Below are 115,343 nucleotides of genomic sequence, written 5' to 3'. Positions count from 1 at the left end.
GAACTGGAACACGCCGCTTCCTGCAGCAGCGGCAGCCGCCAGGAGCTCCCTGGCCGCGGCGACGTCCGACTCCGCAGGGGCGTACGCTTCCCGGACCACAGCCACCTGGCCGGGGTGGATGCAGGCCTTTGCGCCGAATCCCGAGGCAACGGCGTCGCGGGACTCAGCTGCCAGCCCGTCAAGGTCCGGAATGTTGACGTACACCGCGTCGATGGCTTCCTTGCCGAAGGCCCCGGCCGCGAGCAGCACGGCGGACCGGGCGTGCAGCGCCACGGCCCGATAGCCGCCGTCGTCGTTCCTGCTGGAGGTCCCGCCCAGTGACGCGAGAAGGTCCTCGGCGCCCCACATCAGGCCCACCACGTTGGGTTCGGCGGCGATGGCGGCGGCGTTGATGACTCCCGCGGCCGTCTCGCACAGCGCTATGACGCTGTAGTCCTCCAGCGCCTTGAGCTGGCCCGCGCTTTCGGCCTTGGCAAGCATCACGTGGCGGTACGGAGTGTGCTTGAGGCAGTGCAGGTCCTTTTCGTGCTCCTCCGTGCCGGCCGGGTTGATCCGGATGATGGTGCGGCTCGGGTCCAGCTCGGGGACGTCGCCGGTGGCGCCGAGCTGGGCGAGGATCGCGCCGCGGGCGCGCTGCTTGTCAGCAGGCGCGACGGCGTCCTCCAGGTCCACGATCACGGCATCGGAACGCTCGGCCGCCTTCTGGTAGCGCTCGGGGCGGTCGGCAGGACAGAAGAGCAGGGCGGGACCCATCAGGAAAGTCATGCTTCGATTGTCCCCTTTTCGGCGGCTTCTTTCTGCGTGTCCGCATGCGCCCCGCGCGTCCACATCAGGCAGCTGCGCGAGGCCAGCGCCACCACCACGCCGTCCTGGTTCCGGCCCGTGTGCTGCATGGTCACGATTCCCTGCCCCGGCCGGGATGCGGACAGCCGCTTGCCGGTGATGACCGTCTCCGTATAAAGGGTGTCGCCGTGGTACAGCGGATGCGGAAACGACACGTCGGTCAATCCCAGCTGCGCGATGATGGTCCCCTGGGTCAGCTGCGGAACGGACTGCCCCACCACAGTGGCCAGCGTAAACATGGAGTTCACCAGCCGCTGGCCGAACGGCTGCCCGGCACTCCAGGCCGCGTCAAGGTGCAGCGCCTGGGTGTTCATCGTCATGGTGGTGAACAGGACGTTGTCCGTCTCGGTTACCGTCCGGCCCGGGCGGTGGGCATAGACCACTCCCTCCTCAAGCTCGTCGAAGTAGAGGCCCCGCTGTTCCACGACGCGTGGGCTGCCGGTGTTTGAGCCCGTCGAATCGTTGTCCGCGCTGGTCATACGGTCAGTTCCTGGTCCTCTTCGAAGAGTTCCGCGCCCGTGGCCGCGGCGACTTCCTCGGCCGTCACATTGGGGGCCAGTTCGCGCAGCACGAGCCGGGAGGAGCCGCCTTCGGTGACGACGTCGATCACGGCGAGGTCGGTGATGATCCGGTCCACGCACCCTTTTCCGGTGAGCGGCAGGGTGCACTGCTGCACGATCTTGGGCCTGCCGTTGCGGTCCACGTGCTCCATCATCACGATCACCTTCTTGGCCCCGAACACCAGGTCCATGGCGCCGCCCATGCCCTTGACCATCTTTCCCGGGATCATCCAGTTGGCAAGGTCCCCGTTCTGGGCCACTTCCATGGCGCCGAGCACGGCCACGTCCACATGGCCGCCCCGGATCATGCCGAACGAGGCGGCGGAGTCGAAGAACGCGGCGCCCTTGTTGACCGTGACGGTTTCCTTGCCGGCGTTGATCAGGTCCGGATCCACCTGGTCCTCGGCCGGGTACGGTCCCACGCCCAGGATGCCGTTTTCCGAGTGCAGCACCACTTCGATACCCGCCGGTATGTAGTTGGGGATCAGCGTGGGCATCCCGATGCCGAGGTTGACATACTGCCCGTTCTGCAGTTCGGCAGCCACCCGGGCGGCCAGTTCGTTGCGGGTCCAGCCCCGCGTTTCGGGGCTGGTGCCCGCAGGATGCCCGACGGCGGACGGCCGGTATTCGTGGCGTACGGCTTCGGGACGGGGCGGGGCTCCCGGCGTGCTATTCGATTCCACGGCTATGCTCCTGCCTGGTCAGTTGTTTGCTGGCCGGTTGCCTGGTGCTGAGTCCCTTGGGAGTGGTTGCCGGCGGAGGACACCGCGACCGTCCGCTTTTCGATGCGCTTCTCGCCCCCGGGCGCGAGGACAACCCGCTGGACGAAGATGCCGGGGACGTGCACATGCTCCGGATCCAGCCCGCCCGGCTCCACCAGTTCCTCAACTTCGGCGATGGTGATCCGTCCGGCCATGGCGCACAGCGGGTTGAAGTTCATCGCCGTGGCGTGGAAGACGAGGTTCCCGTGCCGGTCCCCCTTCCAGGCGTGGACCAGGCCGAAATCCGGGGTCAGCGATTCCTCCAGCACATAGTCGGCGCCGTTGAAGGTGCGGACTTCCTTCGGCGCGGAAGCGATGGCGATGGTGCCGTCGGCGTCGTACTTCTGCGGCAGGCCGCCGTCGGACACCTGGGTTCCCACACCGGCCGGGGTGTAGAACGCCGGGATGCCGGCGCCGCCGGCGCGGAGTTTCTCCGCGAGCGTGCCCTGCGGGGTGAGGACGACTTCGAGTTCGCCGGAGAGATACTGCCGGGCGAATTCCTTGTTCTCCCCGACGTAGGAGCTGATGGTGCGGCGGATCCTGCCGTCCTTCAGCAGGATCCCCAGCCCCCAGTCGTCCACGCCGCAGTTGTTGCTGACGGTTTCCAGGTCAGTGGTCCCGCGCCGGTGAAGGGCATCGATCAGGGAAACCGGGATCCCGCACAGCCCAAAGCCTCCGACGGCGAGCGAGGCGCCGTCGGGGATGTCGGCGACCGCAGCCTCGGCACTGGCAACAACCTTGTCAATCATCATTGATCCTTCCTGGTTTGCTCCCTGTTTTCGCTCCCTGTCGGGGAAGCTAAAGGCCGAGTTCGCGGGCGATCAGCATCAGCTGGACCTCCGTGGTGCCCTCGCCGACTTCAAGGATCTTGGAGTCGCGGTAGTGCCGTGCCACGGTGAATTCGTTGATGAAGCCATAGCCGCCGAACACCTGGGTGGCATCCCGCGCGTTGTCCATGGCTGCCTCGCCTGCGACCATCTTAGCGATGGCCGCCTGGGTCTTGAACGGCTTCCCGGCAAGCATCCTGGCCGCGGCGTCGTAGTAGGCCAGCCGGGCGGTGTGGGCCCGCGCTTCCATGCGTGCGATCTTGAACGCGATGGCCTGGTACTTGCCGATGTTCTGCCCGAACGCGCTGCGTTCCTTGGCGTATTTCACCGACAGGTCCACACAGCCCTGGGCCGCGCCCGTGGCGAGCGCGGCAATGGCAATGCGGCCCTCGTCCAGGATGGACAGGAAGTTGGCGTAGCCGCGGCCCTGCTCGCCGAGGAGGTTTGCCTCCGGAACGTGGACGTCCTTGAGCGTGAGCGGGTGGGTGTCCGAGGCGTTCCAGCCCACCTTGTTGTAGGCCTTCTCCGCCTTGAACCCGGGCGTGTTGGTGGGCACCAGGATGGTGGAAATTTCCTTCTTGACGCTGCCGTCCGGCCGCTCGTGCTTGGCGGTTACAGCAGTCACGGTGACCAGGCGGGTGATGTCAGTCCCGGAGTTGGTGATGAATTCCTTGTTGCCGTTGATGATCCACTCACCGCCCTCGAGCCGGGCGGTGGTCTTGGTGCCGCCCGCGTCGGAACCGGCTTCCGGTTCCGTCAGGCCGAAGCCGGCGAGCGCCTTGCCGGACGCCAGCGACGGCAGCCATTCCTCCTTCTGGGCGTCGGTGCCGAAGCGGTAAACGGGCATGGCGCCGAGGGAGACGCCGGCTTCCAGCGTGATGGCAACGGACTGGTCCACCCGGCCCAGCTGCTCCAGGGCGAGCGCCAGCGCGAAGTAGTCCCCGCCCATGCCGCCGAACTCTTCCGGGAACGGCAGGCCAAAGAGCCCCATGTCCGCCATCTGGGAGACGACCTCGTAAGGGAAGCTGTGTTCCTCATCGTGTTTCGCGGACACGGGGGCCACCACTTCGTCGGCGAATTCGCGGACGGTGTTGCTGAGGTCCTGGTATTCCTCGCTGAGCTCAAAATCAGCCATGTTGGGACTTCCTTGTCTTAACTTTGTGACGGGTCTGTTGGAGTACTGAACGGTTGATGCGGCGGCTACTCTGCCGCGCCCATGGCGATGACGGATTCTTCCACCGTGTCCTCCGCCTTTGAAGGCTCGGCCGGGACAGCGGGGTGGACCGTGGCAAGAACCTGGTCCGCCTTGACCAGTTCGCCGGGCGTGGCACTGATGTGCACGGTGCCGTCGAGCGGCGCCACGAGCTGGTGCTCCATCTTCATGGCCTCCACGGAGAGTAAAACCTGGCCGGACTGCACGGCATCGCCGTTGCTGACGTTGACGGACACCACGGTGCCGGGCATCGGCGAGCGCACGGCCGGATCAGCGGCGCCTTCCTCGCGCTCGATCGCCGCGAGCGACCGGCCCAGCCGGGCTTCCCGGCTGAGGATCTCCAGCCGGCAGGACCAGCCGTCGTTGCCCAGGAACAACTCATCGGGTGCACCGGGCGCCGGGTTGTCCCAGCTTGGTGTGACGGGGCCGGTATAGACCGGTGCAAGGGAGTACCCGCGGGGTTCACCGTCGAGGGTCAGCACCACGTAGCTCCGCTTGAGGAACTGCAGCGACGCCGTACGCGGGGGCCCGTCGCCGACCGACACGAGGACCGGGCCGTCGGCGACACTGCCTGCCACGCCTACAGTTCCGATGCCGCCACCGGATGTTCCCAGGCTGATGCGCCGGGGAGCGTGAGCGCCGAGGCGCCAACCGTCGCGGCGCTGCCATGGACCTGCCGACGGGACGGGATGGTGTTGCTCCTCCATCGCCACGGCGTACAGTGCGGCAGCGAGCATCTCGAAGTCGCCCGCGCGGCGGAAGGTGAACTCCGGCATCTTGCGTTCGATCAGGCCCGTGTCGAGGCGCCCGGCGCGGACGTCGGCGTCGTTGATCAGAAGCCTCAGGTACTCGACGTTGGTGTCGATGCCCAGCGCCGTGTACCCGGCGAGCGCCTCGTCCAGGGTGTCGAGGGCCGCGGTGCGGTCCGGGCCCCAGGCGATCACCTTGGAAATCATGGGGTCGTAGCTGGATGAGATCTCGAGGCCATCCATGAGCGCCGAGTCCACCCGGACGCGGCCACGGCCTGCCACAACCTCGTTGCGGGCAGGGGCGCTTGGCCGTTGCGCGGGGCCGGGCAGCTCGTCCAGCAGGAGGACATGTCCGGTTGACGGCAGGAAGTTCCGTTCCGGGATTTCGGCGTAGACGCGCGCCTCCACCGAGTGCCCGTTAAGCACGACGTCGTCCTGGCGGACGGTGAGTTCCTCACCGGCGGCGATCCGCACCTGCCATTCGACGAGGTCGAGGCCGGTGACCATCTCGGTGACCGGGTGCTCCACCTGCAGTCGCGTGTTCATCTCCATAAAGAAGAACTCGTCCGGAGCGTTGTCCGAGACCAGGAACTCCACGGTGCCTGCTCCGCTGTAGTTGACGCTGCGGGCGGCGTTGCAGGCTGCCTCGCCGATCCTCGCCCGGACGGCTTCGCCGTCGGGAAGGGATTCCAGCAGCGGCGAGGGGGCTTCCTCGATGACCTTCTGGTGGCGGCGCTGCAGGGAGCACTCGCGCTCCCCCAGGTGGATGACGTTGCCATGGTTGTCCGCGAGGACCTGCACCTCGATGTGGCGCGGGGTGGTGACGAGGCGTTCAAGGAACAACGTGTCGTCGCCGAAAGCGCTGGCTGCGACCCGGCGGGCGGTGGCCAGGGTGGCCTCGAGGTCCTCAGGGCGTTCCACGATGTGCATGCCTTTGCCGCCGCCCCCTGCGGAGGGCTTGATCAGCAGCGGGAAGCCGACGCCGGCCGCAGCTTCGATCAGCTGCGCGTCCGTCATGGCGGGTTCGGCAATGCCCGGAACCACGGGCACGCCGTAACCGGTGACGTGGTTCTTGGACCGGATCTTGTCCCCCATGACGTTGAGGGATTCGACGCCGGGGCCGATGAAGACGATGCCCGCATTTTCCAGGGCACGGGCGAAGTCGACGTTCTCGCTGAGGAAGCCGTAGCCCGGGTGCACGGCCTCGGCGCCGGTCTCGCGGCACGCCTGGATGATGGCCTCGATCTTGAGGTAGCTTTCGGCGGCCGCCGCCGGGCCGATCCGGACGGCGCGGTCGGCTTCGCGCACGTGGCGGGCACCGGCGTCGGCGTCGCTGTAGACGGCCACCGACCGGATGCCGAGCGCGCGGAGGGTGCGGATCACGCGGCAGGCAATCTCGCCGCGGTTGGCGACGAGCACGGTGTTGAACAGCGGTTTCGGTGAAGGCGTTGGCTGCTGGGGTGTTGAAGGAGTAGTCACTGCTGGCTCACATCCGGAACAGGCCGAAGGAGGTCTCCGGCAGCGGGGTGCGGGAGACGACGTCGAGCGCCAGTCCCAGGACGGTGCGGGTGTCCGCGGGGTCGATCACGCCGTCATCCCACAGGCGGGCCGTGGAGTAGTACGGGCTGCCTTGGTCCTCGTACTGCTGCTTGATGGGTGCCTTGAAGGCTTCCTCATCGGCGGCGGACCATTCCTCGCCGCGGGCCTCGTACTGGTCCCGTTTGACGGTGGCGAGCACGCTGGAAGCCTGGTTCCCGCCCATCACGGAGATCCGGCTCGCCGGCCACATCCAGAGGAAACGCGGCGAGTAGGCCCGCCCGCACATGGAATAGTTGCCGGCGCCGAAGGAGCCGCCGATCACCACAGTCAGTTTCGGCACCCTGGCAGTGGCGACGGCGGTGACCATCTTGGCGCCGTTCTTGGCGATGCCGCCCTGTTCGTAGTCCTTGCCGACCATAAAGCCGGAGAGGTTCTGCAGGAAGATCAGCGGGATGCCGCGCTGGTCGCAGAGCTCGATGAAGTGGGCGCCCTTGAGGGAGGATTCGCTGAACAGCACCCCGTTGTTGGCCACGATGCCCACCGGGTGGCCGTGCAGCTTCGCGAAGCCGGTGACCAGGGTGGTGCCGTAGTTCTTCTTGAACTCGTGGAACCTGCTGCCGTCCACCAGCCGGGCGATGACTTCGCGGACGTCGTACTGCGCGTTGACGTCCGTGGGTACGGCACCGTAGAGCTCGTCCGGGTCCGCAACGGGCTCGACGGCGGTGTCCACGTCCCAGGCGGGGGCAGCCGGACGGGGAAGGGTGGAGACGATGTCGCGGACGATCTGGAGGGCATGCTCATCGTTCTCGGCCAGGTGGTCGGTGACGCCGGAGATTCTCGAGTGGACGTCGCCGCCGCCGAGTTCCTCCGCGGTGACGATCTCGCCGATGGCGGCCTTCACCAGCGGCGGGCCGCCCAGGAAGATGGTGCCCTGGTTGCGGACGATCACGGTTTCATCGCTCATGGCAGGCACGTAGGCTCCGCCGGCGGTGCACGAGCCCATCACGGAGGCGATCTGCGGGATCTTTGCTGCGGACATCTTGGCCTGGTTGAAGAAGATCCGGCCGAAGTGCTCCTTGTCCGGGAAGACTTCGTCCTGCTTGGGCAGGAACGCTCCGCCCGAGTCCACGAGGTAGATGCAGGGCAGCCGGTTCTCCAGCGCGATCTCCTGCGCCCGGAGGTGCTTCTTGACCGTCATCGGATAGTAGGTGCCGCCCTTGACGGTGGCGTCATTGGAGATGACCAGTACCTGGCGGCCGTGGACCAGGCCGATCCCGGCGATGACGCCGGCTCCGGGTGAGTCGTCGTTGTACATGCCGTTGGCGGCCAGCGGCGCGATCTCGAGGAAGGGACTGCCGTCGTCGAGCAGGCGGTCGATGCGCTCGCGGGGCAGCAGCTTGCCCCGCGCCACGTGGCGTTCCCGGGACTTCTCCGGCCCGCCCAGGGCCGCCGCGGCGAGGCGCTCCTTCAGCTCGCGGGCCAGCCCCAGCTGGGCCTCGCGGTTCGCGGCGAAGGCGTCGCTTGTCGCGTCCACCTGGCTGGCGATTGTCTCCATTGACTGCTTCCGTTCCCGGACGCCCTGGCGAGGCCGTCCTGAGCGATTCGGTTAGTACCGCATAACTGAGATTTAGGTTAGTCTCTATTAACTGTGATGTCCAACACGCGCCCGCATTGCTAGGATTTGCAGTTCCAAGGAGGAAATGTGCCGATCATCGAGCGCGACGCCGGCAGCCCGGCGGGGCAGCGGGTCCAGACAACGCAGCCCGCCCAGACAACACAGCGCAGCCAGGCAACCCAGCGCAGCCAGGCCAAAGAGAGCCGGCGGCAGGCGTTGCTGTCCTCGGCCGCCACCCTTTTTGCCCTTAACGGCTTCAATCGCGTTTCACTGGAGGACCTGGGTGCCGCAGCCGGAGTCAGCGGACCCGCCGTTTACCGCCACTTCGCCGGCAAGCAGGCCGTTTTGGGCGCTCTGCTGCTCAGCGTGAGCCAGGAACTGCTGGACGGCGGCCGCCGGGTGGTGGCCGACGCCGGCGATCCCGCCGCAGCGCTGGCCCGCTTGGTGCAGTTCCACGTGGATTTCGCCCTGAGCAATCCCGACGTCATCCGGGTCCAGGACCGCGACTTCAGCAATCTCTCCGACGACGACCAGGCCGAGGTCCGCACCCTGCAGCGGAACTACGTGGAGCTGTGGGTTGACGTGCTGCAGGCCCTGCACACGGGCACAGACACCGCTGAACTCCGGATGCGCGCACACGCAGCCTTCGGCCTCATCAACTCCACCCCGCATTCGGTCCGCAGCCACGGCCGGAGGGTTGCGGCCAAGTCCGCCCGGCCGCTGCTGGAGAGCATGGCGCTCGCCGCCCTCCTGGTGAGGGCAAGCCCCGTTCCGGCCGAGTAGGCCGGCACGGCTCTGCCGGCTGCCCGTTCCCCTCGGAACTGACAGCCGGCAGATCGACCAAAGGCCTGGGACCGACCGGGTGCAGCTAGACCATTGCCAGCACCATTCCGGGGTCGGCGAGGATCGCACCGATGTCCGCCAGGAAACGCGACCCCTGTTCGCCGTCGACCAGGCGGTGGTCGAAGGAGAGGCTGAGGGTCATGACCTGGCGTAGTGCCACCTCGTCCCGGTACTCCCACGGCATCTTGCGCACGGCACCCATGGCAAGGATGGCAGCCTCGCCGGGGTTGAGGATCGGGGTGCCGGCATCGATGCCGAACACTCCGATGTTCGTGATGGAGATGGTGCCGCCGGTCAGCTCGGCCGGGCTGGTCTTGCCGGCGCGGGCAGTCTCGGTCAGGGCCGTCAGCGCCGTGGACAGCTCCGTCAGGGACATGCTGTGGGCGTCCTTGATGTTCGGCACGGTCAGTCCGCGGGGAGTTGCCGCGGCAATGCCCAGGTTCACATAGTTGTACTGCACGATCTCCTGGTTGGCTTCGTCCCACCGCGAGTTCAGCGACGGCTGGCGGCGGACGGCGATCAGCAAAGCCTTGGCCACGAGGGTCAGCGGGGTCAGCTTGAAACCCTCAAAAGTCCGGCTGGCCTTGAGTCGGGACAGCAGCTCCATGGTGGGTGTGACGTCGATGGTGAGGAATTCCGTGGCGTGCGGCGCGGTGAAAGCGCTGGACACCATGGCGGCGGCCGTCAGTTTGCGGACACCCTTGATGGGGGTCCGTGTTTCCCGCTCTCCCGCGATGCCGCCTGCGGCGCCGCCCGCGGCCTCCGCCCCGGCCAGGGCCCGGGCTGCAGCGGGAAGGTCTCCCCCGCCCACGAAGTTCCGCACGTCGTCGCGTGTGATCAACCCGCCTGCGCCGGTACCGGCCACCGCCGTGAGCTCCACACCAAGATCCTTCGCCAGTTTCCGTACCGGCGGCGTGGACCGCGGACGCTCGGCGGCGGCCGCAGGAGCTGCACTTGCCGCCGGGGCACGGGTTTCGACGGGCTCAACCGTTGCGGTGGTTTCCGCGGCGGTCGGGCCCGGCGCCGGCTCAACCACCGGCGAAGCGAAGGTGCGGGCACGCCGGGCCGGCCGGCCCGAACCTTCGACGACGGCGCCGTAGCCCACCAGGTTGGGTTCCCGTTTGGCGGTCTCTGCCGCGGCCGGACCTGCTGCGGAAGGGCCGCCGTCGTCGCCTTCAACTTCGAAGGAAACGATCGGCTTGCCGACCTCCACCACGGTTCCCGGCTGCTCGTGGAGGGCGGTGATCACACCGGCGAACGGCGACGGCAGTTCGACGACGGCCTTGGCCGTTTCCACTTCCGCAATGACCTGGTTCAAGGCCACGGTGTCGCCCACAGCAACTTTCCAGCTGAGGATTTCCGATTCCGTGAGCCCTTCGCCGAGGTCCGGAAGCCTGAATTCCTTGATCATGGCAGCGCTCATCCTTCCAGCCCGCTGAGGGAGTTGGGACGGCCCAGGGCACGGTCCACACCGTCGAGGATTCTGTCCAGGCCCGGCAAGTGGTGCATTTCAAGTTTCGAATAGGGGTAAGGGATGTCGAAACCGGTGATCCGGACGGGGGCCGCTTCCAAGTGGTAGAAGCAGCGTTCGGTGATGCTGGCGGCCACTTCGGCTCCGAGCCCGCCCGACTGGCCGGCCTCGTGCGTGATCACCAGCCGTCCCGTCTTGCGCACCGAGGCCTCCAGGGTGGCGAAGTCCACCGGGGCCAGCGAGCGCAGGTCGATGACCTCGACAGAGACGCCTTCATCGGCGGCTGCCAGGGCAGCGTCCTTGGCGGTTTTGACCAGCGGGCCGTAGGCGACGAGCGTCACGTCCTTGCCCTCGGTGACCACGCGGGCCTTTTCCATGGACAGGGCGGTGGCTGGATCGATCGACTCATCCACCTCGCCTTTATCGTGGTAGCGGCGCTTGGGTTCGAAATACAGTACCGGATCGTCCGAGGCAATCGCCTGCTGGATCATGGTGTGGGCATCCTGCGGGTTGGACACGCTGACCACCCGCAGGCCGGACGTGTGGGTGAAGTACGCCTCAGGAGACTCTGAATGGTGCTCCGGGGATCCGATGCCGCCGCCGAAGGGGACGCGTACGGTGATGGGCATCTTGACGGCGCCCTGGGTGCGGTAGTGGAGCTTGGCCACCTGGGACACGATCTGGTCGAAGGCCGGATAGATGAACCCGTCGAACTGGATTTCCACCACGGGCCGGTAGCCGCGGTAGGCCAGGCCGACGGCGGTGCCCATGATGCCGGACTCGGCGAGCGGGGTGTCCACAACACGGTGCTTGCCGAAGTCCTTTTGCAGGCCGTCGGTCACGCGGAAGACCCCGCCGAGCGTGCCGATGTCCTCGCCCATCAGGATGACCTTGGGGTCGTTTTCAAGGGATTTGCGGAGGCCGGAGTTGATGGCCCGGGCAAAGGTCATCTGCGTCATCAGCGAGCACCTTCTTCTGAGTTGGCGGCTGCGGGATCGCCGAAGGACGCCAGGTAGCGGGAGTAGTGGTCCTCCTGGCGGTCCAGCCAGGAGTTGGGGGTGCTGTAAACGTGTTTGAAGATGTCCAGCGGTTGCGGGTCCGGCATGTTGATGCAGCCGGCCCGCATGTCCCTGGCCACGGCGTCCGCTTTGGCGGCCACCCTGGCCTCAAGCTCCTCCGTCAGCAGGCCCTTGCGTTCCAGCAGGCCCCTGACCCGGGCAATCGGATCCTTGGCGGCCCAGTCCTCCAGTTCGTTGGCGTCCCGGTAGCGGGTGGGGTCGTCGGCAGTGGTGTGCGGGCCCATCCGGTAGGTGACTGCCTCTATGAACGTGGGGCCGCCGCCGTGGCGCGCCCGTTCGAGTGCCTCGCGCGTGGCCGCCATCACCGCCAGGACGTCATTTCCGTCCACCCTTATGCCGGGAATCCCGAAACCTGCCGCGCGGTCGGCGATCCTGATGTGGGACTGCAGGCGCACGGGCTCGGAAATGGCCCAGTGGTTGTTCTGGCAGAAGAAGATCACCGGTGACTGGAAGCTGGCGGCGAAGACCATCGCCTCGTTGACGTCGCCCTCGCTCGTGGCGCCGTCGCCGAAGTAGGTGATGGCCACGGAGTCGGCGCCGTCGTTCTGGATGCCCATGGCGTAGCCGGTCGCATGGAGCGTCTGGGCTCCGATGATGATCTGCGGCGTGGCCATGTTGATGGTGTAGGGGTCCCAGCCCGCCGACGCATTGCCCCGCCACACCTTGAGGATGTCGGCCAGGTCCACTCCGCGACAGTAGGCGACGCCGTTCTCGCGGTAGCTGGAAAACACGAAGTCATCGTCCCGGAGCGACCTCGCCGACCCTATCTGGGAGGCCTCCTGGCCCAGCAGCGGCGGCCACAGGCCAAGCTCGCCCTGGCGCTGGAGGGCCGTGGCTTCGGTGTCGATCCGCCGGATGACCACCATGTCCTCATACAGGGAACCCAGCTGCTCATCACTGACATCCCGGACCCAGGCGTCGTACTGCGGATGGCTGACGCGCTCACCGCCGGGAGTGATCAGTTGGACCAGGTCCTCGCCCGCCCCGCCGTGATGTCCTGCACTGTTGTCCGGGCCACCCGCGGCGTTGCCGCCCTGACCCAACTCGTCTGTAAACACAGTTGCACGCAACCTTCATACGTCGTGTCACCGGCACTCCAGGAACTCGTGATCCCCGTGCACGCCAGCCGCCCGGGCGCCGTTGCCCCGGATAATTGTGACCATACTCACAATGCTCATTGGGTACAACCACTGCCCAAAAAACTGAGCATTATGCCCTATATCGGAGCCAACCCCCGTGCTAGCCTTGCGCATTATGCAAGCTTTGGATGGCACTGACACCCGGCTCCTTTCCGCCCTCGCAAAGGACCCGAAACGGACGGTGGTGGCCCTGGCGCAAAAGCTCGGGCTCTCCCGCAACACCGTGCAGGCCCGGATGGCCCAGCTGGAGAAGAAGCACGTCTTCCTGTCCTTTGAGCGGCGGATCAATCCGGCTGCACTGGGGTATCCGCTGATGGCCTTTATCTCCGTCCACGTTCAGCAGCAGAAACTGGGCCAGCTGGCAGTGGACCTGGCCGGCATCCCGGAAATCCTGGAAGGCTACGGACTGACCGGCTCCGCGGACCTCCTGCTGCGGGTGGTGGCGCTGGACGCCGAAGACCTCTTCCGCATTAACGGCAAGATCCTGGCCTGTGAGGGTGTGGACCGGACGGATACTGCGCTCGCCATGGGAGAGCTGATCCCGTTCCGGATCCAGCCGCTGCTCGAGCGCGGCCCCGCCGAGGGGTGAGGGTTCGCTTCCGGCTGAGGCGGCGCGGGGGTTATAGGCTGGGTGGAGTTGAACGAATCGCGGCCGTGAACGGCCCATGCAATCAGGCAGTGGCCAGGCCTGCTGCCGGAAAGGCTTGATCTTGAGCAATCCTCAGGAACCGTCCCAGCCGGCCGAACCGGGCGACGACGGGCGGCGCAGGCGGCAGCCTCCTGCCGTCCCGCCGCACGCGGCCCCTACAGCAGGAGTCCCTGGACAGCCGCCGCTCCCGACGCATGAACCTTCCGGCCAGCAGCCACCCGTTCCGCACTACGGGTCCCCCGAGCAGGGAGTTCCGGGACCGCCGCCGGTCCCCCATTACGGAGAACCGCAATACGGGCAAATGCAGCACGGTCAGCCGCCGTACGCGGCTCCCGGCGCCGGAGACCCGCAATACGGACATCCCCGGTACGGAAGCGCGCCGTACGGCGCTCCTGCAGCCCCCGGACCCTACGGTGTCCCGGGCCAGCAGCCGCCTGCCAGAGGCCGAAAGAAACTGTGGATCATTCTGGGCATAGTCGGCGGTGTCGTGCTCCTCGCGGTGGTGGGCGCGCTGCTGCTGGTCAACCTGGTGGGCGGCGCAACTGCCAAAGCCAAAGGCCTGGCAGAGGATTTCACCCAGCTGGTTATCGCCGGGGACACCGACACCGCCTACGACGACTTCCTTGACCCCGCCCTGCAGGAGAAGCTCTCCAAGGAGGAATTCGCCGCCGGCGTCCAAAGCCTTGAACTGGACGAAACCTGCAAGCCGACATACAACGACTTCAAAGTGAGCACCGAGAACGGCAACAACGCTGCCGACGTCGCCGGCGTCATCAGCTGCGGCAGCAAGGAAGTGGATCTGGCCTACCGCTTCGACGGCAATAAGGACATGAAGATGATCAACATCAAACTCCGCCCGAAGGCCTGATCCCCGGACAGCAAGACACACAACAGGAGCTCCCGTAATTCACGGGAGCTCCTGTTGTGTGTCTCAGCTATGCCAGGGCGGCGCAGGTGTCAGTGGTCGACTGCCTTCTCGGCGCCCACGCCGGTCAGGGAGCGGACTTCCATTTCGGCCTGCTTGGTGGTGTCTTCCAGCTTCTTGTCCAGCACCGAACCCAGCCAGCCCAGCAAGAACGCGAGCGGGATGGAGACGATGCCGGGGTTGCTGAGCGGGAAGATCGCGAAGTTGGCGCCCGGGATCATGGACGTCTTGGCACCCGAGACCACCGGCGACAGCGCGATCAGGATGATCGCTGAGCCCAGTCCGCCGTACATGCTCCAGATGGCGCCCTGGGTGGTGAACTTCCGCCAGAACAGCGAATACACGATGGTGGGCAGGTTCGCCGAGGCTGCCACAGCGAAAGCGAGCGCCACGAGGAACGCCACATTCTGGCCGTTGGCGAAGATGCCGCCGGCGATAGCCAGGAGGCCGATGACCACCACGGTGCGCCGGGCGACCTTGACCTCCGTGTCGGCGTCGGCCTTCCCCTTGGCAATCACGCTGGCGTAGATGTCGTGCGCAAACGATGCCGCCGCGGTGATGGTGAGGCCGGCGACAACAGCCAGGATGGTGGCGAAAGCCACCGCCGAGATGAAGCCCAGCAGCAGCGGGCCGCCGAGGTGGAACGCCAGCAGCGGTGCGGCCGAGTTGACTCCGCCCGGGGCGCCCTTGATGGTGTCAGCGCCGACCAGTGCCGCGGCACCGTAGCCCAGGACCAGGGTGAACAGGTAGAACAGGCCGATCAGCCAGATGGACCAGACCACGGACTTGCGGGCTTCCTTGGCGGTGGGAACCGTGTAGAAGCGCATCAGCACGTGGGGCAGGGCCGCTGTGCCGAGGACCAGCGCCAGGCCCAGGGACATAAAGTCCAGCTTGGAGGTTTCGGTCTTGCCGTACTGCAGGCCCGGGTTGAGCATGTTCGGGTTGCCTGACGTTTCCACCGCTCCGCCCAGCAGGTCGGAGAGGTTGAAGCCGTAGATGGCGAGGACCCAGAAGGTCATCACGGCAGCGCCGGCAATCAGGAGCATGGCCTTGATGATCTGCACCCAGGTGGTGCCCTTCATGCCGCCGATCAGTACGTACATGATCATGAGGGCGCCGACGACGATGATCACCAGTGCTTGTCCGCCCCAGTCGCTGATGCCGAGGAGCAGGGAGATCAGGCTGCCTGCCCCGGCCATCTGCGCCAGGAGGTAGAAGAAGCAGACCGCAAGGGTGGAGATGGCCGCCGCGATGCGCACCGGTCGCTGCTTGAGCCGGAAGGAAAGCACATCGGCCATGGTGAACTTGCCGGTGTTGCGAAGCAGCTCGGCAACGAGCAGCAGGGCGACGAGCCAGGCGACCAGGAAGCCGATGGAGTACATAAAGCCGTCGTAGCCGTTGACGGCGATGGCGCCGGTGATCCCCAGGAACGAGGCCGCCGAGAGGTAGTCCCCGGCAATGGCGGTGCCGTTCTGCGGACCCGTGAAGGAACGCCCGGCGGCGTAGTAGTCCGCCGCCGTCTTGTTGTTGCGGCTTGCCTTGATCACAATGACCATGGTGATGGCCACGAACAGGCCGAAGATGCCCATGTTCAGCAGGGTGGTGTCCTTGAGATCCGCAACGTTTACTGCGGGAACCATGAGCGTCATTTTGTAACCCCGCTGATTTTGTTGCCTTCTTTATCGAACTCGTGGCCCTCGATTTCATGGCGGATTTCGGCCGCGATGGGGTCGAGCCGACGGTTGGAGTAGCTCACGTACCAACCGGTGATGGCGAACGTGGAAACAAACTGCAGCAGGCCCAGGATCAGCCCGATGTTGATGTTGCCCCAGACCTTGGTGGACATAAAGCCGACGGCGTAATCGGCCAGGAGGACGTATGCGAAGTACCAGAGCAGGAACGCAACGGCCATTGGAAAGACAAAGCTGCGGTGACGCTTGCGCAGTTCCTGGAACTGCTTCGTCGATTGGACTTGCTTGAAGTCCACGGACGCCGCTGCGTCCGGAGTTGGGGCATCGTTACCCATCATTCCTCCTCATTGAGACTTGCCGTCCACACCGGCTGCCCCGTCCACCCGCAGACAGTCCCAGCCAATGTGACTGCAATCACTGTCTCCCGTGATGCGGCTTACATCCAGAGAACCCCGCTCCGCCGTCGCTCAGCGGTCCCGATGCTGCGCCAAACGGTGCCCCGCGGCTACGCCGGGCACGCTACGCTGGGCCCATGCCGGACTCCCCCCTGTTCACCGCCGCCGCCATCGCCGTGATCGCGATGGCGATCGCCGTCGTCGTCGGTGTCGGCCTCAAAGTCCTGCGGTCCTTCAGGGAGCTGGGCACGGATGCGGAACGCGCCACCTACAAGACCCTGCACGCGGCGTCGAGGGCCGGCCAGCACCTGCGCACCGGGCTGAACCCCGCGGGCGCGGCCAAAGCCAGCAGGCAGCTCCGCACCATCCTGGGCTGCGATGCCCTGGCCATCACCGACACCTCGGGAGTACTCGCCTGGGACGGCGCCGCCGAGGAATTGAAGCCGTCCCTGATGGGACTGGCGGCCAAGGTGCTCGACGGCGGCCACACGGCAGTGATCCCGGCCGGCGAGATGCAGATGCTCGCCGGTGATACGGCTTCCGGCGCTATCACGCCCGACGTTGAACGCGCCGTCGTCATTGCCCCCATCAAGGCCGGCGCCCGCGTTGTGGGCGTCATTGCCGCGTTCGCCCCGTCGGCGGGCGCCGGACTGGTGCGGGCCACCGGCGAAGTGGCCGACTGGGTGGCAGCCCAGGTTGAACTCGCCGAACTCGACGCCTCCCGGACCCTCCTGATGGAGGCCGAGGTCCGTGCCCTCCGCGCCCAGATCAGCCCGCATTTCATTTACAACTCGCTCAACGCCATCGCGTCCTTCATCAACACGGACCCCGTGCGGGCCAGGGAGCTGGTGGTGGAATTCGCCGACTTCACCCGCTATTCCTTCCGCCGCCACGGAGACTTCACCACCCTTGCCGAAGAGCTCCGCTGCATCGACCGCTACCTGTTGCTGGAGCGGGCCCGGTTCGGCGACCGCGTCCAGGTGAGCCTGCGGATCGCCCCCGAGGTGCTGAGCACGGTCATCCCGTTCCTGAGCCTGCAGCCCCTCGTCGAAAACGCCGTCCGGCACGGTCTGGAGGCCAAGGAGGGCCCGGGCCACATCACCATTGCGGCCAACGATTCCGGCGCCTTCGCGGAGGTCACCATAGAGGACGACGGCGTGGGGATGGATCCCGAACAGCTGCGGTCCATGCTGGCCGGACACAGCGACGGAGACCACGTGGGGCTGCGGAACGTGGATGCCCGGCTCCGCCAGGTCTATGGCGAAGACAACGGCCTGGTCATCGAAACGGCACCCGGGGAGGGGACCCTGATCACCATGCGTGTTCCCAAGTCCCAGCCCGGCCACGACGCCTGAACCGCGGCAGTAGTCTAGAACCATGATTAACGTCCTCGTCGCTGACGACGAGCTGCCCGCCGTCGAGGAACTCGCTTTCCTGCTCGGCCGGGACGGCCGGATCGGGACCATCCACCGGGCCTCGTCCGGCGCCGAGGCCCTGCGCGTGCTCGATGCCGAAACCGTGGACGCGGTGTTCCTCGACATCCACATGCCCGCCTTGTCCGGCCTTGACATCGCGCGGGCCATCTCACGAAGCAGCAACCCACCGGCTGTCGTCTTCGTTACCGCGGACGAGGACTGCGCGCTGGAAGCGTTCGAACTCGCAGCCGTGGACTATCTGCTGAAGCCCGTGCGCGCCGAGCGCCTTGCCAGGTCCGTGGGCCGCATCAGTGAACTCATGAAGGACGGCGCCGCGACACCGGAAATGATCACGGTGGACCTCGGCGGCACCACCCGGATGATCCGGCGCGACGACGTCACGTACGTCCAGGCCCAGGGCGATTACGCCAGGCTGCACACGGCCGATGCCAGCTACCTCATCCGGGTGCCGCTCGCCGACCTCGAGCAGCAGTGGGCCGAGGCCGGATTCATCCGCACGCACCGGTCCTACCTCATCGCCCTCAACCACGTCAGCCACATGAAGCTCGCCGCGGCCCGGCCGACCGTCACCGTGGCCGGGGCCGAACTGCCCATCAGCCGCCGCCACCTGCCGTCTGTCCGGGAGAAACTCGAAACCACCCGGATCCGGCCGCAGGCATGACCCGGGTCAGGGTGACGGCCCCGCGGTCTGCCGCAAAGCCGGTGAGGGATTCGCGCGAAGCCGCCGAGGAGTCCGATGTGGGCCAGGTGTTCGTCCGGTCCCTGATCCGTTCCCAGCTGCGCCTGGCGCTGGTCGTCGCAGCGGGCTTCCTGCTGATCCTGCTGGCTTTTCCGCTCCTGCTGGGACTGGTTCCCGGATTGGCGGAGGCGAAGATCGCGGGAATCCCTTTCGGCTGGCTCCTCCTCGGGGCGGGGATCTACCCCGTGATCGGACTCAGCGCGTGGCTGTACATCCGGACGGCCTCCCGTAACGAGGCCCGCTACCGGGACCTGGCGGAGGGCGGGTGAGGCGGCTGTGAACCCGGTGGTCGGCATTGCGGCCTTCGTGGCGGTTTCCGTGGCCACCGCCGTCATCGGGTTCTACGGGTTGCGGATTTCACGGACCACAGGCGACTTTTACGTGGCATCCCGGACCGTCCGCCCGTGGTGGAACGCTTCCGCGATTGGCGGCGAATACCTTTCGGCCGCCAGTTTCCTGGGCGTGGCAGGACTGGTCCTGCTCTCCGGGACGGATGCCCTCTGGTTTCCCATCGGCTACACGGCGGGGTACCTGATGCTGCTGCTCTTCGTTGCCGCCCCGCTGCGCCGCTCGGGCGCCTATACGATTCCGGATTTCACGGAGGTGCGGCTGGATTCCCGGCCCGTCCGCCGGGTCACCAGCCTGGTGGTTGTGGTGGTGGGCTGGCTTTACATTGTGCCGCAGCTCCACGGCGCCGCCCTGACGATCCGCATCACCACCGGGCTGCCGTCCTGGGTGGGGTCCGTGGCGGTGGTCATCGTGGTCTGCCTGACGGTGGTGGCCGGCGGCATGCGCTCCATCACTTTTGTGCAGGCGTTCCAGTACTGGCTGAAGCTGACAGCCATGGCGGTGCCCCTTGTCTTCATCGCCCTGGTACTGGCCGGCAACGCGGTCCCTTCGGTGGCCGAGGCCAATACCAACCCCACCGGCCTCGCACCGACAGGTCCGTACCAGAACATCTCACTGCTCGTGGCGCTGCTCTTCGGGACACTGGGGCTGCCACACGTGCTGGTGCGGTTCTACACCAACCCGGACGGGCAGACGGCGCGCCGGACCACGCTGATCGTGCTGGGACTGTTGTCCGTCTTCTATCTCTTTCCCACTGCCTACGGGCTGATCGGAAGGATGTTCGCCCCGGGCCTTGCCCAGGGGGGCAGGTCGGATGCGCTGGTCCTGCTGCTGCCGGGCCGGCTGATCGGGGGCCCTGCCGGCGACCTGCTCTCGGCGCTGGTGGTGGCGGGGGCATTCGCCGCCTTCCTGTCCACCACGTCGGGGCTGGTGGTTTCCCTGGCGGGCGTCATCAGCCAGGACGTGCTGGGCGGAAGCGTCCGTGGCTTCCGGCTGGCCGCCCTGATCTCGGCAACCGTTCCGCTGGGATTCGCCTTCATGACGGACTCCCTGGCCTTGGCCGGCAGCGTGGGCCTCGTGTTCGCGTTTACGGCTTCAACGATTTGTCCCGCCCTGCTGCTGGGGATCTGGTGGCGGGGCCTCACGGATGCCGGAGCGATCGCCGGGATGGTGACCGGCGGCGTCCTGTGCGGCGGCGCCCTGGTTGCCGGTGCCCTGTCCGGTCCGGCAGCATCCGGTGCCGCGATGCCGCAGTGGCTGGCACAGCCGGCGGCCTGGACGGTGCCGGCCGCTTTCGCCGTGATGATCGTGGTGTCCCGTGCCACCAGGGGCCGCGTGCCGAGGACGCTCACGAAGGTCATGACCAGGCTGCACACGCCGGAACGTCCGCTGGCCACCGAACGCCAGGGAACCGCCGACCACTAGGGGAACCGGCGAACGTGCGGGAAGATCAGTCGATGGCCGCCATGAGCTCGACGACGCGGTCCAGGAAGGCGTCCACCTGGGTTTCCTCGTAGCCGTCTTTGCCCTTGGCCTGGCGGAAGACGGCGCGGCGGACATTGTCGACGCTGAGCGGCTGGTCGTTCTCGAGATAGCCGATGAGGTCGTGGCACAGGTTGTCAACGTCCACGGTGTTGTAGCTCCGGACCCGGCCGCCCGCCGGCCGGCGGAACCGTTCGCCGTCGGGGCGGTGGAGCCTCCCCCGCAGGAGACCGGACAGCTTGCCGATTTCACGGAGCCAGGCGTCCTCGCCGCGGGCTTCGATGAGCTCATCACGCTCGCGCCGCGCGAAGGCGTCTTCCAGGCGGTCCAGGGCGGCGTCGACACCGGCAGCGGCATAGCCTCCTTTGACCGGATCGAAGCAGACCGCCCTGACATCGGCGCTCTTGATGACCTGTGCGGCAGCTCCCGGATTCTCGAAGGAAACCCGTGCGCGCTGGAGGAACTGGTCCACCTGCTTGGCGTTGTAGCCGTATTCGTTCCGCTGCACGCGGTCAAAAGACGCAGGTATCTGCCGTTGAATGTCCACTGTCACTTTGCTTCCTTCAGTGCTGTTCAGCTGTTTTGCTCCGCACCAGTCTAAGGTGCCGGGATGTTTCCGGGCAGGGCGCCTTAGGCGCCGGAGACAGCTGTGAACAGGATAAACGCCGCCGGAGAGGCGAACACGATTGAGTCCAGGCGGTCCATGACGCCGCCGTGACCGGGCAGGATGCTGCTCATGTCCTTGATGCCGAGTTCCCGTTTGACCATCGATTCGGAGAGGTCCCCGATGGTTGCCGCAGCCACCATGCCCACGGCGAGCACCACACCCACCCACCAGGGCTTGTCCAGCAGGAACAGGCAGGCCAGGACACCCACGGCGATGGCGCCCGCGATGGAGCCTGCGAACCCTTCCCATGATTTCTTCGGACTGATCTTGGGCGCCATGGGATGCTTTCCGAAGGACGCCCCCACCAGATAGCCGAAAGTATCGTTGGAAACCACCAGCAGGAGCATGGTGGCGATCTGCCACGCGCCGTGCGGAACCACTCCACCGGGCCACAGGCCCACCGGCGTCACGCTCCCCACGCCGTGCAGCGGCAGGATCGCGAAACTGATGAAGAAGGGAACCCAGGCCAGCGTAAAGACCCCGGCAAAGATACTGCGGGCAGATCCCGCGGCGCTCTCGATGGTCCGCCACAGCAGCACTGCTACGCTGCTTGCCAGGAGCGCGAACAGCAGGCTTTCCAGTCCGCCGAAGTATGCAGCCAGCGGCATTCCCACGGTGCCCACCATCACCGGGATGATGGGCAAACGGGTGCCGCTGACCTCAAGGGCCCGGAAAATTTCCCAGACGCCGAACACCGCGAAGGTGGTGGTGACCAGGACAAATCCGAGCGGCAGGAACAGGAGACCCCCCAATACGGCGAAAAGCATTGCGAGACCCACCGCCGTGGCGGCCGGAAGGTTCCTTCCGGCCTTGGGCGTCGGGTTGGAGCGTTGCTTCCCCCGGACCCGGACCCTGGGTCCGGGTGCCTGCTGTGCCTGATCCATCAGACCTCGAGCAGCTCGGCTTCCTTGCGCTTGAGCAGATCGTCGATGCCGTCAACGTGTGCCTTGGTCAGGGCGTCGAGTTCCTTCTCGCCGCGCGCTCCCTCGTCCTCGCCCGCTTCGCCGTCCTTGACCAGCTTGTCAAGGGTTTCCTTTGCCTTGCGGCGGATGTTCCGAATGGACACCTTGGCGTCCTCGCCCTTTGCCTTGACGATCTTGACGTATTCCTTGCGGCGTTCCTTGGTCAGCTCCGGGATGGTGATCCGGATGACGTTCCCGTCGTTGGAGGGGTTGGCGCCCACCTCGGAATCGCTAAGGGCCCGCTCGATGTCGCGCAGGGCCGTCTTGTCGAACGGGGTGATCAGGATGGTGCGGGCGTCGGGAACGGCGAACGATGCCAGCTGCTGCAGCGGGGTGGGCGAACCGTAGTAGTCCACCAGCACCCGGTTGTAGAGTCCCGGCGTGGCACGGCCGGTACGGATTGACGCGAAGTCTTCCTTGGCTACCTCGACTGCCTTGTCCATCTTGTCCCCGGCTTCGAGCAAGGTCTCTTCGATCACGGTCTCTCCTCAGAAATTGGTGCATTCCGGCTGGCCGGAGCAATGCACGGTTCGTTCCGTCTTTGCGGCCCGCCCTGCGGGCCGGCCTTCCTCAAATCATCCTAGCCGTTGCTAGGGGGTGACTACGGTGCCCAGCTGCTCGCCGCGGATCGCCCGGGTCACGTTGCCTTCGCCTTCCATGCCGAAAACCACCATGGTGAGGTTGTTGTCCTTGCACATGGTCATGGCGGTCTGGTCCATGACACGGATGTCGCGGCGCAGGGCGTCGTCGTAGCTGAGGTGGTCGAGCTTTTCGGCGTCGGGGTCCTTCTTGGGGTCGGCGGTGTAGACGCCGTCCACACCGCTCTTGGCCATCAGGACGACGTCGGCATGCACTTCCAGCGCGCGCTGGGCAGCCACGGTGTCAGTGGAGAAGTACGGCAGTCCGGCTCCTGCGCCGAAGATCACGACGCGGCCTTTTTCCATGTGGCGGATGGCCCGGCGCGGGATGTACGCCTCAGCGACCTGGCCCATGGTGATGGCACTCTGAACGCGGGTCTCCACTCCCGCCTGTTCCAGGAAGTCCTGGAGCGCGAGGCAGTTCATCACGGTGCCCAGCATGCCCATGTAGTCGGCACGGGAACGGTCCATGCCGCTCTGGGAGAGTTCCGCGCCGCGGAAGAAGTTGCCGCCGCCCACGACGATCGCCACCTCGACGTCGGGAACTGCTGCAGCGATCTGTTTGGCGACTCCGCGGACGGTGTCCGGGTCAACGCCCAGCTTTCCGCCGCCGAAGACCTCGCCGGAGAGTTTCAGGAGGACGCGACGCCGGCTCTTCTCTGACTGGACAGAATTGTTGACGGTTTCCATGGTGCCTTCCCGTAAATGAGCTCTGAGCTAGGTTATCGTGCCCGATGGCCAAAGGTGTCATTTCCCAGGGCCTTATGTGCAGCCCCGAAGGCTGCGGTTGCATGCAAAAGGGGCGGCCACCGAAGTGACCACCCCTTTGCGTGTCTAACTAGGAACCGACGCGGAAACGCGCAAATGCGGTGCCCTTGACGCCGGCCTCTTCGAGGACCTGCGCCACAGACTTCTTGGCATCCTTGGCGAATGCCTGGTCAACCAGCACCTCACCCTTGTAGAAGCCCGTCACGCGGCCTTCCACAATCTTGGTCATGGCTGCCTCGGGCTTGCCCTCGGCCTTGGCCGTTTCCTCGGCGATACGGCGCTCGGACTCAACCAGGTCGGCCGGAACGTCCTCGCGGGTCAGGTAGTTCGGAGCCATGGCGGCGATGTGGACAGCGACGTCGTGTGCTGCGGTTGCAGCTGCTTCGCCTTCGCCGTCAACAGCGAACAGGACGCCGACCTGGGCCGGGAGGTCCTTGGAGGTCTTGTGCAGGTAAGCGTCAACCGTGCCGCCCTCGAGGCGGGAAATACGGCGGACAACAACCTTTTCGCCCAGGATTGCGCCCTCTTCGACGACAACCTCGGACAGCGGCTTGCCGTCAACTTCAGTGGCCAGCAGGGTTTCGATGTCGGCTGCGCCGGACTCGACTGCGACGGCCAGGACCTTGTCGGCCAGCTGGATGAACTTGTCAGCCTTGGCCACGAAGTCGGTCTCGCAGTTAACTTCGATCATCACGCCAACGCCGCCGGCGACCTTGGCAGCAACCAGGCCTTCAGCGGTGGAGCGGCCTTCACGCTTGGTAGCGCCCTTCAGGCCCTTGATGCGGATGATTTCGATGGCCTTTTCGGCGTCACCGTTGGCTTCGTCAAGAGCCTTCTTGACATCCATCATGCCGGCGCCAGTGCGCTCACGCAGAGCCTTGATATCAGCGGCAGTGTAGTTCGCCATGTGAACCCCTCTGTCTAGAAATTTTGTGTGGTGTACGGACTGACAGGACGGCAGCTCACCAAGTGAGCGGCCATCCTGTCAGAAACCCCCGGCACTGCGGACAGTGCCGGGGATGGTCCAGATTTACTTGTCTGCCTACTTGGCAGCGTCGGCTTCGCCGGCTGCAGGCTCGGTTGCCTCGGCAGCTGCCGGGGCTTCCTCTGCGGCGGCAGGAGCTTCTTCTGCAGCGGCCGGAGCAGCAGCTTCTTCAGACTTGCTGCCTTCGAGGAGCTCGCGCTCCCACTCGGCCAGCGGCTCTTCCGGAGCTTCCGTGGTGCCGGTTGCGCGCTGGTTACGGGCGATCAGGCCCTCGGCAACAGCGTCAGCAACAACGCGGGTCAGCAGGTTGACGGAGCGGATGGCGTCGTCGTTACCCGGGATCGGGAAGTCGACTTCGTCCGGATCGCAGTTGGTGTCCAGGATGGCCACAACCGGGATGTTCAGCTTCTTGGCCTCGTCAACTGCGAGGTGTTCCTTCTTGGTGTCCACGATCCAGAGCACGGAAGGTGCCTTGGTCAGGTTGCGGATACCGCCGAGGTTGGTCTCGAGCTTGGTGAGTTCACGGCGAAGGAGCAGCAGTTCCTTCTTGGTGTAAGCCGAGCCGGCGACGTCGTCGAAGTCGATCTCTTCGAGTTCCTTCATGCGCTGGATGCGCTTGGAGACCGTCTGGAAGTTGGTCAGCATACCGCCGAGCCAACGCTGGTTGACGTACGGCTGGCCAACGCGGGTGGCCTGCTCGGCGATGGATTCCTGCGCCTGCTTCTTGGTACCGACGAAGAGAACGGTGCCGCCGTGTGCAACGGTGGCCTTCACGAACTCGTAGGCACGGTCGATGTAGGACAGCGACTGCTGCAGGTCAATGATGTAGATGCCGTTGCGCTCCGTGAAGATGAATCGCTTCATCTTCGGGTTCCAACGACGGGTCTGGTGTCCAAAGTGGACGCCGCTGTCAAGCAGCTGGCGCATAGTTACGACGGGCATGCCGACGCTCCTTCCGGCAGGTCATTCATGAGAGAGCCCATGGCTCTCTTACCCTGCCAATAGTTGACGGTTGATTAGCTTCGCCCAGGCGGGCGTTGCTCCTGGCATCCATTGCACTTCTCATCAGTACCGTTGCCGGTCCTGACCGCAAGAGGCGCAATCCTCCGCAGCCTGAAGCCGGGGCTTCGGAACGGGAGGGCTGGATACGCGTAGTCAGCCGCTGTTCCCCCACACCTCTGAATGAGACGTGCTGACTAGAACGTCCGGAAGGACCAGGCGACCAAGAGGTGGCATGAACCGCCGGCCGGGCATCGTTGAGGGCACAGCAAACTGCTCCGTCAAGTGTACTACAGCGTCCCCGCAGGATCGGACCATTTTCAGGCCTCCCCCGTTTGTCCACATAGCGGCGCCGGGACCTTCCGGCCCGGACTCCGGGATCGCAGGCTGGGGTGATGAAAACCCGAGCCATCCCGGCCGCCATCCTGCTCTCCGTTTCAGCCATCGCGCCGGCCTCCGGCGCGGTCGGAACGCCGGGTGCGGCCACTGTGCCCGGCAGCTGGGCCTGGCCCCTGGCACCCAAGCCGGCAGTAGTACGCGCCTTCGATCCCCCGGACAAGCCGTGGATGAGCGGACACCGCGGGGTGGACCTCCGAACAGCGGCCGACGGCGCCCCGGTCACCGCACCGGAGTCGGGAACCGTCTCGTTCGTGGGCGTCGTCGTGGACCGGCCCGTGATCACCATCGATCACGGCAACGGCCTGCGCAGCAGCTTCGAGCCGGTTGAGAGCAGCCTCTCGAGCGGGGCTGCGGTGTCACGAGGGGATGTCATCGGAACGGTGGCGACCGGCCATTGCGGGTCGGTGCCGTGCGTGCACTGGGGCGTGCGCCGCGGCGAGGAGTACATTAATCCGCTCTCCCTGGTGACAGACCTGCGGCCCTCCATCCTGCTTCCCGTGGGTGGACGGGGTTGAGGGCGGAGGGCCGCAGGGGCACAGGATCCGGACCGGCTACACGATCGCCGAAATCCCGGTGATGGCGCGCCCCGTCACCAGGGTGTTGATCTCGTGGGTGCCTTCATAGGAGTAGATCGCTTCGGCATCAGAGAAGATCTTGGCCATCTCGAAGTCTGTGACAATGCCGTTGCCGCCGAGGAGACTGCGGCCGATGGCTACGCTTTCGCGCATCCTGGCCGTAGTGAAGGCCTTGGCCAGGGCCGACTGCTCGTCCTTCGCCTCGCCGGCGTCTTCAAGCTGGGACAAGCGGACCATCATGCCCATCGAGCTAACTGCGTTGCCAAGAATCTGGACGAGCTGGTTCTGGACGAGCTGGAAGGAAGCGATGGGCCGGCCGAACTGGCTGCGTTCGACGGCGTACCGCCGGGCCACGTCGAAGGCTGCCAGCTGCTGGCCGACGGCCTGCCAGGCGACAGCGAGGCGAGTCACCTTCAGGACCTTGTTCGTGTCCCGGAAACTGTTCGCATGGGCGAGCTTGAAGAAGTCCGGCACCACGACGTTGTCGAGCGTGATGTCGGCATTCTGGACGGTCCGAAGCGAAATCTTGTTTTCAATCTTGGTGGCGCTGTAACCCTCGGTTTTAGTGTCAACCAAGAAGCCCTTGACCTGGTTGTCGGCTTCGTCACGGGCGTAGATGACCACCCAGTCGGAGAAGGTGGCGTTGCCGATCCAGCGCTTGGCGCCGTTGAGGATCCAGTTGCCGCCCTCACGGCGGGCAGTGGTGCGGGTGCCGCCGGCAACGTCGGAACCGCCCAGCGGCTCGGTCAGGCCGAAGGCACCGATCTTTTTCAGCGAGTAGATGTCCGGCAGCCAGGCCTCCTGCTGCTCCTGCGAGGCGAGGGCTTCGATGGAACCGGTAAACAAGCCGTCGTGCACACCCAGGAAGGTGGCGATGGAGGTGTCCGCACGCGTGGCTTCGGCATGCAGGATGCCGGCGAACAGGTTGGAGTAGCCCTGGCGCCGGACGGGGCTGACCAGGTCGATCTCGGCCAGCTTCGGGATCAGGTCCATCGGGAACTCGGCCCGGTTCCAGCAATCGACGGCGATCGGCTTGACCTCACGGTCCAGGAACTCGCGGACCTCGGCCAGCCGGTCGCGTTCCTTGCCGCTGAGCATCTGCTCGAACGCGAAGAAGTCGCCGTCGGCGTACGGCAGGTTATTGATGTCGATTGCAGCTTTGGACATGTTGTTCCTTCACGTGTGATCAGCAGCGACCAGAAGACGCGGGCGTCGCCGCGGCGGGTTAAGTTACTGATGAGTAACATACCGCAGCGGAGTGTGGCGGGCAAGCGGACCAAGGGCCTTGCCCGCCCGGCGCGGCAAACAAAAAAGAGCCGTGGCCGATGTCTGAACATCGGCCACGGCTCCCTGGATGGGGCCCAATCGGCATACGCGCCCGGCTCCGCAAGCCGGTCGCTGTAACTTCTTGTAGGGCTACTCGGACTTGAACCGAGGACCTTAGGATTATGAGTCCCGCGCTCTAACCAGCTGAGCTATAGCCCCGTGCGCCCCGCGGACGGCCGGCTCCGCAGGGAGCCGCGGCAGATCCGGGGCAAAAACACTCTAGCAATAGTATTCGCCTGTTACGCGCACCAGCACCCCGGCGCCGGCGGCATGGGGTGGCAGGGCGAGGAGATTACATCACTTTGTCGTCGTAAGTGGCCCCGCGGTAGAGATCTTCAAACGTCTGCAGCGTTCCCTGGATACTATGCGGCTCCACCATGCAGCGGCTGGCCTTGCCCATCGCGGCAAGGTCCTCGGCCGGAAGCTCCAGGACCCGCGTGATCTTGGCGGCGAGGTCGTCACTGTCATTGGGGGTAAAGAGGTATCCGTTTTCGCCGTCGCGCACCAGGTGCGGCAGCGCCATTGCATCGGCCAGCAGCACCGGGGTGGAAGCGGACATGGCCTCCAGCGTGACCAGGGACTGGAGCTCAGCTGTTCCCGGCATGCAGAAAAGGTCCGCCTTGATGTAGGCCTCGCGCAATTCGGCGTCGCTGGCCAGGCCCAGGAACTTCACCCGCGATTCCAGTCCCAGCCGCGCCACCTGCGCTTCGAGGGCGGCGCGGACCTCGCCTCCGCCGACGATCTCCAGGTGGACATTCAGCTCAGCCGGGGTCTTTGCCACCGCATCGATGAGGATGTCGACGTGCTTCTCCTCGGCGAGGCGGCCTGCGAACAGCACCGTGGGATACGGGTGCCGCTCGATGACCTCCCCCTCGCGGAGTTCATAGGCAGCCGAATCAATGCCGTTGGAGAGCGGCAGGACCTTGCGCAGGAAGGCGTGCTGGTGCATGGCCTTGGCGGCGAGCGGCGTGGGCGTGGTGACGACGTCAGCCCGGCCCATCACCTTGCCCATGTCCTTCCAGGAAATGCGTCCCACGATGTCCTTGAACCACTGCGGAAACGGCAGGAAGGGGTTCAGGTTTTCCGGCATGAAGTGGTTCGTGGCGATGATCCGCACGCCGCGCCGCTCGGCTTCGTAGAGCACATGCTCGCCGATCATGTAGTGGCTCTGGATGTGCACCACGTCCGGCTTGACACGGTCAAACAGGAGGCTGATTTCCTTCTTGATCTCCCACGGGAACGTGATGCGGAAGTACTCGTGCGTGGGCACTGAATGGGAGCGGATCCGGTGCACGGCGCCCTCTGCACGGAACTCGGTGAAGCTCTTGCCCTTGTCCGGCCGGCACGCAAGCACATGGACGTTGTGTCCGCGTGCGGTCATTCCCTTGGCCAGCCGGTATCCGAATTGCGCGGCTCCGTTGACGTGGGGCGGGTAGGTGTCCGCAGCAATCAGGATGGTGAGTGGTTGCTGGCTGTCGGGCAAGGTCACGTGGAGAGCTCCTGGTGGTCACGGTGCGGTCAGCGCTGCTGTGGCGGCCGGCTGGCCCCCGGCGCTGTCGCGCCGGGACTTCTGGTGAAGTCTGGGTATCAGTCGCCCCTAGGACACACGCCCTGCGGCCTTGCGCGCGTCCTTCTTGCGCTTGGTCACTTCGGGATGGTGCCGCGAGAGGGCGATTACTCCCACGATAGCAAGGGAAGCGGCCGCCCCCATGGCAATCGCCAGCACGGCGTGGACATCCGGCCGGAGTTCGCCCAGGATGGCGATGCCGATAGCAATTCCAACAATGGGGTCGATGACCGTCAGTCCGGCTATGACGAGGTCCGGCGGCCCGCCGGAGTATGCCGACTGGACAAACCACGAGCCCAGCCCGCCTGCCGCCACGATGGCCACCACCGAATACCACTGCACGTTGAGCAGGACCAGCCCGTTTGGGTCGAGCAGGTGCTTGCCGATGATGCGGGTCAGGACTGCCACGAATCCGAAAAGCACCCCCGCCCCGAGAATGTAGATGAAGGCGCTCATCCGGTGCTTGAACACCAGCGCCAGCGTGCCGAAGACGCCCACCGCGAGGGCGAGCAGCAGCACGATGGTGAGTTCGTCGTCGAAACTCACATGGTGGTTTTCCTGCGTCACGTTGACTGCCAGCAGGACGAACATCGCCGAGCCGGTGACGCACGCCGAGATGGCCACCACCGTGGCCCGGTTGATGCTCAGGCCCTGGTCCTTGGCATTGACGATTGTGGTGATGACCAGGGCGATGGCTCCGATCGGCTGGACCACCGTCAGCGGCGCCGACACGAGGGCGACCGCGTTCATCGCCATGCCTGCGCAGAGCAGCAGGAGCCCGAAGACCCAGCGCGGATTGCGGATAAGGCGAAGGAAACCGTGCGTGCTGAGCGCAAGACCGCCCGTATCCGCCTTGACCGCGCTGCCTTGGCGCTGCGCGCCGATGGCCAGGCAAAACGCGCCCAGCACCGCCAGGAAGACGGCGAGCCACACCATCAGCCGCGTCCGCCGTCGTTCGCGGCCTTGAGCCTGCCCTTGCGGATGATGGCCCAGAAATAGTTGTAGCCGGCCACCCAGTGGCCGATCAGCCCGAGGCTGAGGAAGATCCATGCCGCCACTAAATAGATCTCGGTCAGCGGGATGGGCAGCTTGGCCAGCACGAGCAGCGGGGTGCCCACGAGGAGGAGCGCGGTGCGGATCTTGCCGATCCGGCTGACGGGCAGATCCGGGTGGCTGTGGAAGTAGAACAGCGAAACAGCCATCAGGATGGCATCGGGTACCACCAGCGCCGTCAGGTACCACCACTCCACGACGCCGGCGATCACCAGGGTGACGGCGACGGCAATGAGGGCCATCCGGTCAGCGACAGGATCCATGATCCGGCCCAGCCTGGACGTCTGGTTGAAACGGCGGGCGATGTACCCGTCCACCCAGTCCGTGCTGCCCATGATCACCAGCACGATCGTGGCGAGGGCATACTCCTTCTGCCACAGGACCAGCCAGATGAAGAGCGGCACGCCCATGAACCGGACCACCGTCAGGATGTTGGGGATGGTGAAGACGGCGTCGCTGTCTACGTGCCGCTGGCCCGGACGTGCGCCCGCGTTGATGAACTTCATCCCTAACCTCCTTCCCTTCCCGCTTCGACTGCCTGGGTGGTGCCGGTGACGCTAGCCTTTGAGGAGCTTGCGGAGGAGGACTACGAATACGGCGGCGGATGCCGCGAGTGCAGCCAGCGGCTTCCAGCGCGCTCCGGCCTGGCTCTCGCCGGCACGGTTCAGCAGGTTGGCTGCCGAGCGGCTGAAGGTTTCTGCCTGGTGGCTGGCACGGACCTTGCCGGATTTCAGGCCGGCTTCGGCGGCGCCGAGCAGGAGTTGCGCCTGGGTCTTGACGTCGAGTTCCTCGCCAAGTTCGTCGCGGACGCCCGTCAGGTGCCGGCGGCGCTTGTCCAGCCTGCTGCGCAGTTCGGCTTCCGTGGGGGCGGGCACGTCAACCTTTTCGGCAGCGGCCTTGGCCTCCTTCTCCGCCTTTTCCTGAGCCGCCTTCGCTTCCTTGGCGGCCTTGGCGGCCTTGGCCTGCTCGGACGTCGGATCCAGGACAGCCGGGTTGAATTCCGAGCCTTCCTTCACGATGCCGAGATCATGCTTGAGTCCGCGGATCGTGTCCTCGGGCACAAGCGGCATGGCCTTCTTGAATTTACTCATGCCGATAAGCGCGCCGATGAGGGCGATGACAAGGAAGACGGCGCATACCAGCAGGGCTGCCAGCCAGGCCGGCATGATGGTGGCAAGCCCCATGATGGCCGCAACGATGAGTCCGGTGACCAGGAAGGCGACAAACACCAGTGCGACGGCCAGGAACGCTGCAGCCACCCCGACCTGGATGCCCTTGCGCTTCAGCTCGATCTTCGCGAGGGCGATTTCGTCGTTGAGCTGCCGTGGCGCGAGTTTGGCAACCAGCCTTAGAGTTTTGGGCAGCGCCGCAATACTCAATCCGCTAGTTGTCCGGCCGCTGTGTCGTCCGCTCATCGATCCCGCCTAACTGGTTCCATCTTTGATTCGGATTCCGTCGGATTCCGGGGGCCTGCGCGGCTTCACACACTCCCCGTTGACAAAACTATCATTCAGGTTCGGCCCCTTCTTCGGCTAATAACCCGTGGCGCGCCCTCCAACGCTGTAAAAGTATGATCTGGGCGCCATAGGATTGGTGCCTGTGAGCATTCCCGCCAATCCGGGCGACTCCCTGAGCCGCAACCGGAAAATCCTATACATCCTCCTCCTCGGCGCCCTGACTGCACTGGGACCATTTACGATCGATCTCTACCTGCCGGCGTTCCCGGCCCTTGAGGCAAGCCTCGGGGTGTCCGAGGCTGAGGTGCAGCTCACGCTGACCGGGACAACCGTGGGCTTTGCGCTGGGGCAGCTGGTGGTGGGGCCGCTGAGCGACAAGTTCGGCCGGAGGGTTCCGCTGATCCTTGCCACGGCCCTGCACATCAGTGCTTCGCTCGGCGCCGCGCTGTCCACGGACCTGGCCACGCTGGGACTGTTCCGGGTCCTGATGGGCATCGGCGCTGCCGGCGGCGGCGTGGTGGCAATGGCCATGGTGCGGGACCTCTTCACGGGATACGCCATGGTGCGGATGTTCTCGCGGATGGCACTGGTCAACGGCCTGGCCCCGATCCTGGCGCCGGTCATCGGCTCCCAGCTCCTGCTGGTCATGCCCTGGCCGGGCATCTTCTACTTCCTGGCCGGCTACGGCACGCTGGTGATCATCGCCGCCATCCTGCTGGTGCGCGAAACCCTCCCCCGCGAACTCCGGGGCAAATCAGGCCTGACGGCGGGCCAGCGTTACAAGCTGCTCTTCTCGGACCGGATTTTCGTGGGCCTGCTGCTGCTCGGCGGCATGAACTTCGCCGGGCTCTTTGCCTACCTGTCCGCTTCTCCCTTCCTGTTCCAGGATGTGTACGGGTTCTCGCCGCAGCAGTACGGCCTGCTTTTCGGCATCAACTCGCTGGGCATCGTGGCAGGCGTACAGACCAGCTCCCGGTTGATCCGGCGGGTTCCGCCCCAGTGGATCCTGGCCTGTTCCACCGCCTGGATGTTCCTGATGGCGGTGTTGATAGTCATCTTCGACCAGCTCGGCCTGGGGCTCTGGGGCGTCATGGTGCCGCTCTGGTTCTACATCCTCGGCACAGGCTTCACCTTCCCCTGCGTCCAGGTCCTTGCCCTCTCCAAGCACGGGGCGCAGGCAGGAACGGCGGCATCGCTACTGGGAGCAGCAACCTTCATGATGGCCGGCATAGTCTCCCCGGTGGTGGGCTGGTTCGGCGACATCTCGGCAACTGTCATGGGCGGAGTCCAGGCCACGAGCATCCTGATGGCCGCGGCGGCACTGTGGCTGGTGGTCCGCCCCCGCACGGTCCCCTCCATCCACTAGCTCCCGCAGCCGTCCCGGTACGCTGAAGCCATGGCCAAGAGACTTAACCGCAACCGCAGGGGGCTGTTCCTCGGCGCGGTGATCGGCGGCATCGCCGGCTACTTCGCCGGGAGGGCGATGGGCAACCCGGCGATGGGCATCATCCTGGGGGCGATCGCCGGTTCCGCGCTCCTCTACCGGGTCAATCCCGGGCCCTGGAACCGGCCCTGACAAGTCTCCGGGCGAACGGGCTTAGTGGCCCTGTTCGGGCAATTGCCCGCGCGATAAAGTTGTTTTGTGCCCGACTGGCAGCAGCATCACCCGCCCCTTCCGGCCACGTGGCAGCGATGCGACACCGGCATCCTGCCCCTGTGGTGGGAGCGGTTGTGCGCACAGACCAGTCCGCAGTCGGCAGCACTTTACGCTGCCGGACTTTTCACTGAGGACCGGCGCCGTCCCATCGCCCAGTGGTTCAACCCCGCGTTCAACGCTGCGCTCCTAGTGGCCCCGGAAACGTCCCCGGAGTGGCCCGTGCAGCGGTTCGGCATCTTCTATGCCCCGCCGAACAGCGGCTTCACCAGGGTGCACTCAGCGCCGCATGAATGGCATCCCCGGGAGCCGCGCAAGTCCCCGACCGAGGAGGAGGCGTTCCGTGCCGCCATTGACGAGGCAGAACGCTTCCTGCAGGTGGAGATGGACTTCGTCTGAAATCTAAATAAAAAAAGGGCCCCGCGGCCGGCTATTCGCCGGCCGCGGGGCCCGTCCGCTCCTCCTGCTGGACTTGAACCAGCAACCCTTCGATTAACAGTCGAATGCTCTGCCAATTGAGCTAAGGAGGAATGAAGCAGGTATGACATTAGCAAAGGTTTTGCCCCAATGTGAAATCGGCTGCCAAAGCATGGAGGAATACCCCGCCCGGGTATAAAAAAGTCCCCGTTCCGGTGACCCGGAACGGGGACTGCGCGCTCCTCCTGCTGGACTTGAACCAGCAACCCTTCGATTAACAGTCGAATGCTCTGCCAATTGAGCTAAGGAGGAATGAAGCGGGTATTAGCCTAGCAAACACACCGGCTGGAAGCGAAATCAGAAGTGAAATCGGGACACCGCAGGGAGCGGCACCGCCCTACTCCGGCGGGTTCGCGCGGGCGCGTTCACGCATCGGAACGCAGCGAACGGCGCTCCATTTCCAGAAGCATCAGCTCACGGTTCAGCCGCTGGAACTCTTCAGGATGGGAAGAGGCATCCAGCCTCTGAAGCTGCCCCATCTTGTCCGCCTTGACCCTGGTGATCTGCAGTTCGAACAGCCGCGCGAGGATGTCCCGGCAGTACCTGAGCACGCCTTCCGCATTGCTTGCCGGCAGGGGCACCACGGCGAGCTCCGAAACGAGCGGACGGAGGGGCTCCGGCACTTCGTTCATCACTTGCTCCACCCACCGCACGGGATCGCCGGTCAGCCCCGGCCCGGAGGCGCGCATGGCGTCGTGGACGGCCTGGTAGGCAGGGGTCCGGAACCCGGCCGCACTGAACCGGTCCCAGGTCCCGCCGGCCAGCATCGCGGGCTCCTGGAGCGCCACTTCCAGCGCCTGCCGCTCCATGGAAGCCACAGGGTCCCGGGGGTCGGGCCTGTTGAAGGAAGGCACAACGCCCGACGCCGGCAGCTCGGCGATGCCGGGTGCCGCGCCACTGCCTGCGGGTGTGTCTCCCTGGGCAGCCCGTTTGGCAGCGACGGCCACCGCGCGGCTGACCTCTTCGACGGGCATGCCGAGCCACCCTGCGAGCTCGCGGGCGTAGCCGGGGCGGATTCCCGCGTCGCGGATCTGCGCCACCACCGGAGCAGACTCCCGGAGGGCCGCAATGCGGCCCTCGACGGTGTCGAGGTTGTGCCGCTTCAGCGAGGCCCTGATGGCAAATTCGAACAGCGGACGGCGGCTGCTGATCAGGTCGCGAACGGCGGAGTCGCCCCGGGCCTGCCGGAGGTCGCAGGGGTCCGCCCCGGTGGGTTCCACGGCCACGTAGGTCTGCGCGACGAATTTCTGGTCCTCCTCGAAAGCGCGCAGGGCGGCCTTCTGGCCGGCGGCATCACCGTCGAAGGTAAAGATGACCTCTCCCCCGGTGCCGTCGTCGGACAACAGCCGCCGGGCGATCTTGATGTGGTCGGCGCCGAACGCGGTCCCGCAGGTGGCCACCGCCGTCGTAATCCCGGACAGGTGGCAGGCCATGACGTCGGTGTAACCCTCCACCACCACCAGCTGCCGTTCCTTGGCGATGTTCCGCTTGGCGAGGTCGATGCCGTAGAGCACCTGGGACTTCTTGTAGAGCGTGGTTTCCGGGGTATTGAGGTACTTGGGGCCCTGATCGTCCTCATAGAGTTTCCGGGCGCCGAAGCCGATGGTGTCGCCGGCGATGTCACGGATGGGCCAGATCAGGCGGCCGCGGAACCGGTCATAGATTCCCCGGTTGCCTTCGGAGAACATGCCCGTCAGCTTCAGCTCGGCATCCGTGTAGCCCCGGCCGCGGAGGTGCTTGAGCAGCGCGTCCCAGCCCTGCGGGGCATAGCCGACGCCGAACTGTTCAGCGGCTGCCCGGTCGAAGCCGCGGCCGTGCAGGAAGTTGCGTCCCTCCGAGGCGGCGGGGGTCAGCAGCTGGGCGCGGAAGAACTCGTCCGCCACTTTGTGGGCGTCCAGGAGGCGCTGGCGCTTGCCCACGTCCTCGCGGCTGGGGCCGGTGCCGCCGTCTTCGTAGCGCAGTTCGAAGCCGATCCTGGCGGCCAGCTTTTCCACGGCCTCGTGGAACGAGGAGTGGTCCAGCTTCTGGACGAAGGAGATGACGTCACCGTCCTCGCCGCAGCCGAAGCAGTGGTACCTGCCCACCTGGGGACGGACCGTGAACGACGGAGAGCGCTCATCGTGGAACGGGCACAGGCCCTTGAAGGAGCCCAGCCCCGCGCCCTTGAGAGTGACGTAGCCGTCGACGACTTCCTTGATGTCCGTGCGCTGGCGTACTTCGTCAATATCTTCGCGTTTGATCAGCCCGGCCACAAAGCCATCCTAGTCCCCGGGTACGACGCCGGTTGGCCGGTTATGGCGCCCGTCACCGGCGCGATTACCACAGCGACGGCAGGCTGCCGACCAACCGCTCGTACATGGCCAGCGCCGAACCGTCGGTGAGCGAGGCGACCTGGTCGATAACGACGCGAAGGCGGGCGCCGTCGTCGGCCGCGTCCCGCCAGTCGGCAGCGAACATCGGCTCGAGGTGCCGGTCTCCGGTGGCGTTCAGCGCCGTCACCAGGGCGTGCAGGACCTCGCGCTGGCGCTCATAGATGGGCTGGCGGTGCTCGGTGGTCATCACAAACGTGGTGGCCAGGCCCTTCATGACCGCGATTTCCATCACGGTTTCGTCCGGTACCATCAGCTCGGCGTTGTACCGGGTGAGGTCCTCGGGGCCGTAGACGGCGCGCGTGGTTTCCAGCGCGCTCTGGCAGAACCTGCCGATCAGCTGGCTGGTCATGTCCTTCAGTGCTGCCATCGCCTTGCGGCTGCCGTCGGCCTCGCGCACCCAGACATCCGTGGCCTCCAGCCGGGCCAGGGCGGCGTCAATCGCTGCGGGGTCGTTGTGCGGAAGGTACCACTGCTTGGCGTACCCCACCACGCGGGCACGGTGGTCCGGGTTGTCCATCCAGCGCAGCTGGAAGTGCCCCGCCACGATGGCGTCCTCGACGTCGTGCACGGAGTAGGAAATATCGTCCGCGAGGTCCATGACCTGCGCCTCCAGGCAGGACCTGCGTTCCGGCGCTCCCTCCCGGATCCAGTCGAAAATAGGCAGGTCGTCCTCGTACGCGCCGAACTTGCTGGTCCGCTGGCCGTGGATCACCGGGGCGTTCAAGGCCGACCACGGGTACTTGGCGGCGGCGTCAAGGCTGGCACGCGTGAGGTTGAGCCCGGCCGGGGTTCCGTCCGCGGCCAGGACTTTGGGCTCCAGCCGGGTCAGCAGCCGGAGGGTCTGGGCGTTGCCCTCGAAGCCGCCGATGCCGTGCGCCATCTCGTTCAGGGCGGACTCACCGTTGTGACCGAAGGGCGGGTGTCCAAGGTCGTGGCTGAGGCAGGCGGTGTCCACGACGTCGGGATCGCAACCCAGCGTCCGGCCCAGTTCGCGGCCCACCTGGGCCACCTCGAGGCTGTGCGTCAGCCGGGTCCGGACAAAGTCGTCAGTGTCCGGAGCAACCACCTGGGTCTTGGCGCCCAGCCGGCGGAGCGCGGACGAGTGCAGGACGCGTGCCCGGTCCCGTTCGAAGTCGGAGCGGTAGGTGGTTTTGGGCGGTTCCTCCACCCAGCGGGCGGAGTCGTGGGCTTCGTAGCCCGGCAGCACGGGGGCTGTGGTGCGGGTTTCAGCCACCTGACACGTCCAGTTCCGCGGCGGCGATGTCCTGGGACTGTTCGGCGTTGAGCGCCCGGGATTCCAGCCAGTCCTTGGGCAACGCCGGCTTCTTGGGGGAGCCGGCGCGGCCGCGGGGGCCTTCGGCATCCACACCCGGGTAGGGGGAATCCTGGTCCAGTTCGGCCAGCGTATCGCGCAGCACCTGGAGGCTGGTGACCAGGGCAAGCCGGGTGCGCAGTTCCCCGCCCACCACGTACCCCTTGAAGTACCACGCCATGTGCTTGCGGATTTCACGCAGGGCCTTGCCTTCGTCGCCGAAGGTTTCCACCATCAGTTCCGCGTGCCGGTAGACGCCCTCCGCCACCTGCCGCAGGTTCGGCCTGTGGCGGGTGTCGCTGCCTTCGAAGGCTGCCTGGAGATCCCCGAAGAGCCACGGCCTGCCCTGGCACCCGCGGCCCACCACCACTCCGTCCACGCCGGTCTCCCGGACCATCCGCACCGCGTCCTCGGCGGACCAGATGTCGCCGTTGCCCAGGACCGGAATGTCCGGCAGCGCCTCGCGCAGCCGGGCGATGGCGGACCAGTCCGCCTGGCCGGAATAGAACTGCGCCGCGGTGCGGCCGTGGAGTGCGACGGCGGCGACGCCGGAATCGCGCGCGATCCGGCCGGCGTCGAGGTACGTGAGGTGGTCCTCGTCGATGCCCTTGCGCATCTTGATGGTGAGCGGGACATTGCCCTTGGACGCCTCCTTGACGGCCGTCTGGACGATCGAGGTAAACAGGTCGATCTTCCAGGGCAGGGCGGATCCGCCGCCGCGCCGGGTCACCTTGGGAACGGGGCAGCCGAAGTTGAGGTCGATGTGGTCCGCCCGGTCCTCCTCCACGAGCATCCGGACCGCCTGCCCGACGGTCACGGGGTCAACGCCGTACAGCTGGACGGAGCGGACCTTTTCGTCGTCGTCATGGGAGATGATGCGCAGCGACTCGGGGGTGCGCTCCACGAGGGCGCGCGAGGTGACCATCTCGGCCACATACATGCCGCCGCCGTATTCACGGCAGAGCCTCCGGAAGGCGGAGTTGGTAATGCCCGCCATGGGGGCCAGGATCACGGGGGTGTCCACCGTGAGGGGTCCCAGCTTCAGGGGCGGGAGTTCCAGCTTGGGGGCGGGAGGAGTCGCTACAACAGTCACCCGTTCATTGTCTCAAAGCCGGGCAAATCGGCGAGCCGGCCGCCGGACGGCCGCTCCGGCGGGGACGAACCCTGCTACTCCCCTTCCGCTGCCCGCCGTGCCCGCCGGCCGCCGGGCAGGGGTTCCCGTGCTGCCTCACGGGGCGGCAGGGAATCAGCGGGACGCGTCCGTCCGCTGCGTGTGAGCGCCGCTGCCGCCGCGAGCGCACCGGTATCCCCGACGTCGTCGGGCGTCACGGGCGGCCGCCCGGAAGCGGTACTGCCGGAAGCGTCGCCGCCGGTTTGCTGCCCGGCACCGGTCCTGATCCCGGTGGCCTTGACCACCAGCACCGCGATCAGGGTGGTGACGGGGATGGCCAGCACCAGCCCCACGGAACCGACGAGCGTCCTGATGACTTCTTCGGACAGTTCCGCACTGGTCAGCGCCTCGCCCAGGGGACGGTCGTAAAGCATCACGATGATGAGGATGGGCAGCGCCGCCCCTGCGTAGGCGAAGGCGATGGTGTACACGGTGGAGGCGATGTGGTCGCGGCCGATCCGCATGGCCGAGGAGAAGAGCTGGCGGGCGCTTGTCTCCGGGGCGAGTTCGTAGAGTTCCCACACCGCCGAGGACTGGGTGATGGTGACGTCGTTCAGGACGCCGAGTCCGGAAATGATCAATCCGCACAGGATGATGCCGGAAATGGAGATATTGTCCGAAATGTTCGCCAGCGTGGCGGCATCGTGGCTGCCCACGCCGGCCAGGTTTGCCGCATCGGTGGCCCAGGCTGCCAGGAGCGCCGTGATGCCCAGGCCGAACATGGTGCCCAGCAATGCCGTGGAGGTTCGCGCCGAGAAGCCGTGGGCGAAGTAGAGGACGCCGATCATGATCACGGTGGACCCCACCAGCGCCAGCAGCAAAGGCGGTTTTCCTTCCACCAGCCCGGGCAGCATGAACGTCACCAGCACCGCGTAGGCGCCCACAAGGCCGATCAGCGCCCGCAGCCCGCGCCAGCGCGCCACTGCGATGACCACGGCGGCGTAGAGGACGGCCAGCAAGATGATGGGGAGGGTGCGGACGAAGTCCACGAAGATATAGGCAGGCGCACCCTGTCCGGACGCACCCTGGGCGTTGGAGAGGTTCAGGTACCGGATGTCGTCCCCGACCTTGACTCCGTGGGATTTCACCACGTCCGGGTTGATCACCACCTTGACCGGGTTGCCGCCCTTGTCCGGCTCGGTAAATGCGAACGTGCAGTCGTTCCCCGGCTGCGGGGCATCCTGGGCGGTGCCCTGCCCCGTACCGGGCTGGACGGTGGTGTTTTGGCCGGCACTGCCCTGGGTGCAGCTTTCCACCACCACGCGCTGGATCGTGCCGGTATCGAACGTCACGCCGGGGGCGGCCGCGTACGGGCTGGCCAGCTTCAGGTCCTGCTTGTTCCCGGATGGCCACATCATGATCATGGCCGCCAGGGTCAGCAGCGTCAGCGGAATAAGCACCGCCGCGAGGAGCCAGTTGGCCCGTTTGCGCGCGGCGAGAGCCCCGGGTGTCGGATCCGAATGGTCTGTGTGGCCGTGCGAGTGTCCGGCACCCATCAGCAGTAAAACCTCATGCCTGCACTTTACTGGGGCTTGGGCACCCTCCGGTTGCCAATCTTCGCGGGCTGCGGCTCCGAATAGCGTGTGAAAGCCCGGAATGCGGGGCGCCCGGGCCCTTCCGGCTGCGCCTGGATGCCCGAAGGGCGCAGGACATTGGAACTAAACACGGGAACCCGTGGGTTTATAACTGTAGGACAAGGAGTTCGGAGGCCCGCATGGGTAATCGCAGGAATGACGACGGCAGAACCAAGCCCGTACTGACGGTGCGCGAGGCCGCGGGCGTCACCCGCGGCGTGGCACTGGTGCTGCACGGCGGCCGCTCGCACAGCTACGAGCCCGTGGAGGCCCGCCACCTGAGCCCTGCCCGCATGGTGCCCTTCGCAAAACAACTGCACCGGGCCGGCGGCGGCCACGGACTCGCGGTCTGGACGCTTCGCAACAGTGTCCGCGGCTGGAACGGCCCGGACATGTCGCCGCTGCAGGATGCCCGGTGGGCCCTCGCCCGGATCCACGAGGAACACCCGGGCGTACCGGTGTACCTGCTGGGGCACTCGATGGGTGGGCTCACCGCCATTTGCGCGGCCGACGATCCCCAGGTTGATGCGGTCGTGGCCCTGGCTCCGTGGCTGAGCGCCGAGACCCCGGCCGGGAATGTCGCCGGGCGCCGAGTGTTGATTGTGCACGGCACCACGGACCGCTGGACCAGCCCCGCCGCATCGCTGAAATTCGCCCGGCGCGCCTCCGCCGGGGCCAAGGAACTGCGCTACGTTTCGCTGGCGGGGGCCGGCCATTTCATGTTCCGGAAGGTCCGGCTGTGGCACACCCTCGCTACCGGCTTTGTCCTCAAGGCGTTCGCCGAGACCGCCGGAGTGGAACTGGACGGCGGACGCGGATTTGACGCCCTCCTGCCGTCAACCGACCCCGGCGTTCCGGTAGTGCTGTGACGATGGCTGATTTTCCCCTCGGCGCATTCCTGGCGAGCCTGCCCTGGACGGCCCTGGCCGTGGCAGCTGTCCTGGCGGTCACCTTTGCCGTGGCCGTGGCGCAGCGGAGGCACTCCGTCATGGACGTGGCCTGGGGGCCCGGCTTCGTTGCTGTCGCTGCGGTCTCGTGGCTGCTCTCCGCCGGAACGGGCGACGACGGGCGGCGGCTCCTGCTGTTGCTGCTGACGGGCGTGTGGGGCCTCCGCCTCGGTGCCCACATCGGCTGGCGCGCCCGCGGCGGCCATGAGGACCCCCGCTACGAGGCCATGCTCAGCGACGCCCCCGGTTCCCGCAATGTATACGCCCTGCGCCGCGTCTACCTGCCCCAGGGCATCGTAATGTTCTTCGTCTCCCTCACGGTGCAGGTAGGAATGTTTGCCACCGGCGCCCTGGGCTGGGTTTCCAGCCTGGGAGTGGTCCTGTGGGTGATCGGCTTCGTGTTCGAAACGGTGGGCGACTGGCAACTGGCACAGTTCAAGAAGGATCCGTCCAACAAGGGGGCTGTGCTCAACACCGGGCTGTGGCGTTACACCCGCCACCCCAACTACTTCGGGGACGCCGCCGTCTGGACCGGGCTGTTCCTGATTGCCGCGGACTCCTGGCCCGGAATCCTGACGGTCCTCTCCCCCGCGCTGATGGTCTGGGCGCTCGCCGGCAAGACCGGAAAGCCGCTCACGGAAAAGGCGATGTCCGCCCGGCCGGGGTACAAGGAGTACGTCGAATCGACGTCGGGCTTTATCCCCTGGCCGCCGCGCCGGCCGGCGGGTGGCCACTGATGGCCTGGCGGCCGAAGTCCAGCGACCGCTTCTACCGCATCATTGTCCGCACCGGGCTGGCGCTTCGCCGGCTCTTCGGGATCCGTGTCATCATCACAGGCCGGGAACACCTGCCGCCACCAGGGCCGCTCAATGGACCGTCGCGCCAGGTGGTGCCGGGCGAGGGGGCCGTGGTAGCCATCACCCATTTCGGGTACCTGGATTTTGCGTTCGCCGAGCTGCTCCTGTGGTGGAACAACCGTGCCGAGATGCGCTATCTGGTCACCCAAGGCGCGGCCGACCACTGGTTCGCGGGTCCTGCCATCAGCGCTGCCGGGCATGTTGTGGTTCCCTACGCTTCGGGCAGCGGCGCCTATGACGCCGCCGTCGCGAAACTGCGCGACGGCGAATACATCGCCATCCTTCCTGAAGCCGGCGTCAGCCGCAGCTTTACGGTCCGCGACTGCAAGACCGGAGCCGTGCGGATGGCGGCGGAAGCCGGCGTGCCGATCATCCCTGTCTCGGTCTGGGGCTCCCACCGGCTGATGACCCGCCACCACGGTTTCTCGCCGCTTCGCGCCTGGCGCGCGCCGGTACGGATCCACGTGGGCGAGCCCCTGTTGCCTGCGGACCTGCCGGACCCTGCCCAGGACGCCCAGCCCGCCACCGAACAGCTCAGGACGATCCTGCAGGCAGGGATCGACGCCGCCATCGCCGACTTCCCGCTCACACCCGGGCCCGGGGCCTGGTGGATGCCCGCGCATTTGGGCGGCGGCGCCCCCACGGAAGAGGAACGACGGCGGCTGGATCAGGCCGAAGGGCCGCGGCGCGCGGGCGGACGGAAGGCTCAACAGGCCGCGGCGCGCGGACGGCAGAAAGCCTAAACAGGACGGCCCGCAGTAGTCACCTACTGCGGGCCGGTGGCGTCGGCCGGAACCTACGCGGGGTCCGACACCACCAGGGTCTCGGTGCCGCGGAGGCTGGCCTTGCCGTCCTCCAGCAAAGGTTCGACGACGGCGCGCAGGGCAGTCATCGAGTCGTCCAGTTCCAGCACCACGGGATGCTGGAACGCGATGAGGGCCAGCAGGTCGCGGACGGCGGAGCGGGCTTCCTCCTCCGACAGCTTCGGCTCATGGCCGACGAACACGTCCGTGGGCTGGCCCGATGCGGACCCTCCGCCGTCAGCTGCCGCGTTCCCGCCGCCGGGGGCCAACTCCGCGTAGCTGATGGCAAACGCCTCAAGCCGGCCCTTCCTGCTGGCCGGAACGCCCGGGCCGAAGGCGCTGGCCTTCGGCGCACGGAGCACGATGGCGCCGTGCGCCCCGCTGAGCTCGTCGAGGAACAGCCGCTGCACGGTGCCGATGCTCAGCTCGCCCGGGCTGTCCCAGCCGTGCACGGCCGTGTAGTACCGGCCCACCACGTCGCTGAGCTCCACCGAACCGGTGGCGAGGTCCTCGATCTGCTCCGAGGCCGCGGCCTCGGACCCGTCACCGAAAACCGGCAGCTTGAGTGCCCCCGGCTCCACGACAACAAGCCGGGAGCGCTGGATGGGAACCAGGCCGGCAGCTTCGGCGAAAGCGGCTCCCGGGGTGCCCGGTTCCACTTTGGTCCGCAACCTGGACACGCCCGACGGCGCCTGGCCGGCTTCGTGCCGGAGCATGGTCAGCAGCGTGGAGCCGACACCCGCACGGCGGTGGTCCTTTGCCACCTCAATATAGGACCAGAGCCGCTCGGGATGGAGGGAGGCTTCGTGGACCACGGCCGCCGCGACCGGGATGGCCACGCCGTCCACGACGTCCTCGGCCACGATGCAGCGGCGCCACGGCGAGTTGCCGGAGGGCGCCAGGGTGCCGCGGAACTGCCGTGCCTGCTCGGTCTCCGGGCCGCCCCACAGTTCAAGCAGTGCAAGGTCGTCGCCGTCGCGCCATTCGCGGTATTCGATGGCCATGCTCAGGCGCCGATCAGCCGTGCGGCCAGGTAGCCCTCCACCTTGTCCAGGGAGACGCGTTCCTGGCTCATGGTGTCGCGTTCGCGGATGGTGACCGCCTGGTCCTCGAGGGTGTCGAAGTCCACGGTGATGCAGAACGGGGTGCCGATCTCGTCCTGGCGGCGGTAGCGGCGGCCGATGGCGCCGGCGTCGTCGAAGTCGATGTTCCAGTTCTTGCGCAGCTGCGCGCCCAGGGCCTTGGCCTTCGGGGACAGGTCCTCGTTGCGGCTCAGCGGCAGCACTGCGGCCTTGACGGGGGCCAGTCGCGGGTCCAGCTTCAGCACGGTGCGGACGTCCACGCCGCCCTTGGCGTTCGGTGCCTCGTCCTCGGTGTAGGCGTCAATGAGGAACGCCATGAAGGAACGGGTCAGGCCGGCGGCAGGTTCGATCACGTACGGGGTGTAGCGCTCGTTGGTGGCCTGGTTGAAGTAGCTCAGGTCATGCCCGGACGCCTTGGAGTGCGTGGAGAGGTCGAAGTCCGTGCGGTTGGCGATGCCTTCCAGCTCGCCCCACTCCGAGCCCTGGAAGCCGAAGCGGTATTCGATGTCGGTGGTGCCCTTGGAGTAGTGGCTCAGCTTCTCCAGCGGGTGCTCGAAGAAACGCAGGTTTTCGGCTTTGAGGCCCAGACCGGTGTACCAGTCCATGCGTTCCTTCATCCAGTACTGGTGCCACTGCTCGTCCGTGCCCGGCTCAACGAAGAACTCCATTTCCATCTGCTCGAATTCACGGGTGCGGAAGATGAAGTTTCCGGGCGTGATCTCGTTGCGGAAGGACTTGCCGATCTGGCCAATGCCGAAGGGCGGCTTTTTCCGGGACGTGGTGAGCACGTTGTTGAAGTTCACGAAGATGCCCTGCGCGGTTTCCGGGCGCAGGTAGTGCATGCCTTCTTCGTTGGCCACCGGGCCGAGGAAAGTCTTGAGCAGGCCGGAGAATTCCTGGGGCTCTGTCCATTCGCCCCTGGTGCCGCAGTTGGCGCAGGCGATGTCCTTCAGGCCGTTCTCGGCCGGACGGCCCTTCTTTTCCTCGTACTCTTCTTCGAGGTGGTCGGCGCGGTAACGCTTGTGGCAGGAGAGGCACTCCACCAGCGGATCGGAGAAGACCTCCACGTGGCCGGAGGCTTCCCAGACCTGGCGGGGAAGGATCACGGAGGAGTCCAGGCCCACCACGTCCTCGCGGCCGCGGACCACGGACTGCCACCATTGGCGCTTGATGTTTTCCTTCAGCTCGGCGCCGAGGGGTCCGTAGTCCCAGGCAGAGCGGGAGCCACCATAGATTTCACCGGCCTGGAAAACGAAGCCCCTCCTCTTGGAGAGTGAGATGACCTGGTCGAGAACGGATTTTGCTGCCATGGGGAACTCCAATTTCTACAGGGCCGCTGGGTGCGGTCCGCGCGGTTTCTAGGCCCCTGTGCCTGGCGGTTGCCGGACGGGGGCGGTACGAAGGAAAGATGTGCAGGAAGCTGCGTGTCCTAGCCTACCGGCCCGGCTGCCGCTTGAGGGCTCCGCGCGGCCACGGAAGGGTGGCCAGGACAATCGCGCCGAGGGTCAGGACGGTGCCGAGCACTGTGGGCAGGGCCACCACGGTTCCGGGTGCGGGGAAGGCAAGGTCCAGGCCCAGTGACCCCAGCAGCTGGCCCGCAATCATGCCCAGCCCGGTGACCAGGACGCCCAGGCTCCGGACCAGCAGCGCGCCCAGCCCGATGAATGCGCAGCCCATGGGTCCGCCCAGGTAATACCACCACTCTGCGGGCAGGCCGTTGCCCGCCCCTGCCACAGCCAGCTTGATCAGCCACGCCAGCCACAGCACTGTGGCACCGGAGATGAAATTCACCAGGGTGGCCGCGATGGGTGTGCCGTAGTGCACCGTGGCGGTCCCGTTCATTGCCTGTTGGAAACTCATCAGGAACCCGGCAATTACCGGCAGGAGTACCGGCACGAGCAGCTGGGCCGGCTCCGCGCCGCCGGAACCCGCGCCGCCAAACCGCGGGGACACTGCCCATGCGACGGCCGCGATGGTCAGCACGGTGCCCAGTACGCGGATGCCGGTGACGGATTTCTTGCCGGCGGGGCCGATGCCGAGCCGGTCCACGAGCAGCCCGCTCAACGTTTGCCCGGTGACGGTGGCTACCGTAAACAGCGCCACACCCAGCAATCCCACAGTGAAGGACTGGGCAAAGACAAAGAAGGCACCGATGCCGCCGGCCATCACGTAGACCGGCGGAAACCGGCGTTCCCGGAGCGCGGGCAGGATCTGGGCCAGGCCGCGGCGTCCCCGCGGCAGGACCAGCGAGACCAGGATCATCACGACGAGTCCCGTGGTGAAACTCACCACGGCCGCGGCGATGCCGTCGTTCAACCGGGCGCCCAGCGCACCGTTGATCCGTCCTTGGACGGGGATGGCGAGTCCGGCGGCCACGGCCATCGGCAGTCCTGCAATGAGAGGGAGGCGGGGTGCATGGGTCACTGGATTCACCTTACGTCAGGCATCATTGCTTGTATGAGCAACCCGGAAATCGAAGAGATCCCCATCCGCGACGACATGATCCGCCTGGGCCAGCTCCTGAAGCTGGCCAGCCTCGTCGAGGACGGTGTCGAAGCCACGGAGCTGATCAGGAACGGGCTGGTCAAGGTCAATGGCGAAATTGACGACCGCCGCGGCCGGCAGCTGCACAACGGCGACACCGTGACCGTAAACGGCCGTACCGTGCGGATTCTCACACCCGCCGGTTCCTAGCGTTTCCGGCCGGCCGCGTTCGGCCGGCTGCGTGGGCTACTTTTTCAGCACCTCGTGGGTGAGGAATTCGGAAACGTGGCCGATCTCCTGCTGGTTGATCCCGTGCCACATCCCTGCGTAGAGGACCTTCGTGAGCTTCACGTGCTTACGCACCCAGCCCATGGTGTATTCGATCTTGTCCTGGGTGATGACGGGGTCCTGCTGGTCGCGACCCCAGAACAGGGGGACGGAGCCGTCCAGTTCGTCGTCGTGGAAGCTTGGATCGCTTCCGGCGTTCACCACAAAGCCGGAAAGTCCGACGACGGCGGCAAAGTCCGCGGGACGCTGCCTCAGCAGCGTGGTGGCCATTGCCATCCCCATGGAGAACCCGAGCAGTGTGACGGACGGGTGGTCGCCCTTGATGCCGTCGAGCCATTCCAGCACAAAGGCGGCAGCGTCCTTGACTGCGTCGAGTGAGTAGTCCGCGGAGTCCGTCAGCGGGAACCAGGTGAACCCCGGGCCCATGGCGATGGGGGCACGGACGGACGCGACCGCGAAATCGCCGGGCAGCAGGTCGGCAAGGCTGAGCAGGTCCTGTTCGTTGGCACCGTAGCCGTGCAGCAGAACCAGCAGGGGCTTTCCCGAGCGCTCTTCGTCGGGAGTGGACCACAGGACAACAGGGGCAGTGGAAACGTCGGCTTCAGTCATGGAACCATTCTTGCAGTTACCGCCCGGTAACAACCTACGGTGGCGTAGCTTTAGCCTCACGAGGCAGGATGGAAACGTGAGCGAAACTGAAGCCATTCCGAACCCGCAGGACACCGTTGATACCCACCCCTGGGGCCGGTACGTAGCCATGGGTGATTCCTTTACTGAGGGCATCGGCGACCCGGAACCGGGAAGCCCAGGCGGACACCGCGGCTGGGCGGACCGCGTGGCCGAGGAACTGAGCCGGGGCCACAGCGATTTTGCCTACGCCAACCTCGCGGTGCGGGGACGGCTCCTGGAGCAGATCGTTGACCAGCAGCTGGCGCCGTGCCTGGCCCTCAAGCCGGACCTGGTGACGCTTTCGGCGGGAGGAAACGACCTCATCCGGCCCGGAGGGGACCCTGACGCGCTGGCCGAGAAGCTGGATTCCGTGGTGCACATCCTCAGCCTGGGCGGTGCCACCGTGGTGCTGTTCAACGGCCCGGACACCGGTTCATCAGTTCTGGGCAGGGTCCGCAGCAAGATCGCCATCTACAACGAGAACCTCCGCACCGTGGCGGCGCGGCACGACGCCGTCATCGCCGACATGTGGTCGCTTCGCCAACTCAGTGATCCGCAGATGTGGGACCAGGACCGACTGCACTTTTCGCCGCTGGGCCATCACACCATCGCGGCCATGGTGCTCGATTCACTCAACATCCGGCACACCTTGGAGCCGCTCTCCCCCAAGCCCCTGCCCCAGCGCAGCTGGCGCGAGGCTCGGTCCGGAGACCTGGTCTGGGCGCGTGAATACTTTGTGCCCTGGGTTGTCCGCCGGCTTCGCCACCAGTCATCCGGGGACGGCGTTACGGCCAAGCGGCCGACCCCCGGTCCGGTGTTTGGTCCGGGGATGCCGCTGGGCTCGGGTGAGGCAGCCGGAATAGAGTCCGAACAGAGGTAGGCGCGGATGCACGCCGACGACGTCGTCGGGCTGAGGCTTAGCCGGCAACAGCTCCGGCCTCCCCGGGCGCACATCCTGCGGCCCACCTGGCATTTTGTGCCCCGCGACGACCTCCGCTGGCTACTCATGTTGTCCGCGCCCCGGCTGCACCGGGGAAACGCGGGCAGGTACCGCCAGGCCGGCATCGATGCCGACTGGCCGCCGCGGTCCAATGCCGGTGCCGGGCCGGGGGTTAAACTGAAGGGACACTTCTGAGAGGCCCTCCACCGTGAGCAACGTGTTCTTCTGGATCATCATCCTGTCGTTCCTGATTCCCTTCGCCATGCGCATGTACCGGAAGCGCGTTGGCAGGAACCAGAACCAGGATTTCAACGGACAGTATCCAGGCCAGTTTCCCGGGCAGCAGCCGGGCCGGCCAAACAACCAGCCGCGTGACGGCTATACCCAGCAGGACTACTTTGGCGGCGGCTTCCGGCAGCTCGGCGGCGGCCAGCAGCCCCCGCTGGACCAGCCCTACCAGAACCCGGGCTACCAAAATCCCGGGTACCAGAATCCCGGCTACCCGGCCCCCGGTAACCAGAACCCGGGCTATCCCGGACAGGTGCCGTACGAGGACAGTCCCGAGTATCCCGCCAACCAGTCACGCCAGCAGCCGCAGCAGCCGTCTGCCCCGGTCACTCCCCCGCCGCCGTCGGCCGCTCAGGGTTTCCGTGCACGGAAACTGGCGGAGCTAGACCAGCAGTACAGCAACGGCGAAATCGCCATGGAGGAATACATGGCCCGGCGCGACGAGATCATGAAGGGCTAGCCGCACTCGCATAGCCGTGCCCGGGACCACTGACATTATGCGGGCCCCGGGAAGGCTACCTTGACTGAACCTGGCTGCGGCTCAGTCCACCTGCGGGAAGCCGAGGTCGATCACCGATGTGGACGGATCCGGCCAGCGTGTGGTCACCACTTTGCCGCGGGTGTAGAAGCGGATGCTGTCCGGACCGTACATGTGGGTGTCGCCGAACAGCGAGTTCTTCCAGCCCCCGAACGAGAAGGTTCCCACCGGCACCGGGATGGGCACGTTCACTCCCACCATGCCTGCCTCGACGTCGAACTCAAACTGGCGCGCCGCGCCGCCGTCGCGCGTGAAGATGGCCACGCCGTTGCCGAACTCGTTGTCGTTCACGAGCTTCACTGCGTCGCTATAGCTGTCGGCGCGGACCACCGACAGTACCGGGCCGAAGATCTCGTCGTCGTAAACTTTCATGCCCGGCTTCACGTGGTCCACCAGGCTGACCCCGATGAAGAAACCGTCCGAATCGAACTCGTGCTTGCGCCCGTCCACCACCACGGTGGCACCTTCCTCCTCGGCACCGGCCACATAGGAGGCCACCCTGTCCCGGTGTTCCTTCGTGATGAGCGGACCCATCTGCGAGGCCGGATCCGTGCCGGGACCGATCTTAAGGTCCGCCATGCGGGTGGAAATGGCCTTCACCAGGTCGTCGGCGATGTTGCCCACGGCCACCAGCACGGATACCGCCATGCACCGTTCACCGGCGGAGCCGTAGGCCGCCGACACAGCGGCGTCGGCGGCCATGTCCAGATCTGCATCCGGCAGGACCACCATGTGGTTCTTGGCGCCGCCCAGCGCCTGGACGCGCTTGCCGTGGTCGGCCGCCCGCTTGTAGATGGATTGGGCGATCGGGGTGGACCCCACGAAGCTGACAGCCTTGACGCCGGGGTGCTCCAGCAGCACGTCCACGGCTTCCTTGTCGCCGTGGACCACGTTCAGGACGCCCGGGGGCAGGCCCGCCTCCGCGAAGACTTCCGCGATGAAAACGGCCGACGACGGGTCCTTCTCGCTGGGCTTGAGGAGGACGGTGTTGCCACAGGCAAGGGCACTGCCGATCATCCACAGCGGCACCATGGCCGGGAAGTTGAACGGGGTGATGCAGGCGACGACGCCCACCGGCTGGCGCACCGAGTGGACATCCACCCCGCTGGAAACCTGCTCCGAGCGTTCGCCCTTGAGCATGTGGGAAAGCCCGGTGGCGAATTCGATGTTTTCGAGGCCACGGGAGATCTCGCCCTCTGCATCGGAAAGCACCTTGCCGTGCTCGCTGGTGAGGATTGCTGCCAGCTCGGACTTCCGCTGCGTCAGGAGTTCCCGGACCCGGAAGAAGATGTTGGTGCGTTTGGCCAGGCTGGTGGCCCGCCAGCCCGGGAGGGCGGCTTGCGCGGCCGCGATGGCCTCTTCCACGCGGGCGGCCGAGGCCAGGGCCACCTCTTTGTCCTGTGCGCCGGTGGCAGGGTTGAAGACGGGGCCGAAACGGTCGGCGTCGCTGATCCGGGCGCCGTTGATGAAGTGCGGAATACGTTCCATGGGAAAGTCCTATTCGTGAAGCAGGGTGCGGTTACTTGGAGGTCTCGAGCGAGCCGTCGACAAGCTTGATGATCATGGAGCAGTCCTTGCCGGACTGCCCGGAGTCGATGAGCCGCTGGAAGAGCGTCTGCACGTGCTCACCGATTTCCAGCGGGGTTCCGGTGTCGCGGGCGGCGCTGATGGCCAGGCCGATGTCCTTGTTGGCCAGTTCGGTAGTGAAGGTGGGAGCGAAGTCGTTGTTGGAGGCCGCGGTGGGAACTACCCCTCCTACCGGGTACCAGGTCCGCAGCGCCCAGCTGTCTCCGGAGGACACAGAAGCGATGTCCCAGAAAACCTGCTTGTCCAGGCCCAGCCGCTCGGCCAGCACGGCCCCTTCGGCGGTGGAGGCAAGGTTGATGAAGAGCATCAGGTTGTTGCAGATCTTCGCGGCCTGCCCCGTGGTGGGACCGCCAGTGGGAATGATGTTGGAGGCCATGGGACGGATGTACTCCGTGGCCTCGGCCACGGCACCCGCTTCCCCGCCGATCATGAACGTCAGGGTTCCGGCTTTCGCCCCGCTCATGCCGCCCGAGACCGGGGCGTCCACAAAACGGAAGCCGGCGGAAGCGGCGGCGTCGTGCAGTGCCTGTGCGGAGGAGATGTCGATGGTCGAGGAATCCACCAGCAGCGTCCGCGTGTCCGCATGGGCAAGGACGCCGTCCTCCCCCAGGTACACGGCCCGGGCGTGTTCGCCCTTCGGCAGCATGGTGAACACGACGTCGGCGCCGTCCACCGCCGCGGCAATGCTGGCTACCGGCTTCACGCCTCCGGCTTCTGCAGCTGCCACCGCTTCGGGATTGAGGTCGAACCCGCGGACGTCGTGACCGGCCTTTGCCAGGTTTGCTGACATGGACCCACCCATGTTCCCGAGACCGATCCAAGCGACTACTGCCATGGCGAAAGCTCCTTTGCTTCGTGTACCAGCCGGTATTGCTGGAAGTTCCGTGTCCACCATCACACCCTGTTACAGTGCAATCAAGGGGAAAAATTACAGAGAGCATGTGCATTGATGCACATGCTCTCTAAAAGCCGCATTGTGAGCCTGAAAGCATGGGTGTGAAAAAGTGGATGTGAACCGGCTGCCCAGTCCGGACGACCTGTTGATCCTGTTGACCGTGGCCAGGCTCGGCCGGTTCAATGCCGTGGCGGAGACGCTGGGCACCACCCACACCACCATTTCCCGCCGGATCCTGGCGCTGGACAAGCAGCTGGGCGGGCGGACGCTGGAGCGCAGCCCGCACGGCTGGGAACTGACCGAACTGGGCAGCCGGGCGGTTGCCGCCGCCGAGGCGATCGAGGCGACACTCGGATCCCTGGCCGGCGCCATCAGCGACGGCGAACACTCATTGTCCGGCATGGTCCGGATCAGCACGTCCGATGGATTCGGTGCGCAATTCGTGGCCCCGGCGCTGGTGCGCCTGCAGCAGGAGAATCCGTTGCTGGACGTCGAGATGCTTAGCGCCACCCGCAAAGTCAGCCAGAACCGGTCCGGCGTGGACCTGGAAGTGGTGGTGGGCCGGATGGAAGTCACCAGCGTGCAGCCCATCTTCCTCACGAACTATTTCCTGCGGCTGTACGCCAGTCCGGGCTACGTCCGGTCCCGGGGACTGCCGACCGCCCTGGACGACGTCCGCGAGCACGGATTTGTCTCCTATGTGGAGTCGGCCCTGCAGGTGGCGGAGCTGGGCCACCGGTCCTCGCAGCTGCCCGCCCCCAAAACCAGTTTTCAGGCGACCAGCATTTTCGCCCAGCTCGAGGCGGTCCGGCGCGGGGCAGGCATTGGCCTGCTGCCGAACTTCATGGTGGCCGACAACCCCGAGTTCGTTCCGGTGCTGCCTGAGCTGTTCCAGCGCCAGCTCCCCATCTGGGCGGTGGCGCGTCCTGAGTCGCTGCGCTCGGCGTCCGTCCGGGCCGTGGTGGAGGCGCTCAAGGCGGAAGTGTCAGGCCGCCGGGACGTCCTGGCGGCCTGACACAACACCGGCCCTGACGCTACGCCTGGAACAGCCGGCGGACCACTTGCCCTGCTGCCAGGGCGTCAAGGCCTTCGTTGATTTCCGCGAGCGGCCTGGTGTCCGTGTGCAGCAGTTCCACCGGAAGCCGCCCGGCCCGCCAGTGGTCAAGGTACAGCGGAATGTCCCGCTCCGGGACGGCATCTCCCATGTAGGAGCCGAGCAGCCGCTTCCCCGCTCCGGCAAACTGCAGGGCTCCGACGGTCAGTTCCGCCGAGGGTTTTGGCAGCCCGACGGAGACGACGGCGCCGCCGCGCGTTACGAGGTCCAGGCACGAGGCGATCACGCCGGCAGAGCCCACGGCCTCGACGGCGACGTCCACGCCGTCGCCGGTGGCCTCGGCAACCAGCCGGGCGGCGTCGTCGGGAGTTCCCACTGCCGTGGCACCGCAGTCCCGGGCGAGCTGGTGCTTGCCTTCGTTGGGGTCGATGGCAATGACGGCTGCGGCGCCGGCCAGGGACGCCGCCATCACGGCGGAAAGCCCGACGGCGCCGAGCCCGAAGACTGCCACCGACTGTCCGGCGGTGACCGCCGCCGTGTTCAGCACGGCGCCCATTCCGGTGAGTACGGCGCAGCCGAACATGGCCGCGACAGTGTCCGGAACGTCGTCGTCGATTACCACCACTGATTCCCGCGCCACCACGGCGTAGTCCGCGAAAGCCGACACCCCGAGGTGGTGGTTGATCCGCTCCCCTGACGGCGTGCGCAGCAGCGCCTCCCCGTGCAGCAGGTCCCCTGAACCGTTGACTTCGGCGGCACGGTGGCACAGGGCCGGGCGCCCGGACCGGCACGCCCGGCATTCGCCGCAGCTGGGGACGAAGACGAGCACAACGTGCTCGCCCACAGCCACGTCATGGACGCCCTCACCGACTGACACCACCCGGCCCACGGCCTCATGCCCCAGCGCCATGGGCAGCGGCCGTACCCGGGAGCCGTCCACCACGGACAGGTCCGAGTGGCACAAGCTGGAGTAGGTGATGGCCACTCCCAGTTCGCCGGCGCGGGGTTCGGGCCGGTCGAGCTCCTGCACCACTAGCGGGCGCGCTTCGGTGTAGCTGGTTCCGGCGGGGACGGTGGAGTACAGAACTGCGACGCGCATGTGAACCGGCTGCCCCTACTTCTTGCTGGCGGCAAGGAGGTCCGCCGTGCCCTGGGCGTCCGCGGCGTCGACATCGTGCAGCGAGATCCCGCGGGTTTCCTTGAGGAAGTACACGGCCACCATCGTCACCAGGCAGGCGCCGAGCAGGTAGATGGCCACCGGGGTGGAGGACTTGAACTGGCTCAGCAGGGCGGTGGCAATGATCGGGGCCATCGAACCGGCCACGATCGAGGTGACCTGGTAGCCGAGCGAGACGCCGGAGTAGCGCATCCGGGTGGGGAACATCTCGGCCATGATGGCCGGCTGGCCGGCGTACATCAGTGCGTGGAAGAGCAGGCCGATGGTGATGGCTGCGAGGATGACCAGATCGTTCTTGGTGTCCATCATCGGGAAGGCGAAGAAGCCCCAGGTACCGCCGAGGACCGCACCGGCCATGTAGACGGGCTTCCGGCCGAAGGCGTCGGAAAGCTTGCCGACCATCGGCACCGCCGAGAAGTGGATGAAGTGGGCCACGAGCAGGAGCAGGAGGATCCGGGAGGTGTCCGTCTGGACAACCACCTTCAGGTAGGTGATGGAGAACGTGACCACCAGGTAGTAGAGGATGTTCTCCGCGAAGCGCAGTCCCATGGCGGTGAAGACGCCGCGCGGGTAGCGGCGGAACACTTCGCCGACGCCGTAGCCCTTCTTCTCGACGGTGACTTCCTTCTGGGCTTCCAGGAAGATGGGGGCGTCGGTGACCTTGGTCCTGATGTAGTAGCCAACCAGCACGATCACAGCGGAGAGCCAGAACGCCACCCGCCAGCCCCAGCCGAGGAAGTCGGCGGCAGACAGCGTGGAGGACAGCGTGAACAGTACGCCGGTGGCCAGGAGGTTGCCCAGGGGAACAGCGGACTGCGGCCAGCTGGCCCAGAAGCCGCGTGACTTGCTGGGGCTGTGCTCTGCTACGAGGAGGACGGCCCCGCCCCACTCACCGCCGACGGCGAAGCCCTGGGCGAACCGCAGGAACACCAGCAGGGCCGGAGCCCAGTAGCCGATCTGCTGGAAGGTCGGCAGGCAGCCCATCAGGAACGTGGAGACGCCCACCAGGATGATGCTGAGCTGGAGCAGCTGCTTCCGGCCGAATTTGTCACCGAAATGACCGAAGACGATACCGCCGATGGGGCGGGCGACGAAGCCAACCGCGTAGGTGAGGAAGGCGGCAATGATGCCGTCCAGTTCCGTGCCTGAGTTAGGGAAAAATGTCTTGCCAAAGACCAGGGTGGCCGCTGAGGCGTAGAGGAAGAACTCATACCACTCAACGACGGTCCCGGCCATGGAGGCCGTAACCACTTTCTTTAGCCCTGAGGCTTTGACGTCAGTCTCATCTGCGCGCCTTGCGGCGGAGTTTTGCGTGCTCATTGTGAACTCCTTCGGCGTCTCCGTCGACACCATGTGGACCATTCCGTTACGGCCGCGTGTGATGTGCACCACCAACGCGCCGGTCCCCTAGAGTATGGGCTCACATTGCCGCAGGCTCAACGCCATTTTCTGCAGAACAGCTCTGCATAAATGCACATTGAGCCGGCGGGCTAGGCGAAAAAGTTCTGCCGCAACTGAGCGCTAAGCTGCCCGATTTCAGTCAGGAAACCGTCGTGGCCGATGGGCGCCTCGATGACATGCACCGGGACGTCGCCCGGGAGTGCAGCCGCGAGTTCGCGGGACTGCGCCGGAAAATACAGCCGGTCCGTATTGACGGCGGCAATGAAGAACTCAGCCGTGGCCCGGGCCAGCGCCTCCTTGAGCGGGCCGCGCCCCCGGCCCACGTCGTGGCTCATGAGCGCTTCCGTGATGGCGATGTAGCTGTTGGCATCGAAGCGCCGGACCAGCTTGGTGCCCTGATGGTCGAGGTAGCTCTCCACCTGGTAGCGGCCGCGGTCTCCCAGCGACACTGCCTGGAGCGGGGCTTCGCCGCCCTGGGCGCTCCGGCCGAACCGGGCCTCCAGCTCGTCTGCGGAACGGTACGTGATGTGCGCAATCCTGCGTGCCAGGGCCAGGCCGGCCTCAGGCTCCGGGCCGCCGTAGTAATCGCCGTCGTTGAAGTTCACGTCCTGGCGGATGGCGAGGGTCTGCGCCTGGGCAAAGGCGATCTGCTCGGCCGTGCTGCTTGCCCCGATGGAAATGACGGCGCACCGCCGGACCCGGTCCGGGAAGCTCACGGCCCATTCCAGGGCGCGGGCTCCGCCCAGGGATCCGCCCAGGACGGCGTACCAGCTGTCGATGCCAAGGGCGTCCGCCAGCCGGGCTTCGGCCGCCGTGGTGTCGCGCAGGGTCACCAGGGGGAAGCGCGAACCCCACGGCCTGCCATCCGGCGCGGGAGTGGAAGGGCCGGTGGAGCCGTAGCAACCGCCCAGGATGTTGATGCTGACCACGAAGTACTTGTCCGTATCGACCGGGGCGCCGGGCCCGGCAAGCTGCTCCCACCAGCCTTCTTCGTCGCTGGCTCCCCTGGTAACGTGCGTGCTGCCGGTCAGGGCATGCTGCACCAGCACGGCGTTGGAACGGTCCGCGTTCAGCGTGCCCCAGGTCTCGTAGGCGAGCCTGACGTCCGGCAGGTGGCCGCCGGCCTCAAGGTGGAGCCCGCCGATGCCCTGGAACTTGACGGTTCCGTCGGGGACAGCGTCTGCGGTTTTGCCTGCGGCGGTTTTCACGTCACTGGACGACAGGCCCTGGCTGGCTGTTTCGGGTACACCGCTGCGGGTGACGGCAATCGTCATCTGAAGACCTCTTCTTCGCGCTTGCCTGCCGCCAACTGGCCGGCAGGCCAGGTCTTCACCCGGGGCACCCCGCCGCGAAAGGAGGGTTGCCGGCCAGCAAGCCGGGGCTGTCGCTGGCACTCATGACCTGTTAAGAGTCTACGAAATGCGTCCCCGCAATGGCGAAGAATGTGACAGCAATATGACTCCCGGCGTCGAGGCGCCGGGAGTCATACGGCTCAGTCGCCCTTGGCGGCGCGGAAACCGGCGTCGAGGTCGGCGATGATGTCATCGATGTGCTCCAGCCCCACGGAGAGGCGGACCAGGCCCGGCGTGACCCCCGCCACGGCCTGCTGTTCCGCCGTCAGCTGGCTGTGGGTGGTGGACGCCGGGTGGATGACCAGGGAGCGCACGTCACCGATGTTCGCCACGTGGGAATGCAGTTCCAGCGCGTCCACGAACCGCTTGCCGGCCTCGGCCCCGCCGGCGATGTTGAAGGACACGATCGCACCGGTGCCCTTGGGCCCGTACTTGCGGCCGCGGTCATACCAGGGGCTGGACGGCAGGCCTGCGTAGGCCACGGATTCGACGTCGTCCCTCGCCTCCAGCCATTCGGCGACACTCACCGCGTTGGCCACGTGGCGCTCGACGCGCAGGCTCAGGGTTTCCAGGCCCTGGGCGATGAGGAAGGCGTTGAACGGGGACACCGCGGAGCCGAGGTCCCGCAGCAGCTGGACGCGGGCCTTGAGGATGTAGGAAAGGTTCGCGCCCAGGGCGCCCCCGGCGCCGAGGTCCCTGGCGTAGACAAGCCCGTTGTAGGTGGGGTCCGGGATGTTGAAGCCCGGGAACTTCTCCGGGTCCTTGCCGAAATCAAAGTTGCCCGAGTCCACGATCACGCCGGCGATGGCGCTGCCGTGCCCGCCAAGGTACTTCGTTGCCGAGTGGACCACAATGTCGGCGCCCCATTCCAGCGGCCGGATGAGGTACGGCGTGGACAGTGTGTTGTCCACGATCAGCGGGACCCCTGCCTCGTGGGCGACGCCGGAAACGCCTTCGATGTCCAGGACGTCCTGGCGCGGATTGGACACCACCTCGCCGAAGAAGAGCTTGGTGTTCGGCCGGACGGCGTCCTTCCACTGCTGGAGGTTGTCCGGGTCCTCCACGAACGTCACGGAGATGCCGAACTTCTTCAGGGTGTGGGCCAGCAGGTTGTACGTGCCGCCGTAGAGGCTGGGGCTGGCCACCACGTGATCGCCGGCTTCAGCGACGTTGAGGATGGCGAATGTTTCGGCGGCCTGTCCCGAGCTGAGCAGCAGCGCCGCCAGCCCGCCTTCAAGGCTGGCCACGCGCTGCTCCACCGCGTCCTGGGTGGGATTGCCGATGCGGGTATAGATGGGCGCCAGTTCGGCCAGCGCGAAGCGGTTGGCGGCGCTTTCGGCGCTAGGGAACACGAACGACGTCGTCTGGTAAATGGGGAGGGCCCTGGCGCCGGTGGCGCTGTCCGGCTCCTGGCCGGCGTGGATCTGGCGGGTTTCGAAAGACCAGGCATTGGACATTGGAGGCTCCTTAAGGAAGGGCACCGTGGCCGGACGCACGGTATGCCGGGCCGGCTCTGGTGCCGCGCTTGCCGACCGGCGGTTGCCGGCGGCCAGGTCCTCACCCGGGGCACCCCACCGCGGAACGAGGGTTGCCGGCCAGCAAGCCGGGGCTCAATGCTGGCGCTCATGACCTGGACCCAGTGTAGAAACAGAGCAATCCGTCTGAACAGGTTTGTGACGAAGGACGTCGGCCGCGTGATTTCGTGGGCTTCAGGGCCGTCCGCCATAACGTCCCATCTCGGTAAGGACACCCTTAGCTGAGAGCTCCATCACAAAGTGCCAAGATGAGGGCATGCGCATGGATCACGTCTCTTACGCCTGTGAACAAGATGGCTTGGCTGCCACCACCGAACGTATTGCAACCGCCCTCGGCGTCGAAGCCGTTAAGGGCGGGGTACACCCCCGTTTCGGCACCCGCAACATGATTATCCCGCTGGCCGGGCACAAGTATCTCGAGGTCGTGGAGGTCCTGGACCACCCGGCATCCGACAAGGCTCCGTTCGGGCAGGCTGTCCGGGCACGCTCCGCAGCGGGCGGCGGCTGGATGGGCTGGTGCGTCGAAGTGGACGACCTGGCACCGTTCGAAGAACGCCTCGGCCGATCGGCTGTCAACGGCAACCGCAAGTTCCCCGACGGCCGCGAACTCGTCTGGAAGCAGATCGGCATCCTGGGCCTCATTGCAGACCCGCAGGTACCCTACATGCTCAAGTGGGAAGGCGACCCGGAGCTTCACCCGTCCAACGCCTACCCGAGCAACGTTAAGATGTCCAGCCTCACCATCGCCGGCTCGGCCGAACGCGTCACGGAATGGCTCGGCCAACCGGTCGAGAAGCCCTTGGAGGATGTGGCTGTTGAATGGGTCGCCCCCAAGGGGACGCCGGGAATCCTGTCCGTCACGTTCGAAACCGCCTCCGGGGCCGTAACCATCTGACCCTGCTCCACCGTGTGGTCCTCCGGGGCCACTGGCAGCGCGCTGCCCTTCCGAACTTCGGCCGCTATCAGCGGGTGCCAACGACGTCACCCACCGATAGCGGCCGAATCCTTTTAAGCAGTGGCCGGTTAGCCCAGCCCGATGGCCTTGCCGAAGAGGCTGAAGCCGACGAACGCCACGATGTCCAGCAGCGCGTGGGCGATCACCAGCGGCATGACGCGGCGGGTCTTCGTATAGATCCACGCAAAGACCACACCCATGACAGCGTTGCCGATGAACGGGCCGAAGCCCTGGTAGAGGTGGTAGCTGCCCCGGAGCATGGAGCTGGCGAAAATGGCCAGCGGCATGCTCCAGCCGAACTTGCCGAGCCGGTCCAGCAGGTAGCCCACCACGATGACCTCCTCCACGATCCCGTGCCGTACGGCGGAGAGAATCAGCACGGGGATGGTCCACCAGTAGGCGTCCAGCGCGCTGGGGATGATGGCCGTGGTGATGCCGAGTGCCCGTCCGACGGCGTACAGCCCCAGGGACGGGATGCCGATCAACGCCGCGAGGCCCAGCCCGTGCAGCAGGTCCTTGCCGGGGCGGGCGAAGTTGAAACCGAGTTTGCGGAATGCCGATGCCCCGGGCTCCCCCGCCTTCCGGTGCTCGGTGAGGAAATAGATGACCAACACGACAGGCACCAGGGCGAAAACGATGTCCAGCAGCTGGTACGTCAGGTCGAAGTATTCGCGGCTGCTCTGGGAGCGGTTGAGGGTGGACGTCCCTTCCGCCAGGGGTGCCCGCGTCAGCTTGTCCAGCAACTGCACCACCGAATACACGGCGGACTGCCCCAGCGACAGACCCAGGACAATCCAGACTTCTAACCGCAGACGACGGCGGGAGGGAACCAGCATGTTCCTATCTTGCCTTCACTTTCTGGTTCTTTCCTGTCCGCCGCTTCCGGCCGGCCGGGCCGCCGCTTCCGGCCGGTCACGGGGCAACGCTTCCGCTGGGCCGCGCGGCCCGGGGCCTATGCTTGGAATTTATGAGTGCGCCCGGAAAAATCATCATGATCCGGCACGGCCAGTCAGCCGCCAATGCCGACACCTCCATATATAACCGGGTGCCCGATTACCGGATACCACTGACCGAACTCGGCCTTGCACAGGCCCGGGCCGCAGGCGAGGAGATCCGCCGGGAACTGGACGGCCGGCAGGTGTGTGTCTACGTCTCGCCGTACCTCCGGGCCTACCAGACCCTCGAAGCGCTCAATCTTGGACCGCTTGTGGAGCGGATCATCGAGGAACCCAGGCTCCGCGAACAGGACTGGGCGAACTTCCAGATCGCCGGGGACATTGAGGACCAAAAAGAACTCCGGAACGCCTACGGCCACTTCTTCTACCGGTTCAGGGAGGGTGAATCCGGCTCCGACGTCTACGACCGGATCTCCTCCTTCATGGAAACACTGCACCGGCACTGGTCCAAGCCCAGCTACGCCCCGAACGCCCTCTTCGTGACGCACGGGCTCACCATGAGGCTGTTCTGCATGCGCTGGTTCCACTGGTCCGTGGAGTATTTCGAGTCCCTCAACAACCCGGACAACGCCGAAGTGCGGACCCTGGTGCGCACGGATGACGGCAAGTACGAACTGGACAAGCCGTTCAGCCAGTGGGAGGACCGCCGCGTGGACGAGACAGTCCTGGACGCTCCGCCCATGATCTTCTAGCGGCTTCCGGCCGGCGCGTCAGCGGGCACGGACGCCCGCCCGCCAGACGGCGTGGGTCAGCGGGATGCCCGGCCGGTAGGCCAGGTGGGTGGCGGAGGGGGCGTTGAGCAGGTGCAGGTCCGCGCGGTGTCCGACGGCGACCGAGCCCACCGCCCGTTCGCCGTCGACGTCGTTCCCCGCCTCACGCCGCAGCGCGAGGGCGCCGCCGTACGTCGCAGCGCGGACGGCCTCATGGACGCTCAGCTGCATCTGGAGAACGGCGGTGGTGACGCAGAACGCCATCGAGCTCGTGTAGGACGTGCCGGGGTTGCAGTTGGAGGCAAGGGCAATCGGCACCCCGGCGTCGAGCAGCTCGCGCCCGGGGGCAAGCTGCTGGCGGGTGGAGAGGTCGCAGGCCGGCAGGCAGGTGGCCACGGTCCCCCGCGTTCCCGCACCCTGCCACCCGGACCAGCTGCCTGCCAGGGCCTCCACGTCCGCGGCGGACAGGTAGTTGACGTGGTCAACGCTTGCCGCGCCGAATTCCACGGCCAGCCGCACGCCCGGTCCTTCGCCGAGCTGGTTGCCGTGGACGCGAAGGCCCAGGCCCGCGTCCTTGCAGGCCTGCAGCACACGGCGCGACTGCTCCTCGTTGAAGGCCCCCTGCTCGCAGAACACGTCCGCCCAGCTGGCGTAGGGCCTGACCGCCGCCAGCATGGGTCCGCATACCAGGTCGGTGTATTCGTCGGGGTCGTCCCCGGCGGGGACCAGATGGGCGCCCAGGTAAGTGACTTCGTCAGCCACCGTGGAGGCGATGCGCGCGCTGCGCGTTTCGTTTTCAACGTCCAGGCCGTAGCCGGTCTTGGTTTCCAGGTACGTGGTCCCCTGCGAGACGGCTTCGGCCACGCGGCCCAGGGCCAGCCTGGTGAGGTCGAAGTCGCTTGTCCCCCGGGTGGCGCCGGTGGTCACGGCGATCCCGCCGGCGCTGTAGCTCTCGCCGGCCATCCGTGCCTCGAACTCGGCAGTCCTGTCACCGGCAAAGATCAGGTGGGTGTGCGAGTCCACCCAGCCCGGCAGCAGCGCGCGGCCTCCCGCGTCCACGGCATCGTCAGCGGCCGGCGCGGCCGACGACGGCCCGATCCACGAAATCCGCTCCCCTTCGATCACCACGGCGGCGTCCTTGAGGACGCGGTGCTCCGCGTCCTGGGTCATCAGCTCGGCAATGTTGGTGATCAGGGTGCTCATGGGTCCATTCTTCAGTGCCGGATGGACCAGCGGGTTGCGGCCAGCGCAACCGCTGTCCGGGATGCCGGACTGAGCCCGGCGTCCTCGTCCCGGGCGCCCTGCCCCGCCGACGGCCCTGCCAGGATGAGGTCAGCTGCGAGCTCAGCAATGCCGGACGAGGTCTGGAACCCGTAACCGCCCTGTCCGGCGAGCCAGAAGAATCCGGTGGCTTCGGCGTCGAACCCCACTACCGGGACGCCGTCGGCAGCTTCGGTCCGCAGGCCGGTCCACGCGGATTTGACGTTCCTGATGCCCATGGTGGTCACCGCGTTGAGCCGCGCCACCAGCGCCTCGACATCGCCCGGGTAGGGCTTCGCGTCCTCGGGCCCGCTCGGCACGGATTCCGACGGCGAAATCAGCACGTCCTGTCCTTCCTTGCGGAAGTAGAACGATTCGTCCGCTGCCGCCACCATGGGGCAGGAATCCGGGAGGGGACGTTCGACGTCGACAATCGCCGCCGTGCGCCGGTACGGCTGGAGGCCGAGCTTCTCCACGCCGCTGATCACGGCCAGTTCATCGGCCCAGGCCCCGGCAGCATTGACCACGATCCCGGCCTGGAACGCTTCCTGGCCCGCCCCGAGCTCCCAGCCGGATCCCAGCCGCTGGGCGGAATGGACCTTGGCGCCGGTGATGATGTCCGCCCCGCCCGCCTCGGCACGGCGCCGATGGTCCTCCAGCAGCACGGGGGCGTTGCAGGCGTACGAACCGGTGTCCAGTCCGGCCGCGGAAAAGAATCCGGGATCCAGCACCGGGCACAGTTCCAGGGCTTCGGCATGGGAGATCCGGTGCATGTGCCCGCTGGCTTCCTCCCGGACCGTGTCTTCGTCGCCGATCAGCATGAAGCTGCGCGGCGAAAGGACGGGCTCCGGAAGCTCCGCGTCCCGGGCCGCAATCAGCCCGAGCGTGCGGAGGGTCAGCTCCTGGACCACGACGGGGCCGTAGCTGGGGATCAGTTGCCGGGCCGAGCGGGCCGAGGTGTGGTAGGCCAGGGACTGTTCGGCCTCGACGAGCGCAACGCTGCATTTACCGGCAAGGGCAGAGGCGAGGGACAGCCCGGCAATGCCGCCGCCCACAATCACCACATCGTAATTTGCTGACATGACTCCATCCTTGCACCCGGCAGGACGTCACGTCAGTACCCTAGGCTCCCACCGCGTCGCGGCTGTCCACGAATGCCCGGACGCAGGCTTCGACGTCCTCGGCACTGTGGGCGGCGGAGAGCTGGACCCGGATCCGGGCGGCCCCCTTGGGAACTACGGGGTAGCTGAAGGCGGTGACAAACACTCCGTGCCGGAGCATCCGGTCTGCCACCTTCGCCGCTACCACGGCGTCCCCGAACATCACCGGCACGATGGCGTGCTCGCCGTCGAGCAGGTCAAAGCCTTCTTCCGCCATCCGGCTCCGGAACAGTCCAGCGTTGGCGAACAGTTTGGAACGCAGTTCGGCGGAGTTCTCCACGAGGTCCAGGGCCTTCAGCGTGGCGGCCACGATGGCGGGCGCGAGGGAATTGGAGAACAGGTAGGGGCGCGCCTTCTGGCGGAGCATGGCCACCACTTCGGCCCGGCCGGAGACGTAGCCGCCGGAGGCCCCGCCCAGCGCCTTGCCGAACGTACCGGTGTAGATGTCCACCCGGTGTCCTACCCCGGCGTGCTCGGGGGTTCCCGCACCGGTGGCGCCCATAAATCCCACGGCGTGCGAGTCGTCCACCATCACCAGGGCATCGTACTTTTCGGCCAGGTTGCAGATGGCTTCGAGCGGCGCGAGGTAGCCGTCCATGGAGAAGACGCCGTCCGTCACGATGATCTTGCGGCGGGCCGGGTTCTCCTGCGTGGTGGCCTCGATCAGTTTCGCTTCGAGGTCCGCCATGTCGCGGTTGGCGTAGCGGAACCGCCGGGCCTTGCAGAGCCTGATGCCATCAATGATGGACGCGTGGTTCAGGGCGTCGGAGATGACGGCGTCTTCGGGCCCGAAGAGGGACTCAAACACGCCGCCGTTGGCGTCGAAGCAGCTGGAGAACAGGATGGTGTCCTCGGTGCCCAGGAACTTGGAGACGCGCGCCTCCAGTGCCAGGTGCAGGTCCTGGGTTCCACAGATGAAGCGCACGCTGGCCATGCCGAAGCCGCGCTCGTCCATGGCGGCCTTCGCGGCGGCAATGATCTCCGGGTGGTCCGCCAGGCCCAGGTAGTTGTTGGCGCAGAAGTTCAACACGTCGGCACCGGCCTCGCCGATCTGGCCCGCCGTGATGTGGCTGGCCTGGGGCGAGTCGATGTGGCGTTCCGTCTTGAACAGGCCTGCCGTGCGGATCTCGTCCAGCTCGTTCTGCAGCTGGTCCTTGATGGCTGAATACATGGGGTGTGCTCCTCAGCGGGGTGAATCGTTAATCGGTGCCGGAAAGTATTGCAGGGTCTAGAAAACGGTCCAGTCGAGGACAACTTTGCCGCCCACACCGGCGCGGGCAACGTCGAAGCCCTTTTCCCAGTCCGTGGCGGGCAGGGTGTCCGTGACCACCGCCGAGATGTTGGCATGCAGGACAGGGTTGGAGGACAGCATGGCGCTCATGGCGTACCAGGTTTCGAACATTTCGCGCCCGTAGATGCCCTTCATGGTCAGCATATGCGTCACCACCTTGCCCCAGTCGATGTCGATGGACTGGCTGGGCAGCCCCAGCATCGCGATCCGGCCGCCGTGGTTCATGTTGTCGATCATCTCCGGCAGGGCGGTGGGGTGCCCGGACATTTCCATGCCGATGTCGAACCCTTCGCGCATGCCCAGTTCGCGCTGGGCATCCCTGACGCGCATCTTCGAGACGTCGATGGCAAGGTCCACGCCGAGCTGGCGGGCCAGTTCGAGGCGCGGCGCGGAGACATCGGTGATGGCGATCTTCCGGGCGCCGGCGTGGCGGGCCACGGCAATGGCCATCAGTCCGATCGGCCCGGCCCCGGTGATCAGCACGTCCTCGCCCACCAGCGGGAAGCTCAGGGCGGTGTGGACGGCATTGCCGAAGGGATCGAAGATGGCGCCAAGTTCGGGCGTGACCGAAGGATCCTGGTGGACCCAGACGTTGGTCTCGGGGATGACCACATACTCGGCGAAGGCCCCGTCACGCTGGACCCCTACGCTCACGGTGTGGATGCACATCTGGCGGCGGCCGGCGCGGCAGTTGCGGCAGATGCCGCAGACAATGTGGCCTTCGCCGGAGACCCGGTCGCCCACCTTGACGTCGCGGACGTCCTCGCCGATTTCCACCACTTCGCCGTAGAACTCGTGGCCGGCGATCAGCGGAGCCTCGATCATGCTCTGGGCCCAGGCATCCCAGGACTGGATGTGAAGGTCCGTGCCGCAGATCCCGGTGGTCATCACGCGGATCTTCACGTCGCCGGGGCCGGTTTCCGGCTCGGGCCGGTCCACCAACTCAAACCCGGCGTGTGCGCCGGCTTTGTACAGAGCCTTCATTGGCTTCCTTACTCTTGGTTTTACTCTCAGGAATGTGGCGCCCTCCCGGGGGTGCGGCGGGGCTGGCTCCCTTCATTAGAACCACAAAGAAGCATTAGCACAACCGAATTCTTCTCAATCGACGATTTAGAAATGTCTAAGCAATAGACTCAAGGCATGGAAATCCATCAGCTGGAAATGCTCCGGGAACTGGGCGCCCTCGGCAGCGTCAAAGCGGTCGCCGAAACGCTCGTGGTCACCCCCTCGGCCGTGTCCCAGCAACTGGCTGCGCTGCAGCGCAGCGTGGACGTCCCGCTGACGCGAAAGGAAGGCCGGAACCTGGTGCTCACCGAGGCCGGCCAGGCACTGGCCGACGCCGGTGCCGCCGTCGTCAGCGCGATGGCCGATGCGCGGATGGCGATCGGCGCGTACCACGGCTCCACGGTGGCACCGGTGACGGTGAGCGGCTTTCACAGCGCCGGCCAGGCACTCTTTGCGCCCCTGGCCCGGCTGCTGGACTCACCGGACAAACCCAGGGTGCTGCTGTCCGACGAGGATGTTGCCCAGCAGGACTTCCCCGCACTGACTGCCCGGTACGATCTGGTGCTGGCGCACCGGATGGACCACAGCCCGCGGTGGCCGGAGGAGCGGGTGGCCGTCATCCCGCTCGCACACGAGCCGCTGGACGTGGCGTTGTCCGCCGGGCACCGGCTGGCGGGCAAGGAAACCCTGACGGCGCACGACGTCGTCGGCGAACCGTGGGTGACCAGCCACACCGGCTACTCCCCCGCGGACGTGCTGTCCGCCGTCGCCGCGGTGTCCAGCCGGGAGCTGAACATTGTCCACCGGATCAACGACTATTCCACCGTGGCGGGACTCGTGGCCACGGGCAGTGTCATCGGGCTGTTGCCGCGGCACACCGCGCGGCCGGTGCTGAACCCGGAGATCGTGCTCCGGCCGCTGCAGGGCATCAGCACCCGGCGCCGGATCGACATCCTGGCCCGGCCGGAAAACCTCAAACGGACCTCGGTAATGATCGTCTGCGACGCCCTCGAAGACATCATGGCCGGGCTCGTCTCCCCTTAAAGCCCAACTGGGTCGCAGTAGATGTCGTTATGAGCGCTCATAACGACGTTAACTGCGACCCAGTTGGGTTAAATCGGGTGGCTTAGCCTTCGACGCCGAGGCGCTGCAGGATCAGCTCGCGGACGCGTCCGGCGTCAGCCTGCCCGCGGGTGGCCTTCATGACGCCGCCCACGATCGCACCGATCGCCTGCACCTTGCCGCCGCGGATCTTGTCAGCGACGTCCGGCTGCGCGGCGAGGGCCGCATCGATGGCTTCCAGGAGGGGGCCGTCGTCGGAGACCACGGCCAGGCCGCGCTTCTCCACGATCTCCGCGGGGGTGCCTTCGCCGGCGAGGACGCCGTCGAGGACCTCGGCGGCCATCTTGTTGTTGATCTTGCCGGCTTCCACCATCTTGTTCAGTTCCACGATGGTTTCCGGCTTGACGCCCAGCTGGCCGGGGTCCACGTCGGCGTTCTTGGCGCGGCCGACGATCTCGCCCATCCACCACTTGCGGGCCACGGTTGCCGTGGCGCCGGCGGCGATGGTCTCTTCGATCTCGTCCATGACGCCGGCGTTGACCACGTCGCGGAATTCCAGGTCCGAGTAGCCCCAGTCGGCCTGCAGGCGCTTGCGGCGCTCGGCCGGCGGCTCCGGCAGGGTGGCGCGAAGCTCCTCCACCCATTCGCGGGAGGCAACGATCGGAACGAGGTCCGGCTCCGGGAAGTAGCGGTAGTCGTCGGCGTCGGACTTGGCCCGGCCCGACGTCGTCGAGCGGGTGTCCTCGTGCCAGTGGCGCGTTTCCTGGATGACCGGCTCGCCCGAGTCCAGCACGGCGGCGTGCCGCTGGATTTCGTAGCGGACGGCGTGTTCGACGGCGCGCAGCGAGTTCACGTTCTTCGTCTCGGAACGGATGCCGAAGCGTTCGCGGCCGTGGGGACGCAGCGACACGTTCGCGTCGCAGCGCACGTTGCCGCGTTCCATCTTCGCGTCCGAAACGCCGAGGTTCTTCACGATTTCACGAACGGCGGCAACATAGGCCTTGGCCAGCTCAGGCGCGCGGCTGCCGGCGCCCTGGATCGGCTTGGTGACGATCTCCACCAACGGAACACCGGAGCGGTTGTAGTCCACCAGCGAGTAGTCGGCACCCTGGATGCGGCCCGCGGACCCGCCCATGTGCGTCAGCTTGCCGGCGTCCTCTTCCATGTGGGCGCGCTCGATTTCGACGCGGAACACGGTGCCGTCGGAGAGCTCGATGTCCAGGTAGCCGTCGTACGCGATGGGTTCGTCGTACTGGGAGGTCTGGAAGTTCTTCGGGGTGTCCGGGTAGAAGTAGTTCTTCCGGGCGAAGCGGCAGGTTTCGGCGATCTTGCAGTTGAGCGCCAGGCCGATCTTGATGGAGGACTCAATAGCGGTCTTGTTCACGACGGGCAGCACGCCGGGCATGCCCAGGTCCACCTCGTTGACGTTGGTGTTGGGCTCGTCGCCGAAAACGTTCGGGGCGGAGGAGAACATCTTGGTCTTGGTGTTGAGCTCCACGTGGACCTCGAAGCCCAGGACGGGATCGTACTTCTCCATGGCCTCTTCGAAGCTCAGGGTTGCGTCAGTGCTCATTATTTTGCCTCCTGGGTTTCGAGGGTCTCGGCTGACCCGACCACCGAAGTGGCCAATTCCGGCGCCTTGTCCAGCAGCGGTCCGCCCCACTGCGCCTCGAGCAGTGATTCGAGCACCGCACCCACGCGGTACAGGCGCGCATCCTGGCGCGCCGGGGCGAGGAGCTGGATGCCGACCGGCAACCCGTCCTCATCCGCCAGGCCGCCCGGCAGGGACAGGCCCGGGACGCCGGCCATGTTGGCCGGGATGGTAGCGACGTCGTTGAGGTACATGGCCAGGGGGTCGTTCAGCTTCTCGCCGAGCTTGAACGCCGTGGTGGGCGCCGTCGGGGAAATCAGCACATCCGCCTGGGCGAACGCGGTCTCGAAGTCGCGCTGGATCAGGGTGCGGACTTTCTGGGCCGAGCCGTAGTAGGCGTCGTAGTAGCCGGCGCTGAGCGCGTAGGTGCCCAGGATGATGCGGCGCTTCACTTCGTCGCCGAAGCCTGCGGCGCGGGTGGCACCCATGACGCGTTCGATGGTGAGCGGCGCATCCTTGGGCAGGACCCGCAGGCCGTACCGGACGCCGTCGAACTTGGCCAGGTTGGAGGAAGCCTCCGAGGGCATGATCAGGTAGTAGGCGCCCAATGCGTACTTGAAGTTGGGGCAGGAGACCTCAACGATTTCCGCGCCGGCCTGCTTGAGCAGTTCGAGCGATTCGTTGAAACGGTTCTCGACGCCGGCCTGGTAACCCTCGCCGTGGAGTTCCTTGATGATGCCGATCTTCATGCCGTCCACGTTGCCCGTCCGGGCGGCCGCAACGAGGTCTTCCAGCGGGTCCGGCAGGGACGTGGAGTCGTGCGGATCGTGGCCGCCGATGACCTGGTGCAGCAGGGCAGAGTCCAGCACGGTGCGGGAGACCGGGCCGATCTGGTCCAGCGAGGAAGCCATCGCGATGGCGCCGTAGCGGGAAACGCTGCCGTAGGTGGGCTTGACGCCCACGGTGCCGGTGACGGCGCCCGGCTGGCGGATGGATCCGCCGGTATCGGTTCCGAGGGCAAGGGGTGCTTCAAACGCGGCGACGGCGGCAGCCGAGCCGCCGCCGGAGCCGCCCGGGATCCGGTCCAGGTCCCACGGGTTGCGGGTGGGGCCGTAGGCCGAGTGCTCCGTGGAGGAGCCCATGGCAAATTCGTCCAGGTTGGTTTTGCCCAGGATGGGCATTTTGGCGTCGCGCAGGCGCTTGACCACCGTGGCGTCGTACGGGCTGTGCCAGCCTTCGAGGATCTTGGAGCCGGCCGTGGTCGGCTGGCCGACGGTGACGATGAGGTCCTTGACGGCGATGGGAACACCGGCGAGTTCATGGAGTTCTGCTGCCGCGGCGCCGCCTGCGGCGCGGATGGCGTCCACCTCCGCGGCGACGGCGAGCGCCTCCTCGGTGTTGACGTGCAGGAAGGCGTGCACTCCCCGGGGACCGCCGTCAACCGCTGCGATGCGGTCCAGGTAGGCCTGGGTGACCTCAACGGAGGTGACCTCGCCGGCTGCGAGCTTTTCGGCGAGCGCGGCGGCGGAGAGGCGGATCAGTACGTTGTTCTCAGTCATGTATCAGTCCTCATCCAGGATGGCCGGAACCTTGAAGCGGCCTTCGTATGCGTCAGGGGCGCCGCTCAGGGACTGCTCGGATGTGAAGGTGTGGCCCACAACGTCCTCGCGGAACACGTTCGTCAACGGAATCGGGTGGGACGTGGCCGGGACATCATCACCGGCGGCTTCACTTACGGACTTCACTGATTCGACGATGACGGCGAGTTCGCCGGCCATCCGGTCCAGCTCTTCAGCACTCATCTCGATGTGCGCGAGACGCGCGAGATGCGCGACGTCGTCGCGGTTGATCGCAGCCATGGATCTCCCCTGCAATGTAGTTTTGGTTTCCCCCATAGTCTACGTTGCAACAGTGTGCCCGCCTGACGACCCCCAGCGGGCGTCAGACGGGCAGCACCGACCTGCGGCGCCAGCTGCAAGCAGCCCACAGCCGCAGGCAGCTTCACCCTAGCCGATGCCGATGGCTCCCGTCAGCATCCCGACACCGAGCATGACGAGCGAGATAACCGCGGTACGCCACAGCACCTTCTTGTGGTGGTCGCCGAGGTCCACCTTGGCGAGCGACACGAGCAGCAGGATGGCCGGAACCAGCGGGCTCTGCAGGTGGAACGGCTGGCCGGTGATGGAGGCCCGCGCCATGTCGGCAGCGCTGACGCCGTAGTGGGCAGCGGTCTCGCTCAGTACGGGGAGGACGCCGAAGTAGAAGGCGTCGTTGCTCATGAAGAACGTCATGGGGATGCTGAGCACGCCGGTGATGACGGCCATGAACGGGCCCATGCTGGTGGGGATGATCTGGACGAGCCAGCCGGACATGGCCTCGACCATGCCGGTGCCCTTCAGGACACCGGTGAGGACCGCCGCGGCCATGACCATGCTGACCACGGCCACGATGGACGGAGCGTGGGCGATCAGCTGGGCACCCTGGTCCTTGACCTTGGGGAAGTTGACCAGCAGGGCGATGGCGGAGCCCACCATGAAGACGAACGGGAGCGGAATGACGTTGGCGACGAGCGTGACCATGACGGCAACCGTCAGGCCAAGGTTGAACCAGAACAGCTTGGGGCGCAGGGTCTTGCGGTTCGGGTCCAGGGCGGTTTCCGCCATGGCGGAGTCGTGATCGTCCACGAGGGATTCGGGGCGCTCGAGCACGGCAACGGAGGAGCCCGCCGGGGAGACACCTGCAGGGGCGGTTCCGGCAGGACCGGAACCCTTGCGTCCGGTACCGGAACCGCCGGCCGGGCGGGCGCCGCCGGTACCGCCGTCGAACTCTTCTGCCGTATCCGGCACGCCCCAGATTTCCGGTGCGGTGGCGCGGAGGCGGTTGCGTTCCTGCAGACCCAGCAGCCAAGCGAAGGCGAAGACCACAACGAGGCCTGCGATCAGGGACGGAATCATGGGGACGAAGACGTCGTTGACGTCGATCTTCAACGCCGTGGCGGCGCGGGCCGTGGGGCCGCCCCAGGGCAGGATGTTCATGGTTCCGTTGGCGAGGCCCGCGACGCAGGTCAGGACCACTGGGCTCATCTTCAGGCGCAGGTAGACGGGCAGCATGGCGGCCGTGGTGAGGATGAAGGTGGTGGAGCCGTCACCGTCCAGGGACACTGCGGCGGCCAGGATGGCGGTGCCCAGCACCACCTTGGCGGGGTCGTTGCCCAGCTTGCGGAGGATGAACCGCACCAGGGGGTCGAACAGCCCGACGTCGATCATCAGGCCGAAGTAGATGATGGCGAACATCAGCAGGGCTGCGGTCGACGTCATGGACTTCATGGAGTCCATGACCATGTCCCCGAGGCCCAGCCCCGCTCCGGCGAAAAGCCCGAAAACGGTGGGGACGATGATCAGCGCCAGCACTGGCGTCAACTTCTTCGTCATGATCAGCACCATGAATACCGCGATCATGGCGAATCCAAGTAATACCAGCACGGCCGGCTCCTTTGTCAGTCAGTGGCACCACTCCGGTGTGATGCGCACTACAGACGTTAGAGTGGCCCGCGTCACGGCAGTGCCTTTGGTTCAATTGATTGGCATACTGCTTATTGGGAGCATTTTGCTCATTTAGCTCAGCAGGCCACAACCCGTCAGCACCACCCCGTCAGGAGGGCAATGAAGCGTCCGTCACCGAGGCAGCCGCTGCGTTTCTCCACCCAGACCCTGCTACTCCAGCTCGGAGTGGTTTTGCTGGTGGTGCTGCTCAGCGGCGCCGTGCATGCCTGGCTGACGTATGAGCGCCTGGGCCGGGAGGCCGAGAACCAGGCGCTCACGCTGGCCCGCACTGTTGCCTCTGATCCTGCGGTCCGCCAGGAGGTCCAGGCCATCAGCCGCGAAGCGGGCACTCCCCCGGCGTCGGTGCTGCTGGCCGGCCCGCTGATGGCGGTGGCCGAAGGTGCCCGGACCCGCACGGGAGCGCTGTTCGTGGTGATCACCGATGAAACCGGCCTGCGGCTGGCCCATCCGGACGCCGACCGGCTGGGTGAGAAGGTCAGCACTGATCCCTCCGAAGCTCTTTCGGGCAAGGAGGTGACCACGCGGAACACCGGGACGCTGGGGCCCTCGGCGGGTGCCAAGGTGCCCGTCTTCGCGCCGGATTCGGACACAGTGGTGGGCGAGGTCAGCGTGGGATATTCCACCGAGAACATCGTGCAGAGCCTCGCCCGCGACATCACGCCTATTCTCCTGACCGCGGCCGGGTCGCTGCTCGCCGGAATCCTGGCCTCGTTCCTGCTGCGCCGCCGCCTGCAGCGGCTGACGCTCGGCCTGGAGCCAGAGGAGATCAGCACGCTGGTCCACGACCAGGTGGCGGTTCTCCAGGGGGTTGACGACGGCGTGATCGGCGTTTCGGCCGACGGCAGGATCAGCGTCTTCAATGCTGCCGCCCAGCGGCTCCTCGACCGGCCGGACCTCGCCGGCACGCCATGGACCCAGGCGCCGGTCCCGGAGCAGCTGAAGGCTCTCACCCTGCCGGATGCCGCCGAGGCCGAAGCCGTCGAAGTCATCGCCGGCGGCCGCGTGCTGGTGGCAAGTGCCCGCAAGGCCCTGCACCGGCAGGAGGACCTGGGCTGGGTGGTGATGCTCCGCGACCGCACCGAGCTCCAGCACCTGACCCGCCAACTGGACGCCGTGGGCACCATGTCCACGGCGCTGCGGGCGCAGCGCCACGAATTTGCCAACCAGCTGCACACCATTGCCGGCTTCATGAGCATCGGGCAACACCAGCAGGCCCGGGAGTACCTGGCGCGGCTGGCTGCCACGGGACCGCTGAAGTTCCCCGTGGACCAGGCCGAACTCCTTCAGGACCCCTACCTGCAGGCGTTCGTGGGCGCCAAGGGCGTGGAAGCGGACGAACGCGGCGTGACGCTGCGCATCGGTCCCGAAACGCTGGTGCGCGGCCAGGTCACCGAGCCGCAGGACGTCACCACGGTGCTCGGGAACCTGATCGATAACGCCGTGAACGCCGCCGTCGCCGGTTCCGCCGCGGACCGCTGGGTGGAGGTGGAGCTGCTGGACGAACCGGGAGCCGGCGGCGGCACGCTGCATATCGTCGTCGGGGATTCCGGTGACGGCCTGGCCGTCGAATCCGCGGCAGGCGGGGCGGACGGACCCGGCGCGGAGGCCGTGTTCGCCGAAGGGTTTACGACGTCGGCACGGCCGGCGCGTGCCGGCGGCGGGCAGGGGCTGGGGCTGGCCCTTGCCCGGCAGCTTGCGCGGCGCCGCGGCGGAGACGTCAGGGTCCTGGAGCCCGGCTCCCCCGGCGGACCGGGTGCTGTCTTTATGGCGACGCTGCCGCGGACCACCGCCGACTCGCCCGGACGGGAGAAGCCCCTCACGGAGGACAGGTTTATCGGAAGGGACAACGATGTCGGGAAGGACACCGATGGCTGAGGATTTAAGGGTCCTGATTGTGGATGACGATTTCCACGTCGCCAAGCTGCACGCGGCCTATGTTGATTCGGTGGCGGGTTTCATGGCGCTGCCGCCCGCGGGTTCGGCATCGCTGGCGCTGCAGGCCATCCACAGCCTGCGCCCGGACCTGGTGCTGCTGGATGTGTACCTGCCTGATGCGTCCGGACTTGACCTGCTCGGCCAGCTGGACGTGGACACCATGATCCTGAGTGCGGCCTCGGACGCGGCGTCGCTGCGGGTGGCGTTCCGTCGCGGCGCCCTAGGGTACCTGCTGAAGCCGTTCACGGCGGAGTCCCTGTCGCAGCAGCTCCGCTCCTATGCCCGGTACCGGCGGATCCTGGCCCAGCCGGGTGCACTGGACCAGGACACGGTGGAGCGGGCCAAGCGTTCGCTGATTCCCGGCGACGTCACGCCCTCGGCCAAGCCACGCTCCGCCACCGAAGCCGCCGTGCTGGAATCGCTGGTGCCCGGGGAGCAGTATTCCGCGGCCGAAGTCGCCGGGCGGGTAGGGGTGTCCCGGGCCACCGCCCAGCGGTACCTGTCCTCGCTGGCGGACGACGGCGCCGTCGACATCCAACTCCGGTACGGCACCACGGGCCGCCCGGAACACCGCTACGGCCTCCCGGCTAAATAAACCCCCGCCGCGGCACGGTAACCGCCGAATGCCGCAAGGCGGAACAGGCATCCGGAAGCGTGCGTATAAGCGATGGACGAGCGAGCACGCGGAGGATGTCGGTTCCCCCTTGGGGGCTAGCTGGCGCTCTTCTGGGCCACGAGTTCGATCTCCACCAGCATCTTGGGATCCAGGAACGGCAGCACGTGGACCAGCGACAGGGTGGGGCGAATCTCGCCAAAAACTTCACCGTGGGCCCGGCCGGCGTCTTCCCACTTGCTGATGTCGGTCAGGTACAGCTTGGACTGCACCACGTCGCTGTACTCAAAACCGGCCTCGGCCAGGACGGCGCCCAGCTTTTCCAGGATGAACCTGGTCTGCGTGTAGAAGCCCTCACCCACGATTCCGTTGTCACCGCTCGCCGCGGTGGCGGAGATATACAGGGTGTTGTCCACCTGGACTGCACGGGAATAGCCGAGGGTCTGCTCCCACGAGGAGCCGGAGCCGAATGTCTTGCGCATGGGTGTGCCTTTCGATGGTGCCTTGAGTCGGCACCACTTTAGGGCGGCTACACCTCGAGCCGGTAAACCAGCAGCTTTATGTCGGTATCCGTCACGAACCAGTCGCGCTCAGGAACGCGGTGGAAGCCTGTCTTCCGGTACAGCCCGTGCGCACTCTCCCACGTGCGGCCGGTGGTCAGTGCCACGGCCTTAATGCCGTGCAGCGACTTCGCATGGTTGATGATCGCCTCGACCATGGCCTTGCCTGCGCCGCTGCGCTGGACCGACGGGTCCACCACGAGCATGCGGAATTCGAGTTCGTCCGGCAGCGCGATGTCCGCAAAAGGTTCACCGGCGACGGCGAGCGTTACCGAACCGACGATGCGTCCGGCCCGTTCGGCGACCCAGATGGTGGCCTGGCCGGCCCGTTTGGCCACGTCCTGGATCTGCAGCATGTAGGGGTGGTCGGCACTCGCGAAGTACCCGGCGGCGAGGTAGGCGTCCCGCGTGATGCGGGCTACGGCGTCGAAATCTGCCGGAACGGCGGGACGAATGAGGATCTGCGGATGCACTTGTCCATGGTAGTCGCGGGCGCACGCCCGGCCCCGAAAAAGGGCTGTTTCCGTGATTGAACTATCACTAAGTCCGGAGCTGGCCCCTGTTCCGCGGCTTGCCTCCCGCTGGTGCCCTTTATGTGTCCGGGCGTTGCCCCGTGTTGCACGGCATTGCCCAGTATTTCCGGGTGTTGCCCCGTGTTTCCGGGCATTGCCCCAGTGGTCGGCCGTGCTGGCCGCCCCGCCTCCCGCTGTGGTTGATTGGCACCACCGACGCCGCCCCACAGACAGGAACACTCCCATGGCATCCCACCAGCGCACCCTGCATCTCAACGCCTTCCTCATGAGTACCGGCCACCACGAAGCGTCCTGGCGGCTGCCCGAAAGCAACCCCCGGGCCAGCACGGACATCAGCCACTACCGCAACCTCGCCCGGATTGCCGAGCGGGGCACGTTCGATTCCATCTTCTTTGCCGACTCGCCCGTGATCTTCGGAAACGTGGGCCGCCGGCCGGCCGGAAAGCTCGAACCGACAGTGCTGCTGACCGCCATCGCCGCAGCCACCGAGAAGATCGGCCTCATTGCCACGGCTTCCACCACGTACAACGAGCCGTTCAACCTCGCGAGGCGCTTTGCATCCGTCGACTTCGTCAGCGGGGGCCGTGCCGGCTGGAACGTCGTCACCACCGCCGGGCCCGACGCCGCCCGGAACTTTGGCGTCGACGACCAGCCCGCGCACGCAACGCGCTATGAGCGGGCGGCAGAGTTCCTGGACGTCGCCGGCAAACTCTGGGACAGCTGGGATGACGACGCCGTGGTGGCGGACAAGGAGGCGGGCGTCTGGGCCGACCCGGACAAGGTCAGGCCAATCGACCACGTCGGCAAGCATTTCCGGGTTCGCGGCCCGCTCAACGTTCCGCGGTCCCCGCAGGGTCACCCGCTGATTGTCCAGGCGGGCTCCTCCGAAGACGGCAAGGGGCTCGCCGCACGTTACGCCGAAGCCGTGTTCACGGCGCAGCAGACGCTCGAGGACGCGCAGGGCTTCTACAGCGACCTCAAGGCCCGCACCGCAGCCTCCGGACGAGACCCTGAAGGCATCAAGATCCTGCCCGGAATCGTGCCCGTGCTGGCCGGGACAGAAGCCGAGGCCAAGGAGCTGGAGCGCGAACTCGACGAGCTGATCCGTCCGGAGTATGCGCGGATCGAACTTGCCAAAACCCTCGGTGTCAGCCCGGACGACCTCCCGCTGGACCGGCAACTGCCGGCGGATCTTCCGGACGAGGATTCCATCCAGGGTGCCAAGAGCCGCTACACCCTGATCGTGGAGCTCGGCCGCCGCGAACAGCTCACGGTCCGGCAGCTGATCGGCCGCCTGGGTGGCGGGCGCGGGCACCGAACGTTCTCGGGCACTCCGGAGCAGGTGGCAGATGCCATCCAGCTCTGGTTTGAAAACGGCGCGGCCGACGGTTTCAACATCATGCCCGCGGTGCTCCCCTCAGGGCTTGAGGCCTTTGTGGACCACGTGGTGCCGGTCCTGCGCCAGCGGGGCCTGTTCCGGACGGAATACACAGCCGACACGCTGCGGGGGCACTACGGACTGGAGCGCCCGCTCAACCGGTATTCCGGGCCGGCCGGGCTGGCCGACGTGCACGCCTAAGCGGGGTGCACGCCTGAGCGGGGCGCACCCCTGAGCGGGGTGCACGCCTGCCCTCTACCTCAAAGCGGAAACTTGCCGGACAGCTCAAGCGTGCCGGCACACGTCCAGGCGGCAAGGCGTTCCTCGTCCGACGGTCCGCCGTCGAGGGGGCTCGTCAGGCGCGGGCGGCGCACCCAGCAGCCGGCTTCCTCGGCGATGAGGGCGCCCGCAGAGAAATCGTGCTCGTTGAGTCCGCGTTCCCCGAAGGCGTCATGGGTTCCGTCCGCCACCAGGCACAGGTCCAGGGCGGCGGAACCCAGCCGGCGCACATCGGCGAAACCGTCCATGAAGCCGCCGAGGGCTTCGGCCTGCTCGGCGCGGACGCCGGGATCGTAGCTAAAGCCGGTGGCCAGGATCTGCCCGGCACGGCCGGGCACTGGCCCGGTGAGCTGGGTGCGCAGCCCCCGCTCCTCCAGCCAGGCGCCTCCCCCGCGCGACGCATAGTAGACGCGGCCCAGGGCAGGGGCGTTAACGACGCCGGCCAGCCAGACGCCGTCGGGATCGGCCACTGCCACCGACGTGCCGTAGTAGACGATGTTCCGGATGAAATTGGTGGTGCCGTCCAGCGGGTCGATTGACCAGCGGTATCCGCTGGGGTTGTCCCTGCTCAGGGTGCCGTGTTCCTCGCCGGTGACAGTGTCCTGCGGCCGGACACGGCCGATGACTTCACGCACGGCGTTCTCAGCCGCGACGTCGAAGGCCGTGACCCAGTCCCCCGAGGCTCCCTTGTTGCTGACGTCCAGGGCGTCGCCGTTGCGTGTGGCGAGCACCGCGGCCCCGGCCGCGGCTGCCGCTTTGGCCACTTCCAGCAGATCCGACGGCGTGATGCTCATTGCGTCTGCTCTTCCTGGTGGTCCTCGGTTTCCGCGGGATCCGAAGAGTCGGCCGGACCGGTGGAGTCGGCCGAACCGGTGGAGTCAGCCGAACCGGTCGCGTCCCCGGAGTCAGCGGGGCCGTTGGCCAGCAGCGCGCGGAAGCCGTCCTCGTCCAGCACCGGCACGCCGAGCTGTTCGGCCTTGTCCAGCTTCGTTCCGGCGTTCTCGCCGGCCACGACGTAGCTGGTGTTCTTGGACACGGATCCTGACGCCTTGCCACCGCGGATGAGGATGGCTTCCTTGGCTTCATCCCTGCTGAAGCCCTCAAGGCTTCCGGTGACCACGACCGTCAGCCCTTCCAGGGTCCGCGGGGTGGATTCGTCCTGCTCGTCCTCCATCCGCACGCCGTCCTCGGCCCAGGCGTCCACGATTTCGCGGTGCCAGTCCTCGGCGAACCATTCCTTCAGTGCAGCCGCGATCACCGGACCCACACCGTCGACGTGGGCGAGTTCCTCCTCCGAGGCCTGACGGATTGCGTCCATCGAGCCGAAGGCCGTGGCAAGCGCCCGCGACGCCCGGGGGCCGACGTGCCGGATGGACAACGCGACCAGGACCCGCCACAGCGGCTGGGACTTGGCCTTTTCCAGCTCGGTGAACAGTTTTTCCGTGGTGGCCGTCGGTTTGGACGGGGACTTGGCCGTGCCTTTTGTATAGAAATACGGCACGAGTTCGAATTCGCCCGTAGCCACGCCCTTGGACCGCTTCTCGCGACGGATCCGGACATCGGCAAGGTCTTCGCGGGTGAGCCGGAAGAGGGCGGCCTCGCTGGTCAGCGGGGGCGTCGCCGGTTCCGCCGGCTGGGTCAGGGCGATCGCCGCCTCCCAGCCGAGGGCTTCGATGTCGAAGGCGCCGCGGCTGGCCACGTGGAAGACGCGTTCGCGCAGCTGCGCCGGGCAGGAGCGGGAGTTGGGGCAGCGGATGTCCACGTCCCCCTCCTTACCCGGGGCGAGCGGCGTCCCGCAGGAGGGGCATTCAGTGGGCATCACGAAGTCCCGCACGGGCGGATCCTGCTGGTCACGGAGGGCGAGCACCGGCCCCACGATCTCCGGGATGACGTCCCCGGCCTTGCGCAGCACCACGATGTCGCCGATCTTCACGCCCTTGGCTTTGACCACGTCCTGGTTGTGCAGCGTGGCCATTCCTACTGTGGACCCGGCGACCTTCACGGGTTCCATGATGCCGTAGGGGGTGACGCGTCCGGTGCGTCCGACATTGACCGCGATGTCCAGCAGCTTGGTGTGGACTTCCTCCGGCGGGTACTTGTAGGCGACGGCCCAGCGGGGCACCCGCGAGGTGTACCCGAGGGCGCGCTGGGTGGCGAAATCGTCCACTTTGACGACGATGCCGTCGATCTCGTGTGTAAGGCTGTGCCGTTTGTCGCCGTAGCGTTTGATGAAATCGAGCACTTCCTTGAGGCTGCCGAGGACCTCGAAGTACGGGCTGGTGGGCAGACCCCACTCGGCAAGCTGGCGGTAGGTGTCCGACTGGCTGACTGTCTGCAGCCCTTCGCGGGCACCGATGCCGTGCACGTACATGCGAAGCGGGCGCTTGGCAGTTTCCGCGGGATCCTTTTGCCGGAGCGAGCCGGCGGCCGCGTTGCGCGGGTTGGCCAGCGGCGCCTTGCCGGCCTCGATCAGGGCCTCGTTGAATTCGGCGAAGGCCTTGGAAGGAATGAAGACCTCGCCGCGCACCTCCATCTCGGCCGGATAGTTCCCGCCGGTCAACTGCTGCGGGATCTCCTTGATGGTCAGGACGTTGTGGGTGATGTCCTCGCCGGTGTAGCCGTCCCCCCGGGTGGCGGCGCGGACCAGTTTGCCGTCACGGTAAAGAAGGTTGACCGCCAGGCCGTCGATCTTGAGTTCAGTCAGCCATGCGGGTCCGTCGCTGCCGTTGCCCAGTTTGACCACGGACGCTTCCGCCTTGGCGATCCACGCTTCAAGTTCCTCAAGGGAAAAGACGTCCTCCAGGCTGTACATCCGCTGGAGATGTTCGACGGCGGCAAAGGCGGCGGACACTTCGCCGCCCACTTCCTGGGTGGGCGAGTCGTTGGCCACGAGTTCCGGGTGCATTGCCTCGATTGTTTCGAGGCGCCGGAAGAGCTCGTCGAACTCAGCGTCCGAAATGATGGGCGCGTCCTCCTGGTAGTACGCGAAGCGGTGCTTGCGTACCTCTTCCACCAGGCTTTCATATTCCTCGCGCACCGCACCGGAGGGCACCTGCTCACGGGCGGTGTCCGCCTCGCGCGTGCCTGCCCCGGTCTTGCTTTGCGTATCAGTATCTGCTGCCGTGTTCCCTGTGCTCACAGACCTATCCTGCCCTAGATCTCCGACAATGTCTGGCTCCAGGCGCACGGATGCCCCGGGCGCTTTATGCGTCCGGGGCATCCGTTTCGGCGTTGCCGGCGGCAGGCGTTCCCTAGCGGGAAGCCTCTTCCTGCTGGGCAGCGTTCTTGCTGGCCTGCTTGCCGGCCTCTTCCAGTGCCCGGGCCACCCGGGCCAGGTCCGTTACGTGGCGGCCGGACCATTCGCTGCGGAACTTCTCCGCATCCGGGCCCTTCCAGTCGGTGCTGTCAAGAGCCTTCGTCAGCTGCGACTTGGCCTTCTCGATCTCGGACGAACCAGCCTGAAGCTTGGTCCCGAGCGCCTTGAGCTGAGCAATGTCTGCACCCCAAATAGCCATTAGTTTTCTCCTTCAGTCAACGGACCCGATCCGATCGGCATCCCCAGCGGCCCCCGGCTCATCCGGAAGATCCATTACCTAGAAACTATCCCGCGGCCCCGGCACTGTCGATGGGCACCGCTCCCCATGGAGCGCTGCCCATCGGCACAGTCACCGTGCCGCTCCCACCCGGTTGAGGTCCGGATCGGCCTGGCTGCGGTTTTCCGGCGGCAGGGCAATCTGCAGTTTGCGGACCTTGCCCCGTCCCACGATGTAGCCGCGGCCCGGAATGAAATCGGAACTGATCTTGCCGAGCGACGTGCTCAGCAAGCTGTCGCCTTCGATGTCGCCGGGGTTGATCAGCAGTCCGCGCCGTCCGGACTTGAACGGCTGCGACAGTGACCAGGCGGAGGACCAGGTGGACGTCTCAGACTCCCCCACCACCCACTGGTCGGCCTTGATGGAGGTGGTGACCAGCTGCTCGATGCCGGACTCGGCGCCCGTGTCCGTGAACTCGGTCAGGCCCTCGATGAAGATGGCCAGCCGGCCGGGGTTCTCCGAGGAGTAGTCCACCAGCCCGTCAATCGCCTCTTCGACGTCTTCGGCTCCCACGAGGGCACGGTTCCAGACCTTCAGCGATGCGACGGCGGACCGGCGCGAGCCGATGTAGATCAGTTCGGTGCCGGGGTTGGACCGGCGCAGCGCGTAGGCCATGGTGACCAGCGCAACCGTTCGGCCGGCACCCGGCGGGCCCGCGACGAGCAGCGGTCCCTTGGCCATGATCTCGGCCGGCTGGAGCGTCTCGTCGTCGACGCCGATCACCGGCAGGTCCCGGCTTCCCGCGGGAAGGATGTCCAGGTCCACCTGCTCGGGCAGGCGTTCGATCTGCGGTGCCTTTTCCACGCCCTGGCGCAGCATGGCCTCGCTGAGCTTGTGCACCTCGCGGGCCTGCAGCGCCAGGTTCGAGTCGCCTCCGAGGACGGCAAGCTGGACCTCGTGCCCTCCCAGCAGTCCGCGGCCCGGGGGCGATGCCTGGCTCAGGACGTCCTTGGGCACGTCCAGCGAAATATAGTCGTCCTCGGATGAGAGCCGCAGGACCAGGCGGCGCTGAATCGAAGCCAGCAGCGAAGCCGGTACTGAGTTGGGCCGGTCCCCGGTGACCACCAGGTGGATGCCCAGCGGCCGGCCGTCCGTTGCCAGCTGAAGGAAGATGTCCCAGAGCGCTGACAGCCGGCTGTATTCGTAGGCCTCCCGGAAGTTGGACATGCCGTCCACCAGGATGAAGATCCGCTTCTCATCCGGGTCATTGGCCAGTTTCCGGTATTCCACAATGGTGGCGGCCCGGACTTCGGCGTAGCGGGCAGCGCGGTCGTCGGCAACATCGCGCAGCCACCGCAGCAGCCTGCCGACACGTTCGACGTCGTCGCCGTTGATGATTTCCCCGACGTGCGGGAGTCCGTCGAGCATCTTCAGTCCCGACGAACCGCAGTCGATGCCGTAGACATGCACGGGGCCACCGCGAGGAGTCACTGCCGCGGCGATGGCGATGCCGCGCAGGGCGGCCGACTTACCTGAGCCGCCCGTCCCGTAGATGGCCATGTTGCCGTCCCTGTCGGGTTCATAGAAGACGGTGGGCTGGTCCTGGTGTGCCGGGTCGTCGGCCACGCCCAGGAGAAGGCGTTCATCGGTCCTGGGGTTGGGAAGCTTGGAGAAATCGTAAGTCTTCGCCAGCTCGTTGAGCCACGGTTTGCGGGGCGGCGCGATGGACAGCACTTCCGCGGCTTTGATGATGTTGGCTGTCATCCGGGCAATGTCGTTCGGCCCTGCGGGCTCCTCCCGCACCGGCTTTTCAGGCGCCGGCGCCGCCCAGCCGGGTCCCGAGCCGAAGGCCATTTCCACGATGTCGATCTGGGGTGCCTGCGGTTTGTCCGTGGTCCAGCCGCCTGCGTAGCCGGTCTGGAAGCCCTGGATCCGGCCGGGGCCGGTTTTCGCCGCGCCGCGGCCCGGGATGGAGGGGTCGAAGTACGCCGCGGTGGGCACACCGAGAATGTCCGTGGCATCGTCCTCGTCCGCCATCCGGAGGGCAACACGGAGGTTGGTGTTGGCACGCAGGCTTTCCTTGATGACGCCGGCAGGCCGCTGGGTGGCAAGGATCAGGTGCAGGCCCAGGGACCGGCCGCGGGCTGCCACGTCGACGACGCCGTCCACGAACTCCGGGACTTCCGTGGCAAGGGCAGCGAACTCGTCCACGATGATGATGAGGTACGGCGGAGCCTCGGGATCCGCCTCGCGCTGCAGGCCCAGGAGGTCCTTGGCCTTCTTCCGGTTGAGCAGATGCTCCCGGTAATGCAGTTCAGCCCGCAGCGACGTCAGGGCGCGGCGCACCAGGTGCTGCGAGAGGTCGGTCACCAGTCCCACGGTGTGGGGCAGGTGCAGGCAGTCGGCGAAGGCGGCACCGCCCTTGTAGTCGACGAACAGGAAGCTCACCCGGTCCGGGCTGTAGGCCGCAGCCATGCCCATGACCCAGGACTGCAGGAATTCCGACTTGCCGGCGCCGGTGGTGCCACCCACCAGGGCGTGCGGGCCTTCGTTCTTCAGGTCCAGGTACAGCGGTTCGATGCCCTTGGATCCCACCAGGGCCCGGAGCGTGCCGTTGTCCTTGCGGTTTGCGACGGCGGTCGCGTGGACGGAGTTGTTTTCCTTCCACCGGTCCGCGACCGCCTGGGGGTTGTCCATGAAGTCCTTGCCGATGAGGCTCACGTAGGACACCGCACGGGGAAGGTCTGAGTCGTCATCCACGGGTTTGCCCACATCAATGACCGGTGACAGCATCCTGGCAAGCTGGGTGGCCAGGTCGGCGTCGAGGCTTTCGCAGCTGACCGGGTAGGTGTGGCGGCCCAGCCGGACCTGGCCGGTGGTGGTCCCGTGGTCGCCGTCCACCACCATGAAGTCGCGGCACGCTGCCGGAAGTGACTGGACGCTGGTGGCCACCCACATGACGTGGACGCCCGAATCCGGCCCGCGTTCCACGAGCCGTGTCAGGCGGCCGCGGTCCACCGGTGCGTCGTCTTCCACGATCAACAGCACGGAGGGCAGCACGGGACCGGGGATGTCGCCCTTCTCTCCGTCGAGGCCTGCCCGCGGCACGGGACGGGGAGACTGCGCGCCCGCCTCGCGCTGGTCGATGAGGTCCTCCAGCCGGGCCAGGAGGGAAGATCCGCCGGCAGGTCCCGCAGCCAGGTGGTCGCCGCTGAGCGGGCTGTGTCCCGAGCCGACGTGCGGCAGCCACTGGAGCCAGTTCCAGCGTTCCCTCGATTTGGCCGATGTGATTGCCGTAACCACCACTTCGGCCGGGGAATGCAGTCCCACGGTCTGCAGGACCATGCCGCGGGCCACGTCGTCTACGAGGCCGCGGGCGCCGGCGAGCCCGAATGCGCCGGCGGAGCGGAGCTGGGACACGATCGGCACGCCCTCGATGTCCTGGAACTGTTTGAGGCAGGCCTGGATTTCCTGCATATATTCAGCTTCGGTCTCATTGCTGGACGGCTCGTCGAACGAAATGCGCGACGGCGCCGTGCCCAGCCCGAAGCGCAGGCCGAGGAATCCGCTGTGCTCGGGCCGGTGGGTCCAGAGCAACGGTCCCAGCTTGTAGATGGAATCCACGGTGTCGCTGACGGACGGAGCCTCCTGGAGGCGCACCGACCGCTCGATTTGCTGCAGCTCGGTGATGTCCTTGCGGAACGCCGCCATCGCCTCGCGGAACTGCTTGAGCTGCTCTTTGCGTTCCCGCTTGCCTTGCATCTTTTGGTCCACGTAGTGGCCGATGATGAAGAGCGGCATCATCATCATGAACAGGACAGAGAGGACGTTGCCCGTGACGGCAAACAAAATGGCGCCCATCATCAGCGGCGCGATCAGCATGATGTAAGGGAAGGGGTGGTGCTCCTGGCGTTTGGGGCCGGCCGGGAGTACGCGCTTGGGCGGGGCGAAACGCGGCACCACGCGCGGCGAGCGGTTGAAGTCCACCAGCGGCGACGTCGGTGCACCCCCGTGGTGGCCCAGCCCGACGACCGAAACGGTGGTGTCGCCCAGGGTCACGGTGTCCGAGGAGTTCAGTGTTGCCCGGGTGACCGGCAACCCGTCCATGATCAGCCCGTTGGCGGAATTCGTGTCCACGATTTCAACGGTTTCCCCCACGGTGATGCGGGCATGCCGTTTGGAGGTCATGGGGTCCGACAGCCGGATGTCGACGTCCCGGTCCCGACCGATGTAGCTGGTGCCGGAGGGCAGCGAAAATTCCTGCCCGACGTCGGGCCCGGACAGGACGCGGAGGGTCGCGGCTGCGGGTCCGCGGTTAGCACCCGGAGACCCGAACTGCTCGCTGACCTGCGTCAGCGAAACGATGGACCCGGGCCTGAGACCGGATTCCAACAAATTGTCCGTGCGGTTGAGGATGTTGCCGCGCATTCCGCCGGCGACGAATGCCTCGTCGATGCAGAGCGACAGGTTCTCCGGCGGCTGGGTGCCCCGCCGTTCAGGATCGGCAGCCCACAGCTGGGTGGCGATGTCCGCCACCGTTGCGAGGCCGTCAACGGTTACGGCGAGGTCTTTGGCGTCGGCGGGTTCCCGGCGCAGCGTCAGTCGGATTTTCATCCTTCGTCGGCCCCCCTCATCTTGTCGATCAGGTGCAGGTCCGCGGCGGTCACCAGGTGCGACGTCACGGCGTGCTCAACAAGCCTGGCACGGCGGTTGGTGGCCAGTTTTCCGCCGCCGCCGCGCAGCCCCGCAACGCCGACGCGGTCAAGTTTGTCGCACACATTGTCCAGCTTCCTGTTGAACCGGGTCAGCGCCCAGCCGAGCGTTCTGGCGGCATCCGCCGATGACGGGATGGCGCTGAACCCGGTGCCGTCGCGGCGGAGCATGGGCTCGGCGAGGGCAACGATGAGCGCCTTCTGCGAGTCAGTGAAAACCACCGGCCCGATGGTGGTGTCCCCGCCGCTTTCGTCGTCGGGGGCCTCCTGGCGGAAGGAGGGGGTCTTCAGGTGCACGGCGAACTCGTAGGTGGTGGGGCCGGCGGTGAAGATCACGTTGGTGTGGCTGAAGACGATCGGAATCCTGGCCCCGGGTGAAAGCCAGGCCTGCATCCCGCCGGTGCCGTCCGCCACCGTGGCTGAGAGCATGCTCCCCACGTTGCTGAGCCACCAGATGCCGTCGTACCGGGCGATCTGGAGGAACCGCCGGTGCAGGTACGGGTTGTCGTCCACTTCCAGGTCGCCTTCGCGTCCGATGTTGAAGACGTCCTCGTCCGACGGCTCATACCATTCGCCACAGAAATCTACTGCTAGATCCCCCATTTTCCGTGCCTCCTCAAAGGTCAATGCTTAACTTCAGGACTGCCGGTCACGACGGCATGCATGAGTATGCGTCCCGGCTGGTCATCGGAGACGCCGACCCGTCACTGCGGACAATCATGACCTTGATGCAGAAGAAATCCGCTTTGCCATAAGCCACTTCGGCCTGGGCCTCTTTGCTGGATTGGAAGGGCCCCTCCTCCTGACCGTAATTAGTCAGTTGCCACTTGTACGTGTCACCCGGTTTGGGCTGCGGGTTGGTCCACGTAAACCGGACTTTGCCTGCTTCCGTGACGGCCTTGATGTTCGTGACGTCCGGAACCGTCCCGTCCCCGATCGCATCCGCCGGCGGCTTGGAAACCTGTCCGGTGGGCTCAACCACCGGTTCCGGCCGGGATGCACCCAGCACCAATCCCACCACGACGGCGACGACGAGCACGGCGCCGCCCGCCACGGCCAGCCAGAGGTTCCGTTTGCTGTGGTCGGCCGGGTCCTCGGCCGTGGCCTCCTGCAGCGCCTGCGGCCTGTTGACCGTGGCGGCCACGTGCTCCTCGCCCCGGTCATTCCGGCCCGCAGGGGCGCCCTGCCATCCTGCCGGGCGGCCGGGAGCACCACGGTGGACGGTCGCGTCGTCGGCCGCATCGCGGCCAGCGCCGGGCCGCAGCCCCGACGCGACGCTCCCCCGCAGCATGGTGCCCTGCGACCAGTCATCGTGTTGGTCCGGACGGGCGCCCGGTCCGGGGACAGGCCCGGGAGCCGGCCCTGCCGGCGGTGCGGCCGGCACGACGGGAGTAAAGGCAGCGGGTCGTGTCCTGGCCGGGAACGTCGGAGCGTTCCCTGTCTGGTCGGGGTCCACCGAGGCGATGCTGCGGACCCGGGTTTCTTCGAAGCCGTCGTCCGGATGCTGTTCCTCGCCGTGTGCCTCCTCAAGGACCTCGAAGGGCGTGACTGAGAGATTCAGTTCGGCCTGGATCCGCTGCAGGGCCAGCGCGAAGGCATGGGCCGAAGAGTAGCGCGAGGCTGCCGACTTGGCCATCGCCGTGGCCAGCGCGAGTTCCAGCGATTCGGGAACGTCCGCACGCCCCAGCCGGGGCACCGGTGAGTTGGTGATCCGGGAAATCAGTTCACGCTGCGAATTATCGGCACCCGGCAGGACGAACGGCGACCGTCCGGCCAGAAGTGTGTACAGCGTGGCCCCGAGCGCCCAGACGTCCACCATCACGCCGTCCACCGGACCGTCCCGGAACTGTTCGGGCGGCGACCAGGGAATGGACATCCCGGCGTCCTCATCGGTATCGCTGCCGAGGGTGCCGGAGATGCCGAAGTCCGTCAGCGCCGGACGGTTGTAATCGGTCACCAGGATGTTGGCCGGTTTGATGTCGCGGTGGGCAATGCCGGCGCGGTGGGCGGTCTCGACGGCGGAGGCCACCTGGATCCCGACAGCAAGGACCTCGTCCACGCTGAACCGCTGGCGGCGGTATCGGACGTCCAGGCTGGGCCGGGAGCAGTACTCCATGGCCAGGTAGGAGTGGCCGTCTTCGGTGACCTCGGCCTCGAAGATGGTGACGATGTAAGGGTGCGAAGACAGCTGCGCCATCAGGTTCGCTTCGGATTCGAAGCGGCGCCGGGCACCCTCTGTCTTCAGGTCGGAGAGAAGCACCTTGACGGCCACCTTGCGGCGCGGCCTGTCCTGTTCATACAGGTAGACGTCGGAGAAGCCGCCCGAACCCAGCAGGCTGACATACGTGAATCCTGGAATGGCGGGCGGCGGGGCTACGGGCCGCTTGGTGCTCATAGAATCTCCTCGAACCGCAGCGACACGTCATCGCCGAGTTCTGCAATATCACCGTCAAGAAGGATGGCCATTTCGTTCTGGGCGAGGCGCCGGGGCGGTTGCCCCTCCCGAACCAGGACGGTTCCGTTCGTGGCCTTGAGGTCGCACAGCATCACGTGCCAGCCTTCGAGGCGGACCTCAACATGGGACCGGGAGATGTCACCGCTGGGACTGGCCACCTGGACGAGCCGCGGCATGCCTCCGCCCTGCACCCTGGAGACCGACGGCTGGCGGCCGATCACCAAGGACTGGTCCAGGTCGATCAGTTCGCCGGTTGATACCCGGACGCGCCCCAGCCTCGGCCTCCGGACCTGCACGGCGTCGGACGCAAGCGCCATGCCGCAGCCGGCGCACTGTGAATGCGTAGGCGGGTTGGCATGGCCCTGCGGGCAGACGCGGGCCAGGACCATGGGCCCGGTGGCCGGTTCGTTTCCGCCGGCCGGGGCTTGCACCTGAGGTGCGGTTCCGAGCCCGGCGAGGTCGCTCTTCATGATCGTTTGGCCGTCGTGGTCGCCTTCGAGTGCAGGCGGCAATGCGGCCGGGCTGCCCCGGTCCGGGATGTCATGGGATCCGACACCCGAGGCTGCCGGAACGAACGACGGCGGCCCGGAGGGCCGGGCGGGCTTGTCGCCACCGGTGTGCCAGGGAACGGAGTCGATCAGGCCGCCCTGGCCGGCAGGGATGAGCGGCTGGACGGGGGCAGGCTGCTGCTGCTCCTGCGCTGCCGCCGGCTGCTGATCGCCGACGCCGTCGACGGTTTCTTCCGGGCTGTCCGCCTCCGCGGCCACAGCCGCAGCGTCGGCCACGGAAGGCTCGTCCTCGGGCTCGTCCCGCACGGCGGCGTCCTCAATGCGCCGCACCACGGTCTTTTCCCACAGGTGGTCGTAACTGCCCGTCAGCTCGTTTGCGGGAACCGGATCCTGCGATTCAGCAGGAGCGGCGGCGCCGGGCACGTCCGCGCCGGGTACGTCCGAACCTGCCTCGTCGGCACCGGCCTCGTCCGATCCTGAGTCATCCGAACCTGTGTCGTCCGGCAGCACTGTGGCTTCGTCATCGGCATTTTCGAAGTCTTCGTCGGGTATGCCCATCACGGTTTCGGCGGATGCACCGTGTTCAGCCGATGCACCGCTTTCGGCAGCGACGGCTTCGACGGGCACGTCTTCAACGGGCACGGCTTCAACGGGCACGTCGGGGACCGGTTCGGATGCGGGGATCTCGACGGGCAGCATGACCGGGAGCCGGACGGAGTCCTGCTCCCGTGGCGCGGGCAGCTCCGTCACGGGCACCTCAATGACGGGAGATGCCGGCCGGGACGGCCGGTCGCCGGGAACACGGCCCGCCGTGAGGCTCTGCAGCAGGACAACCCCCTCCCCGAGCGGGAGTTCAGCTGCACCGGCCCCGTCGCCCGCAACGGACACTGTGTACCATTCCGGTTCGCTGAGGCGCCGCTCGGTCCACGTGGTGACGTCGCTGCCGTTCAATTCCACTTCGCCTGCGGCGAGGTGTGCCGTCAGCTCGATGTCGCCGCGGAGGAAGACCCGAAGGGATTCCCGGAAGTCCACAATGCCGAACCAGGGAATCTGCGCCAGCGAGCCGGAGGAGGCGCTGGTCACTGCGTGAAGTACTTCGTGGACCTCAGGCTCGCCGCCCAAAAGTTCCCAGAGCGAGTCCACGAGCGCGGGTGGCGTCGCGGGCGGCAGCAACACAGCGGTCCCCGCCCGGACCACGCCAAGCCAGGTTCCCGGGGTGTAGCTACTTGAGACCATCGTGGCGGCCCTCTGTGTCGGTCACGGAGTCGCTCGCGGGGTCCGGCGCGTCCGCGGGCAGGACGTCACCGGGAGCCTCGGGAAGCTCTTCGGTGTCCACTTCAGTAATGTCCTGGACTTCGGTACTGTCCAGCGCCTGGGCGCGGGGCAGGGTGTCCTCATCTTCGACGCCCGCGGCGGGCCGGGGCGCGGTGTCCGTTCCGGCGTCGTTCATTACGTTCTTGGCGTCCACAACGATCACGGTGACGTTGTCCCGCCCGCCGCTGCGCAGCGCGGCCTGGATCAGCGCGTCGACGGCGTCCTGGGGGTGGCCGACGGTGCTCAGGATGCGGAACATGTGATCGTCCGTGAGCTCGGCGTTCAGCCCGTCGGAGCAGATCATGATGCGGTCGCCTTCCTCGACGGGCAGCAGCCAGTAGTCCGCTTCCGTCTCGTCGCCGGTGCCCAGGGCGCGGGTCACCACGTGCCGGCGGGGGTGCACCGCGGCCTGTTCCCTGGTGATCTCACCGGCGTCCACAAGCTCCTGGACTTCGGAATGGTCAACCGTGACCTGCGCGAACTCGCCCTGGCTCAGCCGGTAGGTCCTGGAGTCGCCGATGTTCATGACCAGCCAGTACGGCGCACCCATCTGCTCGACAACCACTACTCCGGAGAGGGTGGTGCCGGCCCGGGACCCGGTGGCGGTGCGGATCCGTTCGTCGGCGCTGACCAGGTACTGCTGGACGACAGCGGCCGTGGCTGTCCTCTCCCCCGTGGCCAGCTGAGGCATTCCGGCGAGTGTCCGGACGCAGATTCCGCTGGCGATTTCGCCCGCTTCGTGGCCTCCCATGCCGTCCGCGACGGCGAACACGGGATCGGACGCAATGAAGGAGTCCTCATTGAGTTCCCGGCGGAGGCCACGGTCGGTACCGTAGCCGCAGCTCAGTTGGAGTCCGGGCTCCCTGCCCGTTGCGGAGGTGGCGGCTGCCGGCTGGGGATTCATGCCTGTCCTAGGTGGAAGGTGCGGTCACCGAAGTGCACGGTGGACCCTGGGCGTACGTAGGCGGGTTCCCCGGCCTGCAAAGCAGTTCGGATGCCGTCCGGAGTGGTGACGGCGCTGCCGTTGGTTGAGTTGCGGTCGGTGACCCAGACTCCCCCGTTGTCCGCACGAAGGTGCAGGTGGGTCTTGGAGATGGAACGGCCGGGATCGGCCACAGCCAGCAGCTGCGCAACGTGTTCGCCCGGAAGGCCGCCCGGATTCCGGCCGATGAGTACCGACTGATCCAGCTCGAAGTCGCGGCCGTCGTCCAGCCTGATCCGCAGCACGGCCACCGGCGCCGGCACGGTCTGCCCGCGCATCTGCGTCCGGTCGTGGTCGTCGTCGGGGTGGAGGGCCCACCCCTGCGAGGGCATCTGAACTGACGGGTTCTGAACGGCCGGGTCCGGCAGGGTCCTGGTCGGAACGGGCTCCGGCGCCGGCTGCGCCCGGACCGGGGCGGGCGCCGCAGACGGGGCGGGGGCAGATGCGGCGGGGCCTGCCAGCGGCTGGGGCACGGCAGGCGGCTGCCACTGGTTCGGGTTCAGGGGCGGCTGCGGGATGGCGACAGGCTGGTTGAACCCGTGCTGCGGCTCCGGGGCGTGCACGGGCACGGCCTGGGGCGGCCTTGCGGCCGCACCCGCAACAGGCGACGAGACCTGCTGCACGGGGGGCAGGTCCAGCGGCGCGAAACTGTAGGGGCCCTGGATTCCCCCGGTGGTCAGGGGGTTCCGGCCGGCGTTGACATCAAACATGAGGGTCTTGGCTGCGGTATCGTGCCAGCCCCTGAGCTTGCCGTTCTTGTCCCAGGAGTTGGACACCACCACGATGACGGCCCACGCGACACCCAGCAGGGCCAGGGGTGCGAGGATCCACAGGGCCGCCTCGAACCACTTGAAAATCACCACGAGCACTGCTGCCACAACCGTCAGGAGGATCCCTGCCCCGGTGATGAGGCCGCGCAGGAACAGGGCGCCGGCACCCGGGGCGTAGCCGTCCTGGTCCGTGCTGCGGATTCCCATCAGCCGGTTGCCGATCGTCGTGCCGGAGCGGCCCTCAATTCCGAGCAGCACCAGGATATAAATCACGGTGATGCCGACGGCGATCCCGCCCAGCAGGACCAGCATCCCCGTGTCGTAGATGATGAAGCCGCCGCTCTGGGTGCGGGTGATGCTGGCGAATCCCACGGTGAACATCACGACGAGAAGCACGGCCGGTCCCACCCAGTCGAGCACCGCGGCGCCCAGGCGTCGTCCGGCCGCCGCAGGAACCACGTCCAGCTTGCCACCCATTCCGGTACCTCCCCCTTGTACGTGCCCGCCATGTGCCTGGGCTGTTTGTCCATAGGCGCCGGCTCCGACGCCTATGGCACCGGGCCCGGCCGCTTCCGTCCGGGCCTGCACTACGGGGATACTACCGGGGATCGGGCTGCCGTGCGCGGCGGCCCGCTCCATCAGCTCCCGCTGCGAGTGGTCGATGTTGCGGTCATTGCGGGCGGCCCGGTTGCTCAGCGGGGCACCACAGGCAGGGCAGAACGTCGCTCCGGGACGGATCAACTGCTGGCAGCGCTGGCAGCGCTCGGCGTCATGCGTCATTGTTCGTTGCGGTTCTCTCTCAGATCGCGCCTCAGCACGGTGTGTTCATTCTCCGGTCCGGATGGTGCCGGTGCCGGCCCCGATGGTGCCGGCCCCGGTCCGGGAGCCGGGACATCCGGCTGGCCGGCAGCCTGGCCGGGCGCCGGAGACGGACCGTCAACCACCCTACCTGCGGGATCAGCCTTTGCCCTCCGGCCAAGCCTGAGGCCTCGGAGGCTGAGTGCGGTCCGGCCGTCGGACAGGAGGGAGCGCGGCGAGAAGCGGGCAGCCTGCCGTCTCCAAAAACCGACCGTTGCTGTCATCTCCTTCAGCGAGCCGTCCACAATGGTCCAGTACTCCCGGACCTCCGCTTCGCTCGGCTGGCCGGCACCGAAAATGGAGGCATCAGCGCGGCGGGCCAGCAGGGTGGTGGTGCCCGCCGTTCCCGGAAAAGCCTCACCCAGGACGACGGCGGACTCCCTGCGTGTGGACCGGGTATCGATGGCGGCTCCCATATCCGTTGCGAGGCTGACCACTTCGTTCCAGCCGCCGCCGACACGCTGGGCGGGGTGCCCGTCGGAGAACCGGGCCTTGCGGCGCCGGCTCTTAAGCAGCGCGATGAGCAACAGCGGCAGCGCCAGGATGCCGATGGGGATCAGGGCAATTCCAATCGCCGCGAGGATAGGTCCCCAGAACAGCCAGGGATTGTTCTTCTTCTGGTCAGCGTCCAGTGCGTCCGGGGACGAGTCCGGCGGCAGGTCTGCCGGCTCCTGCGGCGGAGGCGGCGGCTGCAGGACCTGCGGCTTGGGCTTGGACTTGTTCTCCGGGTCCGGCGGAATCGGGACGTTGTCCTTGGGCGGCGTGGGGTCGAAGGACACCCAGCCGACGCGGTCGAAAGCGACCTCAACCCAGGCGTGGACGTCCTTGCCGGTGATTTTGACTTCGCCGGCTCCATTCTCCGGGCCTTTGGGGTCCGGGTAGAAGCCCATCACCACGCGTGACGGGATTCCCAGGTGCCGGAGCATCAGGGACATGGCCACCGCGTACTGTTCGTCGTCGCCCAGCATCTGCTTGGCGGTCAGCAGGCTGCGGATGCGTGCCGAGCCGTGCCCTGAGACGCTGGGCAGCTGGCCTTCGTCGATCAGGCCGTTGCTGAACGCGCCCTTCTTCTGGAAATGGGCCTCGATCTGCCGGACGCGGTCGATTGCCGTCGGGGCGTCTGCTGACAAATCGTTGGCCTGCGAGCCGACCACGGGCGGCACTTCAGCTGCATCCGGGAGTGCCACCTTTGCAAAGTCGTACTGCGTCAGCTGGCCATGTTCGAGCTTGGCGGGATCGGACACCTGGACACTGTACGCATCGCCTTTCGCGAGGCCCCTGGTGGTAACCGCAGTGTCCGTTCCGGAGTTGAAATAGAGCCCGGACGCGGCTCCGGACGATTCGCCGGTGAAGCTGATCCCGGTGGTGCGGCGGCCGCCCGGCAGGAAGTACCCCTGGTAGTCCTCGATGGTGATGTCCAGGGTGTAATCGTTGCTGGGCACAATACCGTCGGAGCCAGCCAGGGTGTTCAGGGACTTGGCATCCCCCACCTTGCTGAAGTTGCCGGAGCTGTCCGGGTCCATGTTGTAGTTGGTGCCGTTGAAGGCGTCCAGGGCAGCGAGCCGGACGCGTCCGTCCCGCGGGAGGCCCTTCACCACGAACAGGTTGTCGTCCTTCTTGTCCTTGACGAAGTTGCGGAAGCTCGCCAGCGGGGTGATGTAGTCCTTGGGGTCGAACGGCGGAACGATCACGTTTCGAAGCACCGTACGGTCATCGCCAGCGGTGACCAGGGGCGAAGCCACAGCCGTGATGGCAACGCAGGCGGCAATGACGCCGGCGGCGGAACCGAGCCTGCGCACTTTGGCGCGTCGGGCGGTTGCGGCATCGGCCTCAGGGCGGTTGACGGACACCTTGCGGGTGTCGCTGCGCCGGTGCGCGTCGCGGCGGAAGGTTGCCCACACCACGGCCACCACCGTGAGGGAGATGCCCCGCTCCACGTTGAGGAAGCCGGCGTTGGTGCTGAACGCGATACCGGTTACGAAGAGAACCAGGACGGGCAGGAGCGGCCAGTACGGGCTCTTCAGCCGCCAGGTCATGAGTCCCGCGGCCAGCGAGGTGAGGAGGGCACTGAGGAACGGGACAATGAGCATCCCGCCAGCGGTGCCTACCGGAACACCCACGGTGAGCATGTCCTTCCAGGCAAAGACGACGCCAAGCAGAAGGGTCCGCAGTGACTCGAGCGTCGGGACAAAGCCGGCGATGGCCGCGTCCGGCACGGCGAGAAGTGTTCCAAGAACCAGGTAGGAACCGAGCACGGCGGCGGCGGTGATGAGCGTGCCGAGCCTGAAGTGGGCGTTAGCCGCGGCAATGCCAAGGCCCAGCAGGATGCCGCCGAATCCGGCGATCAGATAGTAGGGGTCGCCGCCGAAGCTCAGGCTGAAGCCAAGGACCCCCAGCCCCAGCAGGACAACCAGGGCGCCGGCGTCGAGCGCGAAATGCCAGGCCGGCTGGCCGTCGCTGAAAGCGGACGGTTGTGATTGCGCGGGCTGCCTGCGCGGGCGGAATGCGGGCGCGGAGCTCATGCAGCCGCCTTTCTGAGGATGATGGCGAGGTCGGACAGGTCCCCCAGCGTCAGGACTGTCAGGTCCGCGATGTTGGCACGTGCCGGCGCGGCCCCGGTCTGGAGGCGGACGGCGAGGCTACGCACTCCCGGCGGCACCGACGCGGCTGCCGAACGAAGCTGGGCAGGTGTGACGCGGCTGCCCACCACGAAGAAAACCACCGAAGCGTTGGGGACCGTGTCCGCCAGCGTCCGGGCAAGGTCGACGGCGGTCTTGCGCATCGGCGTGCCCACGATCCGGGTCATGTCGTCGAGCATGTTCCGGCCGGTTTCACACCGGAGGGGACCATTCTGGGTGAGGACATCGAGTTCGCGCTGTTCCCGGATGGCCTGGCGCCCGATGGACGCGGCGGCGGAAATGGCCATCTCAAACTCCTGTTCGGAGTCGTACTCGTCGGTGTTGATGGACAGCGAGATGGCGAGGTGGGCGCGGCGGGTCTCTTCAAACTGGCGAACCATGAGCTTGTTGGTCCGTGCGGTGGTCTTCCAGTGGATGTGCCGGCGGTCGTCGCCCGGTACGTAGTCGCGAAGGGCGTGGAACGAAACGTCGGCGCTGGACAGGTCGGTGGTGGGCATGCCCTCCAGGTCGCGGATGAAGCCTGCGGCGGAACCGGCCAGGGCAACGGTCCGCGGGTGCACGTAGAGGTCTTCCGGTTCAGTCCAGAGCACCTGCCGCCGCAGCAGGTGCAGGGGGTCGGCCCGGACGGAGCGCACCGGGCCAACCACAATGACGGCCCGGCGGGCCGTGGGGATGGTGAACAGATCCTCGTGAACCTGCTGCGGTTTCATCCGGGGCAGGTGGAACACTGCGGTGGCGGCTCCCACGGGGAGCTCCAGCGCAGCGGGCAGAAGGGGGCGTGCCGAGGTGTTGGAGACCGCGATGCTTCCGACGGCGCTGTCCCCCACGGCCACCCTTGTCCTGGCGAGGTCCAATACCACCCCGTAGGAGGAGCGTCCCAGGATGAACCCGACGGCAAGGACGAAGAGGACGAAGGCCGCCACGGCAGCCGCCTTCGCCTCCTGCCAGCCGTAGGACTGACCGACGCTCCACAGCAGGATGGATGCGGCCAGGACGGACCAGCCCAGGACGCTCACGACCGAAAGAACCGGCCACACGTACTTCAGCCAGAGTTCCCGGACCTTGGACCAGGCGGGCGCCAGTGCGAGGCCGGCCGTACTGACGGCCTCTGACCACATGGCGGCGGGGTGCAGACGGGCAGCTTTCCCGTCACCTGAAAACGGCCTTTTCAGGCGTTCAGCAAGCCGGGTCAACGGAGTGCTGCTGGACATATCTGTGCCTTTGTTCGCGCGGTGAATGTGCCGGAATGTTGCAGGGGCACCATTTAGACGGCGGCGCGCTGCTGCGGGGCAGCGACGTCCGTCAGAACACGGGCCAGCACGGCCTCCGCGGTGGCGCCGGAGAATTCCGCTTCCGGGTCCATCACAAAGCGGTGGGTCCAGACCACGCTGGCGAGGTCCTTGACATCATCGGGCAGGACGAAGTTGCGGCCTTGGCTTGCAGCCCAGACCTTGGCCGCCCTGACCATGGCCAGGGCACCTCGGACCGAGACGCCGAGCCGGGTCTCCGGTGCGTTGCGGGTCTCCTCGCACAGCCGGGAGATGTACTCCAGCACAGCGGTGTCCACGTGGGTGGTGGCGGCGAGGTCGGCCATGTCGGCGATGGCCTGGGTGGTGATGACCGCGGAGAGCTCCTTGGACCGGTCCTTGAGGTTGGCGCCACCCAGCAGCTGCACTGTGGACGCGTGATCCGGGTAGCCGATGGACGTCTTGATCAGGAAGCGGTCCAGCTGGGCTTCGGGCAGGCGGTAGGTGCCTGCCTGCTCGATCGGGTTCTGGGTGGCCATCACCATGAACGGCCGGCCGGCCTCGTAGGTGGTGCCGTCCACCGTGACCCGCGATTCCTCCATGACCTCCAGGAGTGCGGACTGCGTCTTGGGCGAGGCCCGGTTGATTTCGTCCGCCAGCACGATGTTGTTGAAGATGGGGCCCTTGTGGAACTCGAACTTCTGCGTCTTCTGGTCATAGATCGTCACGCCCGTGACATCCGACGGCAGAAGGTCCGGAGTGAACTGGATGCGGTTGTTGGAACCTTGCACCGTCGCCGCGAGGGCCCGGGCCAGCGATGTCTTTCCGGTGCCCGGCGCATCCTCGAAGAGGACGTGCCCTTCGGCGAGCATGGCCATGAAGGTCAGGCGGATGACGTGGGACTTGCCCAGCACAGCCTGTCCTACATTGGCAACGAGCTTCTCGAACGTTCCTGCAAACCAGTCGGCCTGCTCAGTTGTCATGGTCATGGGTGAATCCTCTTCCGGGTTCGGGTGAATCTTCGGGCCGTTGCCCGCTTAGTCCAGCGATTAGTCTAATTGTTGTTGTTGGCGCCGTCATGACCGCGCCCTACCGCCGCGGCATGCCTCCCGGCGGGTTGGTGCCTAGCGACGTGGTGTCGCCGCGCGCGAAGTTGCCGCCGGCCGCTCCCGAGGTGAGGTGGTACCAGACCCGGCCGCTCCACACCACGTAGTAGTCCGCCTGCGCGGTGTAGCCCGTGTCGAACCAGCGGCCAGGGCTAAGGCATTGGTCCGGGTTGGAATTACGGTAGCTGTTGGTGCTGCTGTTCGGCTCCGTGCAGGTTCGGACCGGAGTAGCCCGGATGTCCCACGACGTCGGGGCCGGGGGCGGTGGTTCCGCTCCGCTCCGCGAGGTATCGCTGCCGATGCGCCCGGGCTGGTTGGCGCTGATGGCGCGGACCCGCAGCGTGTGGGTCTCGCTGAAGCCCACACTCTTGGAGAAGGACCGCTGGTCGGTGTTGACCCATCCGCCGCCGTCCAGGCTGTACTGGTAGCCCGTCACGGCACGGCCGTTGCCGCTGGGCTGGTTCCAGTTCCAGGAAACGGTCCTGTCTCCCACCCCGCTGCTGTTGCTGCCCGTCACGGTCGGCGCGAAGGCGAGCCCGTAGGGGTTCACCACGTTTGATGGAGGGCTTGCATCGCCTGCGGTGGAACTGCGGGACGAGACAGCCCACACGACGACGGCGGTATCGGTGCCGTTGGCTGCCGCGACAGTTCCGCCGCCGGCGGCGATGTTGCCGCTGCCGCCGCCCGATGTCAGCCGGTACTTGTAGGTGATCTCACCGGGAGTCGATCCGTTCCGCTGGGCATCGGTCAGGACGGGGAACCTGACATCGATCTTCCCGCCGTCGCCGCCCGTGTCCTTCAACGTCGCGGTCGGTTGGCCCACCATGTCCGGCTTGCCCACCGCCCGGACGGCCGCGGACTGCGCGCTCGTGCCGGAGGTGCCCGCCTTGTTGGTGGCCGACACGGTGAAGGTGTACCCCGACTCGGAGTTGTCCACCGTGACGTTCTGCGACGTCCCGGACACCTGCTGGGTGGTCACGACGGCACCGCCCCTCAAAGTGGTCAGCGTGTAGGCAGAGATGGCGTCGCCGTTGTTGTTCGGGGCCGACCAGGTCACTCTGAGCTGGCTCTGCGTTCCGACAGACTGCGCCGCCGTCGCGCTCGGTGCGGCCGGGGTGACCGGGACGCCGGCGGGGGTTTCCGCGGCGGAGTAGGCACTCCACTCGGACGGCTCCTTGGCATCATTGCGTGCCAGGACCCGGACCTTGTAGGCGACCCCGTTCTGCAGCCCCTTCCAGACGTAGCTGAGCGAGGTCAGGTTCTGGATCTGGGCGTTCTGCCCGGCCGGGGCCGGAGAGATCTCCAGGTCGTAGGACTTGACCGGCGAACCCTTGCTGGCCGGGGCCGTCCACGTTACGGAGAGCTGTTTGTCGCCGAACTTGAGCGCAGGCGCAACGGGGGTGTCGGGTTTGACGTCCGGGCGGACCTCGGCTGACGCCGGTGACCGCTCGGATTCACCGAACTCGTTCGTGGCAGTGACCTGGAAGTGGTACTTCGTGTTGTTGGTCAGGCCTGTGAGCGTGCAACTGTTGGCCGGGCAGGCCTGCTGGAAGCCGCCCTCACCGTACACCGTGTACTTGGTGATGGGCGAGCCGCGGTCCGCAGGTGCCGTCCAGTTGAGCAGCGCGGTCTGGTCGCCCACGCTTTGGGCCTGCGGCGTGGCCGGAGGCAGCGGCTTGTCTTTGACCGTCAGCCGGACCCTGGCAGTGGCGTGCCGGGAGGTCTCCCCCGTCTTATCCTCCACCGTGTAGACCACAATCAGGGTCCCGGTGAAGCCTGAAGCAGGCGTGACGGTGACGTTGCTGCCGGCGACCTCCACGTTGCCGAGCCCGGTTTCGACGGACGCCTGCACGATCTTCAGCGGCGTCTCGGGGAACGGGTTGGAGTCGTTGGCGAGAACATTTACGGTCACGGGCTTACCCGCCGCCGCGTTGGGCTCGACGTCGTCGCTGGCCACCGGCTTCGGCCGGTTGGAGGCCGTGACGGCGAGCTGGAAGGTAGCCGTTGCTTCCAGTCCCCGCGGATCTTTCGCTTTGACCTGCACGGTGCCCGAGGTGCCGGTGGCCATGGCCCCGTCCACGGATGTCTTAAGCGTCTTGCCGTCGATGCGGGCATTGAAACCGGCCGGGCTGTCCCCCGCCAGCTCGTACTCCATGTTGTCCACGTCATCGCGGTCGGGGTCCGAGGTCAGCCGGCCCAGGTCGATCTCCGCGGACTCGCCCTTGGGCACGTCAACGGAGCTTCCCAGCAGCGTGGGCGGGTTGTTCCGGTTCGGGTCCGGCAGCACTTTGGTCCGGATGCTAAGGGTCGACTTCAGGCCGGCCGGGTCATCCGGTCCGCTGCCGTCGGTGACTTCGAAGCTGATGGAGCCCGGGCCCACGTAGTCCTGCCCGGCCGCGTAGTTGATCGCCGTGCCATTTCCGGCCACAGGGTCACCGCCGTCGGCGCCGATCAGCTTGATCCGGTCAGTCTGGGTGAGGCGGGGCGACCGTCCGTCACGGACCTTGACCCACTCTTTCAGGTCCACCGTCACGGACTGTCCGGCGATGACTTCGAGTACATCGTCCTTGGCAAGCGTCGGTACCTGCTGTCCGATGCCGGGCACCCAGATGATGGCGGTGGACTTCTGGCCGTCCACGTCCTCGACCGTGTAGGGGATCAGTTGGGGCTGCTCCGTCAGTTCCACCACCATGTTGCCGTCCGTTCCCGGCCGGGCAGTGGTGGCATCCGTGGCGATCTTCAGGTTCTCGCCCACACCGTCCGGGTCTTCGTCGTTCTTCAGCACGGGAACGTCCACGGCGGTCTTGCCCAGTGTCTGCGCGGACGTAACGCGGTCGTCCCTCGCGATGGGTGCCTTCAACGGCACGTCGTTCCGCACGTTCACCCGGATGGTGGCCTGCGCAGAGGCACCGCGGTCATCGACCACCGTGTAGCGGACGTTGACCGTCCCCTCGCTCGCCGGCGCCTGCAGGATGATGCGGCCGCTCGCCTTGCTCACGGTGGCCTGGAGTTCTGCGGGCGCCTCGATTCCGTCCGCAACGACGCCGATGGGGTCGCCGTCGGGGTCGGTGTCGTTCCCGATCGCGTCCACCGCAATCTGGCGGCCCGGACGGACCTGGACGTCGTCGTCAACAGGAGTGGGTTTCTGGTTCGCATCGCCGCGGGGCGCGATGCCCACGGTGACCGTGCCGGTATTGACGGCGCCTTGCCGATCCACCACCTTGTAACGGAAGGTGTCAGTGCCCGCGCCGTCGCCCGCCGCGGTGAAGTCGATGAAGTTGCTGCCGACAGTGGCAGTACCCATGTTGGGGGTGCTGTCGATGCCGGTCAACTGGACGGAGTCGCCGTCGGGATCGATGCCGTCCAGGTCCACCGGAATGCGGACCGACCCGGCGGCCACCACCCGGGCCGTCAGGTTCTTTGGCTGCGGCCTGGAGTTCTCGGCGGCTTCCAGCGGCAGGATGTGGATGGTGACGGCCGCGGCGCTCTTCTGGCCCTGCGGGTCCACGGCGTTATAGATGGCCCGGACCGTCTTGGGCTGCGGTCCGGCGATGAACCGCAGCGTGTTTTCGGAAACGAAGCTCTTGCCGTCCGCTTCCGCCACTGCCTGCGGCAGCACCGGATCCACCGTCAGTTTCTGGCCCTGCGGATGGGTGTCATTGGCCAGCACGGGAATGGTGACGACGTCGTTGACGCGGACGTTCACCTCGTCCGGTTTCGGCTGGGGTGCTTCCACGACGGCGGGCGCCGGCACCGGGACCACGGAGACGCTGCCGGTGGCGGATTTCCTGCCGTTGGACATCGTGTACTGGAACAGGAAGGGGTCCTTGGTGCCCAGCACGTCGGTGATACGCAGCACGCTGTGGTCGATCACGCTGACCGAGGCCGTGGTGTTCTCCGGAAGCTGGACCGACTGGAGCACCAGCACCCCGCCGGAGGGATCGGAGTCGTTGGCCAGCGGGTCGAGGAGCACGCTGCCGCCCGTGGGCATCAGGGCAACGTCATGGACTGCGACGGGGTCGCCGGTGTCCTTGCCTGATTCCACATCCACACGGATGAGTCCCTGGCTGCTCTGCGGACCATTGCTGGCGATGTATGTGAGGTAGACGGGACCGGCGGTCTCGCTGCGGAACGTAAACGTGCCGCCGTCGGTCACGGGGCCGAGTTCGGCGGGGCCTGACGCTTCCACCTGGGCGAGCCGGAGGGCTCCGCCGTTGGGGTCGACGTCGTTCTTCAGCGGTGCGATCACGAGGTCCTGGCCGACGACGGCGGTGACGTGGTCTGCGTTGACCACCGGCGTCAGGGCGCCCGGCGGCTGCACGTTCACCACCACCTGCCCGGTGGTGGTGTCACGGCCGTCCCATACGGACACCGTGACGGTCTTCTTGCCGGGTGCAGCCCCGGAATCCTGGTAGGTAAGCAACCCGTCGCGGCGGACCTTGACCTGGTCCTGCTCGTTGTCCGCCTTGGCGTCCAGCAGCACGAGGTCGTCGCCGTCGGGGTCGGTCCAGTCGGTCAGGATGTTCTGGCTGACGGTTTTGCCCTGCTCCACCAGCATGGTGGTGGGGTCGCCCCGCTTGAAGACTGGTGGTTTGTTCTCGTCAGCGCCGACGATGTTCAGGGAAACCTGCCCGCCGGCGGAGAGCCCGCGGCCGTCCGCCGCGTTGTAGCTGAACGTTTCAGAGCCGGGCTTGGCGTCGGCCGGTACCGTGATCTGGAAGGCTGTGCCGCCGTAGATGCTTTGCAATGTGCCCGACGTCGGCCCGGAACCGCCCACGGATGCCGTCAGGACGTCGCCGTCGGGATCGGAGTCGTTATCCAGCACGCTGAGGATGGTGGTGCGCCCGGGCCGCACGCCGACAGTGTCGGGTTTGGTTTCCGGCGGGCGGTTGGGCTTTGTGCGGTCCGGCAGGATGTTGATCGTGTTGTTGTCCGCGGACTCCTGGTCCTGGTCGTTGGACTGGTTCTTGGGCGGGACGACGTCGTCCCAGTTGTTGACCAGCTGCATGTTCTGGTTCACCAGCCACACATTGCCCGAGTTCACATCGTTCAACACCACCAGGTCCCGGTTCACCCGGAACACATACGACGGCGACGCACTCGCCTTCGGCACCTCAACGTTCTTGTCATCAGCATCATTCACACAATCACGGACATACTTGTTCGCCCCCGACCACGCCGCATGAACACACCCGCCCAGCTGCACCGGAGCCGCCGGAACACCCTCACCATCAAAGGACACCGTCTTCGCCGTCGAACCATCCAACGGCTGCTTCAACAACGCCTTCTGCGTCGCCACCGCCACCACATCCGACGCCGGACCGGACTGCTGCAACTTCGCATCCCGCGCGTTCTCCAGATCCAGCCCACGACCGCCCGGCAGGAACAACTTCCCCCGCCCCGCATCCAGGACCACCGGCTTATCCCCCACCACAGCCAGCTGCAGATCACCCGCACCCTTCAGACCGTCCCACGTGCCCGACTCTGACGACGTCGTCTCACCATTGGCATCAACAGCCGTCACAGTCACAACACCCGTCTTCGGATCCGCACTGTAAATCCGGTCATCCGTCCCGACAGCGGACACCAGGCCCTCCGAACCGACCACGGCAGGTTCAGTAGCTTCCTCATCGAAGCCGTTGACCGTTGACGGCGAAAGAGCCCACACCTTGCCCTTGGCCGCATCCGTCACCGAAATCACGGCAGAACCGAAACTAACATCAGCCGAACCCGGCAACTGCTTATCCCCGCCCAGCTGCATATTCGCCGGCGAGACCTGATTCAGAGTCGAGCCGGTCTCATCATCAACGAAAACGTTCCCGGAGTTCTGCAGGATATCGAACGTAGTACTCGCCGGCGTCACCGCACCATCCAGCACGCGCGACGGATAATTCAACCGCCCAACAGCGTTCTTGGTCTTACTGACCACCCACACACCGCCGTCATTCAACTCCACCTCAGTGGTCTTGAACCCCGGATAAATAATCGCACCAGCCACCAAAGCAGCACCCGCCACCGCAAAAGCGGTGCCCGAAACCAACTTTCTGCGGCGATCCCTGAGACCCAGCTTGCCGAACAGAGTAGTCACAAGTTCTCAAATCCCTCAAAATCGCAGCCGCCCCCAGGGCAGCGTTTCCAAAGACCCGGTACCGGGCTCTCTGTTTCCCGCGATAGCCTACCGAACCCGCCGCGGGACCGCGATGGGGAGCACTCCCCAACGGTACCCCGGGAGGTGGCGGTCCCGCGCCCGGATGTCAGCCGCATGGCGGGATCCCGAGGCTGTACGGCGCACCAAGCTGGGTGTGCCCCGCGATGACGTACCGGCCGACGTTTCGGTTGGATCCGAATTCCACTCGGTACCACTCGGTGTCCGCGGAGTTCGTCCAATTGTCGTTCTGGACGATGTAGCACTTCACCACGATGGTCTCACCGCTGTTCTTGTAGAACCACGGAGGCGTGTCGCCGTTGTTGACGCCGCCGCAGTCGAAGTAAGGGTTGGGGCGGTAGTCCGAGCCGCCGCGCGTGAAGGTGCAACTGCGGACAAAGTTCGGATCGGATGTCTTGATCCGGGTGGTCCAGACGCGTTGCGGCGGACCGGACTTCGCAGTTGCCGTGGCAGTCGCACCGAAGGTTCCTACCGAGTTGGCAGTCCGGACCTGGATGGAGTGCGGCTCATCGTAGTCTCCGGTATTGACCGTCCTGCTGCCGGAGGGGCTCACATCCTGCCATCCTCCGCCGTCGATGTTGATCTGGGTCTTGGCGACGTCGTTGGTGGAGGTCGACGGCGAGCTCCAGCTGAAGCTCAGGCTCTTCTGGTTCTCCGCCCCGTTCTGGCCCGACGCCGACGGCGTGCCCGGCGCTCCGTATGGCGTGGCCCTGGCTGCGGTACTGGCGTCGGAGCTTGGTGCCACGGTGGAGTTGGCCACCACGGTGATGGACGTGGAGTCACCATTCGTGAAGCCCCCCACGGTTTGCCCGGGCTTGATGGGGCCGCCTTGGCCGGTGCTGGCGTTGTAGCTGTAGCTGACTTCACCGTAGGCAGAGCCGTTGCGTTCGGCAGCGGTCAGCTCTTTGAAGTTGATGGTCACCTTCCGCCCTGCTCCCCCGGTGTCTGCCGGGGTAACGCTGACCCCGGAGACCTGGCCGAGTTTGCCGGTGGCGCGCCGCGGCGCGGAAGGCGGGCTAACGGCCCCCTTTCCCGCTTTGTTTTCGGCCTGCACCGTAAAGGTGTACTCAGCTTCGGAGTTGTTTGCCGTGAAGTTTGCAGTGCGCACTGTGCCCGCAATGGTCTGGGTCTGCGGCGCTCCGCCGCCTCCGCTCATCGTGACGAAGTAGTTCCTGATCGGATCACCATTGGTGTCGGGTTCCGACCAGTTAACGCGCAACTGGTTCGTGGTTCCGACCGCTGAGGCCACGGCCGACGTCGGCGCGGCCGGAGCCGCGGGCACCCCGGCAGGGTTGTCTTCGGACGAGTAGATGCCCCAGTCGGAGGGGCCAAGCTCGTTGACGGCCTGGGCGCGGACCTTGTAGCGCACGCCGTTGGTCAGTCCCGGCCAGGTGTAGTTCAAACCGGTGACCCCGTTCTTCACCGCGATACCGCTGGCCGGCGGCGGCGAAATCTCCAGGTTGTAGCTTTTGACGGCTGAGCCCTCGGTCTTCGCCGCAGGCCAGGCAATGACCATATTCTTGTCGCCGGCTTTCACCGTGGGTGCCTCCGGAGGCGAGGGTTTCTCGTCCGGCCTGATCTCGTTGGATGCCGCGGACGATTCCGATTCGCCGACTTCGTTGGTGGCGGTGACAGTGAAGACGTACTTGACGTCGTTGGTCAGGCCGCTGAGTGTGCAGGTGGTGGTGGGGCAGTCCTGGCTGAAGCCGTTGGACCGAACGGTGTATTTGGTGATCGCTGCGCCGTTGTCCGACGGCGGCGCCCACTTGAGCACGGCAGTGCGGCTGCGAACATCCGTGGCGGTCGGTGCCGAGGGGGCATCCGGCTTGTCCCGGACCGTGATGCGCACACGGCCGCTCGCCTGCCGGGAGGGGTCCCCGGTCTTGTCCAGCACGGTGTAGCGAATCACCATGACTCCCTTGGAGCCATCGGCAGGAGTGACTGTGATCGAGTCCCCGTTCACGGCAGGAGCACCGGCAGCAGAACCGGTTTCGACCGTGGCAGAGATGATCTTCAGCGGGGTTTCACCGAAAGGATTGAAGTCGTTGGCGAGGACGTTTATTGTCTCGGTCCGGCCGGCATTGGCCTTGTCGACGACATCCTCGTTGGCGGTTGGCAGTGGTCGGCTCGAGGCGACGACAGTGGCCGTCACCGCGGCCCTGACCGGGCCGGAGCGGCCGTCGGACACCTTCAGCGGGATGATCCCCTTGCGGCCTGCGGCCACGCCGGAGTCAGCGGTGAGCTTGAGCGTCTGCCCCTCAATGGCTGCCTTGAAACCTTCCGGCAGTGTGCCGTCCAGCTCGAAGGCAAGTTTCTCCTGGTCCCCGTCGTCCACGTCCTTTGCCAGGTTGCCCAGCTCCAGGCTGGCAGTTTCGGCCAGCGGCACCTCGAGGTCGGTTCCGCTGAAGGTGGGCTCGTGGTTGGCATTGGGATCCGGAACCACCCGGGTGATGACGGTCAGGGTGGACTTCAGACCCTGGGGATCGTCCGGACCGGAACCGTCAGTCACTTCAAAGGTGATGGAGCCGGGTCCCACGTAGTCCTTGAGCGCAGCGTAGCGCAGCGCATTTCCGTTGCCGGCGATCACGTTCCCGGTGTCCGCCCCCTGCACGCGGACCTTGTCCGCCTGGGTGATCCGGGCGGTGCGGCCGTCCCGGACGCGGACGTACTCGCCCAGGTCGATGGCGGCTTCCTTCCCTGCCATCACTTCCAGGACGTCGGTGCGGGCCAGGGTGGGGTACTGCTCTCCCTGACCGGGAACCCAGACGACCGCCGTCGCGCTTTGGCCGTCGACGTCGGTGACGGTGTACGGAACCAGCTGGTCATTCGGGACGAGGGACACGAGGACACTGCCGTCACCTCCGACGCGCGCGTTGGGGTTGCCGTCCGGCAGGGTGACCTTGAGATGGGCGGCGACGCCGTCGGGGTCCGAGTCGTTCTTGAGAACCGGGACGTCGACGGCGGATTTGCCCAGCGTCTCGGCCGGAGTGACCACATCGTCCTGCGCGACCGGGGACTTGAGCGCGGCATCGGGACTGACCCGTACCCGGATCACGGCACTCCCTTGGGCCTTCTTGTCGTCCTGGATCTTGTAGCTGACGCTCTCGTTGCTGGCGGCGCCGGGTGCCGTGAGCATCACTTTGCCCCCGTCGGCGCTCTCGACCCGGAGTTCGGGGCGCGCCTCGAAGCCGTTGGCCACCAGGCCGATGGGGTCCCCGTCAGGGTCCGAGTCGTTGCTGAGCGCGTCGACGGCGATCTGGCGCCCGGGGCGGACATCCACGGCGTCGTCCACGGCAATGGGCTTCTGGTTGTTGGCCTCCGGCGGGGCAATTCCGACAATTAAGGTGCCGGTGTTTTCGGCGCCGATCCGGTCCCGGACACGGTAGGTGAACGTGTCAGTGCCGGCGGCCGTTCCGGTGGCGGTGAACTCGAGATAACCATCTTTGACCACCGCAGTTCCCATCGCCGGGGCCTTGTCCACGCCGATCAGCTGGACGGAGTCGCCGTCGGAATCGATCCCGTCCAGCGGCACGGGAATCCGTACCACCATGCCGGCGACCACGCGTGCGGTCAGGTTCTTCGGCTCGGGACGGGTGTTCCGTTCGTCGTCGCGGGCACGGATGCGGATGGTGACCTGCTGGGAGTCCGACTGCCCGGATTCATTGGTGACCTTGTAGATCGCATAGACCGTCTTGGGAACGTCCCCGGCGATGAAGCGCAGGGTGCCGCCGGAACGGAACATGCGGCCGTCGGCGTCGTCGGGTTTCTGCGCCAGTTCGGGTTCAAGGGTGAGCTTGCCGCCGTTGGGGTCGGTGTCGTTCTCCAGCACCGGAATGGTGACAACGTCGCCCGCCCGGACCGATACCTCGTCAGGTTTGGCCTGCGGGGCCTGGAGCTTGGCCGGTGCTGGAACCACCAGCACCGCGATGTCTCCGCTGGCTGACGCCTTGCCGTTGGAAATCGTGTACTTGACGTTAAGCTGCCCCTCTGCCCGGATGTCGGTGATCCTGATGACCGAGTGGTTCAGCACCGATGCGCTGACCGGCTGGCCCTCGGCGGCTGTGACGGATTGGACCACCAGCACGCCGCCCGAGGGGTCCGAATCGTTGCCGAGGACGTCCACCAGCACACTGCCGCCGCTGGGCAGCAGGGCGGTGTCCCGGACGGCGACTGGGGCGCCGTCGCCGTCGCCGGGAACGACGTCCACGCGGACCAGCTGCTGTGCGCTGGCCGGGCCGTTGGTCACGAGATAGGTCACATAGTGGGCGCCCTCGGCAGTGGAGGTGAAGGTGAAGGTCTGCTGGTCCGCTCCCATGGTGGCAGTGGAGTTTCCGTCGGGAGTGACCTGGGCGAGCCGGAGCGCTCCGCCCTGCGGGTCCGAATCGTTCTTCAGCGGCGCAATGACCGTGTCCACGCCCGCGACGGCGACGATGTGGTCGGCGTTGGCGATCGGCGGAAGCGCTCCCGGGGCCCGCACATCCACGGTGACCTTGTCCTCGGCAGCGGACTGGCCGTCCGAGACCGTAACCGTGACTACTTTGCGGCCGGGCTCGGAGCCGCCGTCCTGGAAGCTGAGCAGTCCGTCCGGCCGGGCTTTGACCTGGTCCCGGGGATCGCTGCTGGAGGCGCTGACGACGTACAGGTCATCGCCGTCAGGGTCGATCCAGTCGGTCAAGATGTTCTGGCTGACGAGCTTGCCGGCCTGCACCACCAGGGAGGTGTTCCGGTTCGGCTTCCGGCGGGGGGCCGAGTTCTCCCCCGGCGGGATGATGTTGAGGGTGACATCCGAGGAGGCGCTGAGGCCGCGGCCGTCGTCCACGGAGTATTTGAATGTCTCGGAGCCGGTCTTGTCCGCCGGCACGCTGACCTGGAAACCGGTGGAACCGTAGATCGGGGCCAGGACCCCGGAGTTGATGGGGTCCGGGGCGCGGACCGTGAGGATGTCGCCGTCGGGGTCGGTGTCATTGTCCAGGACGGGGAGGATGGCGGTTTTGCCCGCGCGGACTCCGAAGGTGTCAGGTTTGGCAACCGGCGCGCTGTTAGGTTTTGTGCGGTCCGGCAGGACGGTCTGCTGCACTTCATCGGCGGAGTCCTTGTCCGCGTCGTCCGAGGTCTGCTGCGGCGGGATCACGTCGTCCCAGTTGTTGACCAGCTGCATGTTCTGGTTCACCAGCCACACATTGCCCGAGTTCACATCGTTCAACACCACCAGGTCCCGGTTCACCCGGAACACATACGACGGCGACGCACTCGCCTTCGGCACCTCAACGTTCTTGTCATCAGCATCATTCACACAATCACGGACATACTTGTTCGCCCCCGACCACGCCGCATGAACACACCCGCCCAGCTGCACCGGAGCCGCCGGAACACCCTCACCATCAAAGGACACCGTCTTCGCCGTCGAACCATCCAACGGCTGCTTCAACAACGCCTTCTGCGTCGCCACCGCAACCACATCCGACGCCGGACCGGACTGCTGCAACTTCGCATCCCGCGCGTTCTCCAGATCCAGCCCACGACCGCCCGGCAGGAACAACTTCCCCCGCCCCGCATCCAGGACCACCGGCTTATCCCCCACCACAGCCAGCTGCAGATCACCCGCACCCTTCAGACCGTCCCACGTGCCCGACTCTGACGACGTCGTCTCACCATTGGCATCAACAGCCGTCACAGTCACAACACCCGTCTTCGGATCCGCACTGTAAATCCGGTCATCCGTCCCGACAGCGGACACCAGGCCCTCCGAACCGACCACGGCAGGTTCAGTAGCTTCCTCATCGAAGCCGTTGACCGTTGACGGCGAAAGAGCCCACACCTTGCCCTTGGCCGCATCCGTCACCGAAATCACGGCAGAACCGAAACTAACATCAGCCGAACCCGGCAACTGCTTATCCCCGCCCAGCTGCATATTCGCCGGCGAGACCTGATTCAGAGTCGAGCCGGTCTCATCATCAACGAAAACGTTCCCGGAGTTCTGCAGGATATCGAACGTAGTACTCGCCGGCGTCACCGCACCATCCAGCACGCGCGACGGATAATTCAACCGCCCAACAGCGTTCTTGGTCTTACTGACCACCCACACACCGCCGTCATTCAACTCCACCTCAGTGGTCTTGAACCCCGGATAAATAATCGCACCAGCCACCAAAGCAGCACCCGCCACCGCAAAAGCGGTGCCTCGAAGAATCCGTGCACGCCGATGGTTCGGCGTCGGTTCCGCGTTGGGCGTCACGGATCGAAATGGCCGTTTCATTACTGGTCTTCCCCCACGAGAAATGCATTCCGGGCACGCTAAGACCCACTGGAAACGTAGCCGGGTCAATCCGACCATGTCATAAGACCATCAAATGTAGAAACCCCGGGTCCGGGCACTCAGTCCAGGACGAGGCCCCGGCCGCTTCCGCGCTGGAGCAGGACCGGGTGGATTTCGCCGAAGCCGCGGACCTCCTCGGCTTTCTGCGGCACCAGCACAAACCGCTCGTCCTGTTCCAGGGCTGCGGCGGTCATCGAGTCCACCAGCACCGTGCCGGGGTCGGCCAGTGCCGTCAACCGGGCGGCGAGATTAACGGTGGGCCCGTAGATGTCGCCCAGGCGCGAAAGGATGCGCCCCCACACCATGGCAACCCTGGCCTGGGGCAGGATCTCGTCCTCGGTAAAGGCCTGCGACAGGGCGAGGGAAATTTCGGCGCCCGCCGCGGGCGTCTCGGCAATATAGAGAACTTCGTCGCCCACTGTTTTCACCAGCCGGCCGCCGCCTACCGAGATGATTTCGGCGCACTTGTTTTCAAAACGCTGAACCAGCTGGGCGAGCGTCTTCTCGTTCATGCGCCTGGAAAGGCTGGTGTAGGAGACCAGGTCCGCAAAGCCGACTGCCCTCGCAAGGGGCAACGGCGCGTCATCCTCATCGCCTTCGCGGCCCTCTTCACTCGCCTGCAGTCCGGCTTCGGCCCGCACGGCGAGTCGCTGGACACCCGCGTTGAGCTGCCGGCGCCAGGAGTAAACGAGCATTTCCTCGAGGGCGTCCACGAGGGACGGAAGCTGGTTGACCAGCCGCTTGCGGGCCACGGCGTCCGACACGCCCTGCCGGTGGACCATGTCCTCCACCAGGGCTTCGATTTGCCACACCACCATCCGGTCAGTCATCTGCCCGATGGCGCGGGTCACCGAGATGGCCGCCTCTTCGGTGAGCTTCCCCGCGCGGACCAGGTCCACCACGGTGGACAGAGCTGCCTGGTCGCGCTCGGTGAAGGCGACGTCCTCGTCTCCGAGGTTGGGGAAGCCCAGGGCGCGCCACAACTTACGGGCGGACAGCAGGGACAGTCCGGCACCGGCTGCCACCTCACGGCGGCGGAGCTTGCGCTCACCGCCAAGGAGCCTGGCTTCGAGTGCCTTGGCTGCGAGCCGTTCGGCGGAGAGTGTCCCGGTGGGGGGTGCCTCTGACGGGGATGTTCCCGCCGGCCGGCCCCCCGGAGCCGGATCGTACGGGGCGGGGTCGTGGGGTATCGGCCGGTGTGTTGCCACCGGCGTGTCGGCGGAGTCCCCGGCAACGGAGGTCTCGAGCACGGGCGCATCCACCGACACTGTGTCCAGCGCAGCCGTTTCCAGCACAGCGGCTTCAAGGGTGGCGGTTTCCACTACTGCGTCCGGTGGTGAGGGCATCTCGGACCGCTCGGCCTCGTCCACGGGTCCGGCATTCTCAACGCTCATCTCTTCCACCTTCTCTCGGATCCCACTGCTCTCCCATGTCCCGCGGCCGGTAGTACTGCGCGTCCCCGGCCAATTGCTGCGCCCGGTCTGCCTCGAAGACCACGCCAGGCGGCAAGTCATCGATGGCATCGAGGACGAAGTTGCGGAACCTCACCGCCTCCGGCACATCCGGGATGACGGCATCGGCACCCTGCCCGGTATCCAACGATATATTCCCGGACCGCAATATGCGTTGCCAGAGTGACTGGCTGACGCCGATGTGATGCACGGAAGCGAGCAGGATCTGCATGTCCCGCCTGCGCAACATGCCATAACGGGCAACTATCCGCCGGCTGGTCAGCACGTACCGCGTTGCGTGCCACCTCAGCACGCGAGGCAGGCAGTACCCCAACAGTATCCACGCAACAGCCCCGGCGCACACTGCGACGAGCCAGATCGTCCATTCCTCGGTGATCAGCGGAACCAGCCTGGCCGGTTCGCCTTTCACGATCCAGGCACTGGCGAAGGCACCCAGGGCGGGGGCAACGATGAACAGCAGCCCCGGAAAGAAAAGCTTCCGGGGCTGCGGCCGGGTCACAGTGATGACCTGTTCACCCGGCAGGAGGTCTTTACGCATATCCGCTTTCGGCGGCGCCGGTGCCCGTTTCGGTTCCTGTTCCGCTGCCTGCGCCCGGCGGGGTCCACGGCCGGAGGTGGACGACGTCACCGGCCGTCACAACGTGCTCGTTCCTGGCTGAATCGACCACCAGGAGGGAGCCGTACTCGTCCAGGCGGGAGGCATGGCCGATGATCTCGTGGTCCCCCGGCAGCTGCGCGCGCACTTGCTTGCCGAGGGTGGTCATGACCGACTCGACCCGCTTGTGCAGCGAGGGTCCGCCGGCCATCCCGGCAGCGGGGTCGCCGTCCGCGTTGCAGAAGTTCCGGTAGAGCGCGGCAAAGCGCGAAAGATAACTCTTGAGGAGCGCCGTCCGGTCGACAGTCCGGGCATTCTCAAGCAGCACGGACGTGGCAGTGGGAACGGGGAGTTCTCCGGCAGTCAGGGTCACATTGAGGCCCGTGCCCAGAATCACCGGCGGAACAGAGCCGTCCCCCATGGGTCCAAGCTGCGCCAGGATGCCGGCGATCTTCCGGCCTCGCACCATGACGTCGTTGGGCCATTTGATTTCGGCCGGGATGCCTGCCGTCTCCAGGAGTGCCTCACGCAGGGCAAGCGCGGCCAGGAGCGAGAACCAGGAGTAGCTGTGCGTGGGCAGCGGGCGTCCTTCGGCATTGACCGGGCGGAGAACGATCGACACGGAAACGGAGCTCAGGGGCGGCGCCTCCCAGTGGCGGTCCAGCCGGCCGCGGGCCGCGGTCTGGTGCTCGGCCGTCAGCACTGAAAGGTCCGGCCACGCGCGGGGATCCACGGTCACCCCCTGCAGGAGGTCCGCGTTGGTGGAGCCTGTCGAGTCCACCACCGTGAGCTGCGCTATGCCGTTGGCGGAGAGGAATTCCGCATTGCCCAGCTCGGCCCTGTTGAGGCCGACGCGGGGCACCGCGTCCGACTGAGCAGCGGAAGGCACGTCAGTGTTCTGCCGCTCCGGGCCGGTCTCGGAAGACTGCGTATTGTTCGGGTCCTGGCCGTCGGCAGGCTGTGGGGCGTCCATAGTTGAATCCTACCGAGTTGGCGCGGCTCCGGCGGCGGCCCGGAGTGTTCTCAGAGGAAAATGTCAGGGACCAGCCGATCCTCCGGCGCGCCCAGGCTGTACGGCGAAAAATCGGCCACCCCCGCCGCGGCGAGCACCTGTTCATCCGTGTAGAAATTGCCGCTCGGCGAGCCGCCACCGCCATGCAGGTTGCCTCCCGTCAGCACCGCATGCGCCGCATCCGCCATGATCTCCGGTCCGCGGGCGGCCTTCACCATGTTCTCGCCGCCGGGCATATTGCGGATGGCTGCGGTATCGATCAGGGTGCAGGGCCAGAGCGAGTTGACGTTGATCCCGGCTTCCTTCAGTTCCTCGGCCAGGCCGAGGGTGGTGAGGCTCATTCCGTATTTGGCCATGGTGTAGGCAAGGTGCATGCCGGCCCATTTGGGATCCAGGTTCAGCGGCGGTGACAGGGTGAGGATGTGGGCGGACGCCGACCGGCGCAGGGCAGGAAGCGCGAGCTTGGAGAGCAGGAACGTGCCGCGGACGTTGATGTCCTGCATCAGGTCGTAGCGCTTCATGTCCACGGCGTCGGTCTTGGACAGATCGATCGCGGAGGCATTGTTGATCACGATGTCGATCCCGCCAAACCGTTCGACGGCGGCGGCAACCGCCCCTGCGACGTCGTCGTCATTGCGCACGTCGCCCACGATCGGGAGCGCCTGGCCGCCTGCCGCGACCAACTGTTCCGCAGCACTGAAGACCGTACCTTCCAGTTTCGCGTGCGGCTGGCCGGTCTTAGCCATCAGCGCTATGTTGGCGCCGTCGCGTGCGGCGCGGAGGGCAATAGCCAGGCCGATGCCGCGGCTGCCGCCCGACATCAAAATGGTGCGGCCCTGAAGGGAACCGGCGGCCTGGTACGGCCCTGCGGCGGTGCCCGAAGCATCGTTGCTTGAAGTCATAAGGACACTCTAGCCGAAGTATGTTACCGGCGAGTAACATACTGGTCGCTGCCTCCCAAGGGCAGAAAATTGTAGGTTTTCTACAGCGGTCCGGGCCAATAGCGTCACTAGACTAGCCAACAGGGTCCTGTTTTTGTGCGGAAGCTACTTAAGCGCCGTTGCGACACAGTGCCAGCGACCATCAGCTACAGAGCCGGAGACACTTGATGAGCCACGATCTGACCACGACAGCGGGAAAGATTGCCGACTTCCGCGACCGCCAGGCGCGTGCCGAGCAGCCATCCGGGCCCGAGGCCATCGAAAAGCAGCACGCCCGCGGCAAGAACACTGCGCGCGAACGCATCGACCTCCTCCTGGACGCGGATTCCTTCGTGGAATTCGACGCCCTGGCCGTCCACCGCTCCACGGCCTTCGGCATGGAGAAGAAGAAGCCCCTCGGCGACGGCCTGGTGTCCGGATACGGCACGGTGGACGGCCGCCCCGTGGCCGTGTACAGCCAGGACTTCTCGGTCTATGGAGGCTCCCTCAGCCAAGTTAATGGCGAGAAGATCGTCAAGGTGCAGGAATTCGCGCTCCGCAACGGTTGCCCGGTGGTAGGCATCCTCGACGGCGGCGGCGCACGCATCCAGGAAGGCGTCGCCTCCTTGGCCATGTTCGCGGACATCTTCCGCAACAACGTCCATGCGTCCGGCGTGGTCCCGCAGATCTCGCTCATCATGGGCCCCTCCGCCGGCGGAGCAGCCTACTCCCCGGCCCTGACCGACTACGTGGTCATGGTGGACAAGACCTCGCACATGTTCATCACCGGACCGGACGTAATCAAGACCGTCACCGGCGAGGACGTGGATATGGAAACCCTGGGCGGCGCGCGGCAACACAACGCCAACACGGGAACGTCCACCTACCTCGCCTCGGACGAAGCGGACGCCATCGAGTTCGTCCGCGAACTCCTGGACTTCCTGCCTTCCAACAACCTTGCCGAGGCCCCGGTCCTGGAACACCAGCAGGACCTGGAGGTCGACGACGACGACCTGGCCCTGGACACGCTCATTCCGGATTCCGCCAACCAGCCCTATGACATGCGCAAGGTCGTTGAGCAGATCGTGGACGACGGCCATTTCCTTGAGATGCAGGCCCTGTACGCTCCGAACGTGATGATCGGCTACGGCCGGATCGAAGGGCACACCGTAGGCCTCGTGGCCAACCAGCCCATGCAGTTTGCCGGCACCCTGGACATCTCGGCATCGGAAAAGGCCGCGCGCTTCGTCCGCCACTGCGACGCCTTTAATATCCCCATCATCACGCTGGTGGACGTGCCGGGCTTCCTGCCGGGCAAGGACCAGGAATTCCAGGGAATCATCCGCCGCGGTGCCAAGCTCCTGTATGCCTACGCTGAGGCCACCGTCCCCAAGCTCACGGTCATCACCCGCAAGGCATACGGCGGGGCCTACATCGTGATGGGATCCAAAAAGCTTGGCGCCGACCTTAACCTGGCCTGGCCCACGGCCCAGATCGGCGTCATGGGCGCGCAGGGCGCCGTCAACATCCTGTACCGCCGTGAGCTTGCCGCTGTTGCGGAAGCCGGCGGCGACGTCGAGGCCAAGCGCGCAGAGGTCATCCGGCAGTACGAGGAAGAGCTCCTTAACCCCTACCAGGCGGCCCAGCTTGGCTATGTGGATGCCGTTATTGCACCCTCGGAGACCCGGGTGCAGATCATCAAGGGCCTGCGTGCCCTGCGGGACAAGCG

General features: G+C 66.5%; 92 protein-coding genes, 3 tRNA genes and 2 riboswitches (2 of these 97 running past the window's edge). Of the genes, 26 read left to right on the top strand and 69 right to left on the bottom strand.

Features of this window, described 5'->3' with window-relative positions; translation table 11 throughout:
* The 7 genes from ACSQ12_RS07130 to ACSQ12_RS07100 form a co-directional block, all read right to left on the bottom strand.
* Nucleotides 1-765 carry the 5' portion of an HpcH/HpaI aldolase/citrate lyase family protein gene (locus ACSQ12_RS07130; protein ID WP_436064868.1) on the bottom strand. Its footprint begins 69 nt before the window's first position, so only the first 765 of its 834 coding nucleotides appear in the window; the start codon lies at nt 763-765; the stop codon falls past the left edge of the window.
* Nucleotides 762-1,322, bottom strand: coding sequence for a MaoC family dehydratase (locus tag ACSQ12_RS07125; protein ID WP_436064867.1), 561 nt, complete (start codon nt 1,320-1,322; stop codon nt 762-764). The genes ACSQ12_RS07130 and ACSQ12_RS07125 overlap by 4 nt, the downstream gene beginning before the upstream one ends.
* The gene (locus tag ACSQ12_RS07120; RefSeq protein ID WP_436064866.1) at nt 1,319-2,086 is read right to left on the bottom strand and encodes a CoA transferase subunit B; all 768 of its coding nucleotides are present in this window, start codon (nt 2,084-2,086) and stop codon (nt 1,319-1,321) included. Before ACSQ12_RS07120 ends, ACSQ12_RS07125 begins: the two co-directional genes overlap by 4 nt.
* Nucleotides 2,087-2,088: 2 nt before the next feature.
* On the bottom strand, nt 2,089-2,913 hold the full coding sequence (locus tag ACSQ12_RS07115; RefSeq protein WP_436066952.1) for a CoA transferase subunit A: 825 nt from the start codon (nt 2,911-2,913) through the stop codon (nt 2,089-2,091).
* Nucleotides 2,914-2,962: 49 nt separating this feature from the next.
* Nucleotides 2,963-4,126, bottom strand: coding sequence for an acyl-CoA dehydrogenase family protein (locus ACSQ12_RS07110; RefSeq protein ID WP_436064865.1), 1,164 nt, complete (start codon nt 4,124-4,126; stop codon nt 2,963-2,965).
* A gap of 65 nt (nt 4,127-4,191) precedes the next feature.
* On the bottom strand, nt 4,192-6,432 hold the full coding sequence (locus ACSQ12_RS07105) for an acetyl/propionyl/methylcrotonyl-CoA carboxylase subunit alpha (RefSeq protein ID WP_436064864.1): 2,241 nt from the start codon (nt 6,430-6,432) through the stop codon (nt 4,192-4,194).
* Nucleotides 6,433-6,439: 7 nt separating this feature from the next.
* The gene (locus ACSQ12_RS07100) at nt 6,440-8,047 is read right to left on the bottom strand and encodes a carboxyl transferase domain-containing protein (RefSeq protein WP_436064863.1); all 1,608 of its coding nucleotides are present in this window, start codon (nt 8,045-8,047) and stop codon (nt 6,440-6,442) included.
* Between the two features lie 147 nt (nt 8,048-8,194).
* On the opposite strand from ACSQ12_RS07100, the gene ACSQ12_RS07095 reads away from it, so the two are divergent.
* Nucleotides 8,195-8,890: an SACE_7040 family transcriptional regulator gene (locus tag ACSQ12_RS07095; RefSeq protein ID WP_307864435.1), complete on the top strand. Its 696-nt coding sequence runs from the start codon at nt 8,195-8,197 to the stop codon at nt 8,888-8,890.
* Nucleotides 8,891-8,975: 85 nt separating this feature from the next.
* Here the strand turns inward: ACSQ12_RS07095 and ACSQ12_RS07090 are convergent, their stop codons facing one another.
* Genes ACSQ12_RS07090 through pdhA form a run of 3 tightly spaced genes read right to left on the bottom strand, consistent with a single transcriptional unit; the run spans nt 8,976 to nt 12,558 of the window.
* Nucleotides 8,976-10,361 (bottom strand): dihydrolipoamide acetyltransferase family protein, encoded by a 1,386-nt coding sequence (locus tag ACSQ12_RS07090; protein ID WP_436064862.1) that lies wholly within the window; start codon nt 10,359-10,361, stop codon nt 8,976-8,978.
* 8 nt (nt 10,362-10,369) lie between these two features.
* Complete coding sequence (locus ACSQ12_RS07085; protein WP_390250876.1) at nt 10,370-11,380, bottom strand: alpha-ketoacid dehydrogenase subunit beta; 1,011 nt, start codon at nt 11,378-11,380, stop codon at nt 10,370-10,372.
* Nucleotides 11,380-12,558 carry a pyruvate dehydrogenase (acetyl-transferring) E1 component subunit alpha gene (gene pdhA, locus ACSQ12_RS07080; protein WP_209746278.1) on the bottom strand — a complete coding sequence of 393 codons (1,179 nt, stop codon included), beginning with the start codon at nt 12,556-12,558 and terminating at the stop codon, nt 11,380-11,382. Before pdhA ends, ACSQ12_RS07085 begins: the two co-directional genes overlap by 1 nt.
* A gap of 196 nt (nt 12,559-12,754) precedes the next feature.
* Here pdhA and ACSQ12_RS07075 point away from each other — a divergent pair, with 196 nt between their 5' ends.
* Both ACSQ12_RS07075 and ACSQ12_RS07070 read left to right on the top strand, forming a co-directional pair.
* Complete coding sequence (locus tag ACSQ12_RS07075) at nt 12,755-13,228, top strand: Lrp/AsnC family transcriptional regulator (RefSeq protein WP_011691241.1); 474 nt, start codon at nt 12,755-12,757, stop codon at nt 13,226-13,228.
* A gap of 361 nt (nt 13,229-13,589) precedes the next feature.
* Nucleotides 13,590-14,156, top strand: coding sequence for a hypothetical protein (locus tag ACSQ12_RS07070; protein ID WP_436064861.1), 567 nt, complete (start codon nt 13,590-13,592; stop codon nt 14,154-14,156).
* A gap of 89 nt (nt 14,157-14,245) precedes the next feature.
* On the opposite strand, the gene ACSQ12_RS07065 is transcribed toward ACSQ12_RS07070, so the two are convergent.
* Together ACSQ12_RS07065 and ACSQ12_RS07060 are read right to left on the bottom strand one after the other, a co-directional pair.
* Nucleotides 14,246-15,862, bottom strand: a complete 1,617-nt coding sequence (locus tag ACSQ12_RS07065; protein WP_011691239.1) for a solute symporter family protein — start codon at nt 15,860-15,862, stop codon at nt 14,246-14,248.
* Nucleotides 15,859-16,239, bottom strand: a complete 381-nt coding sequence (locus tag ACSQ12_RS07060; RefSeq protein WP_028272139.1) for a DUF485 domain-containing protein — start codon at nt 16,237-16,239, stop codon at nt 15,859-15,861. Before ACSQ12_RS07060 ends, ACSQ12_RS07065 begins: the two co-directional genes overlap by 4 nt.
* 197 nt (nt 16,240-16,436) lie before the next feature.
* Here ACSQ12_RS07060 and ACSQ12_RS07055 point away from each other — a divergent pair, with 197 nt between their 5' ends.
* Genes ACSQ12_RS07055 through ACSQ12_RS07040 form a run of 4 tightly spaced genes read left to right on the top strand, consistent with a single transcriptional unit; the run spans nt 16,437 to nt 20,247 of the window.
* Nucleotides 16,437-17,654, top strand: coding sequence for a sensor histidine kinase (locus ACSQ12_RS07055; protein WP_209746282.1), 1,218 nt, complete (start codon nt 16,437-16,439; stop codon nt 17,652-17,654).
* Nucleotides 17,655-17,676: 22 nt separating this feature from the next.
* Complete coding sequence (locus ACSQ12_RS07050; RefSeq protein ID WP_436064860.1) at nt 17,677-18,396, top strand: LytR/AlgR family response regulator transcription factor; 720 nt, start codon at nt 17,677-17,679, stop codon at nt 18,394-18,396.
* Nucleotides 18,393-18,743 (top strand): DUF485 domain-containing protein, encoded by a 351-nt coding sequence (locus tag ACSQ12_RS07045; protein ID WP_209746286.1) that lies wholly within the window; start codon nt 18,393-18,395, stop codon nt 18,741-18,743. The genes ACSQ12_RS07050 and ACSQ12_RS07045 overlap by 4 nt, the downstream gene beginning before the upstream one ends.
* Before the next feature lie 7 nt (nt 18,744-18,750).
* A complete protein-coding gene (locus tag ACSQ12_RS07040) occupies nt 18,751-20,247 on the top strand; it encodes a cation acetate symporter (protein ID WP_436064859.1) in 1,497 nt (498 codons plus the stop codon).
* Nucleotides 20,248-20,272: 25 nt separating this feature from the next.
* On the opposite strand, the gene ACSQ12_RS07035 is transcribed toward ACSQ12_RS07040, so the two are convergent.
* The 6 genes from ACSQ12_RS07035 to rpsB form a co-directional block, all read right to left on the bottom strand.
* Nucleotides 20,273-20,857: a DivIVA domain-containing protein gene (locus ACSQ12_RS07035; protein WP_209746290.1), complete on the bottom strand. Its 585-nt coding sequence runs from the start codon at nt 20,855-20,857 to the stop codon at nt 20,273-20,275.
* Between the two features lie 77 nt (nt 20,858-20,934).
* The gene (locus ACSQ12_RS07030; RefSeq protein WP_209746292.1) at nt 20,935-21,855 is read right to left on the bottom strand and encodes a phosphatidate cytidylyltransferase; all 921 of its coding nucleotides are present in this window, start codon (nt 21,853-21,855) and stop codon (nt 20,935-20,937) included.
* A complete protein-coding gene (gene frr / locus ACSQ12_RS07025; protein WP_011691231.1) occupies nt 21,855-22,412 on the bottom strand; it encodes a ribosome recycling factor in 558 nt (185 codons plus the stop codon). The genes ACSQ12_RS07030 and frr overlap by 1 nt, the downstream gene beginning before the upstream one ends.
* A gap of 111 nt (nt 22,413-22,523) precedes the next feature.
* On the bottom strand, nt 22,524-23,261 hold the full coding sequence (gene pyrH, locus ACSQ12_RS07020) for a UMP kinase (RefSeq protein ID WP_209746294.1): 738 nt from the start codon (nt 23,259-23,261) through the stop codon (nt 22,524-22,526).
* A 148-nt stretch (nt 23,262-23,409) separates the two neighbouring features.
* Entirely contained in the window at nt 23,410-24,246 is an 837-nt protein-coding gene (gene tsf / locus ACSQ12_RS07015; protein ID WP_011691229.1) for a translation elongation factor Ts, read from the bottom strand.
* Nucleotides 24,247-24,381: 135 nt separating this feature from the next.
* The gene (gene rpsB, locus ACSQ12_RS07010) at nt 24,382-25,266 is read right to left on the bottom strand and encodes a 30S ribosomal protein S2 (RefSeq protein WP_209746296.1); all 885 of its coding nucleotides are present in this window, start codon (nt 25,264-25,266) and stop codon (nt 24,382-24,384) included.
* Between the two features lie 452 nt (nt 25,267-25,718).
* Here rpsB and ACSQ12_RS07005 point away from each other — a divergent pair, with 452 nt between their 5' ends.
* Entirely contained in the window at nt 25,719-26,237 is a 519-nt protein-coding gene (locus ACSQ12_RS07005) for a murein hydrolase activator EnvC family protein (protein WP_436064858.1), read from the top strand.
* Between the two features lie 36 nt (nt 26,238-26,273).
* Here ACSQ12_RS07005 and ACSQ12_RS07000 read toward each other — a convergent pair whose 3' ends face one another.
* The 6 genes from ACSQ12_RS07000 to ACSQ12_RS06975 all read right to left on the bottom strand — a co-directional run bounded on the left by ACSQ12_RS07000 (nt 26,274) and on the right by ACSQ12_RS06975 (nt 31,658).
* Complete coding sequence (locus ACSQ12_RS07000) at nt 26,274-27,464, bottom strand: acyl-CoA dehydrogenase family protein (protein ID WP_436064857.1); 1,191 nt, start codon at nt 27,462-27,464, stop codon at nt 26,274-26,276.
* A 244-nt stretch (nt 27,465-27,708) separates the two neighbouring features.
* Nucleotides 27,709-27,782: transfer RNA gene (locus tag ACSQ12_RS06995), tRNA-Ile, on the bottom strand.
* A 133-nt stretch (nt 27,783-27,915) separates the two neighbouring features.
* Nucleotides 27,916-29,112, bottom strand: a complete 1,197-nt coding sequence (locus tag ACSQ12_RS06990) for a glycosyltransferase (protein ID WP_436064856.1) — start codon at nt 29,110-29,112, stop codon at nt 27,916-27,918.
* Nucleotides 29,113-29,220: 108 nt separating this feature from the next.
* The gene (locus ACSQ12_RS06985) at nt 29,221-30,126 is read right to left on the bottom strand and encodes a DMT family transporter (protein WP_209746304.1); all 906 of its coding nucleotides are present in this window, start codon (nt 30,124-30,126) and stop codon (nt 29,221-29,223) included.
* A complete protein-coding gene (locus tag ACSQ12_RS06980; RefSeq protein WP_209746306.1) occupies nt 30,126-30,749 on the bottom strand; it encodes a CDP-alcohol phosphatidyltransferase family protein in 624 nt (207 codons plus the stop codon). The genes ACSQ12_RS06985 and ACSQ12_RS06980 overlap by 1 nt, the downstream gene beginning before the upstream one ends.
* A 51-nt stretch (nt 30,750-30,800) precedes the next feature.
* Entirely contained in the window at nt 30,801-31,658 is an 858-nt protein-coding gene (locus tag ACSQ12_RS06975) for a phage holin family protein (protein WP_436064855.1), read from the bottom strand.
* Between the two features lie 184 nt (nt 31,659-31,842).
* On the opposite strand from ACSQ12_RS06975, the gene ACSQ12_RS06970 reads away from it, so the two are divergent.
* The 3 genes from ACSQ12_RS06970 to ACSQ12_RS06960 all read left to right on the top strand — a co-directional run bounded on the left by ACSQ12_RS06970 (nt 31,843) and on the right by ACSQ12_RS06960 (nt 33,753).
* Nucleotides 31,843-33,066, top strand: a complete 1,224-nt coding sequence (locus tag ACSQ12_RS06970) for a multidrug effflux MFS transporter (protein WP_374100853.1) — start codon at nt 31,843-31,845, stop codon at nt 33,064-33,066.
* Between the two features lie 30 nt (nt 33,067-33,096).
* Entirely contained in the window at nt 33,097-33,276 is a 180-nt protein-coding gene (locus ACSQ12_RS06965; RefSeq protein WP_209746312.1) for a hypothetical protein, read from the top strand.
* A 66-nt stretch (nt 33,277-33,342) separates the two neighbouring features.
* Nucleotides 33,343-33,753: a hypothetical protein gene (locus ACSQ12_RS06960; protein ID WP_011691200.1), complete on the top strand. Its 411-nt coding sequence runs from the start codon at nt 33,343-33,345 to the stop codon at nt 33,751-33,753.
* A gap of 58 nt (nt 33,754-33,811) precedes the next feature.
* Here ACSQ12_RS06960 and ACSQ12_RS06955 read toward each other — a convergent pair.
* The 6 genes from ACSQ12_RS06955 to ACSQ12_RS06930 form a co-directional block, all read right to left on the bottom strand.
* A tRNA-Asn gene (locus ACSQ12_RS06955) sits at nt 33,812-33,884 on the bottom strand.
* 126 nt (nt 33,885-34,010) lie between these two features.
* Nucleotides 34,011-34,083 (bottom strand) — tRNA-Asn (locus ACSQ12_RS06950).
* A 113-nt stretch (nt 34,084-34,196) separates the two neighbouring features.
* Complete coding sequence (dnaG, locus tag ACSQ12_RS06945) at nt 34,197-36,083, bottom strand: DNA primase (protein ID WP_436064854.1); 1,887 nt, start codon at nt 36,081-36,083, stop codon at nt 34,197-34,199.
* A 64-nt stretch (nt 36,084-36,147) separates the two neighbouring features.
* On the bottom strand, nt 36,148-37,437 hold the full coding sequence (locus tag ACSQ12_RS06940; RefSeq protein WP_011691198.1) for a deoxyguanosinetriphosphate triphosphohydrolase: 1,290 nt from the start codon (nt 37,435-37,437) through the stop codon (nt 36,148-36,150).
* Complete coding sequence (gene dusB / locus ACSQ12_RS06935) at nt 37,430-38,608, bottom strand: tRNA dihydrouridine synthase DusB (RefSeq protein WP_436064853.1); 1,179 nt, start codon at nt 38,606-38,608, stop codon at nt 37,430-37,432. Before dusB ends, ACSQ12_RS06940 begins: the two co-directional genes overlap by 8 nt.
* Nucleotides 38,609-38,682: 74 nt before the next feature.
* Entirely contained in the window at nt 38,683-40,182 is a 1,500-nt protein-coding gene (locus ACSQ12_RS06930) for a YibE/F family protein (RefSeq protein ID WP_436064852.1), read from the bottom strand.
* A gap of 218 nt (nt 40,183-40,400) precedes the next feature.
* On the opposite strand from ACSQ12_RS06930, the gene ACSQ12_RS06925 reads away from it, so the two are divergent.
* Genes ACSQ12_RS06925 through ACSQ12_RS06915 form a run of 3 tightly spaced genes read left to right on the top strand, consistent with a single transcriptional unit; the run spans nt 40,401 to nt 42,807 of the window.
* Nucleotides 40,401-41,129, top strand: coding sequence for an alpha/beta hydrolase (locus ACSQ12_RS06925; protein WP_209746320.1), 729 nt, complete (start codon nt 40,401-40,403; stop codon nt 41,127-41,129).
* Nucleotides 41,130-41,131: 2 nt separating this feature from the next.
* A complete protein-coding gene (locus tag ACSQ12_RS06920; protein WP_436064851.1) occupies nt 41,132-41,944 on the top strand; it encodes a DUF1295 domain-containing protein in 813 nt (270 codons plus the stop codon).
* Complete coding sequence (locus ACSQ12_RS06915; protein ID WP_436064850.1) at nt 41,944-42,807, top strand: lysophospholipid acyltransferase family protein; 864 nt, start codon at nt 41,944-41,946, stop codon at nt 42,805-42,807. The genes ACSQ12_RS06920 and ACSQ12_RS06915 overlap by 1 nt, the downstream gene beginning before the upstream one ends.
* A gap of 53 nt (nt 42,808-42,860) precedes the next feature.
* Here ACSQ12_RS06915 and ACSQ12_RS06910 read toward each other — a convergent pair whose 3' ends face one another.
* The 3 genes from ACSQ12_RS06910 to ACSQ12_RS06900 all read right to left on the bottom strand — a co-directional run bounded on the left by ACSQ12_RS06910 (nt 42,861) and on the right by ACSQ12_RS06900 (nt 46,373).
* Nucleotides 42,861-43,871 carry a GNAT family N-acetyltransferase gene (locus tag ACSQ12_RS06910; RefSeq protein ID WP_436064849.1) on the bottom strand — a complete coding sequence of 337 codons (1,011 nt, stop codon included), beginning with the start codon at nt 43,869-43,871 and terminating at the stop codon, nt 42,861-42,863.
* Between the two features lie 2 nt (nt 43,872-43,873).
* Nucleotides 43,874-45,259 carry a glycine--tRNA ligase gene (locus tag ACSQ12_RS06905; RefSeq protein ID WP_043479986.1) on the bottom strand — a complete coding sequence of 462 codons (1,386 nt, stop codon included), beginning with the start codon at nt 45,257-45,259 and terminating at the stop codon, nt 43,874-43,876.
* 124 nt (nt 45,260-45,383) lie between these two features.
* On the bottom strand, nt 45,384-46,373 hold the full coding sequence (locus ACSQ12_RS06900) for a DMT family transporter (RefSeq protein WP_209746328.1): 990 nt from the start codon (nt 46,371-46,373) through the stop codon (nt 45,384-45,386).
* A gap of 33 nt (nt 46,374-46,406) precedes the next feature.
* Here ACSQ12_RS06900 and ACSQ12_RS06895 point away from each other — a divergent pair, with 33 nt between their 5' ends.
* Entirely contained in the window at nt 46,407-46,643 is a 237-nt protein-coding gene (locus ACSQ12_RS06895) for an RNA-binding S4 domain-containing protein (RefSeq protein WP_209746330.1), read from the top strand.
* Nucleotides 46,644-46,679: 36 nt separating this feature from the next.
* Here the strand turns inward: ACSQ12_RS06895 and ACSQ12_RS06890 are convergent, their stop codons facing one another.
* Nucleotides 46,680-47,330 carry an alpha/beta hydrolase gene (locus tag ACSQ12_RS06890; RefSeq protein WP_436064848.1) on the bottom strand — a complete coding sequence of 217 codons (651 nt, stop codon included), beginning with the start codon at nt 47,328-47,330 and terminating at the stop codon, nt 46,680-46,682.
* 148 nt (nt 47,331-47,478) lie between these two features.
* Between ACSQ12_RS06890 and ACSQ12_RS06885 the strand changes: the two genes are divergently transcribed.
* From ACSQ12_RS06885 to ACSQ12_RS06875, 3 genes are read left to right on the top strand one after another with little or no spacing between them, the layout of a single operon-like run.
* Nucleotides 47,479-48,270, top strand: coding sequence for an SGNH/GDSL hydrolase family protein (locus tag ACSQ12_RS06885; protein ID WP_245199777.1), 792 nt, complete (start codon nt 47,479-47,481; stop codon nt 48,268-48,270).
* Between the two features lie 6 nt (nt 48,271-48,276).
* Nucleotides 48,277-48,525 (top strand): DNA glycosylase AlkZ-like family protein, encoded by a 249-nt coding sequence (locus ACSQ12_RS06880; protein ID WP_436064847.1) that lies wholly within the window; start codon nt 48,277-48,279, stop codon nt 48,523-48,525.
* 13 nt (nt 48,526-48,538) lie between these two features.
* Nucleotides 48,539-49,078, top strand: coding sequence for a hypothetical protein (locus ACSQ12_RS06875; protein WP_436064846.1), 540 nt, complete (start codon nt 48,539-48,541; stop codon nt 49,076-49,078).
* An 81-nt stretch (nt 49,079-49,159) separates the two neighbouring features.
* On the opposite strand, the gene ACSQ12_RS06870 is transcribed toward ACSQ12_RS06875, so the two are convergent.
* Nucleotides 49,160-50,644 carry a CoA-acylating methylmalonate-semialdehyde dehydrogenase gene (locus ACSQ12_RS06870; RefSeq protein WP_436064845.1) on the bottom strand — a complete coding sequence of 495 codons (1,485 nt, stop codon included), beginning with the start codon at nt 50,642-50,644 and terminating at the stop codon, nt 49,160-49,162.
* 31 nt (nt 50,645-50,675) lie between these two features.
* Nucleotides 50,676-51,578 (bottom strand): 3-hydroxyisobutyrate dehydrogenase, encoded by a 903-nt coding sequence (mmsB, locus tag ACSQ12_RS06865; RefSeq protein ID WP_209746340.1) that lies wholly within the window; start codon nt 51,576-51,578, stop codon nt 50,676-50,678.
* Nucleotides 51,579-51,753: 175 nt separating this feature from the next.
* On the opposite strand from mmsB, the gene ACSQ12_RS06860 reads away from it, so the two are divergent.
* Complete coding sequence (locus ACSQ12_RS06860) at nt 51,754-52,653, top strand: LysR family transcriptional regulator (protein WP_436064844.1); 900 nt, start codon at nt 51,754-51,756, stop codon at nt 52,651-52,653.
* Nucleotides 52,654-52,672: 19 nt separating this feature from the next.
* On the opposite strand, the gene ACSQ12_RS06855 is transcribed toward ACSQ12_RS06860, so the two are convergent.
* The 4 genes from ACSQ12_RS06855 to ACSQ12_RS06840 all read right to left on the bottom strand — a co-directional run bounded on the left by ACSQ12_RS06855 (nt 52,673) and on the right by ACSQ12_RS06840 (nt 58,079).
* The gene (locus tag ACSQ12_RS06855) at nt 52,673-53,791 is read right to left on the bottom strand and encodes a zinc-dependent alcohol dehydrogenase family protein (protein ID WP_436064843.1); all 1,119 of its coding nucleotides are present in this window, start codon (nt 53,789-53,791) and stop codon (nt 52,673-52,675) included.
* Nucleotides 53,792-53,806: 15 nt separating this feature from the next.
* On the bottom strand, nt 53,807-55,189 hold the full coding sequence (locus tag ACSQ12_RS06850; protein WP_436064842.1) for an MFS transporter: 1,383 nt from the start codon (nt 55,187-55,189) through the stop codon (nt 53,807-53,809).
* A gap of 170 nt (nt 55,190-55,359) precedes the next feature.
* Nucleotides 55,360-56,544: a homoserine O-acetyltransferase MetX gene (gene metX / locus ACSQ12_RS06845; RefSeq protein ID WP_436064841.1), complete on the bottom strand. Its 1,185-nt coding sequence runs from the start codon at nt 56,542-56,544 to the stop codon at nt 55,360-55,362.
* A gap of 12 nt (nt 56,545-56,556) precedes the next feature.
* A riboswitch (SAM riboswitch) is annotated at nt 56,557-56,672 on the bottom strand.
* Between the two features lie 90 nt (nt 56,673-56,762).
* Nucleotides 56,763-58,079 (bottom strand): bifunctional o-acetylhomoserine/o-acetylserine sulfhydrylase, encoded by a 1,317-nt coding sequence (locus ACSQ12_RS06840; protein WP_436064840.1) that lies wholly within the window; start codon nt 58,077-58,079, stop codon nt 56,763-56,765.
* Nucleotides 58,080-58,138: 59 nt separating this feature from the next.
* Nucleotides 58,139-58,253, bottom strand: a riboswitch (SAM riboswitch).
* Between the two features lie 160 nt (nt 58,254-58,413).
* Between ACSQ12_RS06840 and ACSQ12_RS06835 the strand changes: the two genes are divergently transcribed.
* Nucleotides 58,414-59,052, top strand: a complete 639-nt coding sequence (locus tag ACSQ12_RS06835) for a VOC family protein (RefSeq protein ID WP_028272557.1) — start codon at nt 58,414-58,416, stop codon at nt 59,050-59,052.
* Between the two features lie 128 nt (nt 59,053-59,180).
* On the opposite strand, the gene ACSQ12_RS06830 is transcribed toward ACSQ12_RS06835, so the two are convergent.
* A complete protein-coding gene (locus ACSQ12_RS06830; protein WP_436064839.1) occupies nt 59,181-59,948 on the bottom strand; it encodes a CPBP family intramembrane glutamic endopeptidase in 768 nt (255 codons plus the stop codon).
* 131 nt (nt 59,949-60,079) lie between these two features.
* Between ACSQ12_RS06830 and ACSQ12_RS06825 the strand changes: the two genes are divergently transcribed.
* The gene (locus tag ACSQ12_RS06825; RefSeq protein ID WP_245199220.1) at nt 60,080-60,760 is read left to right on the top strand and encodes a histidine phosphatase family protein; all 681 of its coding nucleotides are present in this window, start codon (nt 60,080-60,082) and stop codon (nt 60,758-60,760) included.
* Between the two features lie 18 nt (nt 60,761-60,778).
* Here the strand turns inward: ACSQ12_RS06825 and hutI are convergent, their stop codons facing one another.
* Genes hutI through tdh form a run of 4 tightly spaced genes read right to left on the bottom strand, consistent with a single transcriptional unit; the run spans nt 60,779 to nt 65,473 of the window.
* Nucleotides 60,779-61,981, bottom strand: a complete 1,203-nt coding sequence (gene hutI, locus ACSQ12_RS06820) for an imidazolonepropionase (RefSeq protein WP_436064838.1) — start codon at nt 61,979-61,981, stop codon at nt 60,779-60,781.
* Between the two features lie 11 nt (nt 61,982-61,992).
* The gene (locus ACSQ12_RS06815; protein ID WP_436064837.1) at nt 61,993-63,120 is read right to left on the bottom strand and encodes an NAD(P)/FAD-dependent oxidoreductase; all 1,128 of its coding nucleotides are present in this window, start codon (nt 63,118-63,120) and stop codon (nt 61,993-61,995) included.
* 40 nt (nt 63,121-63,160) lie between these two features.
* Nucleotides 63,161-64,369, bottom strand: a complete 1,209-nt coding sequence (locus ACSQ12_RS06810; RefSeq protein ID WP_209746359.1) for a glycine C-acetyltransferase — start codon at nt 64,367-64,369, stop codon at nt 63,161-63,163.
* 57 nt (nt 64,370-64,426) lie between these two features.
* The gene (gene tdh / locus ACSQ12_RS06805) at nt 64,427-65,473 is read right to left on the bottom strand and encodes an L-threonine 3-dehydrogenase (RefSeq protein ID WP_436064836.1); all 1,047 of its coding nucleotides are present in this window, start codon (nt 65,471-65,473) and stop codon (nt 64,427-64,429) included.
* Between the two features lie 156 nt (nt 65,474-65,629).
* Between tdh and ACSQ12_RS06800 the strand changes: the two genes are divergently transcribed.
* Entirely contained in the window at nt 65,630-66,538 is a 909-nt protein-coding gene (locus tag ACSQ12_RS06800) for a LysR family transcriptional regulator (protein WP_436064835.1), read from the top strand.
* 82 nt (nt 66,539-66,620) lie between these two features.
* Here the strand turns inward: ACSQ12_RS06800 and gatB are convergent, their stop codons facing one another.
* From gatB to ACSQ12_RS06780, 4 genes are all read right to left on the bottom strand, one after another.
* Nucleotides 66,621-68,129 carry an Asp-tRNA(Asn)/Glu-tRNA(Gln) amidotransferase subunit GatB gene (gene gatB, locus ACSQ12_RS06795; RefSeq protein WP_436064834.1) on the bottom strand — a complete coding sequence of 503 codons (1,509 nt, stop codon included), beginning with the start codon at nt 68,127-68,129 and terminating at the stop codon, nt 66,621-66,623.
* A complete protein-coding gene (gatA, locus tag ACSQ12_RS06790; RefSeq protein ID WP_436064833.1) occupies nt 68,129-69,706 on the bottom strand; it encodes an Asp-tRNA(Asn)/Glu-tRNA(Gln) amidotransferase subunit GatA in 1,578 nt (525 codons plus the stop codon). Before gatA ends, gatB begins: the two co-directional genes overlap by 1 nt.
* 3 nt (nt 69,707-69,709) lie before the next feature.
* Nucleotides 69,710-70,006: an Asp-tRNA(Asn)/Glu-tRNA(Gln) amidotransferase subunit GatC gene (gene gatC / locus ACSQ12_RS06785; protein ID WP_043479953.1), complete on the bottom strand. Its 297-nt coding sequence runs from the start codon at nt 70,004-70,006 to the stop codon at nt 69,710-69,712.
* Nucleotides 70,007-70,153: 147 nt separating this feature from the next.
* Nucleotides 70,154-71,629, bottom strand: a complete 1,476-nt coding sequence (locus ACSQ12_RS06780; protein ID WP_436064832.1) for a CitMHS family transporter — start codon at nt 71,627-71,629, stop codon at nt 70,154-70,156.
* A gap of 180 nt (nt 71,630-71,809) precedes the next feature.
* Between ACSQ12_RS06780 and ACSQ12_RS06775 the strand changes: the two genes are divergently transcribed.
* Nucleotides 71,810-73,585, top strand: a complete 1,776-nt coding sequence (locus tag ACSQ12_RS06775; protein ID WP_436064831.1) for an ATP-binding protein — start codon at nt 71,810-71,812, stop codon at nt 73,583-73,585.
* Nucleotides 73,578-74,240 (top strand): response regulator, encoded by a 663-nt coding sequence (locus ACSQ12_RS06770; protein ID WP_209746370.1) that lies wholly within the window; start codon nt 73,578-73,580, stop codon nt 74,238-74,240. The genes ACSQ12_RS06775 and ACSQ12_RS06770 overlap by 8 nt, the downstream gene beginning before the upstream one ends.
* A 116-nt stretch (nt 74,241-74,356) precedes the next feature.
* Here the strand turns inward: ACSQ12_RS06770 and ACSQ12_RS06765 are convergent, their stop codons facing one another.
* Nucleotides 74,357-74,740, bottom strand: a complete 384-nt coding sequence (locus tag ACSQ12_RS06765; RefSeq protein WP_209746372.1) for a RidA family protein — start codon at nt 74,738-74,740, stop codon at nt 74,357-74,359.
* A 47-nt stretch (nt 74,741-74,787) separates the two neighbouring features.
* Nucleotides 74,788-75,291, bottom strand: coding sequence for a GNAT family N-acetyltransferase (locus tag ACSQ12_RS06760; protein WP_436064830.1), 504 nt, complete (start codon nt 75,289-75,291; stop codon nt 74,788-74,790).
* A 283-nt stretch (nt 75,292-75,574) separates the two neighbouring features.
* Between ACSQ12_RS06760 and ACSQ12_RS06755 the strand changes: the two genes are divergently transcribed.
* Complete coding sequence (locus ACSQ12_RS06755; RefSeq protein ID WP_436064829.1) at nt 75,575-76,930, top strand: LLM class flavin-dependent oxidoreductase; 1,356 nt, start codon at nt 75,575-75,577, stop codon at nt 76,928-76,930.
* Nucleotides 76,931-76,989: 59 nt separating this feature from the next.
* On the opposite strand, the gene ACSQ12_RS06750 is transcribed toward ACSQ12_RS06755, so the two are convergent.
* The 18 genes from ACSQ12_RS06750 to ACSQ12_RS06665 form a co-directional block, all read right to left on the bottom strand.
* A complete protein-coding gene (locus ACSQ12_RS06750) occupies nt 76,990-77,802 on the bottom strand; it encodes an inositol monophosphatase family protein (RefSeq protein WP_436064828.1) in 813 nt (270 codons plus the stop codon).
* The gene (gene ligA / locus ACSQ12_RS06745; protein ID WP_436064827.1) at nt 77,799-80,147 is read right to left on the bottom strand and encodes an NAD-dependent DNA ligase LigA; all 2,349 of its coding nucleotides are present in this window, start codon (nt 80,145-80,147) and stop codon (nt 77,799-77,801) included. The genes ACSQ12_RS06750 and ligA overlap by 4 nt, the downstream gene beginning before the upstream one ends.
* Nucleotides 80,148-80,259: 112 nt before the next feature.
* On the bottom strand, nt 80,260-80,523 hold the full coding sequence (locus ACSQ12_RS06740; protein WP_011691158.1) for a hypothetical protein: 264 nt from the start codon (nt 80,521-80,523) through the stop codon (nt 80,260-80,262).
* A gap of 150 nt (nt 80,524-80,673) precedes the next feature.
* The gene (locus tag ACSQ12_RS06735) at nt 80,674-85,155 is read right to left on the bottom strand and encodes an FtsK/SpoIIIE domain-containing protein (protein WP_436064826.1); all 4,482 of its coding nucleotides are present in this window, start codon (nt 85,153-85,155) and stop codon (nt 80,674-80,676) included.
* Complete coding sequence (locus ACSQ12_RS06730) at nt 85,152-85,856, bottom strand: hypothetical protein (RefSeq protein WP_209746382.1); 705 nt, start codon at nt 85,854-85,856, stop codon at nt 85,152-85,154. The genes ACSQ12_RS06735 and ACSQ12_RS06730 overlap by 4 nt, the downstream gene beginning before the upstream one ends.
* A 46-nt stretch (nt 85,857-85,902) precedes the next feature.
* A complete protein-coding gene (locus ACSQ12_RS06725) occupies nt 85,903-87,648 on the bottom strand; it encodes a serine/threonine-protein kinase (RefSeq protein WP_436064825.1) in 1,746 nt (581 codons plus the stop codon).
* A complete protein-coding gene (locus ACSQ12_RS06720; RefSeq protein WP_436064824.1) occupies nt 87,645-89,453 on the bottom strand; it encodes an FHA domain-containing protein in 1,809 nt (602 codons plus the stop codon). The genes ACSQ12_RS06725 and ACSQ12_RS06720 overlap by 4 nt, the downstream gene beginning before the upstream one ends.
* A complete protein-coding gene (locus ACSQ12_RS06715; RefSeq protein ID WP_436064823.1) occupies nt 89,440-90,435 on the bottom strand; it encodes a PP2C family protein-serine/threonine phosphatase in 996 nt (331 codons plus the stop codon). The genes ACSQ12_RS06720 and ACSQ12_RS06715 overlap by 14 nt, the downstream gene beginning before the upstream one ends.
* Nucleotides 90,432-92,063, bottom strand: coding sequence for an RDD family protein (locus ACSQ12_RS06710; protein ID WP_436064822.1), 1,632 nt, complete (start codon nt 92,061-92,063; stop codon nt 90,432-90,434). The genes ACSQ12_RS06715 and ACSQ12_RS06710 overlap by 4 nt, the downstream gene beginning before the upstream one ends.
* Complete coding sequence (locus tag ACSQ12_RS06705) at nt 92,060-94,663, bottom strand: transglutaminase domain-containing protein (RefSeq protein ID WP_436064821.1); 2,604 nt, start codon at nt 94,661-94,663, stop codon at nt 92,060-92,062. Before ACSQ12_RS06705 ends, ACSQ12_RS06710 begins: the two co-directional genes overlap by 4 nt.
* Entirely contained in the window at nt 94,660-95,991 is a 1,332-nt protein-coding gene (locus ACSQ12_RS06700; RefSeq protein ID WP_436064820.1) for a DUF58 domain-containing protein, read from the bottom strand. The genes ACSQ12_RS06705 and ACSQ12_RS06700 overlap by 4 nt, the downstream gene beginning before the upstream one ends.
* Nucleotides 95,992-96,044: 53 nt before the next feature.
* Complete coding sequence (locus ACSQ12_RS06695) at nt 96,045-97,016, bottom strand: AAA family ATPase (protein ID WP_436064819.1); 972 nt, start codon at nt 97,014-97,016, stop codon at nt 96,045-96,047.
* Nucleotides 97,017-97,116: 100 nt separating this feature from the next.
* Nucleotides 97,117-103,221: an Ig-like domain-containing protein gene (locus tag ACSQ12_RS06690; RefSeq protein ID WP_436064818.1), complete on the bottom strand. Its 6,105-nt coding sequence runs from the start codon at nt 103,219-103,221 to the stop codon at nt 97,117-97,119.
* Between the two features lie 166 nt (nt 103,222-103,387).
* A complete protein-coding gene (locus ACSQ12_RS06685; protein ID WP_436064817.1) occupies nt 103,388-109,555 on the bottom strand; it encodes an Ig-like domain-containing protein in 6,168 nt (2,055 codons plus the stop codon).
* Nucleotides 109,556-109,674: 119 nt separating this feature from the next.
* Entirely contained in the window at nt 109,675-110,961 is a 1,287-nt protein-coding gene (locus ACSQ12_RS06680) for an adenylate/guanylate cyclase domain-containing protein (RefSeq protein ID WP_436066951.1), read from the bottom strand.
* A 37-nt stretch (nt 110,962-110,998) separates the two neighbouring features.
* A complete protein-coding gene (locus ACSQ12_RS06675; protein ID WP_436064816.1) occupies nt 110,999-111,625 on the bottom strand; it encodes a PH domain-containing protein in 627 nt (208 codons plus the stop codon).
* Nucleotides 111,618-112,655, bottom strand: coding sequence for a biotin--[acetyl-CoA-carboxylase] ligase (locus ACSQ12_RS06670; protein WP_436064815.1), 1,038 nt, complete (start codon nt 112,653-112,655; stop codon nt 111,618-111,620). Before ACSQ12_RS06670 ends, ACSQ12_RS06675 begins: the two co-directional genes overlap by 8 nt.
* 50 nt (nt 112,656-112,705) lie before the next feature.
* Entirely contained in the window at nt 112,706-113,596 is an 891-nt protein-coding gene (locus ACSQ12_RS06665; protein ID WP_436064814.1) for an SDR family oxidoreductase, read from the bottom strand.
* Nucleotides 113,597-113,802: 206 nt separating this feature from the next.
* On the opposite strand from ACSQ12_RS06665, the gene ACSQ12_RS06660 reads away from it, so the two are divergent.
* On the top strand, nt 113,803-115,343 hold the 5' portion of the coding sequence (locus ACSQ12_RS06660) for an acyl-CoA carboxylase subunit beta (RefSeq protein ID WP_436064813.1). Its footprint extends 43 nt past the window's final position; only the first 1,541 of its 1,584 coding nucleotides appear in the window; the start codon lies at nt 113,803-113,805; its stop codon lies off the right edge, out of view.

This window comes from Arthrobacter sp. LjRoot14 (assembly GCF_964253905.1).
Taxonomy (GTDB): Bacteria; Actinomycetota; Actinomycetes; order Actinomycetales; family Micrococcaceae; genus Arthrobacter.
This window is presented reverse-complemented; position numbering and strand designations above follow the sequence as displayed.

What these genes read in the sequence shown, in the direction of transcription:
- ACSQ12_RS07125 (WP_436064867.1), bottom strand. Translation starts at nt 1,322, where the DNA reads ATGACCAGCGCGGACAACGATTCGACGGGCTCAAACACCGGCAGCCCA.
- ACSQ12_RS07115 (WP_436066952.1), bottom strand. Translation starts at nt 2,913, where the DNA reads ATGATTGACAAGGTTGTTGCCAGTGCCGAGGCTGCGGTCGCCGACATC.
- ACSQ12_RS07110 (WP_436064865.1), bottom strand. Translation starts at nt 4,126, where the DNA reads ATGGCTGATTTTGAGCTCAGCGAGGAATACCAGGACCTCAGCAACACC.
- ACSQ12_RS07100 (WP_436064863.1), bottom strand. Translation starts at nt 8,047, where the DNA reads ATGGAGACAATCGCCAGCCAGGTGGACGCGACAAGCGACGCCTTCGCC.
- ACSQ12_RS07090 (WP_436064862.1), bottom strand. Translation starts at nt 10,361, where the DNA reads ATGATCAAGGAATTCAGGCTTCCGGACCTCGGCGAAGGGCTCACGGAA.
- ACSQ12_RS07085 (WP_390250876.1), bottom strand. Translation starts at nt 11,380, where the DNA reads ATGACGCAGATGACCTTTGCCCGGGCCATCAACTCCGGCCTCCGCAAA.
- ACSQ12_RS07075 (WP_011691241.1), top strand. Translation starts at nt 12,755, where the DNA reads ATGCAAGCTTTGGATGGCACTGACACCCGGCTCCTTTCCGCCCTCGCA.
- ACSQ12_RS07070 (WP_436064861.1), top strand. Translation starts at nt 13,590, where the DNA reads ATGCAGCACGGTCAGCCGCCGTACGCGGCTCCCGGCGCCGGAGACCCG.
- ACSQ12_RS07065 (WP_011691239.1), bottom strand. Translation starts at nt 15,862, where the DNA reads ATGACGCTCATGGTTCCCGCAGTAAACGTTGCGGATCTCAAGGACACC.
- ACSQ12_RS07060 (WP_028272139.1), bottom strand. Translation starts at nt 16,239, where the DNA reads ATGGGTAACGATGCCCCAACTCCGGACGCAGCGGCGTCCGTGGACTTC.
- ACSQ12_RS07055 (WP_209746282.1), top strand. Translation starts at nt 16,437, where the DNA reads ATGCCGGACTCCCCCCTGTTCACCGCCGCCGCCATCGCCGTGATCGCG.
- ACSQ12_RS07050 (WP_436064860.1), top strand. Translation starts at nt 17,677, where the DNA reads ATGATTAACGTCCTCGTCGCTGACGACGAGCTGCCCGCCGTCGAGGAA.
- ACSQ12_RS07045 (WP_209746286.1), top strand. Translation starts at nt 18,393, where the DNA reads ATGACCCGGGTCAGGGTGACGGCCCCGCGGTCTGCCGCAAAGCCGGTG.
- ACSQ12_RS07030 (WP_209746292.1), bottom strand. Translation starts at nt 21,855, where the DNA reads ATGGATCAGGCACAGCAGGCACCCGGACCCAGGGTCCGGGTCCGGGGG.
- pyrH (WP_209746294.1), bottom strand. Translation starts at nt 23,261, where the DNA reads ATGGAAACCGTCAACAATTCTGTCCAGTCAGAGAAGAGCCGGCGTCGC.
- tsf (WP_011691229.1), bottom strand. Translation starts at nt 24,246, where the DNA reads ATGGCGAACTACACTGCCGCTGATATCAAGGCTCTGCGTGAGCGCACT.
- rpsB (WP_209746296.1), bottom strand. Translation starts at nt 25,266, where the DNA reads ATGCCCGTCGTAACTATGCGCCAGCTGCTTGACAGCGGCGTCCACTTT.
- ACSQ12_RS07005 (WP_436064858.1), top strand. Translation starts at nt 25,719, where the DNA reads ATGAAAACCCGAGCCATCCCGGCCGCCATCCTGCTCTCCGTTTCAGCC.
- ACSQ12_RS07000 (WP_436064857.1), bottom strand. Translation starts at nt 27,464, where the DNA reads ATGTCCAAAGCTGCAATCGACATCAATAACCTGCCGTACGCCGACGGC.
- ACSQ12_RS06985 (WP_209746304.1), bottom strand. Translation starts at nt 30,126, where the DNA reads ATGGTGTGGCTCGCCGTCTTCCTGGCGGTGCTGGGCGCGTTTTGCCTG.
- ACSQ12_RS06980 (WP_209746306.1), bottom strand. Translation starts at nt 30,749, where the DNA reads ATGAAGTTCATCAACGCGGGCGCACGTCCGGGCCAGCGGCACGTAGAC.
- ACSQ12_RS06975 (WP_436064855.1), bottom strand. Translation starts at nt 31,658, where the DNA reads ATGAGCGGACGACACAGCGGCCGGACAACTAGCGGATTGAGTATTGCG.
- ACSQ12_RS06965 (WP_209746312.1), top strand. Translation starts at nt 33,097, where the DNA reads ATGGCCAAGAGACTTAACCGCAACCGCAGGGGGCTGTTCCTCGGCGCG.
- ACSQ12_RS06930 (WP_436064852.1), bottom strand. Translation starts at nt 40,182, where the DNA reads ATGGGTGCCGGACACTCGCACGGCCACACAGACCATTCGGATCCGACA.
- ACSQ12_RS06925 (WP_209746320.1), top strand. Translation starts at nt 40,401, where the DNA reads ATGGGTAATCGCAGGAATGACGACGGCAGAACCAAGCCCGTACTGACG.
- ACSQ12_RS06920 (WP_436064851.1), top strand. Translation starts at nt 41,132, where the DNA reads ATGGCTGATTTTCCCCTCGGCGCATTCCTGGCGAGCCTGCCCTGGACG.
- ACSQ12_RS06915 (WP_436064850.1), top strand. Translation starts at nt 41,944, where the DNA reads ATGGCCTGGCGGCCGAAGTCCAGCGACCGCTTCTACCGCATCATTGTC.
- ACSQ12_RS06910 (WP_436064849.1), bottom strand. Translation starts at nt 43,871, where the DNA reads ATGGCCATCGAATACCGCGAATGGCGCGACGGCGACGACCTTGCACTG.
- ACSQ12_RS06905 (WP_043479986.1), bottom strand. Translation starts at nt 45,259, where the DNA reads ATGGCAGCAAAATCCGTTCTCGACCAGGTCATCTCACTCTCCAAGAGG.
- ACSQ12_RS06895 (WP_209746330.1), top strand. Translation starts at nt 46,407, where the DNA reads ATGAGCAACCCGGAAATCGAAGAGATCCCCATCCGCGACGACATGATC.
- ACSQ12_RS06890 (WP_436064848.1), bottom strand. Translation starts at nt 47,330, where the DNA reads ATGACTGAAGCCGACGTTTCCACTGCCCCTGTTGTCCTGTGGTCCACT.
- ACSQ12_RS06885 (WP_245199777.1), top strand. Translation starts at nt 47,479, where the DNA reads ATGGGTGATTCCTTTACTGAGGGCATCGGCGACCCGGAACCGGGAAGC.
- ACSQ12_RS06880 (WP_436064847.1), top strand. Translation starts at nt 48,277, where the DNA reads ATGCACGCCGACGACGTCGTCGGGCTGAGGCTTAGCCGGCAACAGCTC.
- ACSQ12_RS06870 (WP_436064845.1), bottom strand. Translation starts at nt 50,644, where the DNA reads ATGGAACGTATTCCGCACTTCATCAACGGCGCCCGGATCAGCGACGCC.
- mmsB (WP_209746340.1), bottom strand. Translation starts at nt 51,578, where the DNA reads ATGGCAGTAGTCGCTTGGATCGGTCTCGGGAACATGGGTGGGTCCATG.
- ACSQ12_RS06855 (WP_436064843.1), bottom strand. Translation starts at nt 53,791, where the DNA reads ATGCGCGTCGCAGTTCTGTACTCCACCGTCCCCGCCGGAACCAGCTAC.
- ACSQ12_RS06850 (WP_436064842.1), bottom strand. Translation starts at nt 55,189, where the DNA reads ATGAGCACGCAAAACTCCGCCGCAAGGCGCGCAGATGAGACTGACGTC.
- metX (WP_436064841.1), bottom strand. Translation starts at nt 56,544, where the DNA reads ATGACGATTGCCGTCACCCGCAGCGGTGTACCCGAAACAGCCAGCCAG.
- ACSQ12_RS06840 (WP_436064840.1), bottom strand. Translation starts at nt 58,079, where the DNA reads ATGTCCAATGCCTGGTCTTTCGAAACCCGCCAGATCCACGCCGGCCAG.
- ACSQ12_RS06835 (WP_028272557.1), top strand. Translation starts at nt 58,414, where the DNA reads ATGCGCATGGATCACGTCTCTTACGCCTGTGAACAAGATGGCTTGGCT.
- ACSQ12_RS06830 (WP_436064839.1), bottom strand. Translation starts at nt 59,948, where the DNA reads ATGCTGGTTCCCTCCCGCCGTCGTCTGCGGTTAGAAGTCTGGATTGTC.
- ACSQ12_RS06825 (WP_245199220.1), top strand. Translation starts at nt 60,080, where the DNA reads ATGAGTGCGCCCGGAAAAATCATCATGATCCGGCACGGCCAGTCAGCC.
- hutI (WP_436064838.1), bottom strand. Translation starts at nt 61,981, where the DNA reads ATGAGCACCCTGATCACCAACATTGCCGAGCTGATGACCCAGGACGCG.
- ACSQ12_RS06815 (WP_436064837.1), bottom strand. Translation starts at nt 63,120, where the DNA reads ATGTCAGCAAATTACGATGTGGTGATTGTGGGCGGCGGCATTGCCGGG.
- ACSQ12_RS06810 (WP_209746359.1), bottom strand. Translation starts at nt 64,369, where the DNA reads ATGTATTCAGCCATCAAGGACCAGCTGCAGAACGAGCTGGACGAGATC.
- tdh (WP_436064836.1), bottom strand. Translation starts at nt 65,473, where the DNA reads ATGAAGGCTCTGTACAAAGCCGGCGCACACGCCGGGTTTGAGTTGGTG.
- ACSQ12_RS06800 (WP_436064835.1), top strand. Translation starts at nt 65,630, where the DNA reads ATGGAAATCCATCAGCTGGAAATGCTCCGGGAACTGGGCGCCCTCGGC.
- gatB (WP_436064834.1), bottom strand. Translation starts at nt 68,129, where the DNA reads ATGAGCACTGACGCAACCCTGAGCTTCGAAGAGGCCATGGAGAAGTAC.
- gatA (WP_436064833.1), bottom strand. Translation starts at nt 69,706, where the DNA reads ATGACTGAGAACAACGTACTGATCCGCCTCTCCGCCGCCGCGCTCGCC.
- gatC (WP_043479953.1), bottom strand. Translation starts at nt 70,006, where the DNA reads ATGGCTGCGATCAACCGCGACGACGTCGCGCATCTCGCGCGTCTCGCG.
- ACSQ12_RS06775 (WP_436064831.1), top strand. Translation starts at nt 71,810, where the DNA reads ATGAAGCGTCCGTCACCGAGGCAGCCGCTGCGTTTCTCCACCCAGACC.
- ACSQ12_RS06770 (WP_209746370.1), top strand. Translation starts at nt 73,578, where the DNA reads ATGGCTGAGGATTTAAGGGTCCTGATTGTGGATGACGATTTCCACGTC.
- ACSQ12_RS06765 (WP_209746372.1), bottom strand. Translation starts at nt 74,740, where the DNA reads ATGCGCAAGACATTCGGCTCCGGCTCCTCGTGGGAGCAGACCCTCGGC.
- ACSQ12_RS06755 (WP_436064829.1), top strand. Translation starts at nt 75,575, where the DNA reads ATGGCATCCCACCAGCGCACCCTGCATCTCAACGCCTTCCTCATGAGT.
- ACSQ12_RS06750 (WP_436064828.1), bottom strand. Translation starts at nt 77,802, where the DNA reads ATGAGCATCACGCCGTCGGATCTGCTGGAAGTGGCCAAAGCGGCAGCC.
- ACSQ12_RS06740 (WP_011691158.1), bottom strand. Translation starts at nt 80,523, where the DNA reads ATGGCTATTTGGGGTGCAGACATTGCTCAGCTCAAGGCGCTCGGGACC.
- ACSQ12_RS06735 (WP_436064826.1), bottom strand. Translation starts at nt 85,155, where the DNA reads ATGAAAATCCGACTGACGCTGCGCCGGGAACCCGCCGACGCCAAAGAC.
- ACSQ12_RS06730 (WP_209746382.1), bottom strand. Translation starts at nt 85,856, where the DNA reads ATGGGGGATCTAGCAGTAGATTTCTGTGGCGAATGGTATGAGCCGTCG.
- ACSQ12_RS06725 (WP_436064825.1), bottom strand. Translation starts at nt 87,648, where the DNA reads ATGAGCACCAAGCGGCCCGTAGCCCCGCCGCCCGCCATTCCAGGATTC.
- ACSQ12_RS06720 (WP_436064824.1), bottom strand. Translation starts at nt 89,453, where the DNA reads ATGGTCTCAAGTAGCTACACCCCGGGAACCTGGCTTGGCGTGGTCCGG.
- ACSQ12_RS06715 (WP_436064823.1), bottom strand. Translation starts at nt 90,435, where the DNA reads ATGAATCCCCAGCCGGCAGCCGCCACCTCCGCAACGGGCAGGGAGCCC.
- ACSQ12_RS06710 (WP_436064822.1), bottom strand. Translation starts at nt 92,063, where the DNA reads ATGACGCATGACGCCGAGCGCTGCCAGCGCTGCCAGCAGTTGATCCGT.
- ACSQ12_RS06705 (WP_436064821.1), bottom strand. Translation starts at nt 94,663, where the DNA reads ATGAGCTCCGCGCCCGCATTCCGCCCGCGCAGGCAGCCCGCGCAATCA.
- ACSQ12_RS06700 (WP_436064820.1), bottom strand. Translation starts at nt 95,991, where the DNA reads ATGTCCAGCAGCACTCCGTTGACCCGGCTTGCTGAACGCCTGAAAAGG.
- ACSQ12_RS06695 (WP_436064819.1), bottom strand. Translation starts at nt 97,016, where the DNA reads ATGACCATGACAACTGAGCAGGCCGACTGGTTTGCAGGAACGTTCGAG.
- ACSQ12_RS06685 (WP_436064817.1), bottom strand. Translation starts at nt 109,555, where the DNA reads ATGAAACGGCCATTTCGATCCGTGACGCCCAACGCGGAACCGACGCCG.
- ACSQ12_RS06680 (WP_436066951.1), bottom strand. Translation starts at nt 110,961, where the DNA reads ATGCCCTCACCACCGGACGCAGTAGTGGAAACCGCCACCCTTGAAGCC.
- ACSQ12_RS06675 (WP_436064816.1), bottom strand. Translation starts at nt 111,625, where the DNA reads ATGCGTAAAGACCTCCTGCCGGGTGAACAGGTCATCACTGTGACCCGG.
- ACSQ12_RS06670 (WP_436064815.1), bottom strand. Translation starts at nt 112,655, where the DNA reads ATGGACGCCCCACAGCCTGCCGACGGCCAGGACCCGAACAATACGCAG.
- ACSQ12_RS06665 (WP_436064814.1), bottom strand. Translation starts at nt 113,596, where the DNA reads ATGACTTCAAGCAACGATGCTTCGGGCACCGCCGCAGGGCCGTACCAG.